The organism is Peribacillus aracenensis (assembly GCF_025175645.1).
In the GTDB taxonomy this organism is placed as follows: domain Bacteria; phylum Bacillota; class Bacilli; order Bacillales; family DSM-1321; genus Peribacillus; species Peribacillus aracenensis.
This window is the reverse complement of the sequence record NZ_JANZMJ010000001.1, coordinates 1-115,343: the sequence shown is the minus strand read 5'-3', so window position 1 is coordinate 115,343 and position 115,343 is coordinate 1. Positions and strand designations below refer to the sequence as shown.

Genomic DNA, 115,343 nt, shown 5'->3' with positions numbered 1-115,343 from the left:
TTGAAGGGCCTTCCTTAGCATGACATCCTGTGTGCTTCCAATGACGGGAATTGCTACCTTTTTACCGCCCAAATCTTTTAAATCCGTAACTTTGCTGCCCTCGCTGGCCACTAGTACGGCACCTCCATTAACAGCCCCGGAGATCAAGTGGTATTCAGGGTTTTTCACGTAAAAGTTAAGCAATGGACCAGGCCCGACCGTTCCGACATCAATGGCGTTTGTAGCCATTGCTTCCATGAATAATCCTCCATTGGCCACTGTTTTGGTTTCAATCTTAACATCTTTACCGAACTCTTCTTTGAAAAAGCCCTTTTCGAGTGCAATGATCGTTGCACTGTGGGTTAAGTTAGGAAAATACCCAATTTTCACGGTTTTCCCCCCAGAACCTTCTCCTTCTTCATCATTGCTGCTGGACTGAGTGCATCCGCTTACTATTCCGATTAACAACACAGACAGAATAAGGGCAAAAAATGATTTTTTCATCATACTTTTCTCTCCTTTTGAACTATTATTTTATTAAACTACCGTTACTTCACTCCCCATTTCAGTTGAACATTACGTTCAAGGCGGGAGAAGACAACATTATCCACGATCGTTCCGATGATTGCGATGATGATCATCACGGAGATGACCAAATCCATTTGTCCCAGTGATCTGCCCATTTCCAGCAATTGCCCAAGACCGCCTCCCCCGCCAAGTAATTCACCTGCCATCAGTGCACGCCAGGAAAAGGCCCATGCAATTCGGAGACCGGATATTATTTGCGGGACGGATGCTGGTAAAATCACGGTGCGAAGAAAATGAAACCCGGTCGATCCATATGTTTTGGCAACCCGCTGATACAACTGGGGTACATTCCGGAAGCCACTTGTTGCATTAACCGTCATCGTCCAAGTTGCGCCGATGGTGACGATAAAGAGAATCGAAAAATCATTCAATCCAAACCAAATGATCGCTAAAGGGAACCACACGATACTCGGGATGGACTGTAAGGCCGTCACGACGAATCCTAGAGTGTCTTCAACCAATTTAAAGCGCCAAATGAAATATCCTAATATTAGACCTACTATAATGGCAATCGTAAAGCCGATCAGGATACGGCCAAGGCTTTTTCCGATGGCTTCAGTTATTTGTCCGCTCATCAGTCCATTAAACAGAGTTTCCAAAACCTGGGTCAGGCTTGGGAACATGAATTCCGGAAGACTGGAAAGTCTAGATGTGACTTCCCATATCCCCGCTATCATCGCGATGAATATGATTCGTCTTAAAGCTGTAATCATTCCCCATTTCCTCCTTCAGCACTTTTTCAATTTCCTCCTGTAAAATCGATAGAACCCTTTGTTCTGTATGCAAAGTTACACTATCCGGCATAACTCCATCTTTCATCGAAGGGACGGAAATCGTCTCTTTAATTTTCCCGGGGCGGGTTGCAAAGACGATGATTTTTTCGGAAAGCTGAACAGCCTCACGAATATTATGGGTAACGAAAAAGATTGTCACTTTAGTTTTTCTCCAGATTTCGAGCAGTTCTTTATGCAAGACCATCCTCGTTTGCTCATCCAGCGCAGAGAATGGCTCATCCATCAGCAGGATATCCGGTTCCATCACCAACGCTCTTGCGATGGCTACCCTCTGTTTCATGCCCCCTGATAGTTGATGTGGATAGGAGTCAACATATCGGCTGAGGTGAACCATTTTTAAAATGTCCAATGCCTTTGCTTTAGCCTCTTCATTGGGAATCTTCTTTAACTTCAATCCGTAGGTAACATTTTCAAGTACCGTCAACCAAGGGAATAACCCCGCCTCTTGAAATACTACGACCCGTTCCGGACCTGGCTTCATCACTTTTTTCCCAGCTACACGTATTTCCCCTGCATCTGCCTTATCAAGGCCGGCAACCAGATAAAGGAGTGTGGATTTACCACACCCTGAAGGGCCGACGATTGAAACGAAGCTTCCCTTCTCGACCTCTAGGTTTATCTTATCGAGCACCTTTATGCTTTCTTTCTTTTCATTCTTAAAACTTTTTTCAATGCCATCTATTGTTAAATACATATGGTCACCCCACTTTTATATCGCATCGATTTACTAAACATTATTTCTTAATAATGATTAATCCAATGGTTTTTGTCAACTATAAAAATGCAAAAATTCTAATTTATCGGTATCTTTCTATTCAATTGTCATTGTATTGATAAATATTCCAAACTTACACAAAAATACATATGGGCAAATTCCATTCAGAAATAAAAAACCTGAGCCCATGTAAGGGTTCAGGCTAATTTTTATATCCACTTTTATAACCTTAAAAAATCCTGCTTCCATACAACTTATCCTTCATTTTTTGTGTCCTTGCATGCAGTGGCTTTTTCAAAATGATACCTAATATGAGCGTGATTATTAAAAAGATAATCAGGATAAAAATGTCCTTGCCAGCTACGCTCCATGTTATCCCCCCAACGGATTCACGAAGTAAACCCACAGCATAGGTGAATGGCAAGAAAGGGTTAATATGTTGAAAAAAGGGCGGTGTGACTTGAATGGGGAAAGTGCCGCCAGAACTTGATATTTGAAGGACCATCAAGACGACGCTTATCCCTTTTCCAACATTTCCAAGAACGGAAACGAAAGTGTAGACAATGAGTGTAAATACTGTACTTATCAGAACGGAAAACAGGATGTACTCAAACTTATCCGCTACATAAACACCGATAAAGATGATATTCCCAATGGAAACACTAAGAGCCTGCATTACCCCAATGATGAAAAATATAAGATACCTCCCGATATAAATTTGATACGGGCTGTAAACTTTTTGAGAAACACCCACGCTAAGCATGGAAATCAATATTGTACCGCCGACCCAAAGGGAAAGGGCCGTAAAGAAAGGGGACATGGCGGATCCATAGTTCGGAATCGGAAAGAGACTGTGTTTATTGAGCAGCACCGGTTCTGAAAAAAATTCACTTTCTTGTTCAATATCATTTCTTAGGAAATCGATCACTTCTTCCATATCATAAGACTTATCGATTTCCCTCATTTTAGAAGCTAGAGCCTTTATTTTCGTTTCAATTTCCGGAAACTTATTCGTTAACTTATCGATATCCCCTGTACGTGTTTCCAATGTTCGATTGGTCTCATTCAACAGCGTCCTCACCTCAGGAAGAACCTTGGTTCCCTCCGCCATCGTGACCTGGACATTATTCAATATTGATTCCGTTTCGTTCCAGATTTCATTGAATTTTGGCCTTGTTTCCTTTGAATAACTTTCCTGGAAGCTTGTCAAAACTTGATCATTGTTCCCGCCAAGTTCGATAAGATTGCCATAGGCTCGGTCATTCAGCGCTTGAAGTTGGTTCGAAGTATTATCCCTTAATTCATCAACTAGCTGTATTTCTGGCTGAAGCAAGTTTTTCTCATTAAATTGATTGACTCTCACCAATAAATTATGCATACTGTCCAAAAGGTACAACTCTTTATTTATCCTCGTTACCCCTTGTTCCACTAGCTGATTCGACTCATTGCCAGGCAAATCCTGACCCGTTAGCCGGTTTGCCAGTACTAAAACGGATTCATTATCGCTCCTGATGTTCGCGATATCATTTTTCAAGAGGGGAGCGATTCCTTCGAATGCTTGCCTTGTTGACTCTACATAACTAGAAACGTCCGATACCAATTTGTCCTTCTGGGACGTTATTCCTTCTATTGAATCCAATCCATCATTGACCTTCTTAATGATATCTTCAGCCTTTTTAACATGTGTTTGAACGGTTTTGATATTTTGTTCAAGCTCAGGCAGTTGCCCCTCTAATAAATACACCATATTCTTCATTTTTTGAATTGTCGGCAACTCATTTTGCAGGGTGACTCCCAGTTCATTAAATATCGCAAGAATACTCCCACTGGCCGATTTGATAAAGGTTTTGCTCACGTTGTCCACAATGCTGTTCGCACCCGCTGCCGTAATTTTAGGAGCAATGGAATTGATTTTTTCATTCACATAGTAATCAATCTCCGCCTTTTTAGGGACATCGGTCATGATTGTCGCAATATGTTCGGAAAAGTTCTCCGGAATGATGATGGATGCATAATAATCCCCCTTTTCCACCTTAGCTTTCGCTTCTTTTTCCGAAGTGAATCTCCAGCCTAAATCCTTATTCTCCTTTAACCCCTCTACGACTTCCTTGCCTATGTTCACGGCTTCGCCATTTAACTCCGCACCTTTATCATTATTGGCAACGCCGACAAGAATTCCTTCCGTATTTGCATATGGGTCCCAAGATGCGACAATATTAAACCACGCATAAATGGAAGGGATGAACATGAGAAAAACTACTACGATACAAACAAAGAAATTTTTATAAATGCTTTTTAAATCGTCAATGAAAATTTCCCGAATATTTCTCAAAACATACCCCCGTACAGATGTATTTTGATACTATTATTCGAAGAAATTTCTTAATCGATACTAAGTAAACATATCCATCGATTTATAGAACCGAATAAAAAGAAGCAAGACGGTTTCCTGTCTTTTTCCTTTTTAAAATTACAGAATAATGGGCCTGCTGTAAGAACATACTATTACGAACTGTCGGGATTTTTAAAAGGGAGAAATAGTCATGCAAGGATTTGTTGAAATCATCTTTCGACCCTTTATAGCTTTTATTTTATTATGGGTATTTGTCCATCTGCTCGGTAAACAGACGATTTCCCAAAGGACTTATCACCTTTATATCGCTTCAATTACGATGGGGACACTTGCAGGAAATCTAGCATTCAATATTAAAGTTAATTTCCTGTATCCTATCATTGCAATTATTATTATGGGTTCCATCGTTTTTATACTGAATCTTGTAGCGGTTCGAAATCCGCGCTTCGGAAAATGGATTGCTGGAGAACCTGTTGCCTTAATTCAAAAAGGAAAAATACTCGAAGAGTCAATGCAGCGGATGGGGTATTCACTGGATTCTCTTAAACAGGCTTTGCGGGGAAAGGATATCTTCAATTTAGAAGAAGTGGAGTGTGCCATTTTAGAAATAAATGGCTCCATCTCTGTATTAAAAAAAACACAATACCAAAATACCACCAAGCAGGATATGGCTTTAGTGTCCTCAGCTGGAACTGTACCGATAGAGATGGTCTATGATGGGAAGATCTTATACGAAAATTTATCCAAACAAACCTACGATGATGAATGGTTAATGGCTGAGCTCAAAAAAAGAAACCTTTCTGTTTTTGACATCTCTTATGCTGTCATAGGGACAAAAGGAAATTTGTATATTGATTTGATTAAGGATCAATCAAGGGAATCATGATCAATTGTCGTTAAATATATCGCATTCGCGTAATTAGATGGCAGGAATAATAAAAGTGGTTTTTCCAGAAGAAAAACCACTTTTTCAGACTATGGTGATTAACTCTTTTCAATCACGTTTATCAATTCCCTTAAATAATCCGGTAGATCAGGTGGACGCCTGCTTGATACAAGGTTACCATCTACGACGACGGGCTTATCTATCCAAGTCGCCCCTGCATTTTCCATATCATCTTTAATGCCCGGTGTACTCGTTACATTCTTCCCTTGTAAAATTTTAGCGGAGATCAACACCCAACCAGCATGACAAATTTGCCCGATGGTTTTTTTATTTTCTTCCATGCTTTGAATAAGTGATATCACTTCAGGAAACCGACGAATTTTGTCAGGTGCCCATCCCCCCGGTACAAGAATGGCATCATATTCTTCAGCTTTAATACTGCCATACTCATAATCAGATATAGCAGGCACACCATATTTTCCTATATATGTTTCATTCGCCTTTTCTCCAGCGAGGTGAACAATCGCTCCTTCTTCTTTTAAACGTAAAATCGGATACCAGAGCTCTAAATCCTCAAATTCATGGTGCACAAGACTGATTATTTTCTTTCCTTCCAATCTCATGGAAATCTCTCCTTTTTTCGTTCTATTCCATTACTTCCCTTTCTCTACTGCCAGTACACTTTACATGCGTTAACCGATGCATCAATATTTGTCTAAAAATCAACCTTCACCAAGTATAACCCAGCTGCCTCCGCCATACGGCCCGTTTGGATTCTTTCTTTTGACTCTAAAATGCTTGGTATATTTCCAGCATCTATTTCACCCAACCCAACTTCTATCAACGTCCCGACAATCTTTCTAACCATATTATAAAGAAACCCATCGCCTCGAACTGTAATTTGGATGAATCCGGCATCTTCTTCTATATCTATGGAATATATTTCACGCACCATGGATTTTTTCTTAGACTTTGCATTTGAATAAGCCGTGAAATCATGTTCACCTATAAAATGTTGACATGCTTTTTTCATTCTTGTGATATCCAGCTTTTTCTCTACATGCATACTGTATTTGCGCATGAAAGGATTTGTATATGGCTCGTTCCAGATCTTATACAAATAGGTTTTATCCTTAGCATTATAACGGGCATGAAAACGATCAGGAACTAGCCTGACCTCGACAATGCTGATGTCTCTTGGTAAATACCTATTCAAATAATTCATGATTTCAGCTTCAGTCAGGTTTTCACCAATCTTAAAATTGGCGATTTGAGCAAGGGCATGTACACCGGCATCCGTTCTGCTGCATCCGATGATCTCGATTTTCTCCCCCGCCATTTCCGTTAATACATTTTCTATTTTCCCTTGAATCGTATCATCACTATTACCGAGCCGTTGCCAGCCTTTATAGCGCCCGCCATCATATTGAATGGTCAATTTATAATTGTTCATTGCTTCCTCCTTATTTTATTACTGTATAGTCATCTAAACAGAAAATTCTTGATAAAATACAAGCCCCCATACAACTCCTGCTGTATGAGGGAACAGATGGTCTTGTCTTAGAAACACATTTAAATTGTTAAGGTTTTGTATCATCATGCAATGAGTTTTGTCCCTTTATCCCCTTACTTCCACAAGTCTGCAGTGAATGCAGTAAAGGAGCACCCACCGCTTACAGGCCCTGATTTATGTAAAGATCATACATCTTATCTATGCCACTCGATAGTAAATCCTAACAATCAAATTGAAATGCACTTCTGCATAGTTTATCAAAGTGGTTAACGTCATGCAATGAACGGTTCAACATCACGCGCAGTTTCTGTATAACTTTGTGCAATGCATAAACACACAGGAATAATAAATGGAAATGAAAAATAAAAAAGCCCGAGCCCCCTGTTATATCAAGGATTTGAGACTTTGGCAGTTGATGACCTGTGAGAGATTCGAACCCACGAACCCACCCCTATCAATTTGTTTCATATAATAGAGCGGTAATTTGCTTTGAATAAATGTAAAAAAATTGATAATTCAAGGTTTCTTGATATCAAATCAGTAAAATAAATAAGGCTCAAAAAAATAATTATGTTAGCACGTGTATGAGCAAGATGGTGAGCAGGTGGCCTGCTACAAATTATCATGGTGACTAATCGTTTCATTTTCTTCCACTGACCAGTTAGGGAACAGGAGCTTCGATTTATTAATTGCTCAAATGACAACCAATTGTATTTGAACTATAACGTAAATTACCTTTTCAAAAACCAAAGCAGTTGTATTTTATTTTCCTATATGGAAACCTCAAAACAAAAAGACTTACCTTAAAGGTAAGCCTTTTATCGAATCATTACTTGATAAATCCATTGAGAAATTGATATAACTCTTCTAATTCACTTTCTTTTGCCACAATACAGTTAGGGTATTGTTTTATCTCTGCCACGCTGGATAATTTAAAGTCATTAGGAGTAGGGAGTCCAAAAGCACAAATCATTAAATAGTCAGCAAAGTGAATTAACCCAGTCACTGCTGACGTTTTTATGGTCATTTGCCCCATTGCTCGCCCTGCAAGCAAACCCTTCATTGCACTTTTTCCACCTGTTCTTTCTATTACTATTCTACTTTCATCTATTATTACTTTTGTTCCTGATTTTAATTCAAAAGTTTTCATCTTCTCAACCTCCTACTTGTCCTTTTATATTACAACATCTTTGTATGGAAACGGCTTATATATGTCATTTTATTGAAAATGATCTTCAACTAACCTGCCCAGATTTTTGAATAGGCTGTTTTCGCGTACAATCCAGTATCGACGGGAAGTCTTTACAAGAAGGTTGGAGCCATATTAAAAAGGCTTATTAGGCTATTCGTTATCTGTTGGCTAAGTCTCTCTATCGAATTAGTCTTCAGTCACTGTGGTATATGTTGATACTTGATAATACAAAAAAAGCTGTCCGGTTCCGGAGAGCTTTTTCCTATGGTTCATGATAAGGACATAATCATTAACACCGCTAAGAAATGGACCGATATAAACGGACATTGTTTGTAAGCTTACTGAACTAAAGCACCCTTTAGTTCAACAACAATATTTATTATTATCCATCACTTCTCCCAAAGCTCTATACGTCTTCCCTCTGGATCTTCAATCCAAATAAACTTTCCAAATTCATTAATCGTCTTTTCCATAACAAGGGGAACACCCACTTTTTCTAGATGTTTGATACTGTCATCCAAATTTTCCACTTGAAAGTTTAACATCACTTGTTGTTCTGTCGGAAAATAGCGGTCACTTTCAGAAAAGAAGGAAAAGATAGTTTCATTGCCTGATTGTGGTGTAATAATGGTGCCATTCCAATTTTCAATTTCAATTTTCAGGACTTTACTGTACCATTTTTTTATATCCTCTAGATTTTTAGTCCTCCAAAAGATTCCTCCAAAACCCTTTATTATCATAAGAATCTCCTTCCTATCCCATTAGTTATTAATTTAAATTCTAGTTTTGATTGCGAATTCCTTCTTTCAATACCCTGCCCCTTTAGTGCCATAAGAAAAGGGCTGCTGATCAGCTCCTAATAATGAAGTAAACCAGCTAATAGGATGTCAATATCTTTCTCTAATATTTTCATTTCCCTTATGATATACTATTTTTGGCCATGCCAAATAACCCTCCAAAACCCTTTTGGAAGGATTTTTCTCTGTTTCACAAAACCGTTAATTACGCTAAATCTAGGAACGTTTCTTTTCTCTTTAATAAAGCATAAATCCAATGAAGCAACTTATTCATACAGGCAACGATTGACACTTTGGCCGGTTTTCCTTCTGATTTTTTTACTTATCATAGAATGCTTTAAGCTTTTTGTTCCTTGAACTTCTTATGCCGCATAGTACGGCAAGATACAGAGAATGACGTAGTCTGCTCGAACCCCTTTTAGTAATACGATTAATGGTTGCCGTAAACTTACCCGATGAGTGAACACCCTTTAGTTTAAGTAGAAATCCTAACAATATTAATTAACAAAAAAACAACCATTTTCCCTTTAAGCTAATAGTGTAAACGGGTTTAGTAATTAAAATATCAGGGTAATTGTAGTTTTGACATATAGGGGATTAAATGATGAAGAGGTCACTAGATGCATATTATCAGGTAATCCCCATAATTGACTGCACATAAGCTTCCATTATAACGTAGGATTTACCCTCTTTCATAAAGCTGGAGTTAGTCTCTTGTAAGCCAAACTTTTTATAAAAATCCACCTTATTCTTTCTGGCATTACACCAAATTCTCTTCACGCCATTGTTCTGTGCTTCCTTTATAATATAGTCTAACAATGTACTTCCGTACCCTTTACCTTGTTCTAGTTGAAGGGTTGCAAATTTACGGAACTGACATTCTCTATTGTTTATAAAAAGTGAGATGACAGAAATCAAATCATCTCCTTTAAAAAGCCCATAATGAATACCTAAATCATCGTCTTCTAATTTTATATAGTCAAAGGGCTTATCTGCCCACATAACTTTATGCCTTAATTCCCAAACTTCTTCTTTATCTACTTGTCTAACCGTTATTTCCATAGTCCTCTCCTTTGTCCTTAACTATAAATAAGATATTAACCTTTTTGGGAAGCACCCGTTTGGGTAATAAGAAATCTAATCAGTTTCCTTTCTTTTATTCATACTCAAATTCAAAACTAATATTTAGAACATCACCGAAATATTGCCAGGATGGATAGATAAACACATATAACTGCTGAAGTGAACAAGATGACAGCAGGTATAAGATTTCTCTCATTTTAAATCCATAAGTACAAAAAAAGATAGCCGCGCTAATTTGGAACCACTTTGAAAATAACCATTATTAGAAAAAAATGAACTGCTAAAAATAATGGATATAAGCAAAGGTGTAGCGATTGGTATTTATATACCACAAGGGCTCTTTTAGGAATTGTTTAATCGTTGATGGTATTAACAGAAACCGTCAATGTTATGCGGATAGATTTGGATGCTTGCAAGAAATTGTTATCGATTAAATTTCTTCAAGTTTGGTTGCGTAATTATGGTCTGCTATATAAAAATTACTGCTATGAACAAATCATTGGATGAGCAGGTCATAATACTTATCTACGCAATCGTTTTCTGTAGCCCACTTCAAACAATAATTCTCTTTCCTCTTTATCTAGTATTTGTTGTTCATTCTTCAGAAGTATGTTCAGTCCAGTGTATTTCTTTAGTCAAGTAATCGATATGCTTTTCCATGTTTTCTCTTAAAAATTGAGCACAACTTTGAACGTGATTTTCTACTTGATTATTCATCAAGCTTGCTAAGACAACTCCTCTTTCTCTGGGTCTTGTCTTATTGGATATCAGTTTAATTCCTCAATCAAAAGTCAGATCCAGAGAGATTCTCCAAGGAGGCTTCTTTTTCTTGTTTTAGTTTAAAATCGGGTCTCCATTTTCTTAGAGTACATTATTTTATTAGCATTTTATCTAATTCACGAACTTTATCATATGACTCTAATAGTTGTTCAGGTACTAATGTTCTCCCATAATCCCAAGCATTAGTTTCTATTTCAGATTTTAGCTTTTCTTTTTCTTCTTCGTGACCATACATTAAAATCCTTAAATCATGTTTGTTTTTCTTAAAATCTAAATAATAACCAATCATACGATAAAGAATAATTTTAACAAAGTCTTCCTCTGTCTCTTTAATTCTAATTTTCCCTTTATAACCGTTAACTTGAAGGTAATTGAATTTTATAGTATTGGTCGATACGTTATAACTCATAGGCGCACTTAGACTATTGTCAAATTCATGAATAATATCCAAATTGTGCTCGTTTAATGTGTTATTAATTATCTCTTCGATATCGCTTATATAAAGCATTTAACTATCACTTCCCTTTTAAAGACTTACTTCATTCTAGTAGTAGATTAAATTCTTCTTCCTTTATCAATATAATAAACTGTAGGCATATTAAAATCACACAGTTAAAAATTTCCGTGCATGGTATTTGGCAGTAAAGGTAACCCAACACATTATAGTAAAGTGGATTTTTCTGAAGAACATGATTATGTACCTTTTAAAGAAAATCCTAAAAGATGGTCTTCTTTTTAACCACCATCGTTAGCTGAATAAGCGAAAGGGCTTTGCCTCGTCCTGTAATACGTTTAAATGCTGCTCTATCCGCACCAATTGAGTAATAATATATTATGAACTATATCTTTGAAAACAAAAAAAGGCCCAAATCCTTGTTATATCAAGGATTTGAGCCTTTGGTAGTTGATGACCTGTGAGGGATTCGAACCCACGACCCCTTCCCTGTCAAGGAAGTGCTCTCCCACTGAGCTAACAAGTCAATATGTAAATCAAGCTCTTTAGAGCTTGCTTTTAAACCTTAATTAGTTGCTGACTTCTTTACTGGACAAGATTTATTATATAGTGGTATTCAAAATAAAACAAGTAGTTTTGCTAAAAAAGTTTTTATCGTAAATTGGCCTGGGAAGTTAATCCTTGAAAGTTGAAAGCTTGTAAGAATTCGTTCAATATTTAAACCATTACATCTTAATGAGTTCCCTAAATCCGTTATCTCCAGATTTTTGTAAAGAAGCCCAATTGAGAAGGGATCTTTTCTTTGTAGTCCGATACTGTTGTTGTCTTTATTTTAGTCATAACACTGGGAGCTGACACTGAATATGGTCATTGTTTTTAAGAACTTGTTCAATAGAATTTACTATTTTTCCCGATAACCTTTTTTTGAACAAAGTCAAAGAAGAAAAGAAGCCAGCAGGATCTGACCCAAAAATTTCTCAGAATAGAATCCAACTAACCATTTATGAGGAGAATCCTAGGCTCCTACATATAAGATTTTCTCAACTTTAATTAACAAATATGATGTCTATGTGCTCAATCAAAGATTTTAGCAAAGAAAAGACAGGAAAAGATTTTTACATAGGAGAGGGGAATCTAGCAGCTTGAAAGTTGGTTAAAGGTGCCTCTGCTAAAATTTCTCCGTTTGCGCCTGCGCTAAATATTACTTGTACCCGATCTCCTGCTTGTAACTGAAGGATTGTAGTAACCGATAGTCCAATAGGTCTTGATTTTCTAAAGAAGTCATTAACAATATCCATATCATCTCCGTTTACGTTAATTGAAATGGAGGCGGCATATCCTTCTTTTGAAGAAGGTATTTTTTTGTCTTTTGAAGAATGACTTTTTTTGCAATACTCACAGTCGCAACTATTTTTTTTGCAATAATCGCATTTGCAACTATCTTTTTTGTTTTTTGAGTAATTATCACTTTTTCTTTTTGACGGACAAAATGAGACTTTTGCGGTTATCTCATAAATTCCATTCTCAGTTGGAATAAATGTTGATATATGCGGATTATATTCATTTGCTAAATCAAATTGTTCAGTTTGGTATAAAACCTTTACTGAGGGCGTACCCGCTTCTTTGTAAAGTTGTGGTGTGTTCTTATTAGCCCTGAACGCAGATGCTCTCACTAGATTATGTTTCTTGTGGTCACAGTGACAATCAGTATGTTTCTTCTGGCACAAATGACATTCATCGGTTTTCTTTTCATCGTATACACAGTCATTGTGCATCTTATGACAACAATGACAATCATCCGGTTTCTTTTGATCGCATATACAGTCATTGTGCTTCTTATGACAGCAATGGCAATCATCCGGTTTCTTCTGAATACAAATACAGTCATTGTGCTTCTTATGACAGCAATGGCAATCATCCGGTTTCTTTTGAATACAAATACAGTCATTGTGTTTCTTATGACAACTGTGACAATCATCCGGTTTCTTTTGATCACATATACAATCATTGTGTTTCTTGTGACAACTATGACAATCATCCGGCTTTTTTTGATCACATTTCTTATTAAGATATGTGGTGTCTACAAAGGAATTACAATGTGAAATAGTATAATGATTTTTAATTATAATCACCTTTTCCTTTTTTTATTTTCTGGTTATTTTATTCATTAAAAGGAAAGGGGTTTGTACAATATGGTACAAAAGTAAAAATATATCTAATTAAAACAGCAAAAATCTACTGGTTAGTATACGTTTTCAAGAAGGTCGGTTGTTAACAAAAGAGGGTGAAGTAATAGTAGAAAGTTAACTTCTTAACTTTTTTCAAACACTAACTTTCAGGAAGCTAGTTCATTAAGAAACACTAAAAAAGAACACAATAAATGGTCTTTTTTATTGGCTCTTTTCGTAAAGATTGTTGTTTTTAAAAACTAAACGATTTAAGGTTGATTGGTGCGCAAGTGCGAGACTCCTGCGGGAGCAGCGGGACAGGTGAGGCCCCACAGGCGTTTACGCCGAGGAGGCTCACCGCCCGCCCCGCGGAAAGCGAGCATCTGTAGAGGAAATCAACCACACCGCTTTACTTGGTAAATAGCAACAAAGTATGCGAAAACAGCCTTTTTATTTGTTCAATATCAACAATGAAAGTGAACAAATCCAAAAGAAGGATTGCTGACCATAATTGGCTCCATCTCGCCTTTGATTCCCGTTAGTTGGTAAAACTAACACCCAGCTCCCCTTATTAGCACCTGCCTAGATGTAATGACTATTGAGACCGTTTTCAGTTTCATCTACCTGACGTAAACAACGTTACCCTGAGTACTATACTCGGCGCTCAATGATTTATAAAATGGATATCCAAATGTAAGCAACATTCCATTTAGCAAAAATTCACTTTAAGAGACTAATAATAAGGAAGGGATTCTTGTGGATGTTAATCGTGGAAACAGGTTCTCTCTTATCATCTGACAATGGGATGAAGCATAATGCACTTCAGTTTGGCATGATGAAGAAGCGGCTATTGTACTTTTGCGGGGACCGTTAGAAGAAGTTACAAAACATTAGCCACCCTTCACAATCCCGAACAAAATGGGAAGAATAAACGTTGACGGAGTACCCTTATGGCTAACCCTTTGAGCAACCTTGGGGTAAGATCTTTATTTGAGTCATTCCATCTTACCCAGTCCATTAAAAGGCTTTTTGCAACCACTGAGAGTTGTCTCCCTTTCTTTTTGAAAGCCAATTAATCAACAAAAAATCACCTCCCCCTTCTTGAAATAGAAAGAAAAGTGATTCAGAAGTTTATTATTGGTAAAGTCGTTAAGGTTTGAACTAATAGTATCGATACACGACAACTTCTCATCTCGTAAGCTTTATTAACTTGAAATCGTTAATTTTATGTAGAGTGAAAAACGACCAGCCTTCCCCGTCAATGAAGTGATCTCCCACTGAGCTAACTTGTCGTATGTAATGACTAATTGGGAAGGAAATATTTTATCTCAACACAAAAGAAGAACCAACGTTCCCTTTTCACTTGCATACAAAACGTATGTTCGCATATAATGATAGCAAGCAAGTCAGCAAAGGAGTGACAGGGAATGAAATATATACTTCGTAAACATATGGAAGAAAATGCTCCATTGGAGATAATTTATCTCTCCGAACAAGGTAAGATTACGCAGCGGAAAATTCAAGTGCTTGAGGTTTATCCAGGCCATATTCACGCATTCTGTTTTCTAAGGCAGACAAAACGGACATTTAAAGTAGCCAATATCCTTTCTGCCCGCATCATTAAGACCAGGTTTGACAGGTCTGGATGAAGATTGTTAATCAAGGTTCAACCTATTAACTCTTCCTCTTCCTGGATGTCCTTTTCCTGTTCAGTTAACGATTCTTCTTCATCCCTCAGACGATGAGCTAACCTTGAGGCGGCACTCGCGGCAATGCTTGCAACGATATCATCCAGGAAGGTATGCACGATTCCTTCTTGCTTCTTATCGAGTTCGTGTATGACGCCTATTTTATTTTTATCCAAATGGCCAAATGTCGTTACAGCAATGCTTCCGTATCCGAGTACTGCTCCAAAGGCAATCGTTTCATCCACTCCGAATAGCCCTTCATCAGACTCAACAATCGATTGCAGGGGTTCTGATAGCTTTTTTTGCTCTGCCAGTTTATCCAGCTCCACACCGACTAAAATGGCATGTTGAATTTCCCTTTTCAACAGGACACGCTCAACGCTGTGGATGCATTCCTCCAGCTTAAGATCAGCTTTATACGGGATCTGCAATTCATAAACGATTTTTGCAATTGCCTCTACACTGACACCACGCTCCAATAATGTTCGTTTAGCTGCCTTTGTTACTTCCCTGCTGTGTACATGTACATCTGCCATTTTATTCGCCACCTTATTTGTATTATTTTTCTATATCCTTGTATTATAGCACCTTATAATTTAAATTTTTAGAAAATATAACGAAAATTTTATATTCTAAATTCTTGTCACGGGAAAAAGTCGCAAGGCTATGCTAAAATAATCAAGTAAGTTGTTTTTCATTATTATTTATCATTGAGGTGCGGGAAAATGAGTTTACGCAAAGGCACAATTAAAGAGTACATGTTTAAAAGCGAAGCTTTAGCTGAAGAATTGGAACTGCTTGTTTACTTGCCTGCTAATTTTTCGCCATTGTATAAATATTCGCTTGTGATTGCTCAGGATGGCCGTGATTATTTTCAAATGGGCCGAATTGGTCGGGTAGCAGATGAACTGTTAGGGAACGATGAGATTGAGAATATCATCATTGTCGGCATTCCCTATAAAGACCGCTTTGACCGCAGGCGCAAATATCATCCGGACGGGGAACAGCACATTGCATACATACGTTTTCTTGCCCATGAACTTGTCCCGTTTTTAGATGATGAATTCCCAACCTATCAAATGGGACATGGTCGAACTTTGATCGGTGACTCTCTTGGAGGTACAGTTTCTTTATTGGCCGCTTTGCAATACCCGCATACATTCGGGAAATGCATCATGCAGTCGCCACTTGCCAATGAAGCAGTAATGGACGCTGTACGTAATTTTGAGGATCCGCATCTCCTCGAACTTTATCATGTGATCGGGACCGGTGAAACAGCTGTTCCGACAACTGAGGGCAACAAGGCAAACTTCATAGAACCAAATAGGGAATTGCATAAATTAATAAACCAAAAAGGATTTCCTTGCTTCTATGAAGAATTTGAAGGTAATCATACCTGGAAATACTGGCAGGCAGATTTAAAACGAGCACTATTGGAAATGTTCTAATTTACTCGAAATCATCTCTTTGAGATGGTTTCAAGTAAAAACATGTCCAACTATAATACAACAATAAAAAAATATCAGGAGGTTTTATTATGAAATATGGTGTTGCAATTTTCCCTTCAAAAAAACTTCAAGATTTAGCTAACTCCTATCGCAAACGGTATGATACGAAATATGCGTTCATACCACCGCATCTGACGCTTAAACCAACGTTCGAAGCGACTGACATGGAAATTTCAACAATCGCGGAACAATTAAAAGGCATTGCTCAAAAGTGCAGCCCTTTTACGATGAGCGTTACGAAAACGAAGTCTTTCCAACCCGTAAGCAATACTATTTATTTCAAAGTGGAATTATCCGAAGGGCTTCAAGAGCTTCATGATGCACTTAACAATGAGGACTTCATAAAAAGTGAAAGTGAATATGCATTTGTCCCGCATATTACCATCGCTCAAGATTTATCGGATAATGAGCATTCTGATGTTTTAGGCCAATTAAGCATGCTTGACATCAGCCATGAAGAAGAGGTTAAACGAGTTCACTTGCTTTATCAACTTGAAGACGGGGCATGGACCGTTTATGAAACATTTAGATTAGGAGCTGAATGATTTCGTGTTTGTAAAAATCGCAGAGAACAGCCAAGAGCTTGAAAATGCATATTTGATCCGAAAAAAAGTGTTCGTCCAGGAACAAAACGTCCCTCTTGAAGAAGAGATCGATGAATATGAAAAAGAGTCCACACATTTCGTTTTATATGATGAGCAGCAGCAGCCAATTGGTGCCGGCCGCTTCAGGGTCATTGAAAACATCGGTAAAGTACAGCGCATTTGTGTACTATCCTCGGGCCGTAGGAATGGTGCCGGCGCCATGATCATGAATGCCATCGAGGAATACGCCATCCAGCAGGAAGTGCCTCAATTGAAGCTTGATTCCCAGGTGCATGCTATCCCTTTCTATTCAAAATTAGGGTATGAGATCGTTTCCGACGAATTCATGGATGCTGGCATTCCCCATAAAACGATGAAGAAAACCATTTTACGATAAAAAAAGCTGTCCTTTCAGTCTTCTGATTGGACAGCTTTTTTGTTCGTCCATGGACTTATATATTATTTTATAAAAAAAAAACATTTGCGTTCAATGGCAATCTCCGCAAAAATACATATTCTATATATAGAAAGCAAGAAGGAGGGAAAATTTTATGGGTAACAATGATTTTAATCTGGAGGAGTCTCAAAAAAGACTGATGGAACTGCTGGTTTCGAGGACTATGAGAAAATATGGTTTCAAAAAGGAAAAAGTCGATCTAACTGAGAGAGAAAAAAACAACCTTAAAGAAACCATTCGTCATTTACAAGAACAATCACAAAAAATCATTAACCAAGAAAAGAACATCACGGAACATGATGTTAATCCAGTTACAAATTCCATTCACAATAAATTCACGGATTCCAAAAATAAATGACGCACCATATCACCCTACTTGCTGGCGAGAAATAAGAAAACGAGACATAGCAGCACATACATTTCATTCCTAAAGCTCCAGCTTCTTTATTATTCATCCCCCACACACTAATACTTTCTCTAAGTATTTAAAAAATAGACGAATTAACTGATTTATTCGTCCAACCCGATTAATCATCAAAGCATATTTTAATAGGGAATAAAACCTAAGGAGGAAAAAACAACATGAACCAAAATGTATATCGTAGCAATTGTAACACTCATGATGATTCTGAAAGATCATGGTCAGCTCTAGATTCCGCTTCCAGACATCCCCTGACAGGATTCTGTAACGAGGAGGAAACACAGATTGACCAAGAGGCAAAACAGGATAATAATCAAGTGCAGCTTTCTGAAGAACTTATTTACATTAAAGATTCTTGTAATGTAAATGTCACTTCAACGGATGTTAAAGCGGCCCTTTCTCTACAAACTGCCCTACAAGCTGCTATCGCGGTCATCGTAAGCATTTCCATTTCAGATTCTGATAATGCTGATCGGATCACTCAAGAATTAATACAATCTTCTAATGTTCAACAAATCACGCGCCAAAAAACAATTGTTGAAAACAGCCGTGATATCGACATTACAACCACTGATGCACAAGTCGCTTTAAACATCCAACTATTACTGCAACTATTGTTAGCTCTAATCGTGGAAATTGACATTCTTTAAAAAAAATCAATACAAAAAGGACACTTCACGTGTCCTCTTTTGTCTTTCATGGAGAAACTAGACACTTTTGTTGATAAACCTTCCTTTTCCTGTCATTCCGGCCGTAAAATCTTCACTTGCCTTCATGCACATTTGATCTTTATATGTGCCTGCTCCATATGTACTTACCCGATTGTTACCTTGAATTTGTAGTAATCCTCCAATGCTTTCCCTTTCCCTTTCCAACATCTGATCAAAACGGATAGGTTGAATGGGTGCCGTTCCTTTAACAATTCTTACTTTCTCTGCAGCTTTTACAGTCCGGTTAGCATATTGAATATAATCAAATTGTGTGACAGGTGCTATGTATCCCATAGTAACCCCTCCTTATATTAAAATAGTTATGTTGTCATTCAATTACCCATCCGGAACCATAATTTAAACATGATTTCCGTATTCTTTTTTCCTAATCTTCTGGTATGATGAGTATTGCCGATATTTTTAATAGATTAGAGGTATCCATTTATATGAATCAAGCAAAATCTGGCAATGAAATCGTACATTTACATACCGTTTCAGCTGGTGAGCTGCAGACACTTTTTGAAAAAGGAAAACGTGATCAGCTTTCTTGTATCATTTGTCATAAACCAGTGAAATTATTTATTGGAATCCATGAGACACCTTATTTTTATCATAGTGACCCGTCGCAGGGACCCTGTGAAATACCCATTTCAGAACCGATGAACGAGGACAAGCCATTAGAATATATGGAACAGAATGGATTTAGGATTCCAACATCTCGAACCATTACGGAAACGAAAACCATTACAGAACCTTTCCTTAAAAGCCGTCCCATAACCGGCAATCCGAAATATTCAGATAAACCATTTGGTCTTTCACAATCAGAGGAACCATACTTTCAAGAATTATCATCATCAGGGGTTGTACTCGATGCAGAGCAACTCAAGGCGGTAATGACGATCGATGGTCCAATTCTCGTCCTTTCAGGAGCAGGCAGCGGGAAAACCCGCGTATTGACGGTACGCACTGCCTATATGCTTACAGTGAAAAAAATTGATCCAAAAAGTATCATGCTTGTAACTTTTACGGCAAAATCCGCAAAGGAAATGCAGCAGCGTCTGCTCGGCTATCCCTATATGACGCCTTCCCTTGTTTCACAAATCGTTAGCGGGACCTTTCATAGCATCTTTTATAAAATCCTCATTTTCCATGAACCAGCCAAATGGCAGCGCGATTTTTTATTGAAGTGGGAATGGGAAAAAGAAAAGGTATTGAAACAGGCTGGAAGGGAATTGGAACTTGATGATAAGGAATTTGCATATGATCAAGCCCTTCAGCAAATCGGACTTTGGAAAAACTCTTTGGCCTTTCCAGAAGATATTCACCCTAAGGACGATTGGGAGAAATCGTGTTTATTTTTATATAAGAAATATGAAGAATATAAACAGCAAACAGGGAAGTATGATTTTGATGATATGCTTGTAGGCTGTTATGTATTTTTAAAAAATCACCCGGATTTTTTAAAGAAATATCAGCAAAGGTTTAACTACTTTTTGGTAGATGAATTTCAGGATATCAATAAAGTTCAATATGAATTGATAAAACTCCTCTCTGCTGAATCAAAAAATGTATGTGCAGTTGGAGATGATGATCAATCCATCTATTCATTCCGAGGAAGCGATCCGAAGTATATTTTGAATTTCAATCATGATTTCCCTCAATCCCAAGTTGTGAAGCTGACGGAGAATTACCGCTCCTCCCATGAAATTGTCGCTACAGCGAACCGATTGATCAAGCGCAACCAGAACCGGATGGAAAAAAAGATGAGGGCACAACATGATTCAGGAAACCCTCCTGTTTTATTTTATCCTTATGATGAGGAATTGGAAGCAACGATGATCGTATCCGATATCCAAGAAAAAATATCCAAGGGAGCAAACCCTGGGGACTTTGCAGTATTGTACAGGACACATACGATGTCCAGGGCCATTTTTGAACGGCTAGCCGCTTCCAACCTGCCATTCGTCATTGAAAAGGATGCGGATTCGTTTTATCAGCGCAAGGTCATCCGCGGCATGCTTGCCTTTATGCGCTTGAGTTTGTTTCCTCATGACAGCAAGGCAGCATCAGATGTCCTTTCCTCCTTATTCTTAAAGCAAAGTATATTACAGGAGTTAAAAGCAATGACAATATTGCAGGATTGTGATTTTATCGATGCATTTGCTTTTGTTAAGACAGGACATGCTTTTCAAGAACGAAAATTAAAAACGATTCCAGGACAGATCCGCTCTTTAAAAATTATGTCGCCACTCGTAGCTTTAGAAATCATCGAGAAAGATTTAGGATACCAGGAATATGTAAAAAAACGCGGGAATGATGCGAACCTGGAAAAAGGATCCGATGACATCCGTGACTTAAAGGTGGCAGCAAATCGTTTTCCCACCGTCGCCGCTTTCCTTGAACATGTCGATCATATGACTGCGATGGTGCAAGAGATTAAACAGCTATCGAAACATTTTAAGGATGCCATACAGCTTACCACCATACACCGTTCCAAAGGGCTTGAATATAACACGGTTTATGTTCTTGCTGCTGTCGATGGCAGCATTCCTCATGATTTCGCACTTGAATCTTACCGTAAAGGGGAACTATCCCCTCTTGAAGAGGAAAGACGATTGCTCTATGTAGCGGCAACCAGGGCTAAAAAGGACCTTTACCTTTCCATCCTGCAAACTAGACGCGGACGGACCGCCCATCCATCACGTTTTTTGAAGCTTTGACCAAAAGCTGATGCTCTCCATCTTGGGAAATGGAAGGATAAAACAAGATGGTCTTATACTTAGATTTTTACTGTTTTATGAAACCCTTACTAAAATAAGAAATTTGCGACACTCCTGCCGAAAAACGAACTTGTCGGAACACTGCTAGATGCTTATGGCGAGGAGGTTTGGCAGGCAGTCGGCAAATTTCTGGAAGCAACTGCAACTTTTTTAAAAAAAACTGAAGGCCTGCATGATAGCAGGCCTTTTTTCACTTTTTATTTATCATATTAGAAATAGTACCGAAATCCAGTTTATTCCCTTCAGCTACGATGGAATGGACGATTTTATCTTCCATTTCCTTATTGACCGGTTTGTTCGCTATTTTTGAAACACGCTTAATGACATTTCTAACAGTTGTTTCATCTTTGAAATTGGCTCCTTGCAGCGAGTTTGCCAATTCTAATACATCTTTCATATTTACGCCCGTTTTACCTTCTATGTTCTTAAAAAAGTTATTATCCATACCTAAGCCCCTCCCTTTTCTGTACCTATCCTATGGCATTATCAGAAAAATGGTGCTAGGCCCAAACAAAAAAAGAATAGGCTTCTTCTGCCTATTCCTTTTACCTTAGCAGCAGAAAGAAGCCCCTACAATGATTAATAGAATAAACAATACAACGATTATCGCAAAAGTGGAACCGCCACCGTAGCCATAACCGCCGCCGTAGCCATAACCGCCGCCGCCACAACAACCGTAGCCACCAAAACCAAACATACATATCACCTCGCTCTCGCTAAAGCTTACTGATAACATATGTAGGTCTGGACAAATATGTATAGGCCATGTCCTAGTCCAGGCTGCCTATTTCCGCTTATTCATCCTTTTGGCCTAAAAACCAAAGCTCCGATGAATCCAAAGACGATTGCAGCAGAGATACCGGAACTCGTAATTTCAAACATACCTGTCAGTACGCCAACGATCCCATGTTTTTCTGATTCCATCATCGCCCCGTTCACCAGCGAGTTCCCAAACGAAACGATCGGTACGGTTGCTCCAGCACCGGCAAAGTCAATTAGAGGCGCATATAAATCAAATCCGCCAAGAACAGCTCCTATTACAACGAACAAGCTTAACGTATGTGCCGGTGTCAGCTTAGCAACATCGAAAAGAAGCTGGCCGACGACACAGATCAAGCCACCGATGACAAAGGCCCAAAAAAACATTGCTAACATCCAAATCTCTCCTTTTTCATGAATTCATCCCATATTCAATGGCCACCGCATGGGCAATGCACGGAATCGAATCTTTTTGCTGGACGGAAAGTGGTGACAATAATGCTCCTGTTGCGACAAGCAGGATTTTTTTATATTTGCCAGAAATCATCTCATTTAATATATGACCGTATAAAACCACTGCCGAACATCCCGCACCGCTCCCGCCAGCCAAAACAGGCTGATCCTTTTTAAAAATCATCAATCCGCAATCCTTGAATTTTTCCTGATTGATGTCACAGCCCTTTTGCTTTAATAAGTCAATCGCTGTCTTCCACCCAATTTGACCTAAATCACCAGTAATGATGAAATCATAATCATCCGGGGTCAAACCAGTATCTTTGAAATGGGCAAGTATCGTATCGACGGCTGCCGGGGCCATTGCTCCCCCCATATTGAAAGGATCTTTCAATCCCATGTCAATGACCTTCCCGATAGTGGCCGAGACAATGTGGGGAAATTCCCCTTGCTTGCTTCCATCAGGAGCAACCAGCGCCACCCCCGCTCCGGTTATCGTCCATTGAGCTGTAGGTGGTTTTTGCCCTCCATATTCAGTTGGATAGCGAAATTGTTTTTCTACAGCTGCATTGTGGCTCGAGGCACCTGTCAACACATAGTTAGCCCCGCCATAATTAGTGATGAAGGCAGCTAGAGCAAGCCCTTCCATTGAAGTGGAACAGGCTCCAAACAAGCCGAAGTATGGAATCCCATTAGTTCTGGCTGCAAAGCTTGTAGGTGTAATCTGATTGATTAAATCACCCGCCAAAAAAAATTGTACCTGTTCCTTGTTGATCTTACCTTTTTCCAATGCGAGCTCAACCGCTTTTTCCATCAAATGTCGATGTGCCTTCTCATATGATTCCTGCTCCATCCACAAATCGCTGTATAGGATATCGAAATCACCCGCGATTTCTCCATTTGCTTCAAATGGCCCGCCTGTTACCCCTGTTTCCAAGATGACCGGTTTATTGGTAAACATCCATGTTTGTTCTCCCTTTAACACCGCTTAGCCCCCACTCATTTGATAAATTGTTTTTATCAACGCCACGACAAAGGCTGAAAATACTCCAAATAAAATGACAGATCCGGCCAATTTAAACATATTGGATCCAACACCAAGTACAAAACCTTCCGTCCGATGTTCGATTGCTGCCGAAATGACTGCGTTACCGAATCCGGTGACAGGGACGGCACTTCCTGCTCCAGCAAACTGGCCAATGCGGTCATAAAATCCGAAACCGGTCATCAAAAGGGCCAGGAACACCATGGTGGCAGTTGTAGGACCACCGGCTGTCTGTTCCGTAAAGTTGAAAAAGTAAATATAGAAGTAGGAAATGGCTTGTCCGACCACGCAGAAAATGCCACCTACTAAAAAGGCTTTCAAACAATTCTTCACTATTGGTCTTTTAATTTCATGCTTCCCTTGGAGCTCTTGATACGCATTCTGCTGTGGGGTCGTTTTCTCTTTGCCGCTCATAGCTGAACCTCTCTTCTAAATTAATTCTTTTTGAAGTTCTTCAATTTCCTTGAACTTCTTCCTTGCCTTTTTCTCGGGTACATCTTTTTCTTTGAGTAACTCATTCAATCTTACAGATTCCAAAAAGATTTTATAATCGCTCGATACGATAAAATCATTTTCGGGAAACTTCTCTTCCAGATTTTTAGTCACGGTCTTTTCAATCTTCTTCATATGAAAACGTTGCAGATGCTTAACTTTATAAGCGACGATAATCTTTTTTTCGTTTTTCACGACGATTACGTCATAGATGGAGTCTTCATTAGCAACTGTTTCCTTGACCTTTGAGATCAGTCCCTTTTCATCCTTCCCATCCATTCCATTAATGATATCCATCGGTTCAGGATTCGTACGCTTAATCATTGCTAAATTCTCCGTTTTTCCATCATTATGATTGCTGCATCCAGTAAGCACATACAAAACAACCAGAAAAACCAGCAAGCTGCCCTTAAAATATCTTCCTTGTCTGAACATAGATTCACATCCTAATTTTTCGTTCTATTGTTATTTTCTTGTTTAATTGTTTTTTTATGAATGGTAGGATTAGGAAATAAAAAAACCTTTCCGAAATGGAAAGGTTTTTTCAAAAATCAATAGCCTTTATTTTTATAGTTATTATTACAGCCACAGTCTTTCTTGATTTTGACCGGTTGATCTTTTTTAATCGGTTTTGCATAAGCCCATGGATTCTGTTTCTGATTCAATTTATGACTCCTCCTTTAAGTTCTATACCATACTATATGAACGAAGAGACAAGTTGTTTCCAATCAAATGTCCATAAATTTGCTGATTATTACCTCAATGATTGCGCCTACTGCTGCTACGGCAAGGATAAATGTCAATACGTCGCCAATAAACCAATGTTGGATATAAAGGAAAACAAGAAAAAGGCTAACCCAGACACCCACGCACCAAAAACAGCTTAGCAATTGTCCAATCCAGCCAAGCAGGCCCTTCTCCTTGGGCATTAAAAATATTTCCACATCCCCTTCTTCATTTTTTTCCTCAATCTCTTTAAAAAAGGGGCGGCGCAGCGGCTCCATGATTTTATCGAAAACAATCAAACGTGTCAGCCTGAAGGAAGCCAATCCTAATATTATAAATAAGGTAAATTCATTTTGTGGGGGAAACATTTAATATTGCTCCTTCACTTAGGTACTTCAATTATTTTGGCATCGATGATATCCGGCAGGTCCACGAAACGAATATGCTTCCCTCTTTTAATCTTCACTGATTCCCCCTTCATTCCCAACACATGAAACTGAATCGTTTTTCCGTTTACAATAGCCTCACATAATGGCTTGGGAAAACCTTGATGATTGGATAGGCGGGAAATGATGTCGCGGGAAGATTCTTTCTTCTCCGCCTTTTTCCTTTTTCTCTTAACTGGTTTTTCGTTTTCTGGTTCTATTTGTTCAGGATGTTCCATTTGTTCAACCGGAGTTTGCTCAGGTGCATATTGTTCGGTGATTTTTCTTAATCCCGTAATCTCTTTTTCAATTTCCATCATGGCATCATAAACACCGAATTCCCGTTTGACTTTTTCGATTTTTTCTTCATTTTGCTCGGTTTCCTGTAGTTCGGGTTCAGGCTCAACGCTGTCTTGAGGTGTAGCTTTTTTCGTTCGAAAATCACTTTGCATATTCCCACGCTGATCTGATATTTTTGCTTGATCGACATATAAAAGTGGTTTGGATTCCTTATCGCCATTTTTCTCTGACATGAAAACCCTCCTTAATATTTCAGGATATCCACAGACTGGAGCTGCTCCATATGGTATTGGACAACTTTTTTCCCGAATTTATGCCTTATGAACAAACTGGACTCTTTTTTTTGTTCCAATTTCCCAAACAGTGTACGGTCATTGATGATGAACTTACAAACAGGTTTAGGTGCAAAGGCTGGAAGCCGGGACAACAGCTCCACCAATTCCTCTGCAGTATATGAAGTGCTGATATTTTTTTCAGTCAAATCAATATGTCTCTTCAGCGGATTGTGTATGGTTTGTTTTCCAACGGCACTAGGCATACCAACTTTCTTCACGTCCATGATTCCCCTCCTTCTTTTTCACGAATAGGGTTGAAAGCAGGTTTTTGCCGATCCTCGCAAATAATGAATATCCTCTATGTATCATTTATATGAGATTCGCCCTTCTTTATGCTGAAGATGTGCCGCTCCCTAAAAAAAGGACATCAACTTATCTTGGATATGTTGGGGATTAATGGAGAAAACTAAAGATATCGATTTATTGAAGGAGTATATGAAGATGAAAAAAAGCGGAAAGATTTCAACCGTACAACTATCTTTAATCATGATGACGGCTGTCGGCTTGAAAAATCATGTAACGATTCTTCCTCATTTGTTACAGGCGACCAAAAGGGATGCGTGGATTTCTGTTCTACTTGCTCTTGGCCTGATTTTGATTTGGTGTTTTCTCTTATTCTATATCCATAAAGCCACAGCCCAGACAAATATATTTGTCTGGGTGGAAAAAAATATTGGGAAGGTAACAGGCAGGATTTTATCCTTTACCATGAGTCTCTTTTTCGCTTTTTTGGCTGCGGTTTCATTAAAAGAGATGGTTGTATGGACAAATATTTCCTATTTGCCCATAACTCCTTCGATATATGAAATCATCTTATTTACTGGTTTATGCTTTTTCCTTGCCTCAACAAACATACAAACGATCGCTATTACAAATACATTTGTATTGATGGCCGTCCTTGTGTTTGGCTTTTTTGTTGCAATCACGAACATACAATTTAAAGATTATTCACTTTTGAAACCCATCCTTGAAAATGGATGGTCCCCTGTCTTTGCAGGTATTATTTATCCCTTGTCTGGCCTTATCGAATTGATTGTCATACTTTTAATGCAGCAAAAAGTCCATGGAAAACTAAAATTCAAGGTTTTTGCTATAAATTCCATCATCCTTACATGGCTTATTCTTGGGCCGCTTATTGGCTCCATTGTAGAATTCGGCCCAGTCGAAGCCGCAAGGCAAAAGTTTCCTGCCTTTGAGCAGTGGGGATTAGTCACATTAGGGAGATTCATTGAGCATCTTGATTTCTTGTCGATTTATCAATGGTTAACAGGAGCCTTTATTCGTGTTTCCTTTTTCCTATTTTTATCACTCGAAGTACTATCCATTAAAAAGAAGCGAAACAAAATCATATTGCTCCTAACCTATTCTATTTTCCTTATCATTTCTACTTCATTTAGCTTCAGTGATGTTGTTCTATATTCCTTTATAAAAACATTTGTTTTACCGATTACCTTATTTTTCTTTTTAGCCGTTTCCATCCTTTTAAGTTTATTTGTTTTGTTTAGTAATCGAAGAAAAAGGAGGTCCACATCCGATGTTCAAAAAAAAGAACCGACAACCATCCAGTCCGAATAGGAAACTGGAAAAACCGGATAAACTCATGATAAAAAATGAATCCGATTTAAAAGAAATTTTTCAAAACTCAGGAGATGTTTTTTTTCAAACCAGTGTATATCGTGATGAATCACCGATAAAAATTACAGTAATTGGATGTGAGGGACTTGTCGATACTGAATTATTAAATAATCTCGTATTTGAAAGGCTAACATTATTTTTCGAAAAATATCCAAGAGGGAAAATAACAATTAACGAAATAAAAGCTTCACTTTATCTTCCACAACTTACTGAAGTGAATACAAAGGAGAATTTGTTCGCAGATATCTACTCCGGAAGATTGTTACTTTACATAGAAGAATTCGGTTTTTTGTTATCTGTAAACATAGCAAATCGCCCTCAACGTAATCCAGAGGAAACATCGTCAGAAGTAACGATAAAAGGACCGAGAGATAATTTTATTGAAGATTTGTCCATCAATGTGGCTTTAATCAGGAAGAGAATGCGTACAAATTCTTTAAGCGTTAAATACTTCGAGGTGGGCAGGAGAACTTTGGCTAAAGTCGCTGTTTTATATATGGAGGACATATCTAATCCTGATATGGTTCAAGAAATATCTCGGAAAATTGAAGCAATTGATGTGGATGGGATATATGGAGGCAATCAATTTATGGGATTGATTGAAGAGCAACCTGCAATACTTTTTCCAAGGCATGACTATTCGGGAAAACCGGATTTTGCCGTACAATGCCTGTTAAAAGGAAGGGTTTTAATTTTAATTGATGGTGTTGCCTACACAATGATTACACCCATTAACCTCTTCATTGTCTTAAAAACATCCGAAGACAATGAATACACGTCCATTTACGCTTCATTTGAAAGGGTCCTTCGATTATTCGGCATTTTTATTGCTGCTCTATTACCAGGTTTTTGGGTCGCTTTAACCACCTTTCATCAAGACCAGCTCCCGCTGATATTACTAGCCACAGTAGTGGAATCAAGAAGGGGTCTGCCACTTCCCACCTCACTTGAAGCCATTACGATGGTCATCGTCTTTGAAATATTCAAAGAAGCCGGGATGCGATTACCTACATCGATTGGTCCAACATTAAGTGTATTGGGCGCTTTAATTATTGGGGATGCCGCGATCCGTTCCGGTTTAACAAGTCCTGCCATGCTTGTTGTGATTGCAGGCTCAGCTGTAGCTACTTTTACACTCGTCAATCAATCGATCATTGGGGTCATTAGCTTAATTAGGCTGGTTGCTATTATTTCCGCCTCTCTTTTAGGTCTTTTCTCATTCATCCTTTTAGCGCTATTTCTCTGTGCGTATGTGAGTAATATACGAATATTAGGTGTTCCCTATATGGAAGTAACTGCTAACTTAAGTTGGTCCAATATTGCAAAAACACTTTTTAGAGTTCCTTCCGCTTTGAATAAAAAACGCCCTTCTATCTTTTCTTCTAAAGACCCCACGAGGAAAGGTGATGATGGAAAAAAATGAGGTACAGATTCATTCTAATACTATTAAGTGTTTCCTTTCTCTCTGGTTGCTGGGATTCAAATGAACCTGAACGACTTGTTTATGCAAATGGATTGGGGATCGATTATAAAGACGGAAAGGTCGTCGCTCACCTTCAAATCATTAATCTGCAAGGGCTGGCAAAATCCGAATCAGGTGGGGATCCCAGTACCCTAAACGCTGCAGATGTCGGAAGTGCTACTGGAGATACTCTCGATGAAGCCTTGTTTAATTTATATCATACGTCAGATCGACGTATTTATTGGGGACATCTTTCTTTTGTTATTTTATCGGAAGAAGCCATTAAAACTGGAAACTTCAAATATACGCTTGATTTATTGGACCGTTATCGCGAAACACGCTACCGAATTTACTTTTTTATGACTAAGGGTGCGGTTAAAGATGCCATGCTTATTTCCCCTATCGAAAACATTTCCTTGGCTTTTTCAAAATTAAGCGATCCAAAGGGGAACTATAATCAAAGCTCTTTTATCCCACCGATAAATTTAAGAGAGATTCTCATTGAGCTGGACGAACCTGCTTATTACGTTTCAATTCCCCAACTAAAGATTACGGAGCAATGGACCGGGCAGAAAGAAAAAAAGAAGGCTTTATTAATGGATAACATCGCTGTTATTTCAGAAAATAAAATAATGACCATTCTGCCTAAAAAGGTGATGAATGGTGCAAGATTAGTGAACAAACATTTTGTTCGTGATAACGTTACCCTTTTCTCTGGAACGGAAAGGGAAACATCAATTATTGTGTTCGAAAAGAAGGCTAAGATAACACCTATCGTAGAAAAAAACGGAAAAGTTCGTTTTCATATAAAAATGAAGATTAAAGCAAGTGTTGACATGTTGAAAAAGGGCATAACACACAAAGAATATGAAGAAGAATTAATACGCTCTATCAAGAAAGAAATAAAATACACATATCAATATACACAAAAAAGAGGGCTGGACCTGTTTAGGTTATCGAATACACTTTATCGAGAGGATATTAAAACTTGGAGAAAAATCGAAACAGGAGGAAGGATCCCTTTAGATGAAGATTCGATTAAGTCGATTAAAATCGAAGTAATTCTTCAAGATACCGGAAAACAAACATTAACACCAATCTTTGATGGACAGGATGATAACAGTTCAAAAAATTAAAAAGGGGACCTTAAAGAGTCCCCTTTTATCATCCAATTATATGATAACCGGAGTCCACATGGATATTTTCCCCGGTAATTCCGCGGGACATGTCACTTAATAAAAATACTGCCGTATCCCCTACTTCTTCCGGAGTCGTTGTACGACGGAGCGGTGCTTCTTCCTCAATTTTCTTTAAAATTGTATTGAAGTCACGGACACCTTTAGCGGATAAGGTACGGATTGGACCGGCCGAAATTGCATTCACTCGGATGTTATCTTTGCCAAGATCACTTGACAGGTAACGGACATTGGCTTCCAGCGAGGCCTTAGCCACTCCCATTACATTATAATTTGGCATGACCCGTTCACCGCCAAGATACGTCATTGTGACGATGCTGCCGCCTTCAGTCATGATTTCCTTCGCCGCTTTAGCTACAGCCGTCAAAGAGAATGAACTGATATTATGGGCAAGCAAGAACCCTTCACGGCTCGTGTTGACGAACTCACCGTCCAGCTCTTCCTTGTTAGCAAATGCGACACTGTGTACCACGCCATGAATGATACCTGTTTCTTCCTTAATCGCCGCAAAACATTCATCAATGCTTTCATCCTTCGTTACATCACATTGTAAAATGGTGGAAGGCTCCCCTTCCAATGTAGAAGATAGTTCCTTAACGCTTTTTTCCGTACGGTCTTTACCGTAAGTGAAAATCAGCTTTGCACCTGCTTTATGTAAGGAACGGGCAACTCCCCATGCAATACTTCTTTTATTCGCAACACCCATTATGACAAACGTTTTTCCTTCTAATGAAAAAGTCATCGTATGTGACCTCCTATTTTTAATACAAGTTATTAGTACCTGCTACTAATGATAGTATATCAAAATTCCTTTGATAAAAACACCGTTTTCTAAAGTCCTGAGGGAATGGCCCTCCAAAGAGGGCCTACTTTGACTTATAGTAGATAGCCCATTAATAATGTTGCTAATCCGAAATAAATAAGAATACTGATAAGGTCGTTGATTGTTGTAATGAAAGGACCTGAAGCTACCGCTGGGTCGATTTTCATTTTATGCATGAGAAGCGGGACGATTGAACCGGCAAGTGTGGCAACGATCAGAGTTATAAAGATGGAAATACCAACCAATAACCCTAACATTAAATCATCTTGCCAAAAATATACAATGAAAATGATGGCAATTCCGCATGTCAGGCCAATAATAAGGCCAGTTCCAGCCTCTCGAAGGACCAGTTTCCACTTGCTTTCCTGTTCTAATTCACCTGTGGCGATTCCTCTGACCGCTACTGCCAAGGCTTGTGTTCCTGTATTTCCAGCCATGCCGCCAATCAATGGAATAAATACAGCAAGAATCGCTTTTTGGCTTAGTGTCTCTTCGAATCGGCCGATCAAACTTGCAGTCAGCAAGCCTAAAAACAAAAGGATGACCAACCATGGCAGCCGTTTTTTTGCAGCGGAAAATGGACTCTTATCAACATGATCAAGATCAGAGATACCTGCCAATTTAGAATAGTCATCGGATGCCTCTTCATCCATGACGTCAATGATATCATCAACGGTTATAATCCCTAATAAATGGTTTTGGAAATCGACGACCGGCACGGCAAGGAAGTTATAGTCCCTTATTTTTCGTGCCACCTCTTCCTGGTCCTCAGATACAGGGACGGAAACTACCCTGTCATCCATTAAATCACCGATTAAAGCATCTTCATCAGCAATGATCAATGTCCTGAGCGATAAAACACCAAGCAGCTTCTTATCCTGATCGGTAACGAACACATAATAAATCGTTTCCGCTTCCGGAGCTTCCCTTTTTAAAATCTGCATGGCTGATCGAGCGGTTTCATTTGCTTCAATGGCAATGAATTCTGTCGTCATGATACTACCTGCCGTAGATTCCTCATAGTTCAGAAGCTCCTGAATTTCACTTGCCGCTTCATCATCCATGATGGTCAAATAGCTGACGGCCTGCTCATCATTGATTTCATTCAGGACGTCAGCCGCATCATCCGCATACATATGGGAAAGCATATCGGCTGCATAAGAAGGATTCATTTCAGCCAACAGGCTTTCGTAATCCTCTTCATCAATTTCTATATTTTCAAAAAGGTCCGCCATTTCTTCCGGTGACAAATATGTGTAAACGACGGATCTGAATTCATCTGACAAGCTTGTATAAAATTGAGCCTGATCATATGGATGCATTTCAAGGAACTCCGTACGGAACTGATCTAGACTTTCCGTTTTAAGCGCTTCAAGCAAAAGCTCGTTATTCATTTGACTATTCTCCCGCTCCCGTTCCTTCATCTCCTCCATAACCATACACCTCCTAAAACATATTTTTTCATTTCCTCGTTTATATTTTATTTTTTTAAATAATACTATACTAATACCATAAACATATACAAAACAAACAAAGGATGTGTCAAATGAACATCGATATCATAGGGGACATTCATGGATGTTTCGCTGAATTCAGGCAGCTGACCGAAAAAATGGGCTATACATGGAAGACTGGGTTTCCTGTACATCCCTCCGGAAGAATTCTCGGCTTTGTAGGCGATTTAACCGATCGCGGCCCAAATTCCCTTCAAGTAATAGAGGTTGTCCATGAATTAGTCATTAACCAAAATATAGCAAGGTATGCCCCAGGTAACCACTGCAATAAATTGTATCGTTATTTTTCAGGCAATAAAGTTCAAATATCACACGGTTTAGAGACTACTGTAGCTGAATATGAATCACTGAACATTCGGGATCAGAAGAAGATCCGAAAAAAGTTCATGGAACTGTATGAACGTTCCCCACTTTATCAACTCATTGATGAAGGGCGATTGATCATTGCCCATGCAGGAATTCGCAGTGACTATATTGGCCAATATAGCAATAAGGTAAAAACCTTTGTCCTCTATGGTGATATCAATGGCTCCAAACATCCCGATGGGTCACCGGTCAGGAAAGACTGGGCACAATCATACAAAGGGGAAACATGGATCGTATATGGACATACACCAGTCCCTGAAGCTAGAAGAGTCAATCATACTTATAATATTGATACAGGCTGCGTCTTCGGTGGAAAACTGACGGCTGTCCGTTATCCCGAAATGGATCTTCAAGAGGTGCCTTCTTCCATGCCATATATAGCAGGAAAATTCAGGACATCTTTTGATTAACCAAAAAAACTCGCCATCTTGGTGAGTTTTTTTGAGTCTATGAAGTGGTTTTGTTTATTGCAGCCCGGATATAAAGTCAGGAATCCCATCCTTTACTTCCTTCGAGCAAACGGGTCATATCTTCTGGTAACTCTTCTTGAAACAACATCATCTTCTTCGTGAAAGGATGTAAAAATTTCAATTCAAAACAATGAAGGGCTTGGCGAGGGATACCTCTCCTGTTCCCTCCATATAAATCATCACCAGCCAGCGGGTGGCCAATATGCGCCATATGGACCCTGATTTGATGTGTACGCCCTGTCCTGAGTTCCAAATTAAGGAATGTATGGGACCCTGTATGTGCCAATACCTTAAATAGGGTACAGGCATACCGGCCATCCTCCCTGACTTCCCGTTCAATGATGCTGGTCGACTTTCGTCCGATTGGCGCCACTATCTCTCCTACAGGTCCTTCAACGATTCCTTCAGCTACGGCTTGGTATCTCCGTTTAACCTGTCCTGATTTTTGCTGCTCACTTAAAAGGTGATGGATATGCCGGTGCTTGGCAATTAAAACCAAACCTGATGTATCCCGGTCAAGACGTGTAACTATATGGATCGTCGCCTGTATTCCCGTCTTCCTATAATAACCCGCCAAGCCATTCGCCAAACTGCCGTTGGGATGCTCACGGGAAGGAATGGTATTCATGGAAGGGGGCTTAGCCACCACCAATACAAACTCATCTTCATATCTGACATTCAGGGGGATGGGTTCCGGCAAAAGACCTTCGCTTGCCTGCTCCGGCGGAAATATGACGGTGACGATGTCGCCCGTTTCAATCCGTTCCCTTACGGTTACTTCCTCGCCGTTCAACTGGATATATCCACCTTTAAACTTAATATCCGTTAATGCTCGTTTTGAAATATCGCATTTGCTGAGAAACTCTCGCAATAAAGAGCCAGAATCCTCTTCAAAAACCGACCAGGTCAAAGAAAAGTTTTGATTTGACATGAGGTGAATCTATCTCCTTAATTAGCAATAAATGAATCATGCACCCTTTTCCAGAAAGGAAAAGGGCGGAATCTGGCAAATCGGATCTTTTCATCTGCAACTCGGCACTGTATCGACTTTACATTTTCCTGAAGCAAGGACAAATGGTCGACCGTAATTTGAAAATTGACCGCATTGACCGGCCTGAACATACACGTATGATGTGCCGGCAGCAGAAGCGGAGATCCTACGGTCCTAAACACCCGGTTATTAATGGATGCCAATTCGGTAATCTGGATGGCATCGATTGATGGATGGACGATGGCCCCGCCAAGCGCCTTATTATATGCCGTGCTTCCGGATGGCGTCGCAATGCATAAACCATCTCCACGGAACGTCTCGAAATGCTGGCCGCGTATTTCAACGTCCATGACGAGCGTCCCTTCCACACTTTTGACCGTCGATTCATTCAACGCCAAAAATCTTGCTTCCCGCCCTCCATGCTGATAACGGACAATCGTTTCGAGCAGTGGATATTCCACTATTTGAAATGGGGTTTTCGCTAAAGCTATCACCAATTTTTCAATTTCATCAGGGGTCCAATCTGCATAAAAACCAAGATGTCCTGTATGTACACCGACAAAGGCAGTTTTATCCAATCGATTCTTATAACGGTGAAAAGCATATAATAAAGTGCCATCACCACCGACAGAAATGACAATATCCGGCTGATCTTCGTCATATTCCAAATGAAAGTCCTGAAGATACGTACGCATCCTTTGCATTAAAGTATTCGATTTCGCATCTCCTTTTGACGTTATCGCAAATTTCATGTAATACCACCTCACAAATTAGATTTCTTCCCGTTTATCCATTTATGCGTTCAGGAATCTTTCTTCCTGGAAAAAAGACGCTGTGCTTCCTGGATTTCCGTACGGATTTGCGACATCTCTGCATCAAGCAGGAAGGCCGCTTCTGCTGCACGTTTGAGTCGCAATTGAATATCTTCCGGGAAAATGCCTTTATATTTATAATTTAAAGAATGTTCGATCGTCGCCCAAAAATTCATCGCAAGAGTCCTGATTTGTATTTCGGCAAGGATATTTTTTTCGCCATGGATCGTCTGGACCGGATAGCGGATTACAACATGATAAGAACGATAGCCGCTTGCTTTTTTATGGGAAATATAATTCCTCTCCTCGACTATCTCGAAGTCATTGCGACCCCGTAATAGTTCAACTACCTGTTCGATATCATCCACGAACTGGCACATCATGCGAAGCCCTGCAATATCCTGAATTTCAGTTCCCAATTTATCAATGGGAATATCCTTCAGGCTCGCCTTATCCAAAATGCTGACAATCGGCTTTACCCTTCCTGTTACAAATTCGATCGGCGAGTGAATATTCTCTCTCTCAAACTGTTTCCTTAATCCCTTTAGCTTAACCTTTAATTCTTCGACAGCCTGAGTATAAGGCGCCAAGAAATCGTCCCAACTCTCCATTGCCACACCACCTATATCTATCTAAAAAGCGCCTGTTCAACTCTGGTATGGGCAGAACGCTCTCCTAAATCCAGCAATCACATGACTTTATGTCAATTCACCGCTGGATCCTATTTCTTTTTCTAGCAAAAAGTATGTATTAAATTCTTATATATACGATAATCCATTTTTCGTGCTCAACGTTTATATTTTATCATATCCTGCAATTGATTCCTAAATATTCAAGTACAATAGCAAAAAATTATTGAATTCAATTTGACAGCTGGAATGGTTCTTATATGATTAACCTAAGAATCAGCCAGAAAGGATGGAGCACATGAACCAGCATATTGAAATTGAATTTAAAAACCTTTTAAGCGAAAAAGAATTTCGTCAACTGATCGAATACTTTCATCTTGGGGCATCGAACTTTAAAACCCAGAAAAATCATTACTTCGATACACTTGGATTCACTTTGAAAAGCCTAGATTCCGCGCTTAGGATCCGGGAGAAAAACGGGCGTTACGAGCTGACTTTAAAACAGCCCGCAACAGAGGGACTATTGGAAACGAATCAAGATATTCCTGAAGGAACCGCATATGCATTTCTGAATCATAACACATTCCCTGATGGCGAGATCCAACATCTAATCCTCGAATGCGGAATTGATCCAAAAGATTTTACCTGCTTTGGGACACTAAAGACAGACCGCCTTGAATTTCCTTACAAAGAGGGTTTACTTGTTTTAGATCATAGTTCGTATTTGAATCAGGAAGACTTTGAGCTTGAATATGAAGTGACGGATGCAAAAGCAGGGAAAAAAAACTTCCTGAATCTCCTTGAAACCCTTCAAATTCCAGTAAGGGAAACCGAAAATAAGGTTAAGAGGTTTTATCGCGCCAAATTCCAGGAATAATCCTGTTTGAACCCATTCGGAGGTGGAGAGTTTGAAAATCCAAGATTTCAAAACGTTTATGGAATTGCAGGCAATCCAGCAATTCACAAATGGCAGCATCACAAGCAAAAATTCATCTAGATCCGTTTTCCAGGACATGCTCTCGGAACTGGTTTCGGGTGATGCTCTTGAAAGCACTTCGCAGAAATTGGGTTCCTTATTATCCAATGTTGAAGCTGAAACGAAATCTTTTCTTCAACCCAGCGGCCTAACTTCCATGAACATCAACCCGATATCCGCTGCCAATGCTAACAAACAGAGCAGCAGCGAAACCGCCAAAAACTTTGATCATATCATCAGCCAGGCAGCCAGTTTATATAATCTCCCGGAAAAACTGATTAAGTCTGTCATTAAACAAGAATCGAACTTCAACCCTGAAGCCACCAGTTATGCGGGTGCCGCTGGCCTTATGCAGTTAATGCCAGCAACTGCAAAAAGCCTTGGGGTGGATGATGCAACCGATCCAGAACAAAACATCATGGGCGGGAGTAAATATTTAAGTCAAATGATGGCACGATATGACGGAGACATCCAGGTTGCCCTTGCTGCTTATAATGCAGGGCCAGGAAATGTCGATAAATATAACGGCATCCCGCCCTTTAAAGAAACTCAGAATTATGTTCAAAAAGTCTATGGCACATTTTTAAGTTAAAGCAAGCTGACCCGGTTTATTTGTGACGGGTCAGTTTTTTCATGTCTATATATGCTTCTCCAGAACAAATGGAAAAGCCCCCCAGAGCTGTAATCTCCGATCATTCCCCTGTGTCATACTACAGATGTAAAATTTTCTTTAAGCTATATATTTGTTATATCAGTACGTCATTGATAAAATATGAATAAATATCAACCATCTTTCTTTAAAAGGAGTAATCAACATGATGCAAGGGAACCCTACACCATATGAATTAATTGGAGAAGGGCAATTACACAAATTAATTGATGTGTTTTACTCCAACGTTAGTCAGCACCCGGATCTGCAGCCAATATTCCCTGACGATTTAACTGAAACGGTCCGTAAGCAAAAACAATTTATGACTCAATATTTAGGCGGTCCCTCTTTATATACCGAAGAGCATGGCCATCCTATGTTGCGGGCTCGACATATACCTTTTGAAATTACGCCAGAACGTGCGAAAGCATGGCTCTCATGCATGTATCAAGCTATGGACGAAATTGGCCTTGAGGGTGAGATTAGGGAGTTTTTCTATCATCGCCTCTATTTGACGGCACAGCATATGATCAATACATCCGGAACTGACGGGAAAGGAGAAGACAGTTGAGCGCACAAAAACCAGTTTTCAATATTTCCGATTGGATCAAGACGCAGCATTGCTATGATATAGGAAAAAAGCCAATTGAAATTTATGTTTTTGTTGATCCGCTTTGTCCCGAATGCTGGGGCTTAGAACCAATTATTAGGAAATTACAGATAGAATATGGCCAATTGTTCAGTTTACGCCATGTTTTAAGCGGTAAAATCGATTCTCTTAATATGGGGAAAAATAAAAATTATGAAAACATTGCTCAGGTTTGGGAAAAGACAGCCAGCCGCTCGGGAATGTCCTGCGACGGGAGCCTTTGGTCTGAAAACCCAATCTCTTCTCCATATACAGCTTCCATCGCAATAAAAGCAGCGGAATTGCAGGGGCGTAAATTGGCCATTCGCTTTTTAAGGCAGCTTCAAGAATATGTATTCATAGGAAAAAAGGATATATCCAATATCGAAGTCTTGACCGAATGTGCCAAAAGGGTTGGACTGGATGTGGAGGAATTCCTTTATGACATCAATTCTTCCAGTGCAGCCAAAGGCTTTCAATGTGACATGAAAATCACTAGCGAAATGGAAGTGACGGAAATACCTTCCCTTGTCTTTTTCAATCAAAATATTGAAGAAGAGGGAATAAAAGTTTCAGGTGTCTATTCTTACGAGGTATATGTTCAAATTTTAGAAGATATGCTCAATGGTCTGCCAGCCCCTGCAAAACCCCCCTCTCTCGAAGAATTTTTAAGCTGTTTCAAACTAGTGGCCACAAAGGAAATTGAAACTGTTTATAATATGAATAAGAGTAACGTCGAGTTGGAAATGAAAAAGCTTGTTTTAAAACAGTTGGCAGAAAAGATTCCTGCTAAATACGGAACGTTTTGGAGATATACAAAGAAGCAGTCATGAATTTGACTGCTTTTTTGTTTAAAACCACGCAAATCAAAAGATTGCATGGTTTTTTTATAAGAAAATAAGGGGATGGGAGAAATTTTTCACGATCAAACAAAGGGGTATAAGTTTGTTTGTGATTCACTTCACAATAAATAATATAACAGATAACTCAGTTATGTTTCAACTGTTTGTGTAACTTTTCACAAATTGTTCACAATATATAATTTTCACTTTTTAATTATTTTTTCTTAATATATATAGTTAAATAAGAGCCTATTTAAGTTTAAAGCCCTAAGTGTTTTTGTTATCTGATAAGCAAGGGAGTGAATTTACTTGTGAAATAAATCACAAAAGTATTAAATCATTTGTTTTTATTTCCTAATCTTTCGTACAACTTTTGTTACAACCGGCGTCATTTTGTACTTTTTACTTTTCCGCAAATGAAAAACCCCGGCAAATCACGAAATTTGCTGGGGTTTTTCATCTATTTATGCGAATAAGGGGATAGGAGAAATTTCACGACGAACAAACAAAGGGGTATATGTTTGGGATGTGATAACTTCTATATCTGTACTATAGCAGATTATACACCTTAAAAGCAAGAACTTTGTGCGCAGCTTCACATTATTGTCATATTTTTAGAATACTGCTTATTTTAAAACATACTATCTAATAAAGCGCAGATGAGCTTTTACTGCGGCCAGTTGGAGGTGACCAAATTGAAAGGCTTTATTCTACTCATACTCTTGATAGGGTCGCTATTTGTCCAGCTGCTCGGTATCATGAACCTCATTCCTCTGTATTTTACCTCCCCTATTCTATTTTTTGTTTTCTTCATAATTCTTCATAGCTTAAATCAGAGAAATCGATTTAAAGGATTATGACGGACATGCATATAAGTTGAAAAGGACCCGAAGTGCTCGGGTCCTTTTCACATCTTATTTATTCAAAAGCTCTTCCAACTCATTTAGTTTTTCTTCGAATACATTCATGGCTTCTTGTACAGGTTCAGCTTTTGTCATATCGACGCCAGCCTTTTTGAGCACTTCAATCGGATAATCAGAACTTCCTGACTTCAAGAACTCCAGATACCTTTTGACGGCGGGCTCTCCTTCTTCAAGGATTTGCTTGCTCAATGCTGTTGCTGCACTGATTCCTGTTGCATATTGATAAACATAGTAATTATAGTAGAAGTGTGGAATACGCGCCCATTCCAAACCGATTTCGTCATCAATGGTCACGTTCTCTCCAAAGTATTTCTTGTTCAGCTCATAATATTCTTTAGTAAGCATATCCGCTGTCAACGCTTCCCCATTTTGTGCTTTTAAATGAATCGTATGTTCAAACTCTGCAAACATCGTTTGCCTGAACAGTGTGCCGCGGAAACCTTCCAGGTAATGATTCAATAAATAGATGCGTTTCTTTTCATCTTCGATTGAATTCAGTAAATAATCGTTCAACAGGTTTTCATTACAGGTCGATGCAACTTCCGCTACAAATATGGAATAATTCCCGTATGGATATGGCTGATATTTACGTGTATAGTAGCTATGGACCGAATGCCCAAACTCATGAACGAGCGTGAATAAGTTATTGACGTTATTTTGCCAGTTCATTAGGATATAAGGATTCGTCCCATATGTACCAGAAGAATAGGCACCGCTTCGTTTCCCTTTGTTTTCATGCACATCGACCCAACGGTTTTCAAATCCCTCTTTCAAAACGTTCAAATAGTCCTCCCCAAGCGGAGCAAGACCTTTAAGGACATAATCTTTGGCCTCATCATATGTCACTTCCATCTTCACTTCTTTAACAAGAGGGGTGAATAGATCATACATATGAAGTTCGTCTAATTGCAGTACTTTTTTACGTAAATCAAGATAACGGTGCAGTAATGGCAAGTTGTCATTGACCGTTTTAACGAGATTATCGTATACGGTCTCCGGAATGTTATTATTACTTAATGCCGCTTGGCGTGCTGAATCATATTTTCGAACCGTGGCATTGAAGTTGTGGTTTTTCACCTCACCTGACAGGGTTGAAGCAAATGTATTACGGAACTCTCCATACTTGCTGTATACCCCTTTAAATGCCTCCTCACGTACACGGCGATCTTCACTCTCAAGAAAACTGATATACCTTCCGTGAGTGATTTCCACTTCATTTCCCTCTTCATCCTTAATGGTCGGGAATTTCAAATCGGCATTGTTTAGCATACCGAAAGTATTGCCCGATGCATCAAGTACTTCTGATGCTTGCGCCAATAATTCTTCCTGCTCTGCAGATAAGATATGGGGCCTCTGAAGATTGATTTCCTCTAAAGAATGTTTGTATAATTTCAGATCTTCTTTTTCTTCCAAAAACCCTTCCACTTTGTTTTCATCAATACTCAATAGTTCAGGAACCATATATGAAAACGCAGCTGCTGCCTGGGCGTATAAAGCTTTTGCCCTATCCTCCATCCCTTGATAAAAAGGATTGGTTGTATCTTGATCATTGCGCATATGTGAATAAGAATAAACTTTCCCTAGCTTCTCGAATACCTCATCTTGGAGTTGAAGGGCCGCAAATAATTTTTCTGCGCTTTCTCCCAACGTCCCTTTATGTGCTTCCGCCTTCTTGAGGTCTTCCTTTACCGCTTTGAAGGCAGCTTCCCAATCTTCCTCGGTTGCGAAGATATCTTCCAGTCTCCAAGTATCTTCAGGAGCTATTTCACTTCTTGAAGGTAATGTATTTGCTTTTGTTTCCTGTGCCATAAAAAAATTCCTCCCCATTCTATAGAAACTTGCCATTGGGCTAAATCGTTAAACCGGATCGAACGCTGCAATACTTCATTCGGCGTTCATTCTTTCTTAAAGTTTTCTAAATTCCCAGTTCTTATTACTATTTCTCCATTAACAAAAATAATCCTGCCCTTTCATCTGAATTCAAGATAAATAGAGATGTTATCACTGATTATACTGGATATTCCCCTTTTCCATCATCAATTTATGCTTATCATAGAAATCTTTTTCCAAAATTTGAGCTTGATCACTGGTGAAGGGAGGGGTAATTTCCCTTTCAACTTTAAAAACTCCTTCTTTCAGTTTTGATAAATAACCAAATTTCATCAAAAGCATGATATATTGACCTACAGGATACTCGATGGGTTTTTCATGAAGCAATGGCAACGGTCTGAACCTTATTTCACCTTTTTTTGAACGCTTTCTAAAATTATGGATAATATCAGCCATAGAAATCTTTTCCCCTGTTCTTTTCTTATGAAACACATCCATGTATAACCATGCCTGCCATTCGATCGAGGCAGTTTCGATCAACAGCATCCCTCTGACCGGAACACCCACTTCAATTGGAAGTGTCACAGGTGAAATATGATGTAAATATAGCCCTTCGAAAAAAGGATCGCATCTCCGTGCTGTTTTCACCCGATGGAGGGACCAGCCATTTCGTTTATATCTCCATGCGGGCAGAAAAGGGAATCTAAAGCAGTTTTGGGGCAATGCACGACTTGGGGGAAGGAACCTTAATGAAGCTGTTGTCAATTCGGCAAAGGCGGTTCTGGGGGTAAAAGGAGTGAGGTTCTTCAATACTGATAAATGATCCGTTTCCGGGCAATACATCCAAAGAAAAGGGTGATGGAAGCTGCCGGTGACGAAGAGCCAGTGGAAGCGGGATAAACTGAATTCATACAAACTTTTCCTTTTTAAGCGTTTTGCAGCAAGGATCCAAATTGGCTTGATGCCTATGCTTTGATAGGCTTTTGTCCTTTCAATGAATTCAACCTCGGGGATAACTGAGCATTGAAATTCTATTGCATAGCGATTACCTCCTATCACAACCAAAATATCAGCCCTTTTCTTAATTTCGGGAAGGTAGGCTTCTAAAACCACTTGATAACCATGTGATGAGAACCACTGAAATAATTTTCTTTTTCCCAATAAATGATAGGCGGATTCCGGTTCTGAAGAAGCGCGGCATGACGAACTATTTTTATGGGCAAAATGCGGGATCCTGACTTTTCCCGCCTTGATGGTCATTTCCATCTTACAGCATGGACAGTAATAATCTGCTGACTTTCTCCATTCATCAATCACGTTTGCCGGTATCTTTTCAGGAAGGGTAACCCATGTCCCATCTTTCTTTATCGCAGTTAGCATACATCTCCTCCTCATCCACTACATTCGCCTGCTTTGCTTAGGATTCCTTTTAATCCGAAAAAAAAATGCCTTATCGGCATAAATGAAAGTATCTAAAGAAGGGGTGAAAGCAATCGGCAAGTGGACTCCAAAATCTTCAAACCGAAATTCCGTTTGGAAAACGCACCAATCTCCACTTCTTGGGATACCTTTATATCTTCCAAAAAATCATTCACCAGTTGCTGAGTACTTTCCGTCCGGTAAAGAAAAGCATTGACTTCGAAATTCAGGTGAAAGCTCCTCATATCCATATTGGTTGTCCCAATTGATGCCAGTTGATCATCCACGATGATGATTTTACTATGCATGAACCCTTCATTATATTGGAATATACGAGCTCCGGAAGCAAGCAATTCGGGAAAATAAGTTCTCGAAGCATGAAATACGATACGTTTATCGGGGTTCTTCGGGACGAGCAGCCTGACATCCAAACCACTTAAAGCGGCCACCTTCAATGCTTGTAAGATATCGTCATCAGGAACGAAATACGGGGAAGCTATCCAGACGGACTTTTCTGCTGAAGTGATCATCTTAAAAAAAATGCTTTTTATGATCGTCCACTCACTATCAGGCCCGCCGCCAATCAATTGAATTCCGCCATGTCCGTGATGGTTCGGCAGTCCGGCCATGAGATATTCATCACTTAAAAAACTATTATTGGTGCTATAATACCAATCCTGGAGAAATATGAGCTGTAGAGTCCTGACAGCTTCCCCCTTTATGATAAGGTGCGTATCCCGCCAAGAACCGAATTTCCGATCTTGTCCCAAATATTCATCCCCAATATTGAGACCGCCGATGAAACCGACAGAGCCATCTATCACAATTATTTTACGATGGTTACGAAAGTTGAATTTATTGTTTAATAAAGGGAGATGCAGCGGACCAAAGGCCACCATTTCGGCTCCCGCGTTCTTCAGTTCATCGACATAAGAACGTGCTAACTTCCAAGAACCAACCGCATCATATAGAAATCGGACCTCTACCCCCTCTTTTACTTTTTGTATCAAGATGTCTTTTAACAGTCTGCCAATGCGGTCATCCCTAACAATATAATATTCTAAATGAATATGATGCCTGGCTTTTTTTAATTCTTCGATGATATTGGAAAATGTTTCATCACCATTCCTTAAAACCCGGGTTTCAGTCTGAAATGAAATAGGGCTATTCCCCAGCCTATTTGCAAGAGTGATTAACTGCTGAGGGTTCTCGCCCATTTCCTTAATTCGTTCATTATAATCCGCTTCGCCGCCTATTTTCACGAAACTCTGTTTGTCCAAAAAGTACTTCTTGCGAAATATCCTCTCTTTCCGAAAATTACGGCCAAACAAAAAGTAAAAAATGAAACCGATGAATGGGAAAGCGCCAAAAATAACAAGCCATGTTATGGTCTGAATGGGATCTCGGTTTTCCATGAAAATGCTGAATCCAATTATCACCAAGAAAAGGGTCAATATAAGACTAGAATAAAAAATCAGCCCGCCATCGACGCCATTTATTAGAAAATGCCATGTACTGACCAACAAGAGAATAAGCAGACCGACGCCAACTATATTCTTCACCTAGACTACCTCCAATTAACAAACACAGGCATATTTAAAAAACCTCCATGCTAAGGCAAAAACATTTATTCTTGGACGAAAAGGCCGATTTCTACTGAAATCGGCCTCAACAGTCTATGCGAAATATTTATCGACCGTTGTGAATACATCATTTTCGATAACTATCTTCCCGTACTCTTCAAGCATGTGCACCGTTATAGGTGACTCCTGACTATATTCCAATAAAAGACTTAAAACATTATCGATTTCTTCCTCATCAATCTCCGCCTCGGAAAATTCGATATAAAGATAATATTTATTCTGATAAACATAAAGTTTTGTCGTCCATTCATCCAAGCCCTGACGCTTGCTTAATGAAATGACATCTTCAAAATCCTCGAAAGTCGTGATGAATTCAATCATACCATCTTCGAATGTCATACCGCTTTCTTCATCTTTACCATGAAAATGTTGATCAATAAGCGTATCCATCTTGTCTGATACATTCAAATCCCTTAACTTATCATCTGAAAGAGGCAGCTCGAGTTTCTGACCATCTTTGGCAAGCTGGGCTTTTGTGACCAAAACTTCCAAGCCTTTTTCAAGGGCTTGAACTTGAATCCATAAGGGTCCTTCAATCATGAATTCTTCTTCTTGATGCACTTCATCCATCATTTCCCAAAAAAGCTCCTCACTTCGCTCGCGGCTGTACCAAATTTCTTCGCGATCAAAGCCTCTTTCCTCAATATCTATATAGGAAATATAAAATTTAACTGTATCGTCATTAATGCGTTCGATTTCCATGATTCCCCTCTCCCTTCCTTTCTCATTTTGAAGGGATAATAACCCCCAAGCGAAAATTGCTCTTAAAAGCTCTTTACCCGTAAGTGAATACTGTAAATCATGATAGTCATTAAAACGGACTATTTTACATCATTTTATGACAAAACCTTGAAGAAGGGAAATAAAAAACATTACTTATCTAAAAAACAATTGTTTGCCTAATATTCCATTCATTCTATAAAATAATTCATCCTGATGCAACTATCATAATGCTTTATTCAATTTTGGTCTTTCTGCCATTAATGCCTTATTATATACACAGCATGATGAGCTGCATTCATTATTTTTTCTTTAAATGATGACCGGTTCAAAGGACCTGCTGCAAACCCAAAACGTCTGATGCCGCCTAAGGATTCTTTTATGTTCCCCTTCATTAAGTTAAAAAAATCAGTGAAACGTTATGTATAAAGAAAAAGCCCTGCACATTTCCTGGCAGAGCTTGAAAGACCTTATTAGTTGACCATACGTTGTGCTTCCCGTAACTGGAAGGTACGGACTTTACGTGGTAGAAAGCGTCTTATCTCATCTTCATTATAACCAACTTGAAGCCGTTTCTCGTCAAGGATAATTGGACGTCTTAACAGACCTGGATTCTCCTTGATCAATTTATATAATTCTTGAAGAGGCAGGCTCTCTAAATTTACGTTTAACTTTTGGAAAGTTTTTGACCGTGTTGAAATGATTTCATCGGTTCCATCTTCTGTCATTCGAAGAATTTCTTTAATCTCATCAATCGTTAACGGTTCTGAAAAAATGTTTCTTTCTTTATATCCAATCTCATGTTCCTCTAACCATGCTTTTGCTTTTCTGCATGAAGTACAACTAGGTGATGTATATAATGTTACCATGTTTACTCACACTCCCTAAATATAGAATCGGTGATCTATGAGGGGAAATCTACTATTAGTATTCATAAGTACCACTCTAATTTGAAATAATTTTAATTAAGTATTTCATTTTCTTTATTATACACTAAATTATTTAAAATGAATACCCTTTTTGATATTTGAAAAAATCCTTTTAAACTTCTAGTTTAGCCTGTACTATAGCTTTTTCCGTTTTTTATGTAATACATTAAAACTGCTTTTTCTAATTGAAAATACCTACCTACCATTCTCATTTAACTCTCAATACGGCCCTCATGATTCTTTAAATAACTCTTTACTTTTATTTACCCCCAATCTTTGTCAATAAACAAGATCATGTTAATATATTTTCTTTAATCAAATGCAAATTCCTCCTTTTACATTAAAAACCATTCTTTTAGCACATATATTTCCAAAAATAAAAACAATTCAAAAATCAGCTATTTAGATATTCACTTTAATGCAAAATTTGCACAATAAGAAAAGACAGATTGCAAGGGTTCCAGTTGTTTTCTGCTGGCACACTTTTTGACAAATTTAAAAAGGGCCGGTTAAACAACCGGCCCTTTCACTCAAATTTGCACCTCTTTAAAAATATCCGTCTCCTGACCTGCATTCAAGCTTAGTACATCCTCTACATCTTGATAAGATTTCCCATAAAGATCATCATCTTTGTAAGTATGGATTTCAGAATAAATCTCTTTCATGAAATCAAATACGTCTTCTTCATCAACTGATGGATTTGCGGGCCAATATAAGATTTCCATAGGCGTATCCTCCTTGGTGGCAAGCGATTTTCTGCTGTAGGAGATTGAAGAGGCATGCCGGAATCCTTCCCTTTTATAAAATTTCAGCCTTTTAAATGTGTCATCATCATTTTCTTGTACTGGTTCTACTTCCAGCAAGATCGTTTTCTGCTTTTTTTGCAATTTTTGAATCAATTTCCTCCCTAGTCCCTGCCCCCTTGATTTCTTTGATACAAAAAGGTAATCAACGAATATAAACTCTTCCCCTTCCACATACAATAAAACATGATCGGGACCTTCATCTTTTTTATATATTTCCTGTTTATCTTCTAAAAGGACTTCTATATGTTCTTTGGACTTCATCTCTTCAATAGGGAAATACTGGTTTAGTTTTTCGTACCAATTCATAATTTAATCTCCTCATTTGCTAGTTTATACTTTCCAGATTATTTCATATCCACTACAATGGAACTTGAATAGCTTGAAAATATTAGGAGGGTTTTGATGATCAGTTACTTTTTGGACTTTTTTTTAGTCGCTGCTTGCGTTATTGGCATTACAGCCGTGAATGGCGTTGTGACGAATGGCATCGGCGAAAAATGGTTTGGCGGAAAACGTCACTCTCATATTTTCGATCATTCGAAACGAATTCAGTCAGGGTGGAGTCAAGTTGGCGGGAATAAAAAGCGGTAATTCAGAGAGAATATGGATGACCGGAAGAAACTTCCTAGGTCATCCTTTTTTCATGGGGTATAGTCTACTCCCTTTGTATATCGATTTGCTGCATTCCATAATAAGTATTCATCAATACCATTGTCTTTCAGTGCTTTTATTTGGGCTTCCACTTCTTCCTTACCATACCTCTGGTAATTCCCCTCTCCTAAATATGAGGCAGTAAAGTCTTGTAACCAAGGTCTTGAAGTAGGTGGTGTTTTTAATTCCTTCAGCTTTCCGTTCTCTAATTTTGCATATTCCTTAACGAGATTATAAGGCTCCAAATCCGGCTTATCGATACCAAAATAAGATGTCCAGTGACTCGGATAGATCATCGAGGAAATTACATCAACATTCTCAGAAATTTTTGTGAAGTTTTGCCCAATTCCGGGAGCTTCAGGCAATGTAGCTGCATATCCAAAAATATCCACTGATACTTCCACACCATATGGCTTCAGTTGTTCCCTCGCATAACTTACGAAATCAGTCACTGCCTGAACCCTTTTAGCTGTATTACTCACTTTCGCTTCATCATATTCACCTACATCATATTTCAAATCATCTTCTTTATTTTCGAATCCTTCGGGAAAACGGACATAGTCAAATTGAATTTCTTTAAAACCCAACTTTGCCGCTTCAATGGCAATACCGACATTATAATCCCACACCTCTTTTAAGAATGGGTTAACGAAGGCTTCCCCTCGACCATTCTTCCATACCTTTTCTCCATCTAAAAAAGACAATTCAGGCTTCTCTTTGGCCAAATGGGAGTCTTTAAAGACGACTACCCTTGCAATTGGATAAATCTGTTTATCCTCAAATTTTTTCAGCATTGACCTTGGGTTTTTTATGTAGTCTTTACCGATCCCAGCATATGGAGAATCGGGATCTTCGGGTTTATACGTAACGTTCCCCCTGTCATCCTTAATGTCAATGACCATCGCATTCAAATCGGTTTCATCTACATAATTAATAAGTTCATTCAATTTATTGCCGCCAGCTGCAGGACCTGTCACATATATTCCGCGCACAGCATCCGGGTAGTCGAATTTCAACCCCGAATCAAAAACAAAACGCGGTACGCTCACAGGCAATTCTTTATTTTCTAATGCCACCTGCCTGGTTTCATTCATGCCTTGCGCATGAACTGGCTGTTGAATCAGGAATATGCACATACCTGTCATCAACCATTTACACATTGGTTTCATTTTCTCCACCTCATTCGCCATCAGTCATCAATATTCAACAAATATAATAAACCCCTTTCTTTAATACCACAAACAATTAACTTTACTCCTATATATTAAAAATAATTAAAAAAACTGCTTTATAAAGTTTCAGCCTTAAGAATACGTTCACAATCCTGTATTCCCTTGTTAGTATCCTTCCCTAAAATGCTCTGCTCATTGTGCTATATGTTAAACGGTTTGATTTTCCTTGAACCCTTCATTTCTTCCATGTCAAAAAAAAGAAACGGAAAATCCAATCTATCGGCTTGATTGCCGTTTCGATTATACATTTAATATGAATAAATGCTAAAATACAGTATAGTGGACATTTCGTATTCTCAGAATGGCATCGATACAGGACAAAACGGCCCTCCACAAGATTTAAATGAGCGTTTTTCCCCATCACGGGAGCACGCACATTTCTTTCAAAGAAAGTGGATTCATTTTCTATTTATCCTTACAATAATGAAGAACGAATATCCATTTATCAATAAACGCATTTAGAGGAGTGACTAGCAGTTGAAAAGGATTTTCTCCGGCATTCAGCCATCCGGTTCCGTTACTTTAGGAAATTACATCGGAGCCATGAAGCAATTCGTTAACTTACAAAATGAATATGAATGTTTCTTTTGTATTGTTGACCAGCATGCAATTACAGTTCCACAAGATCGCATTAAGTTAAGGAAAAACATTAAAACATTGGCCGCTTTATATTTGGCCATTGGTTTGGATCCTGAAAAGAATACCATCTTCATTCAATCAGAAGTACCTGCGCATGCTCAGGCAGGCTGGATTTTACAAAGTATATCCTATATTGGGGAACTTGAGAGAATGACGCAATTTAAGGACAAATCCGCTGGCAAAGAAGGGGTATCCGCAGCACTGCTTACATACCCGCCGCTAATGGCTGCCGATATTCTCCTTTATAGTACAGATGTAGTTCCTGTCGGGGAAGATCAAAGACAGCATCTTGAATTGACACGCGATTTGGCTGAACGGTTCAATAAAAAGCATAATGACATTTTTAAAATTCCGGAAATCAGCCTCCCTACAGAAGGGGCCCGTATCATGTCCCTTCAGGAACCAACCAAGAAAATGAGCAAATCTGATCCTAATAAAAAGGCAACGATTGCCTTATTGGATGATCCGAAGCAAATCGAAAAAAACATCAAAAGCGCAGTTACCGATTCGGAAGGTATTGTCCGTTATGATAAGGAAAACAAAGCGGGTGTTTCCAACCTGATGTCCATATACTCCATCTTCAGTGGAAAATCCTATTCAGAAATTGAAGAGATGTATGAAGGTAAAGGTTATGGTGACTTTAAAAGTGATTTGGCTGAGGTGGTTCTTGGGGAAATCCTACCAATCCAGGAACGCTTTAATGAATTGATCGATTCACCTGAATTGGATGAAATTCTGGACCGCGGTGCAGAAAAGGCGAATATTGAAGCCAATAAAATGATCAGAAAAATGTATAACGGCATGGGACTAGGCAGAAAGAGATAAAAAAAAGACGATCCTCATCGGATCGTCTTTTTTGTTCATAATATCGATGGGCTATCGCCAGCCTCCACTTGCCAAAGCTTTTCAAAAAAAGGCTGCCCCTTCACAAGGTTTTCACAAAGTTGAAGGTGCTTATCTGACCAGCCTTCCTTCATTTCTTCATATAACTCAAGCCAAGCTATCTGAAAATCCATTTCTTGAATGTTTTCATATTTCTCAGGGGCCCATTCTGTATACCAATAACGGATTTCAGCAGTGTTTTTCGCAGTGAATAGTTGGTCCATGGCCATGAATAACAATTGCTTAAGCTGTCTCTCTTTTCTTGTCAAACCGTTCATGAATAAGGGAGACGGCGACAAAATATGATATTCTTTCTCAGATGTAGGTTTTTCAGTAAAGGTGTAGTCCATCTCATCATGGTTTTCTATCATGTCATAAACAATTTGTTCCTGCCGGGGAATTATTCTGCTTTTCCTGATCGGAATATGATAACCTATCGTATCAACAGCTAAAATTCCATTTCCATCAGTCACGATAAAACAATAGTCAAGCTGAATTCTTTCATGATTTTTCCTTGCATATGCTTTTTGATAAACATCATTGAGCAATGGCTTAGGTAATTCTGACAAGTCGTTCTCTATGTAGTGGAACAATGTTGAAGACACTTTCAACAAAGGAACTTGATCTAATAGTTCGATCCCGTCATCCTTCCTCCATTCATGAAAATGACAAATATTATATCCGTTTTCTTCTCCTTCAAACCAGTTAACCCATACATCATGAAGATATAGCATCATTCATCCCTCACTTAAACAAATTTCTGTTTGTCAATCAGTATAGGCAGGAACCATACAATTTATTCCTATTCTAGAAAACAGATTAAGAAAAAAAGAACGTATATATTAACTCTTTTTTGATAAGAATTCTTCAGATTGGATAATGAATGATCTTTTCACAGAGAGTTCGAAATTTTTCACCAGGTAATAGCCACTGCAGTATCCAAGCATATATGGATATCCTTTCGTCCCAAGCAGAAGTGCATCATGAAGAGGGTCTGTACGTTTTATCTTGTGTTTTTCCTCTAAGTGCCTGATCCAAAATTCCCGTAGTTTATCTTCCTGATATAACTTAGTCCATTTCGCTAAAAATTTTGCTCCTAAATATTTTTCCACCGTTCTTTCTGCCAGTCCTTCCATGATCATTGTATCCAGGAGAGTGTAGTCTTTTTGGTCCTTTTTCAAATGATGCAGACGGCAAACATGATGATATTCATGAATCAACAAGGCCTCCATTTCCTTTTCGGCCATCCCCTTGCCGTAAAAAAGGAATAGTTTATCTTTAAATGCCAACCCTGACTTCGTTTCAACCTTTTTATTCCATATCCCTGAAGACATAAGCGGAAAAATATATATGGGAACATCAGGCCCTCCCCAAAGCTTCTTATAAGCTGTAAACAAGCTTTCTGTTTTTTCCCATGCATTATTTTCTTTTAAATCTTCCAATATGAGTTTTGTTTTTTGATTCGGCGAATACATGCCATGCTTTAATAAATGATGATAAATCATGTCCGCATCAAGGATATTGTTGAATGTACTTTTAAGTCTTTCCATCATCTTGACCGGGCGGTTGAATTCCTTCTTCATCCATTCATCGGTTGAAATGACTCCCATTTCCCATACACCCCCGCTTCTTTTGACTATCGTATGATTTCAAGAAGGCGGTTGACACATTTTATATCCCTTGCATTTTCATTTTCCCTAAAAATAAAAAGAGCAGATCCCAAAAGATCTGCTCTTCCTTCATAACTTATTTATACTTCTTGAAAAGAATGGTTGCGTTATGTCCACCAAATCCAAGTGAATTGCTTATGGCTACATTGATTTCGCCCTTCCTTGCTTGATTCGGAACATAGTCCAAATCACACTCAGGGTCTGGTGTTTCAATATTGATGGTTGGAGGCAAAATGCTGTCCCTTATTGCCTGAATCGTGAATATTGCTTCCACACCGCCAGCTGCCCCTAACATATGGCCTGTCATCGATTTAGTGGAACTTATTGCAAGTTTATTAGCATGGTCGCCAAAGACTTCTTTGACTGCCATCGTTTCGTATTTGTCATTGTATGGCGTACTCGTTCCGTGGGCATTCACATATTGGATGTCTTCCGGATTCAAACCTGCATCCTCAATTGCAATTTTCATTGCTCTTGCCCCGCCTTCTCCACCTGGTGCCGGAGCGGTAATATGGAAGGCATCTCCAGTTGAGCCATAACCAGCTATTTCAGCATAAATCTTGGCTCCTCTATTCAATGCATGTTCAAGATCTTCCAGAACGATAATTCCCGATCCTTCCCCAATTACGAAACCATCACGATTAAGATCAAAAGGACGGCTAGCCGTTTGTGGATCAGGGTTGGTCGATAAAGCCGTATTTGCACAGAAACCTGCAACAGACATTTTCGTGATTGGCGCTTCTGCCCCGCCTGTGATCATGACATCGGCATCACCCCGTTGAATGGCTTTAAACGCATCGCCAATTGAATTTGTTCCTGTTGCACAGGCTGTTACCGTACATGAATTGATGCCTTTTGCACCCAGTAAGATAGAAACCTGGCCGGCTGCCATGTCCGGAATCATCATTGGAACGAAAAATGGGCTCACCCGCTTATATCCTCTGTTTAAAAAGTTTTCATGCTGTGTTTCAAGTGTCTCCAGCCCGCCGATACCCGAACCGATCCAGACCCCGACACGTGCAGCATTTTCATCGGTTATTTCCAGCTTGCTATCATTATATGCCATAACGGAAGCGGCAATTGCATAGTGGGTAAAACGGTCCATTTTGCGCGCTTCTTTACGATTAATATATGTCTCTATATCAAATTCCTTGATTTCAGCAGCCACTTTAACGGGGAATTCTTCAGCATTCAAACGAGTTAAAGGTCCTATTCCCGATTTCCCCTCGATTATATTCTTCCATCCAGTTTCTGCATCATTACCAACTGGAGAGATTGCTCCAATACCTGTTACAACTACACGGCGTTTAGTCATTAAAAATGGCTCCTTCCTATTTTTAAAGCACTTACGTTTTGCTTCTTCTTTTATTTACCCCACCTAAGAGCGATCGCTCCCCATGTAAGGCCACCACCAAAACCGACCATGACGATTAAGTCATTGTCCTTGATCCTTCCCGCTTCCATTTCTTCCACAAGGGCAATTGGAATGGACGCTGATGAAGTATTTCCATATTTATGAATCGTTTTTGTCATTTTTTCAAGCGGGAGATCCAATCGTTCCCTTGACGCTTCCATGATGCGAATGTTTGCTTGATGCGGGACAAGCAGATCCACATCTTCTTTTGTCAAACCAGCTTTGTCCAATACACCCAGGCTGGATTCCCCCATCTGACGGACAGCAAATTTAAATACTTCACGTCCATTCATTTGAATGAAATCTCCTTCCTGTAATAAGTGCTTCCCACCTGTTCCATCTGCACCTAATTCAAAGGAAAGGACTCCTTTGCCATCAGATACAGGTCCAAGTACAACTGCACCCGCTCCGTCACCAAAAAGTACAGCAGTGTTACGGTCTTCCCAATTGGTTACTTTCGAAAGTTTTTCAACACCTACAATCAACACATGCTTATATGCACCTGTCTTAATAAATTGCTGTGCCGTGATCATTCCATACATAAAACCAGCACATGCAGCACTTACATCCATTGCAGCTGCCTTCATAGCTCCCAATTTCTCTTGAATCATGCAAGCGACAGAAGGAAACGGCTGATCAGGTGTAACAGTTGCTACAAGAATTAAATCTATCTTTTCAGCAGAAATTTCCGCATTTTTCAATGCAGCTTTTGCGGCTTCATAAGCCATATCTGATGTATCAATATCATCATTTGCAATTCTTCTTTCCTCAATACCCGTCCTAGTCCGGATCCACTCGTCGGAAGTGTCCATAATTTTTTCTAAATCCGCATTTGTAACGATTTTTTCGGGTAAGTAGCGGCCAAGCCCTAGTATTCCAGCATTCATCTTGCCATCCCCTTATATTTTAATGAGTTATTATAATCATCTATTATTACCTGGTACTAATTTTATATAAAAAAAGACTTCCTTGCAAGAGTTAACAGTTTGAAAAGCTAAAGAAATCTCTTTCAGAAGTCGGACGAGCGCCTATGCCAAAGAAATTTTAGGACATACATTATAAATAAAGGGAGTATAGGAGGTATTCATTGTGGACATCTTCAATCGCAACCGCGAAAGAAACCCGGATGATCATTTTTCGAATTTGATGTTTGGCAGGAAAGCTGAACCGGAACAAGAAGAGGAATCAAAGGTTGATTACATGCAATTGATGGAGAGCGTTGAAACATTGATGGGCTTATACAGTCAATACAAACCGACCATCGATAAAATTGATCTGAACCCATTGATCGCCAAGTTCTTGAAAAAAGAATAAAGAATCAAGGCTGCCCTTTAACCGGACAGCCTGCCTTTAATTAACGCTGTGCATCTTGTTTGCCAAGCTCATAAGCTTCTTGCATTACGCTTTTAAAGAGCTCCATGAATGGCTCTGCCATCTCCATTGAGAATGGAATCCCGCTTGCTTCAAGCTTCGCTTTAGCCTCTGGGAAGTATTTCATGGCGATTCCCATAAATTCAAGAGTTTTATCTGAACTCATTCGCGTTTCCCCCCTATCTTTTGAATATTCATCCAATTGATCATTGTGATGCCATATAAAGCTCAATATTATCATAATTCCACAACACCCTTTCGTAAAGGGCGCACATATAAAAACATGAATATCTTTTGAGGAAAATTCCTATCCTTGAACATTATAGTACAAGACATATAGATTAGAGGCAAATATACAGTTTTGCCCTTCCCTAATATCGAAAGCTATCGATTTCATGTTTGGTTATCGCTCTCCAAGTCAGTCTCGCTTTCTCCACTTTTTAAGTAAGTTTAATCGTTTATTATGTTTTCTTTGTAAAGCAATGCCTTCTTCTGGTTCCATTTTGCATTGCACTTCAAATATTGTTCCTTTATTGATTTTAGTTGTTGATTGGGAAGTGAAAGAATCCATACTTTCACCAAATATCAACTTGGCACATTTATTCCAATGGTCATCTATACTGCTGCACAATTGGATGTCCCTATCGGAAGAGGAGGTAAGCACTGGTTCCAAAGCGTTAACAAAGTCTGTGATATAGAGAGCATCTCCGGTATATTCGGCAGCAATTGCCGCATTGATATCAGACTGTCCAAGCTGATTGATTCCAGATTCAAAGCTCATGTTTTCCGATTGCCAAGGTCCAAAAATCGTCGGTAAGAATATGATTTTCGCAGAATCTATTTCACGAATCGAGCTTAATATGGGCTGAAATATACTTTCATCTTTTTCAATGGGCATGAAAAGAACGAAATTTGGCATTTCATCCTTGCCATTTTTGAATTTCTCAATGAAGGAAACGATTTCGCCTATCAGAAAATCGATTTTGTCCAATTTTCCGCTTTGAATATCGTAAAGAGATATGAACACCGTGTCCTGCTGTGAAATATCCAATAATTTAAGTTTATTAATCGGGAAGTATATATAATTTGAATTCCTGCCTATTTCAAGTTCCTTTTCTTCCATAATATACTGACTTGCTTCGGAATCAGCCCAATCGATTCCGATTACTTCTTTACCTTGGTTCAAAAAATATTGAGTCACATAGAATCCCACAAATCGATAAGTGCCAATGACAATGTTCGTTTGCATAAATACAGCCTCCTCTTATGCCATCAAGCCCACTTTACCCGGCACGTCTAGTTTTTTTAGATGCTGTATCGTATGCAAACTATTGTAAAAATATATCACTTCTCATAAAATCTCTTCATTCTCATTGAAAAACTTTTGTATTTGATAAGGGATTTTATAACGTTTTTCGGGCAATATATACGTCAGTTGCAAATCTTCTTTCCTAGCCAGCTGGATTTGCCGATAAAGGGAGGCTTGCTCTTTCCGTAAGCTTCCAAAAACCTGAATCACTTTCATGGGGATATTCTCTGCGATAACTGAATCCTCAGTGTCCAGGATATGCTGTTCACATTCTGCCGGATCGAGCTCATATGCAGCAGCAACCTCTGACAGCCACTTTTTATAGAAGAACTTGTTTTCCTTTTCTTTCTCAAGTTGTGCTTTCAAAGAAAAAACCGGATCAATCAATACGACAGACCGAATTTTATTTCCAAGTTCATTCATTAGCTTTAGGGCAAGTAGTGCGCCTGTCCCCTCTGCCAATATATGAACCCTTTGATTGACTATTTCTTTTCTCATGAAAAGAATATATAGGTTAAGGGAAAGGTCCAGTGCTTTAGGACTGCCCCAGTTGGCTCCGTGAAAATTGGATGAAAATAGCGTGTATCCGTATTCCTTTAAATATTCCAATATCTGCAGCCTGCCAGGATGCTGCAGCCAAAAGCTGCTGTCTTTTTCGACAAAATGACTACGATCTCCAATTACCATTACGGAAAAACCACTGGGCCGCTCTGGATAATAGATGATATTCCATTGGTCATCAATTTGAAAAGTTCGTTGTTCCATCGTTCAAACTCCTTTAAGGAATATTACTACTACTATATTAATTTATGAAGAAAAATAGAAAGGGTCAGTGGAAACGCCTAACTTCTTATCCTAAATTAACCAAGCAGGGATAATTTTTTGCTTTAATTCCCCCCTATGATTTCCCATTTGAAGTTTGGAACCAACTTGTCTGCCGGAAAAAGTTCTCTTATGATTTAATGTATTGAATTATTTAAAGGTTATTATTAAAAACACGTTTTAACTGTATATTAATTATGGTAAGATAAAAATGAATGTAGTGGAATGAGGTGAAATTCGATGCGTTATGCTTGGGCAATTTTTTGGACATTCTTATTAGTGCATATGACTGTATATGTTGTTTCTTCCATGATCGGAGTTTCATACGATGCTGCGCAGGGAACCATCTTAGGATTAGTTGCTGCTATCCTGATTTGTATTATCCCTGCTATCTTGCCTGCCGGGCCAGCTAAAGACTCTCATCAACATTAAGAAGCAAAAGAGGACATCCTTTTTAGGATGTCCTTTTTGTTATACCGTACTTTGCTTATGTGTAAACTACATTTCATCGTTTTTATATGAGGACCAATTCATCATGATCATGATCAATCGTGATTCCTTCTTTAAGCTCAACATTCCCAGCTATGATTTTACGGGCGATTTTCGTTTCAAGATGCTTTTGGATGAACCGCTTCAGCGGTCTTGCTCCATATACCGGGTCATATCCCTGGTCCGCAATGAATTCCTTTGCCGCTTCTGTGACGTTCAGGACTATATTTTGTTCAGTTAACCTTACCTGTAATTGATGAACCATTTTATCCACGATTTCAACGATTTCTTGTTTCGTCAAAGGTTTGAATAAAACAATGTCATCAACGCGATTTAAAAATTCGGGACGGAAATGGCCTCTTAATTCTTTAAAAACCTGATCTTTTATTTCTTCTTCAATGCCACCATCCTCCCGGTTGGACTGCAATAAGAAATGGGAACCGATATTGGAAGTCATGATGATCACCGTATTTTTACAGTTGATTGTTCTGCCTTGGGAGTCTGTTATCCTTCCATCATCCAACATCTGCAGCAAAATATTGAAGACTTCCGGATGTGCCTTTTCAATTTCGTCTAATAATATGACTGAATATGGGTTTCTCCTGACAGCCTCAGTAAGTTGGCCTCCTTCCTCAAATCCAACATATCCAGGAGGTGCACCAACAAGGCGGGACACGGAATGTTTCTCCATATATTCCGACATATCAATTCGAATCATATGTTCCTCACTATCGAATAACGTTTCTGCCAAAGCTTTTACCAATTCGGTTTTACCGACACCAGTCGGCCCAAGAAAAATGAATGAACCGATTGGTCTATTTGGATCTTTAATTCCCGCCCTTGCTCTTAAAACAGCATCGGATACGAGTTCCACCGCTTTTCCTTGACCTATTACGCGTTCATGCAGGATATCAGATAGGCGAAGCAGCTTCTCCCTTTCGCTTTCCACTAGCTTGCTTACCGGAATCCCGGTCCACCTTGCAACAATCGAGGCAATTTCCTCCTCCGTCACTTCCTGACGAAGCAATCGTGATTCCTGTTTTTCCTTTTCCAATTCGTCTTCCATTGTTTCCAATTCTTTTTGAAGCTGCGGAATCCTTCCATGCCGAAGTTCAGCTGCCCGGTTAAGGTCATAGTCATTCTCTGCCTGTTCCAGTTCATGACGCAGTTTCTCAAGCTCTTCACGTTTATCCTGCACCTTCTGAAGCGCTGATTTCTCCATTTGCCACTTTGATTTCATGCTATTCGCTTGATCCTGAAGTTCTGATAGTTCTTTTTGAAGTACTTCCAGCCTTGCCTTGCTTTGAGGGTCCTCCTCATTTTTCAGGGCCGCTTCTTCAATTTCCAGTTGCATGACTTTTCTCGTGATTTCATCCAGCTCGGATGGCATTGAATCGATTTCCATTCGGATCATCGCACATGCTTCATCCACAAGATCTATCGCTTTATCCGGTAAAAACCGCTCCGTTATATATCGGTTCGAAAGGACAGAAGCCGCAACGATCGCCCGATCATGTATCCTGACGCCATGGTGAATTTCAAACCGTTCCTTTAATCCCCGCAAAATTGAAATCGTATCTTCCACATCCGGTTCAGGAACCAGAACCTGTTGGAAACGGCGTTCCAGAGCCGGATCCTTTTCAATATATTGCCGATATTCATCAAGAGTGGTTGCACCGATACAATGCAGCTCACCGCGCGCAAGCATCGGCTTTAACATATTTCCGGCATCAAGTGCGCCATCCGTTCTTCCTGCACCGACAATTGTGTGTAATTCATCAATGAATAAAAGAATTTTACCGTCACTCTTCTTGATCTCGCTCAACACCGCTTTTAGCCGTTCCTCAAACTCACCGCGGAATTTGGCCCCTGCGACAAGTGCACTCATATCTAGTGAAAAAACGGTCTTATCCTTTAAACCTTCCGGCACATCCTTCCTGACGATCCTTTGTGCCAACCCCTCGACAATCGCTGTTTTACCTACTCCAGGTTCTCCTATTAATACAGGATTATTTTTCGTTTTACGTGAAAGGATCCGGATGACGTTACGGATTTCCGTATCTCGGCCGATTACAGGATCTACCTTCCCCGACTTAACCTCAGCAACGAGATCTCTGCCGTATTTTTTCAGTACTTCATAAGTGCTTTCAGGATTTTGACTAGTCACTCGCTGATTCCCCCTTATATCGTTTATAACCCGTTTTGCTTTGTCATAATCAATTCCATATGATGAAAAAAGCCTGTTTACATTCGTTTTATTGACCTGCAACGACGCAAGCAGGATATGTTCGACAGATAAATATTCATCCTCCCACATTTGCATTTCCTTTTCGGCAGCCGTCAAAATTTGCTGTAGGGAGGTTGACATGTAAACCTGGGAAACACTCCCGCTCACTTCCGGTAATCGATCCAGTTCCTTATTTAGCTCTATATCAAATAGATTCATCGGTTGACCAGATTCCGATAGAATCCTGATTAATAAACTTTCATCCTGTTCCATTAAGGCCTTTAATAAATGCAGCTCCGTCAACTCGGGATTCCCTCTATCTTTGGCTAGTTCCTGGCCGCCAATGAACGCCTGTTGGGTTCTCTCCGTCATATTATTAATATCCATCTTTATAAACCTCCCATTCATCAATATCATGAACGAATCACCACTCGGTTTGACCAACTTTGACCTTTATATTTTCATTATACTTCTAATTTTCCCCATGTAAAGGAAAGTTATAAAAAAGGCAGGAGGTATGGAGGATTAACGGAAAAAAACCTTTCTTCAAATTGAAGAAAGGCAGACCTATTTGTAAAATGTATAAACTCCCTGATTTGGATTAACAAAACGGCTTATGCTTTTACGGTCGTTTTATTATAACCATGAAATTCATCGACGAATTGGAAATCTTTATCCGTGCGTCCTGCAAGGATCGTATCTCTGAGCAGGATGCCTGCATCGGTCGTATTGTGGATGATTTCCCCCCACATTCTTGCACTCGTTTGAACATTAGCTGTACGGGGAATACGTTCCTCTTGATATTCCAAAAATGCCCGTTCAATGTCATTCCCATGCATATGAAGCATATCTGACAAATAAGCTGCATCTTCTAAAGCCTGGCAAGCCCCTTGTGCCAAGTATTGAAGCATCGGATGTGCCGCATCGCCCGTAAGCGTAACCCTTCCTTTAGTCCAATTATCAATTGGTAACCGGTCATACATCGGCCAGCGGCGTTGCCTTTGAATGAATGAAATCGCATTCTGAACAAGCTCACATGTTCCGGCAAATACACTGTCCATTTCTTCCGGGGTTCCCCATTGATCAGTTTTTTCATTTTCTTCCGTGTATTGAGAACTTTTGAACACCACTACTTGGTTGTAAAGTTCCCCCCTTCTAACCGGGTATTGAACAAGATGAAGGTTTGGCCCAATCCACATATATACATCATCTAAATCTCCATGGCTCGTAACCTCTTCCATCGGAATCGCTCCCCTGTATGCAACATATTGAGAGCAGATCGGTTGATCTTCCACAAAAAGTTTCCGTGCCTTGGACCATAATCCATCGGCTCCAATGACAGCAATTCCTGAATGTTTAGACCCGTTAGAAGCAGTAACCGTAACTTCACCTTCATTTTCTACTGTTTCAATAATGGTTTGGTTCGTAACCAGTTCAATATACGGGTTATTTTCACAGGCTTCAGCCAGTACTTTATGCAAATCGGAACGATGCAAGACAACATACGGCGCTCCATATCTTTCTTTATAAACATCACCTAAATCCAAAGCGGAAAGCTCTTTGCCGGAAAAGGCATCCATCAGCACCAACCTTTTTGGAAATACTGCAATTTCATTGATTTTATCCATGACGCCTAAACGCTGCAATACATTGGTGGCATTTGCTGCAAGCTGAATCCCTGCACCAATTTCCCCAAATTCAGGAGCTTGTTCAAGGACCTTTACATACTGTTTAGTTTCTGCGATTCCTAAAGCAGTTGCCAATCCGCCAATTCCCCCACCGATAACTATGAATGGTTTTTTTTCTGTGCTCATCATCAATTCCCCCTATATTAGTTGCTGTTAGCCAATGTTGCGGACCAATGACACAGTAAGCGTTTTCATTCGGCTGGCATTCCATATATTCATAAGGAGCAAGCTGAAGTTCCAAACAGATTACTTTTAAACCAAAACAGGCTTGAATTCACTTTCAACCTTTTGGTAACCATTGTTTGCGTCTAATGCCTGTTGCTGTTCCAAATCGAATCTCTCCATTATTGGTAGGTCGTTTACCGAGAATAAGTAAGAATCCGCTTCTGCAACGTGCTCATGCCATGCCCAATTCGGAACGACGAAATAATCTCCCTTGGACCAATCAAAACGCACTCCATTAATAACTGTATAGCCTGATCCTTGGTGCACTTGATAAATTGTGGAATGTGTATGGCGATGTGCCTTCGTATGGAAACCCTTAGGAAGTTTCTGCATCCATGCCCCCATCGTCGGATTGGCAGTTTGGCCATTTGATGGATTGATATATTCCACGGCGAAACCTTCATATGGGTCCGGCTCGAAATTCATTAATCCTTCTATCGCTGCTTTTGTGCCTTTCCACTTGTAATTGGCAAGCGGTGCCACTTGTGAATAACGGTCGGATACTGGACGGACCATTCCGCCTTGATAACGGAGCTCTGAAAAATTATCCGGACGTTTAGGCGTTTCAATCCGATCTGGATATGGTTCAAAGAAAGTGCCACCTATGGAATAGATAGTTGGGATATCAAGGGCATCCATCCAAATCATTGGTTTTTCGCCAACATGTCCATGACCATGCCATAGGTTTTTAGGCGTGATCAAGAAATCTCCTTCTTCCATGAATATCCTTTCTCCCTGCACGATGGAGTAGGCACCTTCACCATTCGTAATGAAACGAAGTGCACTTTGGGAGTGACGGTGAGAAGGTGCCACTTCACCTGGCAATAATAGCTGAACTGCTGCATAAAGCGTTTGTGTCGTCGAAGCCCATCCCCAAGGCTGGCGATAAGTGAGGCCAGGGTTTTGAAAATAAATGGCCCTGCGCTCCCCTCCCCGGTCAGGTGTGAAGATTTCAGCCGCTTCCATCAATTTTTTTGTCAAAAGCTCTTCCTTCCATAAATAAGCATGTGCATGAGGTTTAGGTTCATGGTCCATCAAAGCGGGAATGGCTTCCCACAGTGGCCCAAGGTTATACTGCTGAATATCCTTTGTAAAATCTTTTACGATTGAACTGTCCATGTATTCTGATTTTTCAGCCATGTTTATCCCTGCTTTCTTTTTTATCTTTCCTCACTGGATTTTAGAAAGATTTCGCTTAATTTGACCATAGTGTCCTGAAACATGCTCATCGATGAAGTGATCGACAATATAAGAAACTGGTTTGTTTCCGAATTTAGCGAAATTCCGGTGTGGCGATTCTTTGGATAGTGTTTCTTCATCAAGATCCCCGAGACTGCTCTCCACTTTATATTTAAGCTCCTCCACTTGCTTCATGACATCATCAACAGCGATTTTGTCAATATCGGTAACTGCTGCCAATCGGGCTGGATCTTGCAATCCACGCCCCCATTTGGCTCCAGGCATCGCTATTACAGTTTTCACTTCACCTAACCAATAAGGAATAGCCTCAGCTAAATGGGAAAGTATCTGCATGATTGACCATTCATCATCTGCCGGCTTAAATCTGATCGTTTCTTCCGGTAGGTTTGTCACTGTCTCAAGAATGTGGTCGATTGATTGTTGAACCGATTGAATTGATGTCCCGATTTCCTGATAAGCCATTTTATTTTCCCTCCCCGACACGTCGCACACGGTTTTCAAGATAACCTATTTTGTCGATTTCGATTTTGACAACATCACCATCTTTTAAGAACACTTGTGGGTCACGGGCTACTCCTACCCCACCAGGTGTTCCTGTGAGTACGATGTCACCTGGTTCAAGAGTCATTAAATTCGATAAAAATTCAACTAAATACTTCACATCGAATACGAAGTTGGCTGTATTCGTTTTTTGGCGTTCTTCACCATTTACCGTTAATCGGACATTTAAGCCAGATGGATCGGATAGTTCATCGGAAGTGACTAACCAAGGCCCCATCGGAGCACTTCCTTCAACCGTTTTCCCTTGAAGCCACTCAAGTGTACGCCGTTGGATATCGCGGTACGTTACATCATTCGCAATTGTATAACCAGCCACATAATCAAGAGCATCTTCCTTCGATACATTACGTGCCCTTTGTCCGACTACAAAAGCGAATTCCGCTTCATAATCCAATTGTTCAGAGATTGGGAAGAACGGTATATCATCCTGGGGACCAATTACTGTATTGGCGAACTTTGCGAATACCACAGGGAACGGCGGCAGTTCACGACCCATTTCAGCAATGTGCTCACGATAGTTATGTCCTACACAAATAATTTTGCCTGGCTTTTGGACAGGTGCCTCAAGCTTTATATTTTCAATTTCATGCACCAATTTATGTCTGAAGGAATCACGATTGTTCAATGCGTAATCCGCTGCCTTTTTCGCGATGGAAAGGCTTTCATTCCCTCCCTGTAAAAACGCCTCCATTGTTGCAGGGACATACGCTTCAGCGATTTGTTCACTGCGAAGTTTCCCTTCGCTTTCAAGTAGCGCTTGATAGGCATAGTTCAAGTCAACTATTACATTATTCGGGCAAATTGCACCAATACGTTTAAATCCTTGACTGCTGAAAGTTACTAGTTTCATATTTCATTCTCCTTTATTCATCTAGATTTTTTTTAAAACCAATCTTTGATCCACTATCCTAATTCTGCTGGATTCACTTCACAAGCCAGCATTTGGATGGCTATACACCCTAACACTTTCACTTATAGATAACTTTGTTCACTATTTATATAAATAGTAACTTAATTTTCGGAATATTGTCAAGAAAGTATTTCGAATTTTTGTGCAAATGTTATCATCTACACCATAATGAGTACTTCGGGATCATCTGAATTTTTTTATTTAAAAGGAAAGTATATTGATAGCTTCAAGCAGACGGCGGTTTTTCGTGCTAAATTCCATTTATATTTTACAGATTCTGATATACTAGACCTAAATTAAAACAGATTAGGGAGATTGACTTATGGAAATCGTAAAATCCGGTTCGACGATTCAATCATTACAAATAGGGATGAGCATCATAGATTTACTTGCTTCCCAAAGGACTCCTTTAAGATTCTCTGATATTCAAGAATTAACGGAAATAACGAAAAGTAACCTCTATAAGTATTTGAATACTTTGACTCAGCTTGAGTTGCTATATCGCGATAAGACAACCGGTATGTATCACCTTGGGAGCAAACTGATTCAATACGGCATGGCAGCAATAGGAAATGAGGATGTCACGAGCAGAATAACTCCTTACTTACAGGAAATCAGTCACCATACTTCTTGCACAGTCCTTTTTTCCGTTTGGACATACGATGGACCAATCACGGCGAAAATTTGGAATTCCAACCAAAACTTAAACATCGGGGCACAGTTAGGTACACGTCTTCCCCCATCATCCTCATCCGGAAAGGTATTCACTGTTTTTCAGGATCCTTCCTTGACAGCCGAATGGATTGAAAAAGATCGTAATGTTACAGGCTCTTTCCTTAAAGAAACGGATGAATATCATGAAATTCGGAAATACAAAATAGCTTTTGCCAAAGAGCCTCTTGTACCTTCTGTTTCCTCCATGTCCATTCCGGTTTTTAATTATAATTCAGAATTGTTGGGAGCGATCACTGCCGTTGGGTTCACCGAAAGCATTCCAGATCATTATGAAGATCCCTTAAGCGACTATTTAAGAAAGAGCTGTTTGGAAATCTCGAAAATATTCGGTTATTCCTTTGAATAGAAAAAGCAGGAAAAAGGATGGCGATCATTCCTTTTTCCTGCTTTTAGATGTGTCATGGCTTCCGCTTATATGTCCAAATCCGGTTATGATTGGATGTTTCAGGAAAAGAATCCCCTGCATCAAGCTTTACCATTTTCGGATTCACTACCGTGCTGCCCGTTTCACCGATTTCTACGTAGGTCCCATTATTAGGTGCCTTCTGACCTGGCTTAAATTGGCGATTTTGCCCCATAGATTTCACCCCTTTTACATGCTTTCCCCGTTATTATTACCAGTATCCTTACATTCATGTCAGAAAAATTAAGAACATACAGGAAAGCGGCTTGAATCAAAAAGCGCCTGCTCAGGGAGCAGACGTTTTTTTGTTATGACATTAAATCCACCAGAACCGCCTTTTGGGCATGCAGACGATTTCCAGCTTGGTGGAAAACGACGGAATTAGGTCCATCGATGACTTCAGCCGTTACCTCTTCTTCCCTGTGCGCAGGCAGGCAATGCATGAATAAATAATCTTCTTTAGCAAGTTTTACAAGTTCACCATTGATTTGGTAATCTTTAAAAGCTTCTAAGCGGATACTATTCTCGATTTCCTGCCCCATGGAGGTCCATACATCGGAATAGACGATATCCGCATCTTTTATGGCTTCCGATGCTGAGGTTGTCACCACAATTTCACTGCCAGTCTCTTCTGCCACTTTTTGGGCATAGGCGACGACCTTTTCATCAGGTTTGTAGGCCTCAGGACACCCGATGGAAAAATCCATTCCCATTTTTGCACAGCCTACCATCAATGAATTGGCAACATTATTGCCATCACCGATATAACTCATCTTCAAGCCTTTTAGCTGCCCTTTTATCTCGATGATCGTCAAGAAGTCAGCAAGCACCTGACAAGGATGTGCAAGATCTGTTAACCCATTTATGACTGGGATAGATGCATTTTCTGACAATTCCAGAATCTTTTCATGCTCGAAGGTACGAATCATGATGCCATCAATGTATTCAGAAAGGACCTTTGCGGTATCGGAAATGGTTTCACCTCGTCCAATTTGCAAGTCATTTCCACTTAAGAACAAAGCGTGTCCGCCAAGCTGCAACATGCCTACCTCAAAAGAAACACGGGTACGGGTAGACGATTTTTCAAAGATCATCCCCAGCGTTTTCCCTTTTAAAGGCGTATATTCTTCACCAGCTCGCATTTTGCCTTTAATGGTCTGCGCCAGTTTTAACAAATCTGCAATTGCCGTTGGTGCAGACTCTTTCATGGTCAAAAAATCTTTTCCATTTAAAATCTTCGCTTGTGTCGGTGCCGTCATTGAACTCATACGTGTGACACTCCTTTCGAATATGGTACAAGCCATTCCTGTAGCGAGGTAACCCCTGGATCAGCACTTTCTGCCGATTTGAGATAGGCTTTGAAAGTCTCTTCTTCCGTAAATGCAAGCAGTCGGTATTTCGCTGCAAGTAACCTTAGCTTCTTATCTTCTTCCGTTGTTCCATATGCCAAGACGACCGCCGCATTTCCTTCATTTAACCATTTATCAAATTCTGAATTCCCCAGTGTCAAACCTGCTTCTTTGATTTGCACTAACAAATCTTCACTTAATTGGACCGATTCTGATTGATAAACTCCTGTAGTATGTTTAGCTTTTTGAGCATGGAATACTTTTGTCAACGCTTCATTTACCGTTTCTCCAATGGCGATTCCTTCACCTGTTGATTTCATTTCCGGACCTACCTTCGAATCAAGTCCGCTTAGTGCAAATGTAGAGAATACCGGATATTTGACGACAGCATATGGAATTTCTTCCATTAAGCCCGTTTTATCGAACACATTCGACAATGAATATTTCCCGAGCAATATTTTTGTCGCTATTTGCACCAAGGATACATCGGTCACTTTACTGATGATTGGAATTGTCCGGCTGGCGCGAGGATTCACTTCCAATACATATACACTATTTCCCTCAATCACGAATTGGATGTTCATAAGTCCTTTATATCCAAGTTCCTTGACTAGTTTTTTAGCATAAAGGGTCATTTTATCTTTGATATCATCCGTCAAGGATTGAGCTGGCAATAATGCCATGCTATCCCCTGAATGGACGCCTGCTTTCTCTATATGTTCAGCAATGATGGGAATGTATACATCTTTCCCATCCGCAATCAAATCGATTTCGGCTTCCTTCCCTGGAATATAGGAATCGATCAGCACGGGATATACAAGTGCCGATCCATTTGCGATTCTATTCAATAAGCTTTCCTTGGAGCGGATGATTTCCATTCCCTGGCCGCCAATTACATAGGATGGGCGTAAGAGCACTGGAAAACCGATTGCCTCTGCACTGGCAATTAATTGTTCTTCACCATTAGCCATTGAACCCGGTACATGGGGGATATCCAGTTTTTGAAGAAGCTGATAAAAACGATCACGGTCTTCCAATTGATCAAGTGTATCGAATGTAGTCCCCAACAAATTGACACCGTATTCTTCCAGGCCTTTTGCCAGGTTTATCGCAGTCTGCCCACCGAATTGGACGATAACATCTTCAATATCTTCCGCTTCTATTACATTCAGAACATATTCAAGAGTTAAAGGTTCGAAATATAGGCGGTCTGCCGTCGCAAAATCCGTGCTTACCGTTTCCGGGTTATTATTGATCATGATCGTTTCGACATTTTCATCCTGGAGTGCATAAACTCCGTGAACCGAACAGTAATCAAATTCTATTCCCTGTCCGATGCGGATCGGACCGCTGCCAATCATCAACACTTTCTTTTTAGACGTTTTTTTCTGTTCGTTCTCACCAAAATAGGTGGAATAATGATAGTTCGTATGTGATTCGAACTCGGCTGCACATGTATCAACCGTTTTGTATACAGCAGTTACGCCCAGTGATTTCCGGTGTGCTCTCACTTCCATTTCATTTACTTTCCATACAGAAGCAAGATAGCGATCTGAAAAGCCTTTTTCCTTGTAGGATTGAAGTTCTTCCCTTGTTACCTGATCGATTTCCTTAGCTTCAATTTCCAATTCGTTTTGGATCAATGTGGCAAAGGATTTAAGGAAGAAATAATCTATGGCTGTCGCTTCATGGATTTCTTCAATCGTCACACCTTTTCTAAGCATTTCAAAAATGACAAAGATTCGTTCATCAGATTTTTCGGCAAGCTTTCCCCAAAGTTCAGGAACCGTTTTATTTTTCAGCGATGATAGCTGCAGCCCAATCGTTTTCAATTCCAAAGAATCGACGGCCTTTTGGACTCCCCCCTCAAAGCTGCGGTGTAAAGCCATCACTTCACCAGTCGCCTTCATCTGTGTTCCCAATTTGCGGTTGGCGCTCGTGAATTTATCGAATGGCCACCTCGGGAACTTCACAGCTACATAGTCAAGAGCAGGTTCGAAGCTTGAATAAGTGCTTTTCGTTACTGGATTGATGAGCTCCGATAAATTGTAGCCGACAGCGAGCTTGGCAGCTATGCGGGCTATGGGATAACCTGTTGCTTTGGAAGCTAGTGCCGATGAACGGCTGACGCGCGGGTTTACTTCTATTAAATAATATTGCTTGCTATTCGGATCAAGTGCAAATTGAATGTTACAGCCGCCAATGATACCTAAAGCAGAAATGATTTTAATGGAAGCGGCACGCAGCATCTGAAACTCATCGTCCGATAAAGTCTGTGATGGTGCCACGACGATCGAATCACCTGTATGAATCCCAACCGGATCGATATTTTCCATATTACAGATGGTGATGCACGTATTGTTGCCATCTCGCATAACTTCATATTCTACTTCCTTATAACCAGCTATGCTTCTTTCAATCAAGCATTGTGTTATCGGGCTTTCTTGCAGCCCGCCCCGCACAAGTTCCTTAAAGGTGTCAAGTGAATCAGCAATTCCGCCGCCAGTTCCGCCGAGTGTATAAGCGGGACGAACGATGATGGGGAAACCGATTTTGTCGGCAAATGCCAACGCTTCTTCAAGTGTATGGACAATTGTACTATCGGGAACAGGTTCACCTATTTCAAACATCAACTCACGGAACAGTTCACGATCCTCCCCTTTTTTGATGGAGTCGATTGGAGTTCCCAATAATTTGACTTTATATTTTTCAAGTACTCCGGCATCATCCAATTGATAAGCAAGATTCAATCCTGTTTGACCGCCTAATGTAGCGAGCAGGCCATCCGGCTTTTCCTTGGAAATGATCTTTTCCAGTACATCAACCGTTAAAGGTTCGAAATAGACAGCATCCGCATTCATATCATCAGTCATGATCGTTGCAGGATTGTTGTTGACCAGTATGACTTTATATCCTTCTTCCTTTAAAGCAAGGCAGGCCTGTGTACCTGCATAATCGAATTCGGCGGCCTGCCCGATGACAATCGGCCCCGAACCAATCACTAAAATGGTCTGTATCGTGTCGTCCTTAGGCATAAGCTTTTTCTCTCCCGCTATAATCATTTATCATTTGTAAAAAATCGTTGAATAGTAATGAACTCTCGATAGGTCCTGGATTCGCCTCTGGGTGGTATTGGGTAGTGAAGATTGGCAAGTCTTCATGCATGAGACCCTCAACCGTGTTATCATTCACGTTTCTGAATCTCACTTGCAGCGATGTTCCTTGTAAGCTCGGTTCATCAACCTCATAACTATGATTCTGCGAACTCATATACACCTTTTTCGTTTTCAAATCGACCACGGGCTGATTCGCACCGCGATGTCCAAACAGCATTTTCTTTGTATTTCCGCCTAGGGCAAGGGCCGTTAATTGATGACCGAGGCAAATGCCCATCGTTGGAAAATTCGTAATGATCTTTTTAATGTTTCCTAAAAGGTATTCAAGCTGTTTTGGATCCCCAGGCCCATTTGAAAGCAAAATCCCATCTGGCTTCAAGTCCTTTATTTGTTCGAATTCAGTATCGAATGGTACGACAGAGACTCGGCAGCCTTGCTCGACCAATGAGTCCAATATGGATTTTTTATAGCCGAAATCCATCATTACCACATGCTTGTCGCCTTCCCCAAAGCACTCGACAACCTTTGTGGATACCTCAGCAACGTGGGCTGATAAACCATTCAGTCCGGGTAAGACAGTGTATTTTTCTTCCGCTGTGATGACTGCCTGCATGGAACCTTCCTGTCTTATATTCTTAACGACCGCTCTTGTGTCAACATGGCTTAAAAGAGGAATGTTCCACTTGTCTAAATATTCACCAAGTGAATATTTAGCTTGATAATGGGAATGGCTCATATTCCCTTCATATACAATCACACCGGCAACATGCGGCTTCTTACTTTCAAAATCATGTTCATTGATTCCATAATTTCCGATCAGTGGGTATGTGAAGATGACAATCTGGTCCTTATATGAAGGATCTGTCAACACTTCTTGATATCCGGTCATTCCTGTGAAAAAGACAATCTCTCCAGTGATTGTTTTTTCAGTCGATTTAGTCAGCAGTTCCCCTTCAAAGACGGAACCATTCTCTAAATATAGATAGCTTTTCATGATTTCCACCTCTTTAGATGATGTATATTTATATATACGATAGCATAATTATTCATTTTGTTCCATAAAAATTCAATAAATTTAGACAGTTTGTTTTATTGCCAATACTTTTTTAATTTTATTTATCGCCATATCGATTTCCGATTCGGTAACTGTCAGGGATGGGAGTAAACGAATCACTTTAGGACCTGCGCTCAAGACAAGTAAGCCCTCTTCTTGCAGTTCCATTAAAAACACCTGGACATCTTGTTTACATTCAATTCCGACCATCATCCCCAGACCGCGAATCTCTTTCACTTCTTCCATGTCCTTCAATGCTTTTGCCAATTCACTTTCAAGGTATTCAGCCTTTTTAACGGTTTCTTTTAAAAACCCTGATTGGAAAATTTCCTTTAACACAGCTTCGGCCGCCGAGACGCTAACGGGATTACCTCCAAAAGTGGATCCATGACTTCCAGGGTTAAAGAACTCAGATAGCGCTTCCTTCCCAATCATCGCCCCGATTGGCAAGCCATTTCCCAGCCCCTTTGCTGTAGTGATGATGTCCGGTTGGATATTGAAATGCTGGAATGCAAATGGTTTCCCTGTACGTCCTATTCCAGTCTGAATTTCATCTATGATAAGGAGAGCTCCGTGTTTTTGGCATTGTTTTTGAATCGTGTCCAGATATGATTGCTGTACAACATGGATGCCGCCTTCTCCTTGAACAATTTCAATCATGACAGCTGCCGTATTTTCATCGATGGCTGCAGTCATGGCGTCATTATTATTAAATGGAACATAGTTGAACGAAGCTAGCATCGGTCCGAAACCAGTCTTGATTTTTTCCTGCCCTGTTGCAGCCATCGTTGCAAACGTACGGCCATGGAAAGACTGCTGACATGTGACAATTTTGCTTTTCCCGGTAGCTTTACGTGCTAGTTTGATAGCTGCCTCATTCGCCTCGGCACCGCTGTTGGCAAAGAACACCTGACTTAAACCAGAGGCATCAGCCAGCATTTTTGCCGTCCGTTCCTGTATGGAACTTTGAAACATGTTCGATACATGCCAATATTTATTAAGCTGTTCCGTGACGGCCGATTTTACCAACTCATGACAATGTCCAAGATTCAAAACCCCGATTCCGGATGTGAAATCCAGATACTCTTTACCTGCTGTACTCGTAATCTTCAATCCTGACGCTTTTCTTGGCTCAATGTTCCACCTTGCATATGTTGGAAATAAATTACTCATTGAAATACCCCTTCTTCCTGAAGAAATTTCGTACCGATGAATTGTCCGTCTTGATAAAAATGATCTTTCCCACTAACGATCATCACTTCTTCAATCCCTTTATTCAGCACCGACAGCGCTGTAGTGACTTTCGGGATCATTCCCCCATGGATGCTTCCATCCTTTATTAAATTCTTCGTTTCCGTTTCTTTCAATCTCTCAATGATCTGCCCATTTTTCAAGACCCCTTTAACATCGGTCACAAATAAACACATATCGGCCGATAGTGCCTTCGCTACAGATCCTGCAGCCATATCCGCATTCACATTTAATTTAGCGCCTTCTTCGGTTGTTGAAATGGGCGTCAATACCGGACAATAACCTTTTTCGAATAGAAGTCCGAATAATTCCGTATTGACTCGTTGTATCTCACCAACAGCTCCAAGTTTCTTTTCATCGATATAATCACCTGTAAGAATTCCACCGTCAGAGCCATTTAAACCAATTGCCTTGATGCCGTGGGATTCCAATTTATGAACGAGGCTGCGGTTCGATTTGCCTGCCAGCATAAGTTCCACAATTTCCAGCACTTCTGTGGTCGTTTTTCTTAATCCATCTTCAAATACTGGATCAATTTCAAATTTTTCAAGCATTGAATTTATATCAGGGCCGCCTCCATGCACAAAGACAATATGGTACCCGCTGTTTTGTAACTCTTTAACACTATTGAAAAATGAATCCGATAATTCATTAATGATGCTGCCGCCGCACTTTATGACTAATATGTCCATACTTTTCACCTCTTAAGAACGATAGCTCCCGTTTATTTTCACATAATCATAGGTTAAATCGCAGCCCCATGCCGTACCTGATTCATTACCATCTTTCAAATAAACATTAATGATGATACATTCATTTTCCAAGTATGCTTTGGCTTCTACCTCAGAAAACATTATCGGCTCTCCCTCATTAAGCACGACGATATCACCAAAAACGATCGTTGTTTGATCCGGATTGAATTCCACTCCGCTTCTTCCCATTGCAGCAATGATTCGTCCCCAGTTTGCATCCGCTCCAAAAGCCGCCGTTTTCACTAAATTCGACCCCACGATCGTCTTCGCCATCATCTGTGAATCGGCCTTCGTTGGCATGCCATGAACATTCACTTCTATCAGTTTTGTGGCGCCTTCTCCGTCTTTTGCAATTTGTTTGGCGAGATTTTCGGCAGTTTGTTTTAATAATTCCAGGAAAATGGACCATTCAGGATGGTCAGGTGTCAAAGGTTCATTGTACGCTTCTCCATTCGCGAGCACTAACACCATGTCGTTCGTTGAACAATCACCATCAACCGTGATTTGATTGAATGTATCATTTGTAATGGAGGAAAGTGCTTGCTGTAGATCATCCGGTTCAATTACAGCGTCCGTCGTAATGAAACCAAGCATTGTGGCCATGTTTGGATGAATCATTCCCGAACCCTTCGCAGCTCCGCCCATTTTCACGGTTTTTCCGTCAATAATGGTTTCATAACCACAGCTCTTCGTTACAAGATCCGTTGTTAAAATGGCTGTACCAAAAGCTTCAGCAGCTTCAGGTGTATTTTCTGGCTGCAATGACTCTATGCCTTTTTTTACTTTTTCCATTTCCATGAATTCACCTATGACTCCCGTTGAAGCCACTGCAAATGAATGGTCCTCCAAACCGAACTTTTGAGCCGCAAGCTTCCTCATTTCATTTGCATCTTTTAAACCCTGTTCACCTGTACAAGCATTCGCACACGCACTATTCACTACAATGCCGTGAAGTTTTCCATTAACGGCAATGCTATCTTTCGTTACATTGATTGGAGCGGCTTGAACTACATTTTGTGTATAAACCGCCGCGGCTGATGCTGGGACATCCGTTAAAATGATGCCAATGTCCTTTTTAGAATAGCGTAATCCTGCATGTACACCTGACGCTTTGAACCCTTGGGGCATTAAAATGTTCCCTTCTTGAATTTGTTTGATTTCTTCAACTGGCTGTAAAGTTTTCATTATTTCCCTCCAAAGTTTACGGATATAGCGGACTGTTCCATAGTCCCGCCGTTTCTTCTAGTCCCATTAATATATTTGCATTTTGTATGGCCTGCCCTGCAGCACCCTTCACTAAATTATCAATAACTGAAACCACCGTCACCTTACCTGTTCTTTCATCATAATCAACGCCAATGTCGCAAAAGTTCGATCCATATACTTGTTTCGTGGATGGAAAGCGATCAAGGGGCTGTATTCGGACAAATGGGTGATTCTCGTAAACGGTTTCGTATAAATCCTTTAATTCAACATTTGAGGTTTCCCGATTTACCTTTATATACATCGTCGCCATAATCCCTCTTGTCATTGGAACAAGATGGGTATTGAAGGTAATCGGCTGTAGACCTGTTGACCATCTCCCAAGCTGTTGTTCGATTTCCGGTATGTGCTGATGTTGATTTACCTTATATATCTTAAAGTTCTCATTCATTTCACTATAATGGGTGACTGCCGAGGGTGATTTACCCGCCCCGGATACCCCGGATTTTGCATCGATGATCACATCGGCAGCTGTTCCGGCCAATCCTTCGGTGAATAAAGGGGCAAGACCTAATAGTGATGCGGTTGGGTAGCACCCTGGATTTGCAATAATCGTTGCTTTTTTTATTGCTTCGGCATTCCATTCAGACAATCCGTATACGGCTTCTTCAATAATGTGCCGAGGTGCCTCTGGTTTTTTATACCAATGTTCATATTCACCTGGAGTTTGAAGCCTGAGGTCACCTGATAGGTCGATTACTTTAATGTCAAGGTCAGAAAATTCCGAAATCAATTGCGAGGAAACACCAGAAGGAGTTGCAAGGAATACAATTTCGGATTTTTTTGCAATCGCCTCCGGGACAATTTCTTCTAATTTGTCTTTCATATGCATTAAATGTGCATTTTCTTCAGATAAACTTCGGCCAAATTGGGAAGACGTATGCAATGATTTTATTTTTAATTGCGGATGATTATTCAAGAATCTTATTAGTTCCATTCCTCCATAGCCCGTTGCACCTACTATTGATACGTTCATAAAACCATCTCCTATAATTTCAGGTCCCTGTCATTCTTTGATTCTATTATTATAAGACTGAATAAAAATAAAATCAAATGTATTTTTATAAAATTCTAAACTAATATTTTAAATGAAAATTTATCCACCTAAACTCCTAGAATTATCCAAAGTTGTTGACTGTTAGTGTTTTTTCCGTTTAAATCAAAGGTAGTAAGTGAGTTTTAACGGTATTTGGAAAGGTGGTCATTTGCATGAATGAATTATCGTTATCTAATCGGATGCATTCCATTTTAGATAATAAACAGCAAGTTAAACATATGGAAAAAGGGCGCTACCTTTTTCAGGAGAGCACCCCAGCAAGTGATTTGTATTACATTTTAAAAGGTACAGTAGAAGTGAGTAAGGTTGTTCCTGACGGTCGGGAATTAACTATACGCATTAGTTCGGAGAATGATTTGGTTGGGGAAACAGTCTTATTTTCTCCAAATCCTAAATATATGATGAATGCAAAGATGATGGAAGATGGATCTGTTGCGGTAATCTCCAAAGAAGCATTAGAAAAGAAAATCGCCTCAGATAGCCATCTTGCAGTCGAGATGATGACATGGTTATCGGCTCAGAACCGCAAAAATCAGGCTAAATTCCGCGATATGCTCCTGCACGGCAAGAAAGGTGCCTTTTACTCCACCCTTATCCGTTTATCAAATAGTTATGGCACCGAAGCAGAAGACGGAAAGGTTATCAATCTTCCTTTTACAAACCAAGAACTCGCCAATTTTTGCGGCACATCCCGCGAGGTAGTCAATCGAATGCTATCTCAATTAAGGAAAAACAATGTCATCTCCATTAAAAAGGGACGCATTACGATTCTTGACTTTGATTTTTTGAAACAGGAAATCGACTGTGAAAACTGTCCAATAGAAATCTGTACCATCGATTAAATCCTACATAAAAGGCAGTAAATAAATAATGCCGTACTAATGATCGGCGTTTATTTCAGGGCTGAATTTTCCCTAGGACCATTTAATTATTTTCATTTCCATGGATTCCTATGAAAAAATATAAATATGCATAAAAAAAGCATAAAATTAGATTTCGTCCATTGACTGGCAGCAGAAGTTCCTAATTAACTATATAAAAAATGAAGGGATGGCGTAATTGCCATCCCTTCATTTTTTATTCAGAAGGAGTATTTGTATATTACCCGCCAATGAATGACATTTCGATTTTTTCCTGTTTCTTGGCCGTTCCCGCTGTCCGCTCATCCGAATAGCGGTCGTCTCTAAGATTCCAAAGCGAAATGATGAACCCGGTCAATTCCTCATCTGTCATGCCGGAACGGAGCAATGACTTCAAGTCATGTCCCTTTCCATTAAACAGGCATGTATATAAACTTCCATTAGCAGAGAGACGTGCACGTGTACAACTTGAACAAAAAGACTCGGATACCGAGGTTATGAAGCCCACTTCTGCAGCAGTGCCCTTATAACGGTAGCGTTTTGCCACCTCTCCAAAATAATCTTCTTCAACCGGTTCTAAATCAAATTCGGTTTGGAGCATTTCAAGCAGTTCTTTTTTCGTAATGACATTCTTCAACTGCCAGCCATTTGTATGTCCGACATCCATGAATTCTATATAGCGTAATTGAATGCCCTCTTCTTTACAAAATCGGGCCATCGGCAGGATTTGAGATTCATTGGTTTCTTTTTTCACTACCATATTCACTTTAACGCCAAGCCCAGCTTCTTTGGCAGCTGCGATGCCTTCAATAACAGGCTTTATGCCGATATTCCTGCCGTTCATCTTCTTGAAAAGTTCATCATCAAGGCTGTCTAAGCTGACATTCACCCTCTGCAAACCAGCTTCCCTCAAATTCACGGCATGTTTTTTCAAGAAGACACCATTCGTAGTCAGTCCAATATCTTCAATACCTTCAATTTTCACGAGATTTGAAATCAGAGTGGTGAGATCTCTCCGGAGTAATGGTTCCCCGCCTGTCAACCTTAGTTTTTTTACCCCTAAGCTTGCGAATATTTTAGAAAGCCTTACAATTTCCTCATAAGCTAAAAGCTCACTTTTAGGCAGGAACTGAAAATTCTCATGAAAAATTTCAGCAGGCATGCAATACTGGCAGCGAAAGTTACAGCGATCTATGACTGAAATCCTTAAATCCCTTAGTGGCCTGTCCAATGAATCTTTAATTTGACTGTTCAATTAACCACTCCTAGCCGAAAGTATTAGAAAAAACCAGACCATAAAAAGTGACTCAATTGAATGGGTTCACTGTTTTTTGACTGGCTTTTCATTTCTATATAGAGTTATTATTTGATGCCTAATGCAATTTTAGCATACCTGGACATTTTGTCTTTCGTCCATGGCGGACTCCAGACAATCTTCACATCCGTTTCCTTTACCTCTGGGATATCTTCCAGAACCAATTTGACCTGATCGACGATCGTGCCAGCTAGCGGACAGCCCATGGCAGTCAATGTCATCGTCACGGTAGTCAGACCTTCCTCATCCATATCCACATCATATACCAAGCCTAAATTAACGATATCTATGCCAAGCTCAGGGTCAATGACCTGTTCCAAAGCTCCAAATATAATGTCTTTTGTATCTTGATCCACTTCGATCACTCCTTTTATGGAAAATCTTTTCGTTTTATAGTCGGTTTCATCATTATGTCCATTTTAGACTATATTTTATGTCCATATTAGAATCATAACAGATTTTGAGTGAGTACTTAAGCATTTTGCACAGTTGACAGTAAATGTTTTGCAAACCAGTCTGCAGTCATAAGTACGCCTTCCCTACTCACTTTATGTCCAGCCTTAGAATCAAGGATGAAATCAATTTTTTCATCTGCCTCATTATACCCTGCTTTGACAGCTTCATAAAAACGATATGCATGTTGATAAGGCACAACCGGATCTTTGGCACCATGCCAAAAAAGAAGCGGACGGTTTGAAAGCTTATCCTGATTCAGACTCAAATCAAATGGCTTGAGCTGTTCAATCACATTGGAAACTTCCTCATCAGTAGCTGGGAAGTTAACTTTCCTTTTCTTAATCTCCGTCATTTGGAGCTCTGCATACGCGACATATGATGGGTTTCCCATTAAACTGACTCCGGCGGATATCCACTCATAGGCAGCCAGGGCCCCATTAGTCACTATTCCCCCCATAGAGGTACCAGCTACGCCAATTCTGTCAGGATCAATTAATTTTCGGGATAATAAATCATCCTTCAACAAAGATAAATCCTGGATTGTCTGTAATACCATTTCCCAAAAACGGGGCATCATTTGGGAATCACTCAAACCAGCTCCCCTTTCCCCATGATAGATCACATCGGGAAGAAGCACACGAAAACCCTTTTCTGCCAATAAATAAGCATAGTGAAGATTGTGTTCTTTTGCACTTTGGAAACCATGTATAAAAATAATAACCGGCAATTCCTGATTGAAAGTGGTTCCTTCACTTATGTGCAATACAGGAATATGTCCAATTAGTTCTTTTTCAATTATTATCAAGTTAACCCCTCCGAATAATTTATTCCGGTCTTTTCAATACCATTATCAAAATGGCATTGGCATTCATCATTCCACTTCTTAAACCTGAGCTTCGCTTTAATCATCATGATCTTGGATATAGTAATATCATACAGGAATGCATAAAGAATGAAAAAGATTTACATTTACTTTAAAATAGGCTTAACAATATTTGCATATAATGAAATCAAAAAGAACAGAAGGTGTGTACATGGCTGAAAAACATTTAATCGTATTGGATCTTGATGGTACTTTACTTACAGATAACAAAACCATTTCTTCAAGGACTAAAAAAACACTCTTAAAACTAAAAGAAGACGGACACGAAGTTATGATCGCTACCGGGCGTCCTTTTCGCTCAAGTGAACTTTATTACCGGGAATTGGGGTTGACTACACCCATCGTTAATTTCAATGGCGCTTTCGTCCATCACCCATTACATACAAGCTGGGGGGTATATCACTCTCCATTGGATATAAGTGTTGCCAAAGATATTGTTGAAGCGTGTGATCAGTTTAAATATCACAACATCATCGCAGAAGTCCGGGATGATGTTTATGTTCATTATCATGATGAAAAGTTGATGAACATGTTCAATGTAGGAAATCCAACCATGAAGACAGGTGACTTGCGCGATTACCTTCAGGATTCCCCAACTTCGATGCTCATTCACACAGATAGTGAATTCGTTGGGCAAATTCGCCAGCATTTATCCGATGTCCATGCAGAATTGGTCGATCACCGCCGCTGGGCAGAGCCTTTTCATATCATCGAAATAATAAAAAGCGGGTTAAGTAAAGCCGTAGGTTTAAAACGTGTATCCAACTATCTGGAAATTCCTCAAAACAGGATAATCGCTTTCGGTGATGAAGATAATGATTTGGAAATGCTTGATTATGCGGGAACCGGGGTGGCCATGGGAAATGCGATTTCACCTGTAAAAACGGTAGCGAATACGACTACATTGACGAATGAAGAAGATGGTATAGCGGTCTTCCTCGAAGAAAAATTCAACATAAAATCCTAATTCCTAATACGTCATTTTTTACCTTCATAATATCTCTCTTTCAAGCCAAACTAATATGGACAACAGCTTCCATTCCGTTGTCGACAACGCTCAGAATCGGAGGAGATAAGAATGGGTAAAAGCAGTAAATCTAAACGATTTGTACAGCAAGGCAAAGAAAGTGTTGCCAGGCATGCCGAAAAAATCCCTTATCACACTACGTTTGAAGAGGCTGAAAAAGACAGGTTAAGAATTATGTCAGAACAAAGCTATGGTGGCTTCTAATGGGAAACAATTTATTCCAGAAGGCAAGGGAATTTGTTGAAGAAGCTCTCCACTCTGAGCATGACGGTGACCAGCATAAGACAGAGGAAATCGCTAAAAATGCTCTCCACTCTGAGCATGACGGTGACCAGCACAAGACAGAGGAAATCGCTAAAAACGCTCTTTCATCAGCCTTTGCCAATACGAGCGAGGCCGAAAAAGCACAACTGCGAGAACTTCAGGAAGAGCTGGAAAACCACTCTAAATAACGTGAAAGCCTCCAGGGTTCCTGGAGGCTTTTGCTTTGTTAATTGTTATTTCGTGCTTTACCGCCTTTTTCACCAATTTCTTTATAAAAGTGTTTACCATGGGAATCAGCGGTGGCTTCTCCGCCCTTTTGTCCAATTTCTTGATAGAATTCCTTCTCATGATTATCCGACGTGGCTTCTCCACCCTTTTGCCCAATTTCCCGGTAAAAATCCTTGTCGTGATTTTTAGAAGTGGCTTCCCCGCCTTTACGACCTGCTTCCTGTCTGCTCATTTTTTCGTCGTTAGCCATTTTTATCACTCCTTCATAAGATTTTAAATTGGCGCTACAATATAAGATTTAGCCGTTTGATACAGGCATTAAACTTAAAGCGCCTAAATATTCCCTTTTGTAATAGAAGTGTAATGGCCTTAATTTTTTGTTCATATCATTCCCTGCGGAAAGTTCCAACAATGCCTGAAGTTTCTATGATGTTTGTGAAAGCGTGTGGATCCACTTCCTTAATGATCTTTTCAAGGTCATACAATTCATACCTTGTAATGACAATCAATAACATTTCCTTAGTTTCGTTGGTGAACGCCCCTTTTGCAGGAACTCTTGTGATCCCGCGAACTAACTTAGCATGGATTGCCTGTTTAAGTTCTTCGCTTTTCTTTGTAATGATCATGGCAGTAAGCTTTTCATGTCGTGTATGAATCGCGTCAACGACCCGGGTCGATGTGTAAAGGGTAACAAGTGTGTACAAAGCTTTTTCCGGTCCATAAACAGCACCTGCCGTTACAATGATCACGCCATTCAGCAGAAATAAATAAGTACCCACGGGTTTGTCTTTCTTCCGTGACAGGAGCATGGCGATAATATCCATTCCGCCAGTCGATGCACCGTATTTCAAGGTGATCCCTACACCTACTGCAGCTATTACGCCGCCAAATACCGCATTTAATAATATGTCAGGTGACCAGCGTGTAATCGGAATGATTTCCATAAAGAAGGACATCAAGACAACGCTGAGGAAACTATAAAAAGTGAAAGACTTTCCAACCTTTCGCCAAGCAATGATCGTTACTGGAATATTCAATAAAAACAATAGAATACCTGTCGATAAATTAAAAGGAGCAAAGGAACCAATCATCCTCGATAGAAGCTGGGCCACTCCTGTAAAGCCGCTTGCATATACGTTTGCCGGTATTAGAAAAAAGTTCATTGCGATGGCATTCAGTAATGCTCCGACCACAACTATGATAATTTTCTTCATTTCACCACTATACATCCTAAAAACCTCCATTTCACCCTTATTCTATTATCTTTTTACCCTTAATTATTTATTCTATTTACGTAGAGATTGAATTTTTACCGTTACGTGCTACACTAAATTGTAGAGTGTCCACTCATTTTCTAAAAATTGTAAAAAGGAAAGCAGGTGTATTATGGCTATCACAATTCTTGCAGATAGTGCATGTGATTTGCCGTTGTCTTTCTATAAGGAAAACAATGTTTCATTAATTCCTTTACAAGTCCATCTTGACGGGAAAAATTATGAAGATTTACTTACCATTAATTCTCACGAAGTCTATCAGGCGATGATTGAGGGAAAATCCCCGAAAACATCGCAAGCTTCCCCGGAATGCTTAATAGAACTTTTCACACAGTTTGCCAAAGAGAAAAAACAAGGGATATATATAGCCTTTTCCTCTGAGTTATCAGGAACATATCAAACGGCAGTGATGATTCTTAATCAGGTGAAGGAAGAGTACCCTGACCTTGACATTGAAATCGTCAATACGAAATGCGCTTCGATGGGCGTCGGATTAATTGTGAAGAAAGCAGCAGATCTAGCAGCAAACGGTGCCACTAAAGAAGAAATCCTAGCTGACATAGAATTCCAAACCCGGCATATGGAGCATCTATTCACTGTAGATAACCTTGATTATTTGGCCCGTGGCGGCCGCATCTCCAAAACATCTGCCCTTGTTGGCGGTTTATTAAACATTAAACCGTTATTGCATGTAGAAGATGGGAAGCTTGTTCCGCTGGAAAAGTTACGCGGCAAGAAGAAATTGATTAAACGTGTAATCGAATTAATGCACGAAAGAGGAAAAAATTTAAAAAACCAAACGATTGCCATCAGTCATGGTGATGATGAAGCGACGGCCATGGAATGGAAGGAAGCCATTCAAAATGAATTCGGGACAACCAATATCATGATCCATACAATCGGCTCCGTCATCGGTGCACATGCTGGTCCTGGTACAATTGCTCTCTTCTTCTTAAACGATACCCCTGAGAAATCATAAACATACATACTCCCTTCCATTATTGTGAACAATATATATTGATCAGATAATGGAAGGGAGTTTTCTCTATGTCAAAAACAACCGATGACAACAAAAGGCCAAAAGATAACCAGGCGAGAAATGCTGAAAAAAATGTCGCCTATCAGGAAAATCTTGTTGCGGGTAAGCACTCCTATTCGAAGAAAACAGACCATAAATGACGCGAGGGGCTTGTCCCCTCGCTTTTTTAATATGGTTTAGATAGTTGTCTTCCTATCACACTTTCTCTATAATAAAGGAAATAAAACCTGCTGGAGGTAAGTGATGGCAAAGGAAAATTCATTTGATATTGTTTCGAAAGTAGACTTTTCAGAAGTAACGAATGCAGTTACCATGGCTATGAAGGAAATACAAACACGCTATGATTTTAAAGGGAGTATAAGCAGCATCACCATTGAAAAAGAAGATCTTGTTTTAGTGTCCGACGATGAATATAAGCTTGAACAGCTGAAGGATGTTCTCATTAGTAAACTCATTAAACGTGACGTACCAGTCAAGAACCTGGACTATGGCAAATTAGAAGGAGCTTCTGGCGGAACCGTTCGCCAACGTGCTAAGTTGATTCAAGGCATCGATAAGGAACAAGCAAAAAAAATCAATACCATCATTAAAAACAGCGGTCTTAAAGTGAAAAGCCAAATCCAAGATGATCAAATCCGTGTAACAGGTAAGAACCGGGACGATTTGCAAGGAATCATTTCCGCAATCCGGGGCGCTGATCTGTCCATTGACGTACAATTCTTAAATTACCGCTAAGTATGAAGGCCTCACCTTTGGGTGGGTCTTTTTTTATTTGCATTGCCTCAATAGCCGGCTTCCCCCTTATTCTTCAAATGAATCTCCTTCATGTAACATGGAAAGACTAGTCATGTTCCCTTAGTTATATAAATAATTACTCATAATCATTTGGTCATTTTTTCCATGTTTTCTTTTTTCTAAAGAAGGAATAGAAAAAACATAGATAATTAAACAGGAGGCGTTTTAATCATGACTAACCAAAACCAAAATCAGAACAAACAAGGATTTCCACCTCAACATCAACAGCATCAACCTGGATTGGAAACAAAAATGGAACCGAACCCTGATTCTGTTAAAGCTGCCTATAAAGGAAGCGGCAAACTAAAAGGTAAAACGGCAATCATAACAGGAGGAGACAGCGGGATCGGTAAATCGGTTGCCATTTATTACGCCAAGGAAGGAGCGAATGTTACAGTTGCATACTTGGATGAACACGAGGATGCCAAAGCGACAAAAGAATTGATTGAAAAAGAAGGTCAGAAATGTTTACTCATTTCCGGAGATATCGGTGATGAAGCCTTCTGCCAGGATGTCGTCAAAAAAACGGTTGATGAATTTGGCGGTTTGGACATTTTAGTCAATAACGCCGGTGAACAGCATGTGCAAACAAGTATCCTTGACATTTCAGCTGAACAATTGGAAAAAACGTTCCGCACGAATATATTCTCGATGTTCCACTTAACTAAAGCTGCATTGAAGCATCTAAAAAAAGGAAGCAGCATCATAAATACAACCTCTATCACAGCCTATCAAGGCAACCCAAAACTAATCGATTACTCTTCAACAAAAGGTGCAATATTGGCATTTACAAGGGCCCTGTCGAACTCCATTTCAAAAGATGGCATCAGAGTGAACGGTGTTGCGCCAGGACCGATCTGGACGCCGCTGATTCCTGCCTCATTCGGGGAAGAGGATGTTGCCAAATTCGGCCAGAATACTCCAATGGGCCGTGCAGGGCAGCCAGAGGAATTAGCGCCAGCTTATGTATATTTGGCAAGTGAAGATTCATCCTATGTCAGCGGACAAGTCATCCACGTAAACGGCGGGAGCGTGGTAAACGGATAAGTTTTACCCTTTCAAAAGCAGTGGATATCACAAATCCACTGCTTTTATCTTTCAAGCAGGATATTTCCGGTTAATGCGGAATATATGAATGGGAAGGAGTGGATTCATTTTTGAAAAATATTGTAGATCCATGGTTCACCGTTCAGGAATTGGACTCAGAGACGTTTGCAATCAGTGAATATGGTCATTGGGAGAAGGTTCATTCCTTTTTATTACTTGGGGGGACCCGAGCTGCGTTAATCGACACAGGATTAGGCATATGTTCGATTAAGCGGATTACAGACCAGCTTACCGATCTTCCGATTATCGTCCTGACGACACACGTTCATGCGGATCATATTGGCAGTCATGGGGATTATGATACAATTTATGTTCATGGTGATGATGCCAACTGGCTGATCAACGGCATTGAAGGTTTGTCCTTGGAACAAATAAGAAAGAACATGGCCCGGGATATCACTGTCCCCATACCCGAATCATTCGATCCTTCTACATACAAGCCATACAAGGGGTCCCCTGATAGGCTCTTATCGGATGGGGACACGATTGATCTCGGGAACCGCAGTTTAGGCATTTATCACACACCTGGGCATTCACCTGGCCACATCTCAATTTTGGATAATGAAACAGGTTATTTATTTACTGGCGACCTGCTTTATTCAGATACTCCAGTTTATGCATTTTATCCCTCTACAAGCCCTGAAGACCTTGTGAATTCATTAGAAAAAATCGCAAAAATCAAGGCAGTATCCAAAATATATGGCGGACACAACCAACTCGGCCTCGAACCAGGGATCTTTGTGGAAGTCCTTGAAGCCATTCAATACCTTAAAGAGAATAATTTGGTTAGACACGGAACGGGTGTACATGCATTCAAAAGTTTCAGTGTACATTTCTAGGGAAAAAAGGCATTGCTTTTATGCAATGCCCTTTTCGTTCAATAAGTCATCGCCATTGCACCTTGCTTGATCGATCTGCAGGAATGCCTTTCCACGAAATGATGTGGAATGATGGTCCCAGCGGGAGCATCTCCAGTCTGCAGCATTTGAATGATGCCCTTAGCGGCCTGATATCCCAAATCAAAAATATTGATATCTATGGAAGTCAGGGCTGGTAATGACAGTTCAGAGAAAAGAACGTTATTGAAGCTGACGATTGAAATTTCTTCAGGAGTGCGCACGCCCATCTCGCGAAGTGAATGCACGATACCAAGTGCCATAATATCATCACTGACCACCAAAGCGGTTGGTGGTTCATCGATGGATAGTAACATTTTTGCAGCTGCTTGTCCCCCTTCATGCAAAAAATCTTCATGAAGGGTATATTCCCCCCTTCGATCGATTCCAGCCCTCTTCAATGCCCGTTCATATCCTGACAAACGATCAAGGGTCATCACAAGGGTTACGTCACCTCCGATGAATCCAATCCTCTCATGCCCTAGCTGTATGAGGTAATCCGTTGCCTGTTCGGCAGCCAAGACATTATCATTATCAACATATGTTATCTCCTCGAGAAAATCATAGGGTTTGCCAATGATCACAAATGGAAAAGCCCTTGCTCTCAAATAGGTCAGAATGTGATCGTTCATCCTTGAATACATCAGGATAATTCCATCAACCATCCCCCCCTGCACCATATTCACTACTCCTTCGTAGATTTCATCTTCTGTTTTTCCCGTACTTAGCAACAGGGAATAATGATTTTCCTGAGCTCCTTCACTTAGACCCTGAAGGATCGTCGGAAAAAACGGATTTTGATAATAATCATTTGACGAACTTGGCAATACCAAGCCAATGATCCTGGTCGATTGATTGGCAAGACTACGTGCAATGAAGTTTGGATGGTATCCTAATTTACTCATCGCCTTACGTACCCGTACCTTTGTTTTTTCACTTATCCGAGGATTGTTTGCAATCACTCGAGAAACTGTTGAAGGAGCAACATTCGCTAACTGTGCCACATCTTTTATTGTTATGGCCATGCATTTCCCCTCTCCCCTCTTAGCCTTTATTGACTTCATTTAACAAGGTGAATACCAATAAACACTTCTCTAATATTCGTTTTATATTTATACATTTTGTATGTATTCATAATACACTCAGTTCGATAGTTATATCCATACTTTTTTAAATGTTTGTTTAATTTTTCAGAAAATACTTACTTTTCCGTTTTCTTCGTTTCTGTTTTAAAATTCAAAAAGAAGCTGATGTATGATCAGCTTCTAAAAAAATGACATGTCTATTGAAGACCAAGAAGTCAGACGACTAACTACATAGGTTTTAAGCTGATTTCCAATCAAGACTATAGAAGTGATTTACCAATTAATAACGATAAATCCTCGTTTCATATGGACGTAAATCAATAAGGGACACATGAGGACAATCCTCATAATTAGCTAGCAAAAGTTCCATTTCCCCCCAGTAAGAGAGGTCGACTTGGTGGTGATTCATACTAAAATTACATACTACCATGACTGAATTATCATTCATATTTCTTGTATAAATATAAAGTTCAGGATGGTCTTCCCATAATAATTCATATTCGCCATAAACAAGGACCTGATGTTTTTTTCGAAGATCGATCATCTTTTTATAAAAATGATAAATGGATGAGGGGTCATTTTTCTGCTGTTCTACATTAATGGCTCGATAATTGGAATTAACCCTCATCCAAGGTGTTCCTTTCGTGAAACCGCCATTTTCGATATCATTCCATTGCATCGGTGTTCGTGAATTATCACGGCCGCTATGCCAGATAATGTTCATGATTTCATCATGCGGACGACCTTTGGAGGTCTCTATCCGGTAAAAATTTTTCATTCCTACATCATCATAATCATCAATCGAATCAAATTGGACATTCGTCATGCCAATTTCCTGGCCTTGATAAATAAAAGGTGTGCCTTGCATGAAAAAGTATAGAGCCCCAATCATTTTTGCGCTTTCCAACCAGTATTGATGATCATTTCCCCAGGTTGATACACTTCTTGGCTGGTCATGATTTTCAAAAAACAAAGCATTCCATCCTTTGTTTTTCAGCCCCTTTTGCCATTTGGTCAGTGTGCGCTTTAACCCCTGAACATCAACGTCGTGATTCTGACCCCTATTCCAAAGCCCAAGATGTTCAAATTGAAAGATCATATTGAATTTCCCATTCGTTTCCCCGACCCATTCTTCCGCCTGCTCAACCCTGACGCCATTGGCCTCACCAACCGTCATGATATCATACTTAGAAAAAGTCTCTTCTTTCAACTCCTGAAGGTAATCCAGAATCCCGTCCTGATTGGTGTGCATTTCAAACGCTGGTACGTACTGATGCCAATAAGGATTGTGCATATCCGGAAGGCCATCACGCTTATGAATATGCGTGATCGCATCAATCCGGAAGCCATCGATTCCCTTATCCAGCCACCAATTGACCATTTCATATAATGCCTTTCGTACATCAGTATTTTTCCAGTTTAAGTCTGGCTGCTTTTCCGCAAATAAATGTAAATAGTATTGATTGGTCCTTTCATCGAATTTCCAGGCACTTCCGGAAAAGATGCTTTCCCAATTATTTGGCTCACGACCGTCCTGCCCATCCCTCCATATATACCAATCCCGTTTCGGATTATCGCGGGACGAACGTGACTCTACGAACCAGGGGTGCTCATCACTTGTATGATTCAAAACAAGGTCGAGTATCACCTTCATCCCACGTCCATGAACATCTTTCAATAACAGATCAATATCTTCGATTGAACCGAATTCATCGGAAACTGCTTGATAATCACTAATATCATAGCCATTATCCGCATTGGGCGATTTATAAAACGGACAAATCCAAATAACATCAATCCCTAATTCCTGCAAATAGTCAAGCTTTGAAATCAGCCCCTTTATATCACCGACTCCGTCACCATTACTATCCATGAAACTGCGCGGGTATATTTGATAGCAGACCGCTTCTTTCCACCAGGTCTTATTCATGCTGTAACCTCCCGATCCTGTTTTCCACAAAGCCTTAGGGACAATGTTTGGCGGCTACCGACAATCGAGAGGTATATGATTATTTTGGTTGGTTCCGTTTTGAACGCTTAATAACCAATGCAATGAATATACCAAAAATAAGAAGAACCAATCCTATGACTAACAGGTAAGGAATATTAATAATCGATTTAGGTGACAGTGTGTAGACTTCGGTCGTCTCCCTGTCGATTACGATAGAGTAACTGTTGTCCTTACTGCGGACCAGATCCCCATTCAGCATACCTCTCAACTCTTTATTTCTTTCAAGTTCCTTATCAGTAAGGTTTATCATTTGAGTTTCAGTCGTATTGTTCATGGCGACGACAATCGTTTCATCACCATATACACGCTTGAATACCGAAGTTCCACCTTTTTCATATAAAAGCTCCATATCCCCCTTAACCAACGCTGGGTACATGTCTCTGAGCTCAGAAAGCTTTGTTATATATTCCACCAATTCCTGTTCGGTCTTAAAATTCATCAACTTGTGATTATCCGGGGCAATATCCCCATTTAAGGCAATTTCCGATCCATAAAATACGATTGGCACCCCTGGCATCGTATATAGATACGACAGCGCCATTCTCCATCTGGAACCTGGATTTTCGTTATGGTCGGCTGCATCCTTTGTAAAACGGGGCATTCCCTGTGTATCCATGAATAATGCCTGCTGGGCATTGCCCCCTAATTCATCTTCGCTTTTCTCAAACGCATTAAAAACAGGTTTCAATTCTTTATCGGGTGCAGCAAATGCTTCCCGTAGCTCAGCATTTTGTGGATAAGCCATAAAAGCATCGATACCCGTCTTCTTGTAGCTTGATATCAAATCGGCATCACCTTGTACATCGCCGATTGTATAGAAATTTGATTTTTCAGATTTGACTGCATCCACAAATTCCTTCCAAAAATCTTTTGCTACGTATTGGACTTTATTTATACGGTAACCATCAATATCAGTTTCCGTTATCCACCATTTGGCAGCATCAAGTAAGTATTTCCTTGTTTTCTCATTATCTTGATTCAAATCTGGAAGATCATCGACCCAGCCTGTTTCCAAATCCTTTTGGCTACTGTCCTGGGAAATCTTTTTTTCTTCATGGAACCAATCTTGTTTTTTGGGATCGGTCAGCCACGTGGAGTCAGGACCCACATTATTTGCTTGAAAATCAATGATCACTTTCATATTGCGTTTATGTGCCTCATTCACGAGTTTTTTAAACTCGTTCAATGTCCCATAATGTTTATCCGTCTTATAGAAATCTGCCACCCAATCGCCATGATAGCCATTTTTATCATTTGCGAAAATCGGTGAAAGGATGATAGCGGTATAACCCATATCTTTTAAATAATTCAGTTTCTTCGTGACACCTTCGAAATCCCCACCATTAAACGTGGAAGGGTCATTCACGTTCGCGTCACCGTTATTTTGAGTATTCCCATCGAAAAACCTGTCGATCAATAATGAATATACGATTTCATCCTTCCAAGTTCGTTGTTCTTTTTCAGCTGCTCCTACTGGAATGGCGTAAAAAAGAAGCAACGGAATTAAAGCGAGTGATAACACTCTTTTTCTCATATCCGCTCTCCTCCTAGCTATCTCTTTACGCCTTTAAGATTAGCCTTTTGACCCCTTAACGTCAAATCCAATTTATAAAAAACTTTACACTAAAGGGACAAATTGGGGATACTGGTTATACTCACCGAATCAGAAAAGTCAGAACACGATCAACGTTCCTTTTTTATCGTCTTAACCGCTTTATCCAAGGCCCTTTTCGGTTTTGCTTTTTGAGTGCTTATTTCATCCATGGCTGCATTCATCGGTCCCCATACCCTATTCATTTCCGGTATATTCGGCACTGGTTCAGCGTATTGTAATTGTATGCTTATGGCTTGTGCCCTTTCATTTTCATTGATCGCGGCATTGTGTTTGATTGATTTATTAGGAGGGATTTCCCCTGTTAAATCATAACGCTGCATTGCATTATCATCATTTGTCAAATATTCAACAAACTTAGTAGACCAATAAGGATGTTTTGTGAATGCTGTTACATGCCAGCCTTTGATTCCCATCAACGTTTTCATTGGCTGGCCATTTGACAATTCGGGCATGGGGGCAATTCCTGTATCCTTTCGCCCGGTAAATGAGTCACCATCACTCATGATAGAAGCCAAATTCCCTTGTACGAACAACTTCTCGTTCGCTGCCTTGTCGCCTTTAGGAATCAAACCCTCCCTATACCATTTTTGGATGTACGCAGCCCCTTTTATGGCACCCTTATTATTCAAACCAATGTCGGAAGGGTCCAGTTTTCCATTCTTATCTTTAAAAATATAACCTCCCATTCCAGCGATCACTCCATAAGAATCATGGAAGTCATTCCATTTGGCATAGAAACCATGCACGTTATCCTTTCTTAATTCCTTCGCCATTTTATAAAGGTCATTCATCGTCTCAGGAGCCTTAGCCATCAATTTTTTGTTATAAATGAATACGGATGTGTTTACCGATTTAGGCAATCCAAATACCTTATCTTGGTACATCTCACCACTAATTGAAGGTTCAATGAAGGCATTCAATACCTCATCTTTCACCTTCATTTCCTGAATTAAGCCTTCCTTCACGATTTGCCCGACTTTTTCATGAGAAAAAGTTACGACATCCGGGGCCTTTCCGTTTCCGATTGGCCCATCACTTCGAAGCCGCTCATGCATCTCGGTAGCTATTTCAAGCTCTTCATGCTCAACTTTGATTCCATATTCTTTTTCAAAAGCTTCAATAACCGGCATTAGGGCCTCTGCTTTACCTTTTTCCTCCCAAATGATCAATTTTTCCGGCTTCGCTTCATTGCTGGCTGCTTCGTCTTCTTTTTTCTTATTTTCTTTCACTACTTCATTTTCCAAATCTGAACTGGTACCACAAGCACTTACACTAACGATCAAAAACATGGACATGAACAAATGAAAAATCAGCTTCTTCACTTTCATTCTCCTTTTTAAAATGTTTATTCTATCATGTCCAAAAGCACCAAATAATACTGTTTTTCAGTTCATTCATTCAAAGAAAGCCACTTAATGAAAGCGATGCCAAAGCTATTGTTATCATTATATGAACGCCTTTGGTTTTTACAACATTTTCCTCGTTGTATTTATTTCCTTGTAGTGATGAACACTTTTTGTTATTTTTTAGTTAATAAGTGCTTCTTTCAATTGAAATCGGGTATATAACCATATTGAAAAACACTTAGCCTGGCTCAGTGCAACTTCATGGTGCCCCCCCTCATAAACAGCCGGAAGGTTTCCTTTTTCACATCCCCAAATACATATAGAATTGGAGTGGTTTTGTAATGGAATTTTCATCCATACACCATAGACCTAATGACAATTACGGCTATACCATCAACACTGAAACCCTACATATCCGCCTACGTACGAAAAAACAAGATATCTCCTCAGCTGGATTGATCTTTGGGGATCCATACATTTCAGATAATGATGGTCAGTGGCAGTACCAAGAACTTCCCATGAGTTTATCAGGCAGCGATAACCGTTATGATTATTGGCATATCTATGTGAAGCCTCCCTACCGAAGAATTCGATATGGGTTCAAAGTATCCTCGGAAGATGAATGTGCCATTTACACGGAAAAAGGCTTCTTTAAAGAACCCCCCCGAGATCCCGGAAGCTATTTCGCGATTCCCTATCTACATCAAAATGAAGTTTTCGGGGCACCGAAATGGGTCAAAGATACAATTTGGTATCAAATTTTCCCTGAACGATTCGCGAACGGAAACCCCGACAATGATCCGGAAGGTGTGATACCCTGGGGAAGTGAAGAACCGGCCGTGGATAATTTTTTTGGCGGGGACTTCGAAGGAATCATTGAACATTTGGATTACCTTGAGAATCTCGGCATCAACGGAATTTATTTCACGCCAATCTTCCATGCCTACTCCAATCATAAATACGATACAATTGATTACCGGAGTATCGATCCGCAATTTGGAACGAAGGAAACATTGAAAACACTAATAACCGAATGCCACAAACGGAATATCCGGGTCATGCTTGATGCCGTTTTTAACCATAGCGGCTACTACTTCCCCCCTTTTCAGGATTTACTCGAAAAAGGGGAGAAATCGAAATATAAGGATTGGTTCCACCCGCACAGCTTTCCTCTTAAGGGAGGGGAAAGACCCAATTATGAAACATTCGGTTTTTTTGAATCGATGCCAAAATTGAACACTGCGAATCCGGAGGTGAAAGAATATCTGCTCGAAGTCTCGGCTTATTGGATTAAGGAGTTCGATATAGACGCCTGGAGGCTCGATGTGGCAAATGAAGTCGATCAGCCATTCTGGCGTGAATTTCGAACAACGGTTAAAAATATAAAGCCTGACGTTTATATTCTTGGGGAAATTTGGCATGACTCGATGCCATGGCTTCGCGGCGATCAGTTCGATGCTGTCATGAATTACCCGTTTACCAACCAAGTTTTTCGCTTGGTCGCTTCACAAACCATCAATGCACGCGAGTTCACGGAAGAAATGACAGCCATCTATCACAGTTATCCTACCAATGTTTTTGACGTGACATTCAATCTTCTTGGAAGCCATGATACACCGCGGATTTTCACGGATTGCGAGGAAGATCTAGCTCGTGCCAAGCTCATCCACGCAATTCTCTTGACATTCAATGGCAGCCCTTGTATATACTATGGAGATGAAATCGGCTTAACCGGAGGCATGGATCCAGGGTGCCGAAAATGCATGGTCTGGGAAGAAGAAAAACAAAATACCGAGCTTTTCAATGAAATTAAGACATTGATTCTCTTGCGAAAAGAAGAAAGATTACTTGCCAATGATGGAAAGTTCAAATTCCTTGATACAGCCGGTAACGAAAATATCGTGGCCTACCAAAAGTATAATGGGGAACGTTCTGTCGTGATCCTCATTAATCCGACGGATGTCCAGCAATCCTTTACCCTTCCTTTTGATTTGAAAGGACGTACACTAACCGATTTAAGAACAAAAGAAACCACACAGGAAGGTAAATTTGAATTGGGTGGTTATCAATATAAAATTCTCTCATTCAATTATTGAGGCAATGAAAACGGGGCAAATGAAAATCATCCGCCCCGTTTTTTTCAATCGATTATTTGGATATCATATTCTTTGAACCATACATGGGTTTGTGCCAAGTGAGCGAGCAACTGTGGTCCTGACATCAATTGCCCGAACCACGGCACTTTAAAAGCGGCACCCTTGGAATCTACTATATCGGTTAGCTTCTTTTTATCGAAAAACTCGTGCAGGACCGAGTTTTTATCCGTAAGTAAGTCTTGCAACCACGCCTGCACACGGTCTGTATATAAAGGGTTGTGGGTTTTTGGATATGGACTTTTTTTACGATACAATACCTCATCAGGTAACAGCCCCTCCAACGCTTTCCTTAGAATACCCTTTTCACGGTTGCCTTCCATTTTCATTTCCCAAGGAATGTTCCATGCATATTCAACAAGGCGATGGTCGGCAAATGGCACGCGCACCTCTAAACTTGCACCCATACTCATCCGGTCCTTCCGGTCAAGGAGCGTCGTCATGAACCATAATAAGTTCATATAGAAAAGCTCTCTCCGTTTTGCTGCCACACCGCTTTCCCCTTCCAATTTAGGCGTTTCGGCAAGGGTGGTCAAATAAGCTTCCTGCGCATATTCCTCCAGCTTCAATTTCTCACGCCATTCCGTTTTTAATAAAGATGCCCGATCCCCGGTCGATCTCATCCATGGAAAACCAGCACGATTCAAATCATCCTCACGATGAAACCAAGGATAACCTCCAAAAATTTCGTCCGCACATTCGCCGGATAGGCCTACGACAAAATCCCGCTTGATTTCCTTACAAAACCAAAGTAAAGAAGAATCGACATCCGCCATGCCCGGGAGGTCCTTTACAAGGACAGCTTCCGTTAAATAATCCGTCAACTGCTCTTGAGTGATGATCGATGAATGGTGAACCGTGTTAAAGGTATCCGACATCTTTTTAATCCAATACCCATCAGAGTTAGGCTGAAAATCATTTGCCTTAAAATAGCGCTCATTATCTTCATAATCAATGGAATACGTATGAAGCTGGCCTTTTCCTTCTTTTTGATAGGCGTTAGCCGCAATGGCTGTTATCGCGCTTGAGTCAAGCCCTCCCGATAAGAAGGTACAAAGAGGAACATCTGATACAAGTTGCCGTGTGACTGCATCTTCGACAAGGAAGCGAACCTTATCGGCCGTCTCATCAAGAGTATCCCGATGTTCTTCGCTTTTCACATTCCAATATCTCCAAATCCGGAGGCCTTTCCTTGATAAGGTAAGCGCATGGGCAGGCCTTAATTCCTGGATATTATGAAATACGCCTGAGCCTGGCTTTCGGGACGGACCAACACCAAAAACTTCTGACAACCCTTCGCGGTCAATCTCCGTTTTAACATCCGGATGGGCCAGGATGGCCTTAAGCTCCGATCCGAAAATGAACCCGCCATCCCTTTCCGCGTAAAAGAATGGTTTTACCCCCATGCGATCTCTTCCAACGAATAATTTCTGTTCCTTTTCATCCCAAATCGCAAATGCAAAAATCCCATTGAACAAGTCAATGCATTTTTCTTTCCATTCCATATAAGAAGTTAGTAAAACTTCTGTATCAGAATGACCGTTAAAGGAATATCCTTTTAATAATAGCTGTTTACGAATATCCTCGGTGTTATATAGCTCACCATTATAACAAAGTGTATATCTGCCGTTTTCGTGATTTTTCGTCATCGGCTGTTTTCCGCCTTCCGCATCGACAACCGTTAACCGTTTATGACCAAAGGCAGCATGGGCTTCGCTCCAAACATTTTCTTCGTCTGGCCCCCGCTTTGCCAACGTTTTTGTCATGTTTTCCACTGTTTTCGTTTTTGTCCGTAAATCTTTTTGAAAATGCACCCAGCCTGTTATCCCACACATTTTACACTTCATCCTTTCTATCCGGACCAACAAAAATATATTGGCTCCCTGTCTTAAAAAAGATTTACAGTCCCTAAGTATCGATCAGCAATTCCGTAGGACTACCCTGCCCACATCGCCCGGCGTTGTTAATGAATTGTTGAGCAAAGCATCCCTTGTTTAAACATAGCCTATGCAAAGACGGAAAGATGGTTATTTGTCCATAATATTTTAAAATATACAGTTATATTTTCATTGGATTTTGACTAAAAAGTAGGTGAGGATTCCACTATTGGAGGTATATGTATGAGTCAGCAACAACGAATCAAGTTAATGAACAGGCAAACAAGAGCTTTTACCGAAGGAACAGTGGAAAATATCAATCAACAATGGATTTTTTTCGATGATGAAACAGATGAGGCCTGCTCCATTGAAGACCACGTTGATAGCATCATTGAAGTGTACAGGGGTGGGCGCTGGCAGCAAGGAGTAGTTGAAGAAGAGGGGAAAATCCTGCTTCACCGGGAAATCACCTTCTTAAGGGAAAATGAGCCCATTCGGATACGCAAAAAACTGCTCTACTCTTTTGAACGTTTATTGGAAGAATTGAACGATGATTCCTTTTTCCAATTTGTAACGACATTGAATTCACTTGATTTTTCTATTTATGATTGTATATATAGTTATAACCAGCTCACCTTTTTAAGGGCCGTCCCTAACCAGTCCGGCGTTAATTTCTTCACCTTTGATAACGAGAGCCAAATATGCCTCGTCCAACACCACTTTTCTTATGGGAAAAAGGATCACGATCGTTTTGAATTCACCCTGAACACTGGAAAAAGGATCGTCATTGAGAAAGTGAATTCACAATAATGGGTAAAAGAAAACGGGTAAATGAGATATCCTCATTTACCCGTTTTCAATTCTGCATTAAAAAAAGTCCATTCCTTGTGGCAGCGAAAGCCCTAAATAAAGGACGAATACAAACGCTACGATGAACAATATCCACATGGCACTTGTGCTTTTCCCTTTTTTCGTACGGACCAGCACCATCTCCATCGCCGCAATCACGATGATTCCAACAATCATTTTTACTGCGTAAGCACCAAAATCAGTGATCAGCATACCGCCAGTCAGGAAAATCAATAGATAGAACAACCGTGTTATCATATGTAGCATTTTCGCTTTCGGATTTCCACCTTTAAGCATCGAATATGTGACAAAGAAAAGAATGATTCCGATAACCCAAGCCGTAATATGCATATGTGTAGTCATTGTTTTGCCCCCTCGTTCAGTTTCCATTTCATCATATCATAGGCTTTTACAAAAAAACAAAACTAAGGATCTACCTGAATGGGTAAAAACCAACAATTTAATGAACATTATTTACTTATATTCTTAATAGGTCCCTATCTGCGCATAACCGGCTTTTTACCATATGTAACCAAACGCCATATATATTCAACCGGTCCGTATTTAAACAGCCCCATCCACATTAAGGAAAGCAGAATTTGCAGGCAAAACAGGGCTATTAAGAAAACAAATCCTGTCGTATAAGAGACGGATCCATATAAACCAAGTCCATATGAATAAAAAATGGCCGTACTTACCATCGATTGGAACAAGTAATTGCTCATCGACATCCTTCCGATATACGAAAGCGGGTGTAAGAGGCGGAAAGCCCCTGCCTGTTCCGCCAAAAGCGCAATTGCCGTGATATAAAAAATCGTAAGTAATGGTCCTCCCAAATAATCTTGCACGAATATCGTACCAAAATGGTAAACCGTCACATATGGCAGAATCTTAATTGACATGCCCAATAGCAAGCTTACAATCGAAATCATTTTCAATTGTCGTTTATATTGGGTTGGATTTTGGAGAATTCCTAGTTTTGCAACGCCTGCACCAATTAAAAAAAACGGAAAAATCGATAAAAAAAGGATAATGGCATTATAAGGGTTGTTCACCATATACCAATCCAGTGCCCTTTGACTCATTATCTCCGTAAATGTACCAGTTTGATAAACTTCCAAAGACTGTTTCATCATCGCCGAATCAGTCGTTATTGCCATCCCTTCCCTATCAAAAATGCCCAATATAAGAAATAGTGAACCCAATATCGCAAAAGGCAGGACATAACAAACAGAGCCTAGCAGAATTAAATTCCTGCCCTTCATTTTATAAAAAAATAAAAAGGCAAACCCAAATACAGCATAATTAATGAGGATGTCCCCATGCCAAATGAAAAAGGCATGAATGCACCCAAGTATCAGCAGGAAACTTAGCCTTTTCATATATAGTAAAGGAAATGAAATGCCCTTTTCTTCAGTCCTTACAGCTAGTATGATTGCCCCGAAACCGAACAGAAAGGCGAATAACGGATAAAAGCTGGCCTGTGCGACAATATCACTGAATCTGTACAAAATCCTGTCCCATCCCCCTGACCACCGCTCTTCACCATCTATGTACAAGAGCGGAGAGTGGAAAGAAGGCATATTCACTAAAAAAATACCTAAAATGGCTAATCCACGTAAAACATCGATGCTTACGATCCGTTTATTTTCCTGCAATGGCACCATTGTGCCCTTCATAGGGTACCCCCCCTTTCATCCATAGGGATTTAACATCTTTTCTATAACTCCATTGCACTATCTTTAACTTTCGTGACCGCTTTTTGCTTTTTTATCAGTATGACAAACAAGCTGCCCAATAAGCAAAAGATTCCTGCAAGGAAGAATGCCCATGTATAGGAATTGAATATTTTGAAGATAAGCCCTCCACCGTACGCCGCCACAGCTGCCCCCACCTGATGGGCCGCGAATATCCAGCCGTATACAATCCCGCTTTTCTCCATGCCAAAGACTTGCCTTGAAATACTTATGGTCGGAGGAACGGTGGCGATCCAATCCAAGCCATAAAAAACGGAGAAGATGATCAATAGACCGATTGAGCCCTCATTTAACGCAAAAGGAAGTAAAACCAGGGAAGCACCCCTTAGAGCATAATACCAAAACAACAGCCAACGGTTATCAAAGCGATCTGATAACCACCCGGATACAGTCGTACCAATCAAATCAAAAATTCCCATGAAAGATAGCAGTGATGCTGCCGTAACAACAGGTAAACCAAAACTAATGCAGTAAGAAATGAAATGTGTGCCGATCAACCCGCTCGTTGAAAGTCCGCATATAAAAAAGCTCCCTGCCAATAACCAGAATTCCTTCACTCTCACTGCTTCAATCAATGACTGAAAAGCCATGGCGATGGGGTTCTTCTTTTGGACTATAACTGCCTCCTGACTTTCCTCTTCTAATCCATATGGAAGAGTGCCAACTTCCATCGGACTGTTTTTCATGAATAAAAGGATGATTGCCAGCATGATCAAGCTAAGGATCAATATTAATCCGATCGCCCATCTCCATGAATAATTCTCAATGATGATGGCTAAAACCGGAAGTAAAATGAGCTGGCCTGTGGCTGTACTTGCCGTCAGTATCCCGACCGCCAGCCCCCGCCTCTTCTCGAACCAACGATTTGCCACATATGGGCTCAAGACCGTTAAAAACACTCCAGAACCCAATCCAATGATGATTCCCCAAATTAAAATGAGCTGCCACTCATGCTCCATGAAAAAAGTGAGGAAAATCCCTGCCAATAAAGTGGACATGGCCAATACCATCATTTTCTTCAATCCAAGCACTTCAATTAGAGCGGCCATGAATGGACCCGATAATCCATAAAGAAAAAGACTTATGGCGAAGGCTAAAGAAATGACGGACCGGTCCCACCCGAACTCACTTTCAAATGGTACGATGAATACTCCCGATGATGACCTAACGATTCCCGCTACAATAATCGAGAAGAAGGTTATGATTAAAATAACCCAGCTATAATGAATACGTTTCAATGCTCTCTCCCCCACAATCCAAAACTCATAAAATCAACATGATGAAAAATAAAAATCGAAATAATTTGAAATATTTTATAATAGTAACACTTTATCGTTAAACAGGAAGCTTTTTATCGAAACAAATTCCAATTCCAGTGCTCCTAAAATGACCGTCCTTATCCAACAATGGCATGCGTTACTTTTCCTGGCTTAATATGAAACCGAAATTTAAAGGGGAACAGAAAAAACGCTGATCATTTCTGAACAGCGTTAGCGAGCTTCAATTAACGAATCTGCCAATTTTCCCCTTAGATTCCCAGTAATCATTACGGAGATGGATTTTTTGTATTTTCCCTGATGCCGTTTTTGGGAGTTCATCGACGAACGACACACTGGTAACTGATTTGAAATGAGCTAGTTTTTCTCGTGTAAAGGTCCTTATATCATCCTCCGTTAATTTCACGCCCGTTTTTGGCACAATGAAGGCATGCGGCGTCTCTCCCCACTTTTCATGCGGAACGGCAATGACTGCCGCCTCTAGAATGTCAGGATGTTCGTAGAGTATTCCTTCCACTTCTATCGAAGAGATATTTTCTCCGCCACTAATGATGATATCCTTTTTGCGGTCAACGATATCAACATTGCCATTTTCATCGATTGTGGCCATATCCCCTGTATGCAGCCATCCATTTATCAGTGTCTGTCTTGTCGCTTCTTCATTTTTCCAATAACCTAACATCACTCCATGACTGCGGACGATGAGCTCCCCGATATCCACGCCATCATGGGCCACTTCCTCACCATTGTCATGAATGACCTTTACCTCACTGCCTATGATGGGATATCCGGCTTTCGCCTTCATTCTGTATTTTTCTTTTTCCGAAAGATCATCGAATTCAGAACGAATCAGCGATATCAGACTAACCGGTGTTGATTCAGTCATTCCGTAAATTTGAATGAATTCCCAGCCTAACTCTTTTTCCACCCTTGTAACGAATGCAGGAGGCGGTGCGGAACCCGCAACGACGATCCGGATATCCTGCTCGATATTCGGAACATTCCGTTCATAATATTGAAACAGGGAATTTAGAACAGTTGGTGCCATATGCATTATGGAAACCTTATGTTTTTGCAATGCATCAAATATCATTTCAGGGCTGGTTTTCCTCAAACAAACTTGAGTGGCACCATTTGCCGTATAATAAAATGGGGCACCCCACCCATTCACATGGAACATCGGAAGTACATGCAAATATGTATCGCGGTCATTGACCCTGAAATGATGCATCGCACCCAGGGCATGTAAATAGTTATTGCGATGAGTCAGCATCACCCCTTTGGGATTTCCTGTGGTCCCGCTAGTATAAAGGAGACTCGAAACATCATTTTCATCCACGGACTCCCGGTTGAAGCACTTGTTATCATAACGTTCCAGCCAATGGTTGTAATCGGTTTCATTTATCTCTTCATTTTTATAATGAACGATTATGTGCTCCACCGATTCAAGTTCATCCTTGACAGGGGAAATTAGATGATACAATTCTTGATCTACGAAAAGGACCTTTGACTCGCTATGGTTCAAAATGAATACATAATCGGCAGGCTTCAAACGGATATTCAATGGAACGATTACTGCCCCAAGCTGAAAGACCCCATAAAAGCCTTCAAGCATTTCAATTGAGTTAGGCGCCAAATATGCCACCTTATCACCCTTTTTGACTCCAAGGTCCCTTAAACCATTCGAAAGCTGGTTTACACGGCCGTTCAACTCTAAGTAGGATAAAACCTTGTCATCTCCAATGATGGCTTTCTTATCGCCATATAGTAAGGCTGCTCGATCTAAGAAATGCGATAATACTAATGGTACATTCATTTCCTCACCCCTTGTTTTATTTAAAAATTCCGAATTAATAAACATTTTACCATATCTGTTCCCGTTCATCCAATGACATCCCCACCTGTTATACAACAATAAATTGATAGGCAGATGAATCACATCAATCTTGAGTTTACATACAATACATTGATACTCCCTTCAGTGTAGGCTCATCGCCTAAGATTTAAGGGGAAAACCAGAATAAAAAAAGGGTGATTTTCTTGCCGGCCATCGTAGGAATCGTTCAAGTCATCAATGCCAGTAACAGTGGAATTGTCCATATTGGTGACGTCTTTAAAATTAGTCCATATTCCATTGCGAAAACTTTTTCGGGTGCTGGCTCGTTTAATACAGGTGAATCCATATCACTATATAATGCCTATAGCACCACAAATACAAATGATACAGATGGTATTGATCAGCCACTGGTCTTAAATCTCTAATGTTTTTAAGAAAGGAGTCAGCATGATCTTCAATATTCACCAGACCATACAAATCAATATGATAAAAATTCAAAGCATCGCCAATTCATCCGTTTTTCAAATAGGAAGTGCCGGGGTGATTAAACCATATTCCACATTAGCCAATACCGGTGGATTCACTGAGCCTGCTCCCGGAGTTGCAGCTGATGTAACCCCAATATCCAGTTTCGTCCCATTTAATCGTCCTAATTCATAGGCATTCACCTACCTTCAACTTTTTCATATACTGTCTTATATAAAATTAACTTTTTTTGAAGGTGAGGTGTTGAATCGTGAATCAGGATCTATATTCGTACTCCATACAAATGCAGTGTTTTCTTGAAGCCCAGGATAAACGGATCATGAAACTTGAACACGAACTCAAACGCCTGACAGATGAACTTGCCGAACTAAAAAACAAACCGCCAATCCATGTAGATAAAATTGAATATAAATTCGATCAGTTAAAGGTCGAATCTTTAGATGGAACGTTGAATATCGGTTTAAATCCCAATGATCTAAACAACATTGATGAATTTGCCGTTAACAACCAACCCGTTCCACCTGCACCGAACCTATTTCCAGGCAGAGAAATCGTTGTCCAAGAAATTCACAACGATATACTTTCAGACTTGGAAAATATGATCCACGATGTGGAAGACCAGGTAAAAGTATCATTGGAACCCTCTTATCATGACTTCATTAAGCAGGACGTCGAACGCCAGCTTCATCAACGAATCAATATGTATTTCGATAATCTTAATTATGCGGAACGTGCACCGGAGCAACGGGATAATATCAAGGAAAAAATCAGGGAAAAGGTAAAATCCGATATTCAAGCTGCATTATTTCAATTCATTACCCATTCACAAGCCGAGACAGGAGGAAATCCAAATGGAGTTTAATGTAATCAATCACCAGCTTTGCGTAGGTGAAATTAAAGTTATCGGTGTAGCAAGCTCTGCTTTATTTCTAATAGGGGATGTGCAAACGGTCCAACTATCTTCCGCATTCGATACACCTCCGGAATCCCTTATCATCGGACCAGTCGTCCCATTTGCTCCAAAAGGATAAAAGAGATGTTTTCAAGAATGTCCAAAGTAAAGTCTATATCTACCCAGACAATTCTTTTTTGCTCCACCATGCAGATTGGAGACTGTTCTTATATTGACGGAAAATCATTTGCCTTGGCAGACCAGAAGAAAAGCGAAACTTTCGATTCAGTGGATGTTTACTTCGAAGACTATGACATTTTTAAAAAACCAATTTATATCCCTAGATTGAATGAACCCGTCATATCAAGATTTTCAAATCCGAATCCCTTTATTCGTGTTGGCAACGTCCACATAATCGGGATATCATCTTCATCTGTTGTCGGTGTGGGGAATGTCGGTCATATACGTATGGAATCCAGAGTGAAACACATTCGGGAGATTTCTAAAAAACCCGAAGAGACACCAATTGGGGATTCAACCACCACCGCTTAAATTTTAAAAGGAGGGAATTCATATGCCAGCTATTGTCGGTCCAGTCCAAATATTCAATATCGCGGAAGGAAACCTGCTATTCGGGGATGCAGCCGTCATTTCGCCAAAATCTTCGAGCAAAACTGTCACCGGATCTGGTTCATCTAACACAGCTGCCATCGTTTTTACGGCCAATGGCCTGAATGGTAGTAATGTCCTTGATGTCAATGGGGTCGACCAGCCCATTACAGGGAATAATTAGTCTAAGAAAAAGCCTCCCCTTTCCAGGGAGGCTTTTAAATTCGGCCTATTTTTCTAACATGTTAAATACTTGCTCGACATCTTTGTCTCCCCTGCCTGATAAATTGACGATCAGTATATCATCTCTTGTTAACTCTTTTGCGAGCTTCATGGCGTGGCCTAGAGCATGTGAACTTTCGAGAGCTGGAATGATTCCCTCTGCTTTGGATACTACCTGAAAAGCCTCAAGAGCTTCTTCCCCTTTAACCGTTACATACTCCGCCCGTCCGCTATCTTTCAAAAAACTGTGCTCGGGTCCTACACTTGGGTAATCCAATCCGGCTGCTATGGAAAATGTCGGTTTTGGTTCCCCTTGTTCGTCCACTAACGTCAAACTTTTGAATCCGTGCAATACTGCCGGGACACCTTGCGAAATACTTGGTGCTTCACTTGGCTCTACACCAATTAAACGGACATTTTCTTCATCGATATAATGAGCAAAAGCACCAATTGCATTACTTCCCCCTCCTGCACAAGCAATGATGGCAGTTGGCAGCTTTCCTTCCTTTTCAAGGATCTGGCGCTTTGATTCTTCACTTATGATTGATTGAAAATGCTTAACGATCGTTGGATATGGATGTGGTCCCACTGCTGAACCAAGCAAGTAAAAAGTATTCTCATAGTTTTGCACCAAATCATTCAATGCCTCATCAACGGCATCCTTCAATCGTCCCTGTCCCTTTTCGACCGCTACGACCTTTGCCCCCAACAATTCCATCCGAAAAACATTCAATGCCTGCCTCTCCGTATCCAGCTTACCCATATAGATCACACACTCCATGCCAAACATCGCACATGCAGTAGCAGTAGCCACACCATGCTGCCCAGCGCCCGTTTCTGCGATGATTCGTTTAGCACCCATCCGTTTAGCAAGCAGGATCTGTCCAATCGCATTATTAATTTTGTGAGCACCTGTATGATTCAGATCCTCACGCTTCAAATATATTTTTGCCCCGCCAACCTTTTTCGTTAAATTCTTTGCAAGTGTTAACGGGTTTTCACGTCCGACATATTCTTTCAGATAATATTGAAACTCTTCAATGAATTCCGGGTCATCCTTATATTTCAGGAATTCCGTTTCCAAAGTATCCATAACTTCCTGAAGCTCACCCGGTACGAAGCTTCCACCGAACTCACCAAAGTATCCCTTGCTCTTGATCTCACTCGTCATACTCATCTCTACTCCTTTAAAAAGGTTTTTTCTCCACTAGTATATAGTAAGCATTTATGCCTTTTCAAACTATTCTGTTTATTCAACCAAAAAGAAGCGTCCCACATCAATGGGACACTCCTTCTCTTTATACTTCCAATATATGCGAGCCATCAAAGAAAAACAAGTAACGGCCGGTTACCTTCTTATTCATTATCCCTTCAACAGCCCGCGTATAAAGCTGAAGCTGCATCCGGTATCTATCGGCAAGAATCTCTTTAGCCCCTTCATACCCGCTAGCAAAACGGCCGGTAATGGTATCCGTTTTATAATCGAGGAGCACAAGACCTTGTTCATCCTCAAAGATACAATCAATCACACCTTGAATAAGGATCTCCTCATCTCCAGCTGCCCAATCGCTGTAAGCTTCCTTTGCAGGCAACGACATCGTAAATGGCACTTCACGGCGAATGTTCCCGGCCCTCTGCATTCTTTGCCCGATTTCAGTGTCAAAGAAATCGACGATCGTCTCAGGGTCCACAGCTTCTTTCTGTTCCTCCGTCAACAACTCACGTTGAATCAAATCAACGATCAGTTCCTGAATCGAATGAATGGTAATCTCTTTAGATAGATCGATATGCTGCATGACTAAATGTGTAATCGTACCCCTTTCAGCAGGAGTCAGTGACTTTTCTTGCATGAAAGTCGGCCGCTTCGTGATAGGTCGTTTAAATTTACGCAACAACTCTGTGGAGCTTTGCTCGTCCTTGAGTTCATATTGCCTTTTTAGTTCTGAAACGGATTGCTTGGAACGATACACCGTTGCATCATGTCCGGGGTACTCCCATTCCAGCTGTTCCTTGATATCATCATAAAACTCGGAAGTAATACCGACCTTCTCCGATTTCTGGACATGATCAAGCATTTGCTCTTGAACCAGTGCCTCTTCCTCATCCAGAACAGCAAGCTCTTCACTTGGAATGACGGAAATGGACCAATTCGATGGATGCGACTCCATTTCCAAGCCAAGACCAGCACCACCAAGAGAATCCCGATGCCGGACAAGGGATGGACCAATCCAATCAAGATAACTTTTTGCACCTGCCCGGACATAGTCCTTCAAAAGCCACTCTCCATGTGCCGCATTGCTTTCCCAGTTCTGCTGCGTTTTTTCAGCATCATTGATACTGGCAATCAAATATAGCTTTTCCTTAGCCCTTGTAAGCGCCACGTAGAGGACACGCATCTCCTCGGCAATTAATTCAAGCTGCTTTTTTTTCTTGAAAGCCAATTGAGGGAGGGATGGAAAAGTGATCCGTAATTCGGAATTCACATACTTTGCCGCAAAGCCATAATCCTTATCCAGTAAATAGGACTTTCGTAAATCCATCATATTGAATTGCTTGGAAAGGCCGGCAATGAACACAATCGGGAACTCAAGCCCCTTTGAGGAGTGAATCGTCATCAGCCGGACCACATCTTCCTGTTCCCCTAAAGCCCGAGCTGCGCCTAAATCATCCCCACGCTCTTGCATCCTTTCTATAAATCGCAAGAAACGGAACAGACCGCGGAAAGAACTTGCTTCATATTGCCTCGCCCTGTCATACAGCGCTCTTAAATTGGCCTGACGCTGTTTGCCACCCGGCATCCCACCTGCAAAATCATAAAACTGCGTTTCGCGGTATAGTAGCCAAATCAAATCCGATAGTGCTTCCTGCCTGGCAAGCTTCCTCCACTTCACGAGTTTTTTATAAAAAGCAGAGGCTTTTTCATAAAGCCCCGGATGTTCTTCCGGGTCACTCTTCCTGTAAAAATCAGCTAGCGCTTCGTAATAACTTCCTGTATGGATTAAACGCACCTGTGACATCTCTTCTTCATCCAGCCCGACGATAGGTGAACGGAGAACGGATGCCAATGGGATATCCTGTTGCGGGTTATCTATCACCTTCAATAAGGAAATCATGATGGCCACTTCGGTCGCTTCAAAATACCCTGTCGATAAATTGGCATATACCGGAATGCCCTGCTTCTTAAATTCCTCCATGATTTGCGGTGCCCATGGCATCGAACGAAGAAGAATGACCATGTCACGATAAGTGGCAGATCGGTACTTTTTGGTTTTCGTATCATATATCCGATGCTTTTCGCTTATAGCTTTTTTGATGAGCTTGGCCATCTGCCTTGCTTCAAGTTGTGCTTTTTCAAGCTCCTCGGCTTCAAACCCGCCATCCGATCCTTCCGTTTCCAAATGAGCTTCCGGATCGGCTGTTCCATCGATTAAATGAAGTTCAATCGGATTTGGATCTTCTTCGGGATATGGAGCACCTTTTTTCAATTGGGCATCTTCATCATAATCAATCTCACCGACTGTAATGCCCATCAACTGTTGAAACAGAAAATTAGTCCCATCGAGAACTTCCTTACGGCTCCGGAAATTGCGGTTTAAATCAATTTTCAGTCCGGAATCGACACCATCATGGGTAAAACGTTTGTATTTTCCAAGGAAGAGATTCGGTTCCGCAAGCCTGAACCGGTAAATGGACTGCTTGACATCGCCTACCATGAAAAGATTCCCATTATATTCGCCATCAGCCGTCACCAGCTTTAAGATGGATTCCTGGACAAGGTTCGTATCCTGATACTCATCTACGAGTACCTCTTTGAACTGGTTCCTGTATTCTACGGCTGCGGCTGAAGGTTTTCGTTCACCATCCACAGTTTCCCCTGTCAAAATTTGAAGACAATAATGTTCCAAATCGGCGAAATCCACCAAGTTCTTTTCTGCTTTTGCAGCAAAAAATCGATCGTCAAACTGTTTAACAAGCATTACAAGTGTATCGACATAGCCCTTTAGCTCCCTGATATCCCGCAGATAGCTTTCCGGTTTACGGGAAAATAACTCTTCCTGTAACGATTTGATGATCTTCTTCGCCTTATCACGATACTTGGTAGCCTCATCCGTAACTTCTTTGATGAAATCTCCACCAGTAAGGCGTTTTGCCGTACCAAATTTCACATTTTGGATTTCTTCATAAAGAGCGTTCCAGGATTGGTCCTTCACTTCCGAAAGTTTAGCAACCAGGGCTAGATCAGCTATATAGTTTTCAGCCCTTGGTGCCGGTCCCCCAGGGATTTTTGTCAACGCAAGCGAGCGTTCCAATAAGTCCCTGGAAGTGGCCAATTGCAAGCCAATATCGAACTTCAATGAATCGATAAACGAAAGGTCGTCAATCCCATCATCATCTGCCAACTCATACATGCTAGCAGCACCATCGAGCCAGCGTGCCGGATCTGGATTCGATTGCGAAAAATCATGCAGCGATCGAACGATATTCTGAAGCGCATCATCGTTTCGATCGCTTGTGAAGGCATCAACCAAATTAAAGAACTCTTCATTATCACTTTGGCCATACTGCTCCTCGAAAAGCTCTTCCATCACTTCATCACGGAGCAGCTGTATCTCAGTAGAATCTGCAATCCGGAAGCCCGGGTCGATATCCGTCAGATAATAATACTTCCTGATCACCTCTAAACAAAAGGAATGAAGTGTGGAAATCGAAGCACGATTAATCAAGCTCAACTGCTTACGCAAATGCTGTGAATGCGGATTATCATTGATCGCTTTTTCCAATGCCTCACTTACCCGATGGCGCATTTCGGCAGCCGAGGCATTGGTGAATGTAACGACGAGCAGTTCATCAACATCGATTGGATCTTCTTCGGAAATGACTTTTTGAATAATCCGATTGACCAGCACCGCTGTTTTCCCTGAACCTGCTGCGGCTGCAACCAGAATGTCCTGATCTTTAGCCCATATCGCCTTCCATTGATCTTGCGTCCAAGTCACATCTCCTGGCAGAGCAGGAATTTTCGTTTTACTCATCGTTCTCTCCCTCCCCCCTTAATAGCTCAAGAACGTCATTTTGTTTCTTCTGTGCCAAATTCCTGAATTGGTTTTCCTCCAGTGACTGGTCGAATTGGCAAACAGATTTAAAGGAACAGAAGGTACACGGTGTTTTTTCCTTTAATTTATATGGCGTTATATCCACATCACCATCGACCATTCGATCACCAGCTTCCTGATAAATACGGCGCACATGATGATTCAGAAGCGAAAACTCTTCCCTGCTGGCAACTTTGGAAGCCGCAAGGAGGGATCCGTCCTTTTTAAATCCAGCTGGAATGATATCCGACTTACCCGAATTTTCAATATCAAGCGAGGTATCCATCATCTGAATGACATTTGAATGATCTAGTACAAGTCCATTCATTTTAAAACTTTTATAAATTTCTTCTTCAATTTTATCCAAACTGAGCATTCCCTTTGATTTGACAACGGGATTATGCACATGAAAATACAAAACGCCGGCTGGAATCGCTTCTTTTCCTATTAGCGACTTGGAATGGGTGACGACGATATCTAGGTATGTCAACATTTGCAGTGCGAGTCCATAATACACTTCACTCATGTTCAGTTCCTTTTCACTCGACTTATAATCGAGCACACGCAAATAGACACCCTCATCTTCTTCCGCTTTATCCACCCGGTCGATCCGCCCGATCAATTCCATCTTCGTACCGTTTTTCAACGTGAAAGAAAGTGGGGGAAGCTCGCCATTTTTTCCGAATCCAAGTTCTAATCCGACTGGGGCAAAACCGCTCACCTTTGCATGTTCACTTAATACGATAGAGGCCCGTCCAATCACATGTTCCAGTTTCCTGCGTAGATAGTGATGGCGGTTCGTACTTAACAAAATCTGATTTTGGAGTTTAGGAGCAAGTCTCTCCACAGCAATTCTGGCAAGCTCCAAGCATTGTTCCGGGGTCAATGCAGACCAAGGAATATCATGTTCTTTTAAATAATCGGAAATCATTTTCAACGCGCCATGGAACATCTCGCCTATATCCGGAGCATCCAAACGGAAAATTTGCCGTTCCCGCAATTTCAAGCCATGAGCGGCATAATGGGAAAACGGGCAGCTATTGAACATTTCCATCCGGGATACACTTGTAAGAATGCTCTCACCGTATAATTGCTTACTTGTTTCTCCAGATAATTTCTTTGTTCTATTTTGATAAAAAAGGCTCGATAAAACCTTAGTTGCTGAGGGACCGGCCGTTTCATCATCCATAATGGCATTATATACATCCCACCACAGTGAATGGATTGGATAGTTCCTTTTTTTCAGCTGCAATTGGGCAGCCAGGTACGATAGGGCCACATCATGATTTGCAGCATATTTCACCTGTTCCTCAGCAGGGAGATCGGACGGATCGTTCATATAATACACATCGGACACGTTGGGCAATACGTCCCTTACCCGTTTCAAATAGGATGAGGGTAAAAGTGCCTTCCCTTCCTCATCGGCAAGCGGATATGATAAACAAAGGGTCTCGGCAGGCGTAGTAAATGCTTTGTACGCTGTAAACTCCTCATCAAGCAGGCGCACTTTTGAACTTGGGGCAACATCAAGTCCACCAGCCAGCAGCACCTCACGATCACTATCTGAAAATATCCCATCAGATACAGCTTTTCCTGGCAAAACCCCTTCGTTCAGGCCGATAACAAAAGCTGTCTTCACATCATCCAGGCGTGATAAATCTAGATTGGCAACCAATACTTGGTCAATTGCCGGAGGTACCAAAGAAAATTCCAGAGACTCCAGACCAGCTTCAATGATAACTGCAAACTGTTTCAGGGAAAGCTCTTCCCCGCTCAGCAGTTCAACGAATTGGTCCAATAGGTCGACAACTGCATTCCATGTTTGCTCATGCTCTCTTGCCGATACCAGATCACCTGCTTCTTCTGCCTCTTGTTTCAGCTTTTCCAATTTTTCCGGTACATGCAATTCTTCCAGGTATAGATAAAGGGCTTCACACAATTCCCTGCCATTAACAGCCTTTTTAACACGTTTTGAGAGCTTCAAGATGGGCTCGGTAAATAATTGCTTCAGCTCATTCAACTCTTGCTCAAGCTGCATTTCCTTATCCGTTTGATTCCGGTCCTCTAGTTCCAGTCCGCGGAAGCGCCGGTAGGTCCAACGATCTTTGGACGTCCACCTGCTTCCTTTAATGCCACGGGCCAGCACATAGTTTTCCAGCTTATCTACCTGTTCGCGTATTCTATCATGGTTATTTTGCAGTGGAAATAGAAGCTCCGTCTTGATCGCACGAAATACCGGCTCATAACGCCAATAGCCATTGATGATCTCCAAAGTGGAACGAATCAGTTCAATCAGAGGATGATTCAGCATCGTCCGTTTGGAATCGACGAACAAGGGAATTTGATAATCCCGAAAAACAGTTTGTAAAATATCTGCGTACGCTTCTCCATTCCGGACTAAAATCGCAATATCACTGAAACGGTGCTGTTTCTGTCTGACCAGCGACAAGATGTCCCTGGCAACTCCTTCAATCTCGGCTCTGCGGTTAACTGCCTGGGCAATCGTTACATCAGGCGACTGCTCAAACGCTTTGGCAGGTCTAATGGCAAAATAAGTTTCCAGATGATTCAGTCCCGGGTTCTTTCCAAATCTTTCCGTCCCTTTTAAGATCCGATCTTCTGAAATCGGTATGCCATTCCTCAATCCAGCTTGATAAAGGTGATGATATAGATTTCCCGTTTGCCTGAACAACTGCAAATCATCCGGAGCATATTGTCTATAGGGCTGATCTAACGTCAGCGAGATCGTTACACTCCTGCACAACTTGATCATTTCTTCCACAATCAATAATTCCTGTGGAGTCAAACTATAAAAACCATCGATATATATATCCGCTTCCCTTATATAGGAAGAATCAGCCATTTTCTCGATCAGTAAAGTGAAGTAGTCCTCGGAATCCAAATATTTGTTAACCATTTCATCCTCAAATGCCTGATAGACCAATTCAAGATCATGCAGTTTATCCTGAATGCCGCTGCCGGCCTGTGAGGTTTCGGCCAAATAGTTTTGAATGTCATCAGGTTGGATGCAATACTGCTTGAACTCAGCCAGCATTAGCTCCATCTGCGCAATGAACCCCTGCTTATCAGCAGAACGACGAAACATCTTTAATTCTTCCTTTTTATCATCCATGATCTTCCGTATCAACATATTAACGCCAACGCTGTCCAAATGCAGCCGGCTCATCCCCCCGGTCTCCTGAAGAACGCGCCAAGCAAGCCTGCTAAAACTAAAAACCTGTGTCCGGATCATTCCGGCAAGGCCTGGTGTTTTAATTAATTTATATTCAGATAGAAACGTCATCTGATCAGGAACAAGGTAGATAATTGGATTTCCTTCGGGATCTTCTGCCAATTTGGAGCGAATTTCGTCCAATATATTCGAAGTTTTCCCTGCACCCGATCTTCCCAGTAAAAAACGGAGTGACATCTCTTTTTCCCCCTTACAACATAATATCTAGATCCATCATACCAGAAATACTTTAGTAACCATGACTAGGTTTCTGTTTCCAATTAGAATTACTTTCTATTATTTTAACGTTTCCCCTGAAAAAACACCAATCGTACGTTCGTGTTTTTCCCCAAAAGAAAAAGCCCACATAATTTTTGGGCTTCTACGATCATTCACCTGTAAATTTATAATTGAATTCTTTGACCGGCCAATATCGAACATCCACTTTACCGACAACATTTTCAACCGGTATATAACCAAAGTGACGGCTGTCAGCACTTTCAAGACGATTATCACCCATGACAAAAAGCTTGCCCTCGGGAACTTTGGTCACATCCGTCAATTCTTTTAATGTAAAATCACCCGTAAAATCCTGTCCCGGGAAACCTTCCTTGAATTTCTGAAGATAAGGCTCATCCACTTTCTTACCATTTACGTAAAGCCAATCATCTTTATAACGAATTTGGTCACCTGCAACCCCTATAACTCGCTTAACATAATCTTCTTGTGAGTTCGCATGAAAAACAATAATGTCAAAACGGTTGATATCATGAATATGGTAATTGATTTTATTCACGACAAGTTTATTTCCATCTTCTAGGGTCGGCTGCATCGACTTCCCTTCAACATCATAGCTTGAAAAGAGAAATGTACGGATCAAGATGTAAATAACAAAAGCTATCATCGCTGGTTTTATCCAATCGGATAAAGAATTCTTGTTTGTTTTTTCCATCTAGTTCAACCCCTACTGCATTTATATACTAATTTATTGTCCCTCTTCCCTCTTCATGCTTTTATTTAACCGGACTTCAAGTCTTTTCCCCACATACCATAGGATAAAGATGACAATCCCGATAATGATCGTACGCACAGGTTTATGAATTAAGGATACTAGATCGTAACCTACGAAGCTGATCGTAAAGATCATTACCGCTTTCCCTCCCACTACTGCAAGTCCATATTGCAAGGGACTGACTTTTGAAAGTCCTGCCACGATATTAACGATAGCCGAAGGTGTAAAAGGGAAGCAGAGCAATATGAACAAAGGTCCGAATCCATGGCTTTCCACCCAAACCATCAACCTCTGCACCTGTTTATGCTTTTGCAAAAATCGAAAAAATCTCATTTGACCATATCTTCTAATAATCCAAAAGATCAAATAAGAGCCCGCTACCGCTCCAATCCAAGAAAATAAAAAGCCCCACCAGAGACCAAAAGCCGTTGCGTTAGCTAGCACGAACACCACTAAAGGCAAAAAGGGCAAAAAAGCTTCCAGCATCGGCAGCAAGATCCCAGGAATTGGACCGAATGAGCGATATTGCTGAATAAGTGCAGATATATGATCAAGTGTAAACCACTCGCGTATAGTATCCAAATCCATAATTATCTCCCTCGACATGCTGCTATCAAAGCAGCATAAACTTATTAAAAACTGTTTATTTTAGATATATCACTTTCCCCTGAAATTGCAAGAATTATTACCCATATACCTTCATACTTTCCCTAACTCCGGAAAACATAATCTTGTTAACGAATATTTCTAGATTTATCAAAACCGCTTGCATATACACTGAAAATACATTAGGATAAAAAAACAGAACAAATGTTCTTTTTCCTGCATGGTATACATACTAATATTAAAAGCCGTGCTATTAGAAAGGAGCGGTCATGATGACCCGCATTCCAGAAGATGACCGTAATATGATTGAAAAAGCCATCTACCTCCCTATGGTTATAACAGTCTTAAACCGGGATCTCAAGGTCATCGAAATTAGTCCATTTAAATTAAAAAGGCCCTATTCGGAGCTAGTCGAACATATTTTAAAAGTGGTTCAAGACGAACTTGCCGAGGTAAGGCGATATTTGCGCAAGGAGAATATTAAGGTTAGTGAAATCAAACGCGATGAATCCTTCACGATGTATTGTTTTTTATATAAAGGATACGAGGAACATCATAATTATTTCAATCCCCGCCTGCGCAACAAAACCGAAGAGTTGTTATGTTCTTACTTTTTCGAAAAAAAACACCGTTCAAGGAATTAGCGGGTTACAGGCATCACCACTATATGTTTGTGAAATATGGGTGTTTGGAGCATTTCGGGAAGGATACAGATGCCCTTCGTTGTAAGTAACATTCACCTGTATGAATATTCCATAATCAAAATATAATTGGCTAGTACAAACATTAGCGCCATGAAATATCATTTTTCTATCAAGGCATAACTTATGTAATCAAAGTGCATATATCTTTAACATTTTAGTTTTGAGAACCTTTAAATCAAAGTTATTTACATGTTCCTTGGCAAAGGTAGGAGTGGTGTTTCCACCCTCATCAAACCAAGGACACTCCCATATTGATGAGAAAGTTAGGAAACAGTTATATTGAAAGAGGTGCTTGGACAAAATCAATGCTAAAGTAACCAATGTCATTACCTGCCGTGTATCTCATCACTCACGATTTGCACTGAACGATTTCTAAGGACACATTCCTTAACGAATAATAGGCCGGTCGGGCTCGTCTGTTCATAATTAGTCATTTTAATTACCTATACGCCTATTATAACCATTCGCCAACACTATCATTTTAGAGTCCGTATAACGTTTTTTGCAAAAGATTGTTAATTGCATATCCATACCTATATCTACTAGTAACGATCTCTTGATATAAAACATATAAATCAAAAAAGAACTTTCAGGAAAAAAATAAGAACCTTTCGCGAATAGTTTGTGAAATATTGAACAAAATTGTTGTTGCATCGTGGGTGTCTATATATTATGTATTAAGAAATAATCATCAACAAACTTATACCCCCATTGTTTAATCGTAAAAAAATTTCCCCAATCCCTTATTTCTCATAAAAACCATGCAATGTTTTATTTGCATGGTTTAATTTGTAGCCAAAAGGGTTTGTATCTAAATTTTAAAACAAAGTTGATTGGAACGAAAGCTGCGAGACTCCTGCGGGAAAAGCGTGTCCAAGGGAAACCCCACAGGCGAAAAGAGCGCCGAGGAGGCTCCCGGGACCGCCCGCTGAAAGCGAGTGCCTGGAGTGGAAATCAACATTTAAATTGTACAAACTAAAAAAGCAGTAGACAAACTCATCAACATTCTCTGTAATAA

The 115,343-nt window shown here is 40.3% G+C and carries 113 protein-coding genes, 1 tRNA gene and 2 pseudogenes (1 of these 116 running past the window's edge); 39 read left to right on the top strand and 77 right to left on the bottom strand.

Features of this window, described 5'->3' with window-relative positions; all coding sequences use genetic code 11:
• The 4 genes from N0M92_RS00580 to N0M92_RS00565 form a co-directional block, all read right to left on the bottom strand.
• On the bottom strand, nucleotides 1-486 hold the 5' end (the start) of the coding sequence (locus tag N0M92_RS00580; protein WP_260284041.1) for an aliphatic sulfonate ABC transporter substrate-binding protein. 531 nt of this gene lie to the left of the window's left edge; only the first 486 of its 1,017 coding nucleotides appear in the window; its start codon is at nucleotides 484-486; its stop codon lies off the left edge, out of view.
• 41 nt (nucleotides 487-527) lie between these two features.
• On the bottom strand, nucleotides 528-1,280 hold the full coding sequence (locus tag N0M92_RS00575; RefSeq protein WP_076367033.1) for an ABC transporter permease: 753 nt from the start codon (nucleotides 1,278-1,280) through the stop codon (nucleotides 528-530).
• Complete coding sequence (locus N0M92_RS00570; RefSeq protein WP_260284040.1) at nucleotides 1,213-2,055, bottom strand: ABC transporter ATP-binding protein; 843 nt, start codon at nucleotides 2,053-2,055, stop codon at nucleotides 1,213-1,215. The genes N0M92_RS00575 and N0M92_RS00570 overlap by 68 nt, the downstream gene beginning before the upstream one ends.
• Before the next feature lie 250 nt (nucleotides 2,056-2,305).
• Nucleotides 2,306-4,408, bottom strand: coding sequence for a YhgE/Pip domain-containing protein (locus N0M92_RS00565; protein WP_260284039.1), 2,103 nt, complete (start codon nucleotides 4,406-4,408; stop codon nucleotides 2,306-2,308).
• 211 nt (nucleotides 4,409-4,619) lie between these two features.
• Between N0M92_RS00565 and N0M92_RS00560 the strand changes: the two genes are divergently transcribed.
• Nucleotides 4,620-5,315, top strand: coding sequence for a DUF421 domain-containing protein (locus tag N0M92_RS00560; RefSeq protein WP_260284038.1), 696 nt, complete (start codon nucleotides 4,620-4,622; stop codon nucleotides 5,313-5,315).
• A 98-nt stretch (nucleotides 5,316-5,413) separates the two neighbouring features.
• Here the strand turns inward: N0M92_RS00560 and N0M92_RS00555 are convergent, their stop codons facing one another.
• The 10 genes and pseudogenes from N0M92_RS00555 to N0M92_RS00510 all read right to left on the bottom strand — a co-directional run bounded on the left by N0M92_RS00555 (nucleotide 5,414) and on the right by N0M92_RS00510 (nucleotide 13,142).
• On the bottom strand, nucleotides 5,414-5,938 hold the full coding sequence (locus N0M92_RS00555) for a type 1 glutamine amidotransferase domain-containing protein (RefSeq protein WP_260284037.1): 525 nt from the start codon (nucleotides 5,936-5,938) through the stop codon (nucleotides 5,414-5,416).
• 92 nt (nucleotides 5,939-6,030) lie between these two features.
• Nucleotides 6,031-6,768, bottom strand: a complete 738-nt coding sequence (gene truA, locus N0M92_RS00550) for a tRNA pseudouridine(38-40) synthase TruA (RefSeq protein WP_260284036.1) — start codon at nucleotides 6,766-6,768, stop codon at nucleotides 6,031-6,033.
• A gap of 889 nt (nucleotides 6,769-7,657) precedes the next feature.
• Nucleotides 7,658-7,978 carry a hypothetical protein gene (locus tag N0M92_RS00545; RefSeq protein ID WP_192203754.1) on the bottom strand — a complete coding sequence of 107 codons (321 nt, stop codon included), beginning with the start codon at nucleotides 7,976-7,978 and terminating at the stop codon, nucleotides 7,658-7,660.
• A gap of 431 nt (nucleotides 7,979-8,409) precedes the next feature.
• Nucleotides 8,410-8,757 (bottom strand): VOC family protein, encoded by a 348-nt coding sequence (locus N0M92_RS00540; protein WP_260284328.1) that lies wholly within the window; start codon nucleotides 8,755-8,757, stop codon nucleotides 8,410-8,412.
• Nucleotides 8,758-9,022: 265 nt separating this feature from the next.
• Nucleotides 9,023-9,282 (bottom strand): annotated as a pseudogene (locus N0M92_RS00535) (transposase); the annotation flags it as partial.
• Nucleotides 9,283-9,447: 165 nt separating this feature from the next.
• Nucleotides 9,448-9,879 carry a GNAT family N-acetyltransferase gene (locus N0M92_RS00530; protein ID WP_397443790.1) on the bottom strand — a complete coding sequence of 144 codons (432 nt, stop codon included), beginning with the start codon at nucleotides 9,877-9,879 and terminating at the stop codon, nucleotides 9,448-9,450.
• An 892-nt stretch (nucleotides 9,880-10,771) separates the two neighbouring features.
• Nucleotides 10,772-11,188: a hypothetical protein gene (locus N0M92_RS00525; protein ID WP_260284035.1), complete on the bottom strand. Its 417-nt coding sequence runs from the start codon at nucleotides 11,186-11,188 to the stop codon at nucleotides 10,772-10,774.
• 400 nt (nucleotides 11,189-11,588) lie between these two features.
• Nucleotides 11,589-11,660 (bottom strand) — tRNA-Val (locus tag N0M92_RS00520).
• Nucleotides 11,661-12,249: 589 nt separating this feature from the next.
• Nucleotides 12,250-12,807 carry a hypothetical protein gene (locus tag N0M92_RS29390; RefSeq protein ID WP_260284034.1) on the bottom strand — a complete coding sequence of 186 codons (558 nt, stop codon included), beginning with the start codon at nucleotides 12,805-12,807 and terminating at the stop codon, nucleotides 12,250-12,252.
• Complete coding sequence (locus tag N0M92_RS00510) at nucleotides 12,807-13,142, bottom strand: hypothetical protein (RefSeq protein ID WP_260284033.1); 336 nt, start codon at nucleotides 13,140-13,142, stop codon at nucleotides 12,807-12,809. Before N0M92_RS00510 ends, N0M92_RS29390 begins: the two co-directional genes overlap by 1 nt.
• Before the next feature lie 1,587 nt (nucleotides 13,143-14,729).
• Between N0M92_RS00510 and N0M92_RS00505 the strand changes: the two genes are divergently transcribed.
• Nucleotides 14,730-14,951 carry a hypothetical protein gene (locus N0M92_RS00505; RefSeq protein ID WP_260284032.1) on the top strand — a complete coding sequence of 74 codons (222 nt, stop codon included), beginning with the start codon at nucleotides 14,730-14,732 and terminating at the stop codon, nucleotides 14,949-14,951.
• Nucleotides 14,952-14,968: 17 nt separating this feature from the next.
• On the opposite strand, the gene N0M92_RS00500 is transcribed toward N0M92_RS00505, so the two are convergent.
• A complete protein-coding gene (locus N0M92_RS00500) occupies nucleotides 14,969-15,526 on the bottom strand; it encodes a phosphatidylglycerophosphatase A family protein (RefSeq protein WP_192203741.1) in 558 nt (185 codons plus the stop codon).
• 189 nt (nucleotides 15,527-15,715) lie between these two features.
• On the opposite strand from N0M92_RS00500, the gene N0M92_RS00495 reads away from it, so the two are divergent.
• The 5 genes from N0M92_RS00495 (at nucleotide 15,716) to N0M92_RS00475 (ending at nucleotide 18,610) form a co-directional block, all read left to right on the top strand.
• The gene (locus N0M92_RS00495) at nucleotides 15,716-16,438 is read left to right on the top strand and encodes an alpha/beta hydrolase (RefSeq protein ID WP_260284031.1); all 723 of its coding nucleotides are present in this window, start codon (nucleotides 15,716-15,718) and stop codon (nucleotides 16,436-16,438) included.
• Nucleotides 16,439-16,527: 89 nt separating this feature from the next.
• Complete coding sequence (locus tag N0M92_RS00490; RefSeq protein ID WP_192203739.1) at nucleotides 16,528-17,043, top strand: YjcG family protein; 516 nt, start codon at nucleotides 16,528-16,530, stop codon at nucleotides 17,041-17,043.
• Nucleotides 17,044-17,047: 4 nt separating this feature from the next.
• Nucleotides 17,048-17,479: a GNAT family N-acetyltransferase gene (locus N0M92_RS00485; protein WP_260284030.1), complete on the top strand. Its 432-nt coding sequence runs from the start codon at nucleotides 17,048-17,050 to the stop codon at nucleotides 17,477-17,479.
• Nucleotides 17,480-17,633: 154 nt separating this feature from the next.
• Entirely contained in the window at nucleotides 17,634-17,897 is a 264-nt protein-coding gene (locus tag N0M92_RS00480; RefSeq protein ID WP_260284029.1) for a hypothetical protein, read from the top strand.
• Between the two features lie 224 nt (nucleotides 17,898-18,121).
• Nucleotides 18,122-18,610, top strand: coding sequence for a spore coat protein (locus N0M92_RS00475; protein WP_260284027.1), 489 nt, complete (start codon nucleotides 18,122-18,124; stop codon nucleotides 18,608-18,610).
• Between the two features lie 57 nt (nucleotides 18,611-18,667).
• On the opposite strand, the gene N0M92_RS00470 is transcribed toward N0M92_RS00475, so the two are convergent.
• Nucleotides 18,668-18,964, bottom strand: a complete 297-nt coding sequence (locus N0M92_RS00470; protein WP_260284026.1) for a hypothetical protein — start codon at nucleotides 18,962-18,964, stop codon at nucleotides 18,668-18,670.
• Nucleotides 18,965-19,116: 152 nt separating this feature from the next.
• On the opposite strand from N0M92_RS00470, the gene N0M92_RS00465 reads away from it, so the two are divergent.
• Nucleotides 19,117-21,390: an ATP-dependent helicase gene (locus N0M92_RS00465; protein WP_260284024.1), complete on the top strand. Its 2,274-nt coding sequence runs from the start codon at nucleotides 19,117-19,119 to the stop codon at nucleotides 21,388-21,390.
• 250 nt (nucleotides 21,391-21,640) lie between these two features.
• Here the strand turns inward: N0M92_RS00465 and N0M92_RS00460 are convergent, their stop codons facing one another.
• The 9 genes from N0M92_RS00460 to N0M92_RS00420 form a co-directional block, all read right to left on the bottom strand.
• Nucleotides 21,641-21,895 carry a stage VI sporulation protein F gene (locus N0M92_RS00460; protein WP_260284023.1) on the bottom strand — a complete coding sequence of 85 codons (255 nt, stop codon included), beginning with the start codon at nucleotides 21,893-21,895 and terminating at the stop codon, nucleotides 21,641-21,643.
• Nucleotides 21,896-22,000: 105 nt separating this feature from the next.
• Nucleotides 22,001-22,147 (bottom strand): YjcZ family sporulation protein, encoded by a 147-nt coding sequence (locus tag N0M92_RS00455; protein ID WP_260284326.1) that lies wholly within the window; start codon nucleotides 22,145-22,147, stop codon nucleotides 22,001-22,003.
• Between the two features lie 101 nt (nucleotides 22,148-22,248).
• Entirely contained in the window at nucleotides 22,249-22,605 is a 357-nt protein-coding gene (gene spoVAE / locus N0M92_RS00450) for a stage V sporulation protein AE (RefSeq protein WP_260284022.1), read from the bottom strand.
• Between the two features lie 16 nt (nucleotides 22,606-22,621).
• Nucleotides 22,622-23,647: a stage V sporulation protein AD gene (gene spoVAD / locus N0M92_RS00445; RefSeq protein ID WP_260284021.1), complete on the bottom strand. Its 1,026-nt coding sequence runs from the start codon at nucleotides 23,645-23,647 to the stop codon at nucleotides 22,622-22,624.
• A 3-nt stretch (nucleotides 23,648-23,650) separates the two neighbouring features.
• Nucleotides 23,651-24,121 carry a stage V sporulation protein AC gene (gene spoVAC / locus N0M92_RS00440; RefSeq protein WP_260284020.1) on the bottom strand — a complete coding sequence of 157 codons (471 nt, stop codon included), beginning with the start codon at nucleotides 24,119-24,121 and terminating at the stop codon, nucleotides 23,651-23,653.
• Between the two features lie 15 nt (nucleotides 24,122-24,136).
• Nucleotides 24,137-24,634 carry a YhcN/YlaJ family sporulation lipoprotein gene (locus tag N0M92_RS00435; protein ID WP_260284019.1) on the bottom strand — a complete coding sequence of 166 codons (498 nt, stop codon included), beginning with the start codon at nucleotides 24,632-24,634 and terminating at the stop codon, nucleotides 24,137-24,139.
• Nucleotides 24,635-24,927: 293 nt separating this feature from the next.
• The gene (locus tag N0M92_RS00430) at nucleotides 24,928-25,293 is read right to left on the bottom strand and encodes a DUF1360 domain-containing protein (RefSeq protein ID WP_260284018.1); all 366 of its coding nucleotides are present in this window, start codon (nucleotides 25,291-25,293) and stop codon (nucleotides 24,928-24,930) included.
• Nucleotides 25,294-25,307: 14 nt separating this feature from the next.
• Nucleotides 25,308-25,883, bottom strand: a complete 576-nt coding sequence (locus N0M92_RS00425) for a hypothetical protein (protein WP_260284017.1) — start codon at nucleotides 25,881-25,883, stop codon at nucleotides 25,308-25,310.
• An 11-nt stretch (nucleotides 25,884-25,894) separates the two neighbouring features.
• Complete coding sequence (locus tag N0M92_RS00420) at nucleotides 25,895-26,209, bottom strand: hypothetical protein (RefSeq protein WP_260284016.1); 315 nt, start codon at nucleotides 26,207-26,209, stop codon at nucleotides 25,895-25,897.
• A 172-nt stretch (nucleotides 26,210-26,381) separates the two neighbouring features.
• Here N0M92_RS00420 and N0M92_RS00415 point away from each other — a divergent pair, with 172 nt between their 5' ends.
• Genes N0M92_RS00415 through N0M92_RS00405 form a run of 3 tightly spaced genes read left to right on the top strand, consistent with a single transcriptional unit; the run spans nucleotide 26,382 to nucleotide 30,218 of the window.
• Entirely contained in the window at nucleotides 26,382-27,560 is a 1,179-nt protein-coding gene (locus tag N0M92_RS00415) for a GerAB/ArcD/ProY family transporter (RefSeq protein ID WP_260284015.1), read from the top strand.
• Nucleotides 27,520-29,043, top strand: coding sequence for a spore germination protein (locus N0M92_RS00410; RefSeq protein ID WP_260284014.1), 1,524 nt, complete (start codon nucleotides 27,520-27,522; stop codon nucleotides 29,041-29,043). Before N0M92_RS00415 ends, N0M92_RS00410 begins: the two co-directional genes overlap by 41 nt.
• Nucleotides 29,040-30,218 carry a Ger(x)C family spore germination protein gene (locus tag N0M92_RS00405; RefSeq protein ID WP_260284013.1) on the top strand — a complete coding sequence of 393 codons (1,179 nt, stop codon included), beginning with the start codon at nucleotides 29,040-29,042 and terminating at the stop codon, nucleotides 30,216-30,218. Before N0M92_RS00410 ends, N0M92_RS00405 begins: the two co-directional genes overlap by 4 nt.
• Before the next feature lie 28 nt (nucleotides 30,219-30,246).
• On the opposite strand, the gene fabI is transcribed toward N0M92_RS00405, so the two are convergent.
• Together fabI and mgtE are read right to left on the bottom strand one after the other, a co-directional pair.
• A complete protein-coding gene (gene fabI / locus N0M92_RS00400) occupies nucleotides 30,247-31,020 on the bottom strand; it encodes an enoyl-ACP reductase FabI (protein ID WP_260284012.1) in 774 nt (257 codons plus the stop codon).
• A gap of 134 nt (nucleotides 31,021-31,154) precedes the next feature.
• Nucleotides 31,155-32,534 carry a magnesium transporter gene (mgtE, locus tag N0M92_RS00395; RefSeq protein ID WP_260284011.1) on the bottom strand — a complete coding sequence of 460 codons (1,380 nt, stop codon included), beginning with the start codon at nucleotides 32,532-32,534 and terminating at the stop codon, nucleotides 31,155-31,157.
• 113 nt (nucleotides 32,535-32,647) lie between these two features.
• Here mgtE and prpE point away from each other — a divergent pair, with 113 nt between their 5' ends.
• Complete coding sequence (prpE, locus tag N0M92_RS00390; RefSeq protein WP_260284010.1) at nucleotides 32,648-33,391, top strand: bis(5'-nucleosyl)-tetraphosphatase PrpE; 744 nt, start codon at nucleotides 32,648-32,650, stop codon at nucleotides 33,389-33,391.
• A 76-nt stretch (nucleotides 33,392-33,467) separates the two neighbouring features.
• On the opposite strand, the gene N0M92_RS00385 is transcribed toward prpE, so the two are convergent.
• Genes N0M92_RS00385 through N0M92_RS00375 form a run of 3 tightly spaced genes read right to left on the bottom strand, consistent with a single transcriptional unit; the run spans nucleotide 33,468 to nucleotide 35,865 of the window.
• Nucleotides 33,468-34,382 (bottom strand): RluA family pseudouridine synthase, encoded by a 915-nt coding sequence (locus tag N0M92_RS00385; RefSeq protein ID WP_260284009.1) that lies wholly within the window; start codon nucleotides 34,380-34,382, stop codon nucleotides 33,468-33,470.
• Nucleotides 34,383-34,399: 17 nt separating this feature from the next.
• Nucleotides 34,400-35,194 (bottom strand): NAD kinase, encoded by a 795-nt coding sequence (locus N0M92_RS00380; protein ID WP_053534153.1) that lies wholly within the window; start codon nucleotides 35,192-35,194, stop codon nucleotides 34,400-34,402.
• Between the two features lie 50 nt (nucleotides 35,195-35,244).
• Nucleotides 35,245-35,865 (bottom strand): GTP pyrophosphokinase, encoded by a 621-nt coding sequence (locus N0M92_RS00375; protein ID WP_034314484.1) that lies wholly within the window; start codon nucleotides 35,863-35,865, stop codon nucleotides 35,245-35,247.
• Nucleotides 35,866-36,181: 316 nt separating this feature from the next.
• Between N0M92_RS00375 and N0M92_RS00370 the strand changes: the two genes are divergently transcribed.
• The 4 genes from N0M92_RS00370 to N0M92_RS00355 all read left to right on the top strand — a co-directional run bounded on the left by N0M92_RS00370 (nucleotide 36,182) and on the right by N0M92_RS00355 (nucleotide 38,969).
• Nucleotides 36,182-36,760 carry a CYTH domain-containing protein gene (locus N0M92_RS00370; protein WP_260284008.1) on the top strand — a complete coding sequence of 193 codons (579 nt, stop codon included), beginning with the start codon at nucleotides 36,182-36,184 and terminating at the stop codon, nucleotides 36,758-36,760.
• 22 nt (nucleotides 36,761-36,782) lie between these two features.
• Nucleotides 36,783-37,451, top strand: coding sequence for a lytic transglycosylase domain-containing protein (locus N0M92_RS00365; RefSeq protein ID WP_449581447.1), 669 nt, complete (start codon nucleotides 36,783-36,785; stop codon nucleotides 37,449-37,451).
• A 223-nt stretch (nucleotides 37,452-37,674) separates the two neighbouring features.
• Nucleotides 37,675-38,079, top strand: a complete 405-nt coding sequence (locus tag N0M92_RS00360) for a globin domain-containing protein (protein WP_260284005.1) — start codon at nucleotides 37,675-37,677, stop codon at nucleotides 38,077-38,079.
• Nucleotides 38,076-38,969 carry a ClpXP adapter SpxH family protein gene (locus tag N0M92_RS00355; RefSeq protein ID WP_397443787.1) on the top strand — a complete coding sequence of 298 codons (894 nt, stop codon included), beginning with the start codon at nucleotides 38,076-38,078 and terminating at the stop codon, nucleotides 38,967-38,969. The genes N0M92_RS00360 and N0M92_RS00355 overlap by 4 nt, the downstream gene beginning before the upstream one ends.
• 923 nt (nucleotides 38,970-39,892) lie before the next feature.
• Here N0M92_RS00355 and pepF read toward each other — a convergent pair.
• From pepF to N0M92_RS00325, 6 genes are all read right to left on the bottom strand, one after another.
• Complete coding sequence (gene pepF / locus N0M92_RS00350) at nucleotides 39,893-41,710, bottom strand: oligoendopeptidase F (RefSeq protein ID WP_192203716.1); 1,818 nt, start codon at nucleotides 41,708-41,710, stop codon at nucleotides 39,893-39,895.
• 192 nt (nucleotides 41,711-41,902) lie between these two features.
• Nucleotides 41,903-43,111: a competence protein CoiA gene (locus N0M92_RS00345; RefSeq protein WP_260284004.1), complete on the bottom strand. Its 1,209-nt coding sequence runs from the start codon at nucleotides 43,109-43,111 to the stop codon at nucleotides 41,903-41,905.
• Between the two features lie 92 nt (nucleotides 43,112-43,203).
• Nucleotides 43,204-44,712, bottom strand: a complete 1,509-nt coding sequence (cls, locus tag N0M92_RS00340) for a cardiolipin synthase (RefSeq protein WP_311202495.1) — start codon at nucleotides 44,710-44,712, stop codon at nucleotides 43,204-43,206.
• 114 nt (nucleotides 44,713-44,826) lie between these two features.
• Nucleotides 44,827-45,495 carry an adaptor protein MecA gene (mecA, locus tag N0M92_RS00335; RefSeq protein WP_260284003.1) on the bottom strand — a complete coding sequence of 223 codons (669 nt, stop codon included), beginning with the start codon at nucleotides 45,493-45,495 and terminating at the stop codon, nucleotides 44,827-44,829.
• Between the two features lie 491 nt (nucleotides 45,496-45,986).
• Nucleotides 45,987-46,382 carry a transcriptional regulator SpxA gene (spxA, locus tag N0M92_RS00330; protein WP_034314502.1) on the bottom strand — a complete coding sequence of 132 codons (396 nt, stop codon included), beginning with the start codon at nucleotides 46,380-46,382 and terminating at the stop codon, nucleotides 45,987-45,989.
• Nucleotides 46,383-46,972: 590 nt separating this feature from the next.
• Nucleotides 46,973-47,554, bottom strand: coding sequence for a GNAT family N-acetyltransferase (locus tag N0M92_RS00325; protein WP_260284002.1), 582 nt, complete (start codon nucleotides 47,552-47,554; stop codon nucleotides 46,973-46,975).
• Between the two features lie 96 nt (nucleotides 47,555-47,650).
• On the opposite strand from N0M92_RS00325, the gene N0M92_RS00320 reads away from it, so the two are divergent.
• Nucleotides 47,651-47,839 carry a hypothetical protein gene (locus N0M92_RS00320; protein ID WP_192203711.1) on the top strand — a complete coding sequence of 63 codons (189 nt, stop codon included), beginning with the start codon at nucleotides 47,651-47,653 and terminating at the stop codon, nucleotides 47,837-47,839.
• 50 nt (nucleotides 47,840-47,889) lie between these two features.
• Here N0M92_RS00320 and N0M92_RS00315 read toward each other — a convergent pair whose 3' ends face one another.
• Entirely contained in the window at nucleotides 47,890-49,035 is a 1,146-nt protein-coding gene (locus N0M92_RS00315) for a putative glycoside hydrolase (protein WP_260284323.1), read from the bottom strand.
• Between the two features lie 573 nt (nucleotides 49,036-49,608).
• Between N0M92_RS00315 and trpS the strand changes: the two genes are divergently transcribed.
• Nucleotides 49,609-50,595, top strand: coding sequence for a tryptophan--tRNA ligase (gene trpS / locus N0M92_RS00310; protein WP_098371292.1), 987 nt, complete (start codon nucleotides 49,609-49,611; stop codon nucleotides 50,593-50,595).
• Between the two features lie 35 nt (nucleotides 50,596-50,630).
• Here trpS and N0M92_RS00305 read toward each other — a convergent pair whose 3' ends face one another.
• The 4 genes from N0M92_RS00305 to N0M92_RS00290 all read right to left on the bottom strand — a co-directional run bounded on the left by N0M92_RS00305 (nucleotide 50,631) and on the right by N0M92_RS00290 (nucleotide 54,623).
• Nucleotides 50,631-51,386, bottom strand: coding sequence for a YjbA family protein (locus N0M92_RS00305; RefSeq protein WP_260284322.1), 756 nt, complete (start codon nucleotides 51,384-51,386; stop codon nucleotides 50,631-50,633).
• Nucleotides 51,387-51,494: 108 nt separating this feature from the next.
• Nucleotides 51,495-52,262: a DUF2268 domain-containing protein gene (locus N0M92_RS00300; RefSeq protein WP_260284001.1), complete on the bottom strand. Its 768-nt coding sequence runs from the start codon at nucleotides 52,260-52,262 to the stop codon at nucleotides 51,495-51,497.
• Nucleotides 52,263-52,398: 136 nt separating this feature from the next.
• Entirely contained in the window at nucleotides 52,399-53,637 is a 1,239-nt protein-coding gene (gene fabF / locus N0M92_RS00295; protein ID WP_192203708.1) for a beta-ketoacyl-ACP synthase II, read from the bottom strand.
• A gap of 50 nt (nucleotides 53,638-53,687) precedes the next feature.
• Nucleotides 53,688-54,623: a beta-ketoacyl-ACP synthase III gene (locus N0M92_RS00290; RefSeq protein ID WP_260284000.1), complete on the bottom strand. Its 936-nt coding sequence runs from the start codon at nucleotides 54,621-54,623 to the stop codon at nucleotides 53,688-53,690.
• 202 nt (nucleotides 54,624-54,825) lie between these two features.
• Between N0M92_RS00290 and N0M92_RS00285 the strand changes: the two genes are divergently transcribed.
• The gene (locus tag N0M92_RS00285) at nucleotides 54,826-55,050 is read left to right on the top strand and encodes a hypothetical protein (protein ID WP_260283999.1); all 225 of its coding nucleotides are present in this window, start codon (nucleotides 54,826-54,828) and stop codon (nucleotides 55,048-55,050) included.
• Nucleotides 55,051-55,090: 40 nt separating this feature from the next.
• Here the strand turns inward: N0M92_RS00285 and N0M92_RS00280 are convergent, their stop codons facing one another.
• From N0M92_RS00280 to N0M92_RS00270, 3 genes are all read right to left on the bottom strand, one after another.
• Nucleotides 55,091-55,273: a ComZ family protein gene (locus tag N0M92_RS00280; protein WP_034314525.1), complete on the bottom strand. Its 183-nt coding sequence runs from the start codon at nucleotides 55,271-55,273 to the stop codon at nucleotides 55,091-55,093.
• A gap of 252 nt (nucleotides 55,274-55,525) precedes the next feature.
• Entirely contained in the window at nucleotides 55,526-56,356 is an 831-nt protein-coding gene (locus N0M92_RS00275; protein WP_260283998.1) for a Rossmann-fold NAD(P)-binding domain-containing protein, read from the bottom strand.
• A gap of 102 nt (nucleotides 56,357-56,458) precedes the next feature.
• Nucleotides 56,459-57,181, bottom strand: a complete 723-nt coding sequence (locus tag N0M92_RS00270) for an alpha/beta fold hydrolase (RefSeq protein ID WP_260283997.1) — start codon at nucleotides 57,179-57,181, stop codon at nucleotides 56,459-56,461.
• A gap of 297 nt (nucleotides 57,182-57,478) precedes the next feature.
• On the opposite strand from N0M92_RS00270, the gene N0M92_RS00265 reads away from it, so the two are divergent.
• Nucleotides 57,479-57,670: a YjzD family protein gene (locus tag N0M92_RS00265; RefSeq protein WP_260283996.1), complete on the top strand. Its 192-nt coding sequence runs from the start codon at nucleotides 57,479-57,481 to the stop codon at nucleotides 57,668-57,670.
• An 82-nt stretch (nucleotides 57,671-57,752) separates the two neighbouring features.
• Here the strand turns inward: N0M92_RS00265 and clpB are convergent, their stop codons facing one another.
• The 5 genes from clpB to N0M92_RS00240 form a co-directional block, all read right to left on the bottom strand.
• Nucleotides 57,753-60,341, bottom strand: a complete 2,589-nt coding sequence (clpB, locus tag N0M92_RS00260; protein WP_260283995.1) for an ATP-dependent chaperone ClpB — start codon at nucleotides 60,339-60,341, stop codon at nucleotides 57,753-57,755.
• A gap of 227 nt (nucleotides 60,342-60,568) precedes the next feature.
• Nucleotides 60,569-61,768 (bottom strand): FAD-dependent monooxygenase, encoded by a 1,200-nt coding sequence (locus tag N0M92_RS00255; protein ID WP_260283994.1) that lies wholly within the window; start codon nucleotides 61,766-61,768, stop codon nucleotides 60,569-60,571.
• Nucleotides 61,769-61,894: 126 nt separating this feature from the next.
• Nucleotides 61,895-63,007, bottom strand: coding sequence for a cupin domain-containing protein (locus tag N0M92_RS00250; RefSeq protein ID WP_260283993.1), 1,113 nt, complete (start codon nucleotides 63,005-63,007; stop codon nucleotides 61,895-61,897).
• A gap of 30 nt (nucleotides 63,008-63,037) precedes the next feature.
• Entirely contained in the window at nucleotides 63,038-63,529 is a 492-nt protein-coding gene (locus N0M92_RS00245) for a DinB family protein (protein ID WP_260283992.1), read from the bottom strand.
• Between the two features lies 1 nt (nucleotide 63,530).
• Entirely contained in the window at nucleotides 63,531-64,478 is a 948-nt protein-coding gene (locus tag N0M92_RS00240) for a fumarylacetoacetate hydrolase family protein (protein ID WP_260283991.1), read from the bottom strand.
• Between the two features lie 382 nt (nucleotides 64,479-64,860).
• Between N0M92_RS00240 and N0M92_RS00235 the strand changes: the two genes are divergently transcribed.
• Nucleotides 64,861-65,619, top strand: coding sequence for an IclR family transcriptional regulator (locus N0M92_RS00235; RefSeq protein ID WP_260283990.1), 759 nt, complete (start codon nucleotides 64,861-64,863; stop codon nucleotides 65,617-65,619).
• A 52-nt stretch (nucleotides 65,620-65,671) separates the two neighbouring features.
• Here the strand turns inward: N0M92_RS00235 and N0M92_RS00230 are convergent, their stop codons facing one another.
• The 8 genes from N0M92_RS00230 to argC form a co-directional block, all read right to left on the bottom strand.
• Nucleotides 65,672-65,851, bottom strand: a complete 180-nt coding sequence (locus N0M92_RS00230; protein ID WP_034314546.1) for a YjzC family protein — start codon at nucleotides 65,849-65,851, stop codon at nucleotides 65,672-65,674.
• Nucleotides 65,852-65,984: 133 nt separating this feature from the next.
• Nucleotides 65,985-66,944 (bottom strand): ornithine carbamoyltransferase, encoded by a 960-nt coding sequence (gene argF / locus N0M92_RS00225; protein WP_260283989.1) that lies wholly within the window; start codon nucleotides 66,942-66,944, stop codon nucleotides 65,985-65,987.
• Nucleotides 66,941-70,060: a carbamoyl phosphate synthase large subunit gene (locus N0M92_RS00220; RefSeq protein ID WP_260283988.1), complete on the bottom strand. Its 3,120-nt coding sequence runs from the start codon at nucleotides 70,058-70,060 to the stop codon at nucleotides 66,941-66,943. Before N0M92_RS00220 ends, argF begins: the two co-directional genes overlap by 4 nt.
• Entirely contained in the window at nucleotides 70,053-71,135 is a 1,083-nt protein-coding gene (locus N0M92_RS00215; protein WP_260283987.1) for a carbamoyl phosphate synthase small subunit, read from the bottom strand. The genes N0M92_RS00220 and N0M92_RS00215 overlap by 8 nt, the downstream gene beginning before the upstream one ends.
• 81 nt (nucleotides 71,136-71,216) lie before the next feature.
• Entirely contained in the window at nucleotides 71,217-72,368 is a 1,152-nt protein-coding gene (locus N0M92_RS00210; RefSeq protein WP_260283986.1) for an acetylornithine transaminase, read from the bottom strand.
• Nucleotides 72,365-73,138, bottom strand: a complete 774-nt coding sequence (gene argB, locus N0M92_RS00205; protein ID WP_260283985.1) for an acetylglutamate kinase — start codon at nucleotides 73,136-73,138, stop codon at nucleotides 72,365-72,367. The genes N0M92_RS00210 and argB overlap by 4 nt, the downstream gene beginning before the upstream one ends.
• A 12-nt stretch (nucleotides 73,139-73,150) precedes the next feature.
• Nucleotides 73,151-74,383 (bottom strand): bifunctional ornithine acetyltransferase/N-acetylglutamate synthase, encoded by a 1,233-nt coding sequence (argJ, locus tag N0M92_RS00200; protein WP_260283984.1) that lies wholly within the window; start codon nucleotides 74,381-74,383, stop codon nucleotides 73,151-73,153.
• A 16-nt stretch (nucleotides 74,384-74,399) separates the two neighbouring features.
• Nucleotides 74,400-75,437 (bottom strand): N-acetyl-gamma-glutamyl-phosphate reductase, encoded by a 1,038-nt coding sequence (gene argC / locus N0M92_RS00195; protein ID WP_260283983.1) that lies wholly within the window; start codon nucleotides 75,435-75,437, stop codon nucleotides 74,400-74,402.
• 233 nt (nucleotides 75,438-75,670) lie between these two features.
• Between argC and N0M92_RS00190 the strand changes: the two genes are divergently transcribed.
• Nucleotides 75,671-76,360 (top strand): Crp/Fnr family transcriptional regulator, encoded by a 690-nt coding sequence (locus N0M92_RS00190; protein ID WP_260283982.1) that lies wholly within the window; start codon nucleotides 75,671-75,673, stop codon nucleotides 76,358-76,360.
• Between the two features lie 259 nt (nucleotides 76,361-76,619).
• On the opposite strand, the gene moaA is transcribed toward N0M92_RS00190, so the two are convergent.
• The 3 genes from moaA to N0M92_RS00175 form a co-directional block, all read right to left on the bottom strand.
• Entirely contained in the window at nucleotides 76,620-77,633 is a 1,014-nt protein-coding gene (gene moaA / locus N0M92_RS00185) for a GTP 3',8-cyclase MoaA (protein ID WP_260283981.1), read from the bottom strand.
• 107 nt (nucleotides 77,634-77,740) lie between these two features.
• Nucleotides 77,741-78,049, bottom strand: coding sequence for a metal-sulfur cluster assembly factor (locus N0M92_RS00180; protein WP_192203688.1), 309 nt, complete (start codon nucleotides 78,047-78,049; stop codon nucleotides 77,741-77,743).
• Between the two features lie 116 nt (nucleotides 78,050-78,165).
• Nucleotides 78,166-78,954 (bottom strand): prolyl oligopeptidase family serine peptidase, encoded by a 789-nt coding sequence (locus N0M92_RS00175; RefSeq protein ID WP_260283980.1) that lies wholly within the window; start codon nucleotides 78,952-78,954, stop codon nucleotides 78,166-78,168.
• Nucleotides 78,955-79,183: 229 nt separating this feature from the next.
• Here N0M92_RS00175 and N0M92_RS00170 point away from each other — a divergent pair, with 229 nt between their 5' ends.
• From N0M92_RS00170 to N0M92_RS00160, 3 genes are all read left to right on the top strand, one after another.
• Nucleotides 79,184-79,999, top strand: coding sequence for a Cof-type HAD-IIB family hydrolase (locus N0M92_RS00170; RefSeq protein WP_260283979.1), 816 nt, complete (start codon nucleotides 79,184-79,186; stop codon nucleotides 79,997-79,999).
• A gap of 111 nt (nucleotides 80,000-80,110) precedes the next feature.
• Nucleotides 80,111-80,263 carry a hypothetical protein gene (locus N0M92_RS00165; RefSeq protein ID WP_164468789.1) on the top strand — a complete coding sequence of 51 codons (153 nt, stop codon included), beginning with the start codon at nucleotides 80,111-80,113 and terminating at the stop codon, nucleotides 80,261-80,263.
• Nucleotides 80,263-80,511 carry a DUF3813 domain-containing protein gene (locus tag N0M92_RS00160; RefSeq protein WP_260283978.1) on the top strand — a complete coding sequence of 83 codons (249 nt, stop codon included), beginning with the start codon at nucleotides 80,263-80,265 and terminating at the stop codon, nucleotides 80,509-80,511. The genes N0M92_RS00165 and N0M92_RS00160 overlap by 1 nt, the downstream gene beginning before the upstream one ends.
• Nucleotides 80,512-80,552: 41 nt before the next feature.
• Here the strand turns inward: N0M92_RS00160 and N0M92_RS00155 are convergent.
• Both N0M92_RS00155 and N0M92_RS00150 read right to left on the bottom strand, forming a co-directional pair.
• Nucleotides 80,553-80,801 (bottom strand): annotated as a pseudogene (locus N0M92_RS00155) (KGG domain-containing protein); the annotation flags it as partial.
• 136 nt (nucleotides 80,802-80,937) lie between these two features.
• Nucleotides 80,938-81,780, bottom strand: a complete 843-nt coding sequence (locus tag N0M92_RS00150; protein WP_192203684.1) for a YitT family protein — start codon at nucleotides 81,778-81,780, stop codon at nucleotides 80,938-80,940.
• 157 nt (nucleotides 81,781-81,937) lie between these two features.
• Here N0M92_RS00150 and N0M92_RS00145 point away from each other — a divergent pair, with 157 nt between their 5' ends.
• The 5 genes from N0M92_RS00145 (at nucleotide 81,938) to N0M92_RS00125 (ending at nucleotide 85,605) form a co-directional block, all read left to right on the top strand.
• Nucleotides 81,938-82,804 carry a DegV family protein gene (locus N0M92_RS00145; RefSeq protein WP_260283977.1) on the top strand — a complete coding sequence of 289 codons (867 nt, stop codon included), beginning with the start codon at nucleotides 81,938-81,940 and terminating at the stop codon, nucleotides 82,802-82,804.
• 68 nt (nucleotides 82,805-82,872) lie between these two features.
• A complete protein-coding gene (locus N0M92_RS00140; protein ID WP_192203682.1) occupies nucleotides 82,873-83,004 on the top strand; it encodes a DUF3941 domain-containing protein in 132 nt (43 codons plus the stop codon).
• 103 nt (nucleotides 83,005-83,107) lie between these two features.
• A complete protein-coding gene (locus tag N0M92_RS00135) occupies nucleotides 83,108-83,599 on the top strand; it encodes a YajQ family cyclic di-GMP-binding protein (RefSeq protein WP_063232211.1) in 492 nt (163 codons plus the stop codon).
• Nucleotides 83,600-83,830: 231 nt separating this feature from the next.
• Nucleotides 83,831-84,706 carry an SDR family oxidoreductase gene (locus N0M92_RS00130; protein ID WP_260283976.1) on the top strand — a complete coding sequence of 292 codons (876 nt, stop codon included), beginning with the start codon at nucleotides 83,831-83,833 and terminating at the stop codon, nucleotides 84,704-84,706.
• A gap of 110 nt (nucleotides 84,707-84,816) precedes the next feature.
• Nucleotides 84,817-85,605: an MBL fold metallo-hydrolase gene (locus N0M92_RS00125; protein WP_260283975.1), complete on the top strand. Its 789-nt coding sequence runs from the start codon at nucleotides 84,817-84,819 to the stop codon at nucleotides 85,603-85,605.
• A 38-nt stretch (nucleotides 85,606-85,643) separates the two neighbouring features.
• Here the strand turns inward: N0M92_RS00125 and N0M92_RS00120 are convergent, their stop codons facing one another.
• From N0M92_RS00120 to N0M92_RS00105, 4 genes are all read right to left on the bottom strand, one after another.
• Entirely contained in the window at nucleotides 85,644-86,687 is a 1,044-nt protein-coding gene (locus N0M92_RS00120) for a LacI family DNA-binding transcriptional regulator (protein WP_260283974.1), read from the bottom strand.
• Between the two features lie 340 nt (nucleotides 86,688-87,027).
• Entirely contained in the window at nucleotides 87,028-88,677 is a 1,650-nt protein-coding gene (locus N0M92_RS00115; protein ID WP_260283973.1) for a glycoside hydrolase family 13 protein, read from the bottom strand.
• A 79-nt stretch (nucleotides 88,678-88,756) separates the two neighbouring features.
• The gene (locus N0M92_RS00110) at nucleotides 88,757-90,292 is read right to left on the bottom strand and encodes an alpha-amylase family glycosyl hydrolase (RefSeq protein WP_260283972.1); all 1,536 of its coding nucleotides are present in this window, start codon (nucleotides 90,290-90,292) and stop codon (nucleotides 88,757-88,759) included.
• Nucleotides 90,293-90,441: 149 nt separating this feature from the next.
• Nucleotides 90,442-91,701 (bottom strand): extracellular solute-binding protein, encoded by a 1,260-nt coding sequence (locus N0M92_RS00105; RefSeq protein ID WP_260283971.1) that lies wholly within the window; start codon nucleotides 91,699-91,701, stop codon nucleotides 90,442-90,444.
• Nucleotides 91,702-92,060: 359 nt separating this feature from the next.
• Here N0M92_RS00105 and N0M92_RS00100 point away from each other — a divergent pair, with 359 nt between their 5' ends.
• Nucleotides 92,061-93,815 carry a glycoside hydrolase family 13 protein gene (locus N0M92_RS00100; RefSeq protein ID WP_260283970.1) on the top strand — a complete coding sequence of 585 codons (1,755 nt, stop codon included), beginning with the start codon at nucleotides 92,061-92,063 and terminating at the stop codon, nucleotides 93,813-93,815.
• 44 nt (nucleotides 93,816-93,859) lie between these two features.
• On the opposite strand, the gene asnB is transcribed toward N0M92_RS00100, so the two are convergent.
• Nucleotides 93,860-95,707, bottom strand: coding sequence for an asparagine synthase (glutamine-hydrolyzing) (gene asnB / locus N0M92_RS00095; RefSeq protein ID WP_260283969.1), 1,848 nt, complete (start codon nucleotides 95,705-95,707; stop codon nucleotides 93,860-93,862).
• Between the two features lie 285 nt (nucleotides 95,708-95,992).
• Here asnB and N0M92_RS00090 point away from each other — a divergent pair, with 285 nt between their 5' ends.
• The gene (locus N0M92_RS00090; protein WP_076367203.1) at nucleotides 95,993-96,559 is read left to right on the top strand and encodes a DUF2777 domain-containing protein; all 567 of its coding nucleotides are present in this window, start codon (nucleotides 95,993-95,995) and stop codon (nucleotides 96,557-96,559) included.
• 57 nt (nucleotides 96,560-96,616) lie between these two features.
• Here the strand turns inward: N0M92_RS00090 and N0M92_RS00085 are convergent, their stop codons facing one another.
• The 4 genes from N0M92_RS00085 to N0M92_RS00070 all read right to left on the bottom strand — a co-directional run bounded on the left by N0M92_RS00085 (nucleotide 96,617) and on the right by N0M92_RS00070 (nucleotide 101,448).
• Nucleotides 96,617-96,961, bottom strand: coding sequence for a YisL family protein (locus tag N0M92_RS00085; RefSeq protein ID WP_260283968.1), 345 nt, complete (start codon nucleotides 96,959-96,961; stop codon nucleotides 96,617-96,619).
• A gap of 134 nt (nucleotides 96,962-97,095) precedes the next feature.
• Nucleotides 97,096-98,277 (bottom strand): DUF418 domain-containing protein, encoded by a 1,182-nt coding sequence (locus N0M92_RS00080; protein WP_260283967.1) that lies wholly within the window; start codon nucleotides 98,275-98,277, stop codon nucleotides 97,096-97,098.
• A 41-nt stretch (nucleotides 98,278-98,318) separates the two neighbouring features.
• Nucleotides 98,319-99,593, bottom strand: coding sequence for an MFS transporter (locus N0M92_RS00075; protein WP_260283966.1), 1,275 nt, complete (start codon nucleotides 99,591-99,593; stop codon nucleotides 98,319-98,321).
• Nucleotides 99,594-99,855: 262 nt separating this feature from the next.
• Entirely contained in the window at nucleotides 99,856-101,448 is a 1,593-nt protein-coding gene (locus N0M92_RS00070) for a long-chain-fatty-acid--CoA ligase (protein WP_260283965.1), read from the bottom strand.
• Between the two features lie 224 nt (nucleotides 101,449-101,672).
• Here N0M92_RS00070 and N0M92_RS00065 point away from each other — a divergent pair, with 224 nt between their 5' ends.
• The 6 genes from N0M92_RS00065 (at nucleotide 101,673) to N0M92_RS00040 (ending at nucleotide 103,640) form a co-directional block, all read left to right on the top strand.
• Nucleotides 101,673-101,894 (top strand): spore germination protein, encoded by a 222-nt coding sequence (locus tag N0M92_RS00065; protein WP_260283964.1) that lies wholly within the window; start codon nucleotides 101,673-101,675, stop codon nucleotides 101,892-101,894.
• 22 nt (nucleotides 101,895-101,916) lie between these two features.
• The gene (locus tag N0M92_RS00060; protein ID WP_260283963.1) at nucleotides 101,917-102,129 is read left to right on the top strand and encodes a spore germination protein GerPB; all 213 of its coding nucleotides are present in this window, start codon (nucleotides 101,917-101,919) and stop codon (nucleotides 102,127-102,129) included.
• Between the two features lie 76 nt (nucleotides 102,130-102,205).
• A complete protein-coding gene (gene gerPC, locus N0M92_RS00055; protein WP_260283962.1) occupies nucleotides 102,206-102,817 on the top strand; it encodes a spore germination protein GerPC in 612 nt (203 codons plus the stop codon).
• Nucleotides 102,807-102,986 (top strand): spore gernimation protein GerPD, encoded by a 180-nt coding sequence (locus N0M92_RS00050; RefSeq protein ID WP_260283961.1) that lies wholly within the window; start codon nucleotides 102,807-102,809, stop codon nucleotides 102,984-102,986. The genes gerPC and N0M92_RS00050 overlap by 11 nt, the downstream gene beginning before the upstream one ends.
• Before the next feature lie 17 nt (nucleotides 102,987-103,003).
• Nucleotides 103,004-103,399, top strand: a complete 396-nt coding sequence (locus N0M92_RS00045) for a spore germination protein GerPE (protein WP_260283960.1) — start codon at nucleotides 103,004-103,006, stop codon at nucleotides 103,397-103,399.
• Between the two features lie 22 nt (nucleotides 103,400-103,421).
• On the top strand, nucleotides 103,422-103,640 hold the full coding sequence (locus N0M92_RS00040; protein ID WP_260283959.1) for a spore germination protein: 219 nt from the start codon (nucleotides 103,422-103,424) through the stop codon (nucleotides 103,638-103,640).
• 45 nt (nucleotides 103,641-103,685) lie between these two features.
• Here N0M92_RS00040 and trpB read toward each other — a convergent pair whose 3' ends face one another.
• The 5 genes from trpB to N0M92_RS00015 form a co-directional block, all read right to left on the bottom strand.
• Nucleotides 103,686-104,849, bottom strand: coding sequence for a tryptophan synthase subunit beta (trpB, locus tag N0M92_RS00035; RefSeq protein WP_397443784.1), 1,164 nt, complete (start codon nucleotides 104,847-104,849; stop codon nucleotides 103,686-103,688).
• A gap of 127 nt (nucleotides 104,850-104,976) precedes the next feature.
• Nucleotides 104,977-108,711, bottom strand: coding sequence for a helicase-exonuclease AddAB subunit AddA (gene addA, locus N0M92_RS00030; RefSeq protein WP_260283957.1), 3,735 nt, complete (start codon nucleotides 108,709-108,711; stop codon nucleotides 104,977-104,979).
• Complete coding sequence (gene addB, locus N0M92_RS00025; protein ID WP_260283956.1) at nucleotides 108,704-112,201, bottom strand: helicase-exonuclease AddAB subunit AddB; 3,498 nt, start codon at nucleotides 112,199-112,201, stop codon at nucleotides 108,704-108,706. The genes addA and addB overlap by 8 nt, the downstream gene beginning before the upstream one ends.
• A 190-nt stretch (nucleotides 112,202-112,391) precedes the next feature.
• Entirely contained in the window at nucleotides 112,392-112,955 is a 564-nt protein-coding gene (gene lepB, locus N0M92_RS00020; RefSeq protein ID WP_260283955.1) for a signal peptidase I, read from the bottom strand.
• A 33-nt stretch (nucleotides 112,956-112,988) separates the two neighbouring features.
• The gene (locus N0M92_RS00015) at nucleotides 112,989-113,603 is read right to left on the bottom strand and encodes a TVP38/TMEM64 family protein (RefSeq protein WP_260283954.1); all 615 of its coding nucleotides are present in this window, start codon (nucleotides 113,601-113,603) and stop codon (nucleotides 112,989-112,991) included.
• Nucleotides 113,604-113,893: 290 nt separating this feature from the next.
• Between N0M92_RS00015 and N0M92_RS00010 the strand changes: the two genes are divergently transcribed.
• Complete coding sequence (locus N0M92_RS00010) at nucleotides 113,894-114,265, top strand: hypothetical protein (RefSeq protein WP_192203659.1); 372 nt, start codon at nucleotides 113,894-113,896, stop codon at nucleotides 114,263-114,265.
• Nucleotides 114,266-115,143: 878 nt separating this feature from the next.
• Here N0M92_RS00010 and N0M92_RS00005 read toward each other — a convergent pair.
• The coding region (locus tag N0M92_RS00005) for a hypothetical protein (protein ID WP_260283953.1) at nucleotides 115,144-115,343 on the bottom strand (200 nt) is incomplete at its 5' end.

Coding starts and splice junctions, on each gene's coding strand:
- spoVAC (WP_260284020.1), bottom strand. CDS start 24,121: ATGAGCGGCAAAGAGAAAACGACCCCACAGCAGAATGCGTATCAAGAG.
- N0M92_RS00270 (WP_260283997.1), bottom strand. CDS start 57,181: ATGGAACAACGAACTTTTCAAATTGATGACCAATGGAATATCATCTAT.
- N0M92_RS00315 (WP_260284323.1), bottom strand. CDS start 49,035: ATGTGCATATTCCTGATTCAACAGCCAGTTCATGCGCAAGGCATGAAT.
- argC (WP_260283983.1), bottom strand. CDS start 75,437: ATGAACGTATCAATAGTAGGTGCAACGGGCTATGGAGGAATGGAACTA.
- N0M92_RS00085 (WP_260283968.1), bottom strand. CDS start 96,961: ATGACTACACATATGCATATTACGGCTTGGGTTATCGGAATCATTCTT.
- N0M92_RS00360 (WP_260284005.1), top strand. CDS start 37,675: ATGATGCAAGGGAACCCTACACCATATGAATTAATTGGAGAAGGGCAA.
- addA (WP_260283957.1), bottom strand. CDS start 108,711: ATGAGTAAAACGAAAATTCCTGCTCTGCCAGGAGATGTGACTTGGACG.
- lepB (WP_260283955.1), bottom strand. CDS start 112,955: ATGGAAAAAACAAACAAGAATTCTTTATCCGATTGGATAAAACCAGCG.
- clpB (WP_260283995.1), bottom strand. CDS start 60,341: ATGGATATTAATAATATGACGGAGAGAACCCAACAGGCGTTCATTGGC.
- N0M92_RS00170 (WP_260283979.1), top strand. CDS start 79,184: ATGGCTGAAAAACATTTAATCGTATTGGATCTTGATGGTACTTTACTT.
- N0M92_RS00165 (WP_164468789.1), top strand. CDS start 80,111: ATGGGTAAAAGCAGTAAATCTAAACGATTTGTACAGCAAGGCAAAGAA.
- N0M92_RS00505 (WP_260284032.1), top strand. CDS start 14,730: ATGAAATATATACTTCGTAAACATATGGAAGAAAATGCTCCATTGGAG.
- N0M92_RS00425 (WP_260284017.1), bottom strand. CDS start 25,883: ATGTCAGAGAAAAATGGCGATAAGGAATCCAAACCACTTTTATATGTC.
- N0M92_RS00405 (WP_260284013.1), top strand. CDS start 29,040: ATGAGGTACAGATTCATTCTAATACTATTAAGTGTTTCCTTTCTCTCT.
- N0M92_RS00100 (WP_260283970.1), top strand. CDS start 92,061: ATGGAATTTTCATCCATACACCATAGACCTAATGACAATTACGGCTAT.
- N0M92_RS00410 (WP_260284014.1), top strand. CDS start 27,520: ATGTTCAAAAAAAAGAACCGACAACCATCCAGTCCGAATAGGAAACTG.
- N0M92_RS00530 (WP_397443790.1), bottom strand. CDS start 9,879: ATGGAAATAACGGTTAGACAAGTAGATAAAGAAGAAGTTTGGGAATTA.
- N0M92_RS00010 (WP_192203659.1), top strand. CDS start 113,894: ATGACCCGCATTCCAGAAGATGACCGTAATATGATTGAAAAAGCCATC.
- N0M92_RS00570 (WP_260284040.1), bottom strand. CDS start 2,055: ATGTATTTAACAATAGATGGCATTGAAAAAAGTTTTAAGAATGAAAAG.
- fabI (WP_260284012.1), bottom strand. CDS start 31,020: ATGACTTTTTCATTAGAAGGAAAAACGTTTGTCATAATGGGTGTTGCG.
- N0M92_RS00345 (WP_260284004.1), bottom strand. CDS start 43,111: ATGCTAACTGCGATAAAGAAAGATGGGACATGGGTTACCCTTCCTGAA.
- N0M92_RS00275 (WP_260283998.1), bottom strand. CDS start 56,356: ATGCAAACGAACATTGTCATTGGCACTTATCGATTTGTGGGATTCTAT.
- N0M92_RS00475 (WP_260284027.1), top strand. CDS start 18,122: ATGAACCAAAATGTATATCGTAGCAATTGTAACACTCATGATGATTCT.
- N0M92_RS00380 (WP_053534153.1), bottom strand. CDS start 35,194: ATGAAATTTGCGATAACGTCAAAAGGAGATGCGAAATCGAATACTTTA.
- N0M92_RS00045 (WP_260283960.1), top strand. CDS start 103,004: ATGTCCAAAGTAAAGTCTATATCTACCCAGACAATTCTTTTTTGCTCC.
- N0M92_RS00280 (WP_034314525.1), bottom strand. CDS start 55,273: ATGAGTTCAGATAAAACTCTTGAATTTATGGGAATCGCCATGAAATAC.
- N0M92_RS00465 (WP_260284024.1), top strand. CDS start 19,117: ATGAATCAAGCAAAATCTGGCAATGAAATCGTACATTTACATACCGTT.
- N0M92_RS00325 (WP_260284002.1), bottom strand. CDS start 47,554: ATGAATTGGTACGAAAAACTAAACCAGTATTTCCCTATTGAAGAGATG.
- N0M92_RS00500 (WP_192203741.1), bottom strand. CDS start 15,526: ATGGCAGATGTACATGTACACAGCAGGGAAGTAACAAAGGCAGCTAAA.
- N0M92_RS00145 (WP_260283977.1), top strand. CDS start 81,938: ATGGCTATCACAATTCTTGCAGATAGTGCATGTGATTTGCCGTTGTCT.
- N0M92_RS00265 (WP_260283996.1), top strand. CDS start 57,479: ATGCGTTATGCTTGGGCAATTTTTTGGACATTCTTATTAGTGCATATG.
- N0M92_RS00080 (WP_260283967.1), bottom strand. CDS start 98,277: ATGAAGGGCACAATGGTGCCATTGCAGGAAAATAAACGGATCGTAAGC.
- truA (WP_260284036.1), bottom strand. CDS start 6,768: ATGAACAATTATAAATTGACCATTCAATATGATGGCGGGCGCTATAAA.
- N0M92_RS00115 (WP_260283973.1), bottom strand. CDS start 88,677: ATGAATAAGACCTGGTGGAAAGAAGCGGTCTGCTATCAAATATACCCG.
- N0M92_RS00305 (WP_260284322.1), bottom strand. CDS start 51,386: ATGCTATATCTTCATGATGTATGGGTTAACTGGTTTGAAGGAGAAGAA.
- N0M92_RS00385 (WP_260284009.1), bottom strand. CDS start 34,382: ATGTCAAATCAAAACTTTTCTTTGACCTGGTCGGTTTTTGAAGAGGAT.
- N0M92_RS00130 (WP_260283976.1), top strand. CDS start 83,831: ATGACTAACCAAAACCAAAATCAGAACAAACAAGGATTTCCACCTCAA.
- N0M92_RS00370 (WP_260284008.1), top strand. CDS start 36,182: ATGAACCAGCATATTGAAATTGAATTTAAAAACCTTTTAAGCGAAAAA.
- N0M92_RS00575 (WP_076367033.1), bottom strand. CDS start 1,280: ATGATTACAGCTTTAAGACGAATCATATTCATCGCGATGATAGCGGGG.
- N0M92_RS00560 (WP_260284038.1), top strand. CDS start 4,620: ATGCAAGGATTTGTTGAAATCATCTTTCGACCCTTTATAGCTTTTATT.
- addB (WP_260283956.1), bottom strand. CDS start 112,201: ATGTCACTCCGTTTTTTACTGGGAAGATCGGGTGCAGGGAAAACTTCG.
- argB (WP_260283985.1), bottom strand. CDS start 73,138: ATGGACATATTAGTCATAAAGTGCGGCGGCAGCATCATTAATGAATTA.
- N0M92_RS00150 (WP_192203684.1), bottom strand. CDS start 81,780: ATGTATAGTGGTGAAATGAAGAAAATTATCATAGTTGTGGTCGGAGCA.
- N0M92_RS00105 (WP_260283971.1), bottom strand. CDS start 91,701: ATGAAAGTGAAGAAGCTGATTTTTCATTTGTTCATGTCCATGTTTTTG.
- N0M92_RS00290 (WP_260284000.1), bottom strand. CDS start 54,623: ATGAATGCTGGAATACTAGGGCTTGGCCGCTACTTACCCGAAAAAATC.
- N0M92_RS00215 (WP_260283987.1), bottom strand. CDS start 71,135: ATGAAAAGCTATCTATATTTAGAGAATGGTTCCGTCTTTGAAGGGGAA.
- pepF (WP_192203716.1), bottom strand. CDS start 41,710: ATGGCACAGGAAACAAAAGCAAATACATTACCTTCAAGAAGTGAAATA.
- N0M92_RS00300 (WP_260284001.1), bottom strand. CDS start 52,262: ATGGGAGTCATTTCAACCGATGAATGGATGAAGAAGGAATTCAACCGC.
- N0M92_RS00435 (WP_260284019.1), bottom strand. CDS start 24,634: ATGTTCAGACAAGGAAGATATTTTAAGGGCAGCTTGCTGGTTTTTCTG.
- asnB (WP_260283969.1), bottom strand. CDS start 95,707: ATGTGTGGGATAACAGGCTGGGTGCATTTTCAAAAAGATTTACGGACA.
- N0M92_RS00490 (WP_192203739.1), top strand. CDS start 16,528: ATGAAATATGGTGTTGCAATTTTCCCTTCAAAAAAACTTCAAGATTTA.
- N0M92_RS00480 (WP_260284029.1), top strand. CDS start 17,634: ATGGGTAACAATGATTTTAATCTGGAGGAGTCTCAAAAAAGACTGATG.
- N0M92_RS00320 (WP_192203711.1), top strand. CDS start 47,651: ATGATCAGTTACTTTTTGGACTTTTTTTTAGTCGCTGCTTGCGTTATT.
- N0M92_RS00255 (WP_260283994.1), bottom strand. CDS start 61,768: ATGAGCACAGAAAAAAAACCATTCATAGTTATCGGTGGGGGAATTGGC.
- N0M92_RS00420 (WP_260284016.1), bottom strand. CDS start 26,209: ATGGACGTGAAGAAAGTTGGTATGCCTAGTGCCGTTGGAAAACAAACC.
- N0M92_RS00555 (WP_260284037.1), bottom strand. CDS start 5,938: ATGAGATTGGAAGGAAAGAAAATAATCAGTCTTGTGCACCATGAATTT.
- argJ (WP_260283984.1), bottom strand. CDS start 74,383: ATGAAAACTTTACAGCCAGTTGAAGAAATCAAACAAATTCAAGAAGGG.
- N0M92_RS00220 (WP_260283988.1), bottom strand. CDS start 70,060: ATGCCTAAGGACGACACGATACAGACCATTTTAGTGATTGGTTCGGGG.
- N0M92_RS00460 (WP_260284023.1), bottom strand. CDS start 21,895: ATGGATAATAACTTTTTTAAGAACATAGAAGGTAAAACGGGCGTAAAT.
- N0M92_RS00190 (WP_260283982.1), top strand. CDS start 75,671: ATGAATGAATTATCGTTATCTAATCGGATGCATTCCATTTTAGATAAT.
- N0M92_RS00160 (WP_260283978.1), top strand. CDS start 80,263: ATGGGAAACAATTTATTCCAGAAGGCAAGGGAATTTGTTGAAGAAGCT.
- N0M92_RS00235 (WP_260283990.1), top strand. CDS start 64,861: ATGGAAATCGTAAAATCCGGTTCGACGATTCAATCATTACAAATAGGG.
- N0M92_RS00015 (WP_260283954.1), bottom strand. CDS start 113,603: ATGGATTTGGATACTATACGCGAGTGGTTTACACTTGATCATATATCT.
- spxA (WP_034314502.1), bottom strand. CDS start 46,382: ATGGTAACATTATATACATCACCTAGTTGTACTTCATGCAGAAAAGCA.
- trpB (WP_397443784.1), bottom strand. CDS start 104,849: ATGACGAGTGAGATCAAGAGCAAGGGATACTTTGGTGAGTTCGGTGGA.
- N0M92_RS00525 (WP_260284035.1), bottom strand. CDS start 11,188: ATGCTTTATATAAGCGATATCGAAGAGATAATTAATAACACATTAAAC.
- prpE (WP_260284010.1), top strand. CDS start 32,648: ATGAACATCGATATCATAGGGGACATTCATGGATGTTTCGCTGAATTC.
- N0M92_RS00090 (WP_076367203.1), top strand. CDS start 95,993: ATGAGTCAGCAACAACGAATCAAGTTAATGAACAGGCAAACAAGAGCT.
- N0M92_RS00210 (WP_260283986.1), bottom strand. CDS start 72,368: ATGAGTAATTTATTTCCAACATATGCAAGGTGGAACATTGAGCCAAGA.
- N0M92_RS00495 (WP_260284031.1), top strand. CDS start 15,716: ATGAGTTTACGCAAAGGCACAATTAAAGAGTACATGTTTAAAAGCGAA.
- N0M92_RS00140 (WP_192203682.1), top strand. CDS start 82,873: ATGTCAAAAACAACCGATGACAACAAAAGGCCAAAAGATAACCAGGCG.
- N0M92_RS00545 (WP_192203754.1), bottom strand. CDS start 7,978: ATGAAAACTTTTGAATTAAAATCAGGAACAAAAGTAATAATAGATGAA.
- N0M92_RS00245 (WP_260283992.1), bottom strand. CDS start 63,529: ATGGCTTATCAGGAAATCGGGACATCAATTCAATCGGTTCAACAATCA.
- N0M92_RS00230 (WP_034314546.1), bottom strand. CDS start 65,851: ATGGGGCAAAATCGCCAATTTAAGCCAGGTCAGAAGGCACCTAATAAT.
- N0M92_RS00250 (WP_260283993.1), bottom strand. CDS start 63,007: ATGGCTGAAAAATCAGAATACATGGACAGTTCAATCGTAAAAGATTTT.
- N0M92_RS00430 (WP_260284018.1), bottom strand. CDS start 25,293: ATGTTTCCCCCACAAAATGAATTTACCTTATTTATAATATTAGGATTG.
- spoVAE (WP_260284022.1), bottom strand. CDS start 22,605: ATGTTAGCAATGTTTTTTTGGGCCTTTGTCATCGGTGGCTTGATCTGT.
- N0M92_RS00470 (WP_260284026.1), bottom strand. CDS start 18,964: ATGGGATACATAGCACCTGTCACACAATTTGATTATATTCAATATGCT.
- fabF (WP_192203708.1), bottom strand. CDS start 53,637: ATGACTAAACGCCGTGTAGTTGTAACAGGTATTGGAGCAATCTCTCCA.
- N0M92_RS00070 (WP_260283965.1), bottom strand. CDS start 101,448: ATGAATGTACCATTAGTATTATCGCATTTCTTAGATCGAGCAGCCTTA.
- N0M92_RS00050 (WP_260283961.1), top strand. CDS start 102,807: ATGGAGTTTAATGTAATCAATCACCAGCTTTGCGTAGGTGAAATTAAA.
- N0M92_RS00240 (WP_260283991.1), bottom strand. CDS start 64,478: ATGAAACTAGTAACTTTCAGCAGTCAAGGATTTAAACGTATTGGTGCA.
- mgtE (WP_260284011.1), bottom strand. CDS start 32,534: ATGGAGGAGATGAAGGAACGGGAGCGGGAGAATAGTCAAATGAATAAC.
- N0M92_RS00060 (WP_260283963.1), top strand. CDS start 101,917: ATGATCTTCAATATTCACCAGACCATACAAATCAATATGATAAAAATT.
- N0M92_RS00135 (WP_063232211.1), top strand. CDS start 83,108: ATGGCAAAGGAAAATTCATTTGATATTGTTTCGAAAGTAGACTTTTCA.
- mecA (WP_260284003.1), bottom strand. CDS start 45,495: ATGGAAATCGAACGCATTAATGACGATACAGTTAAATTTTATATTTCC.
- N0M92_RS00110 (WP_260283972.1), bottom strand. CDS start 90,292: ATGAGAAAAAGAGTGTTATCACTCGCTTTAATTCCGTTGCTTCTTTTT.
- N0M92_RS00415 (WP_260284015.1), top strand. CDS start 26,382: ATGGAGAAAACTAAAGATATCGATTTATTGAAGGAGTATATGAAGATG.
- N0M92_RS00510 (WP_260284033.1), bottom strand. CDS start 13,142: ATGATTGTATATGTGATCAAAAGAAACCGGATGATTGTCACAGTTGTC.
- argF (WP_260283989.1), bottom strand. CDS start 66,944: ATGAGTTCAATGACGGCACCGACACAAGCGAAGATTTTAAATGGAAAA.
- N0M92_RS00040 (WP_260283959.1), top strand. CDS start 103,422: ATGCCAGCTATTGTCGGTCCAGTCCAAATATTCAATATCGCGGAAGGA.
- N0M92_RS00120 (WP_260283974.1), bottom strand. CDS start 86,687: ATGGCCATAACAATAAAAGATGTGGCACAGTTAGCGAATGTTGCTCCT.
- N0M92_RS00455 (WP_260284326.1), bottom strand. CDS start 22,147: ATGTTTGGTTTTGGTGGCTACGGTTGTTGTGGCGGCGGCGGTTATGGC.
- N0M92_RS00375 (WP_034314484.1), bottom strand. CDS start 35,865: ATGGAGAGTTGGGACGATTTCTTGGCGCCTTATACTCAGGCTGTCGAA.